General features: G+C 68.2%; 66 protein-coding genes and 1 pseudogene. 36 read left to right on the top strand and 31 right to left on the bottom strand.

From position 1 onward, the window contains the following. Positions 1–11: 11 nt before the first annotated feature. The 5 genes from ACFW0G_RS10345 (at position 12) to ACFW0G_RS10325 (ending at position 5,435) form a co-directional block, all read left to right on the top strand. Positions 12–263 (top strand): colicin E3/pyocin S6 family cytotoxin, encoded by a 252-nt coding sequence (locus tag ACFW0G_RS10345; protein WP_378324753.1) that lies wholly within the window; start codon positions 12–14, stop codon positions 261–263. Beyond that, a complete protein-coding gene (locus tag ACFW0G_RS10340) occupies positions 202–345 on the top strand; it encodes a colicin E3/pyocin S6 family cytotoxin (RefSeq protein ID WP_378324648.1) in 144 nt (47 codons plus the stop codon). Before ACFW0G_RS10345 ends, ACFW0G_RS10340 begins: the two co-directional genes overlap by 62 nt. A 334-nt stretch (positions 346–679) precedes the next feature. Beyond that, the gene (locus tag ACFW0G_RS10335) at positions 680–1,549 is read left to right on the top strand and encodes an IS5 family transposase (protein WP_378324646.1); all 870 of its coding nucleotides are present in this window, start codon (positions 680–682) and stop codon (positions 1,547–1,549) included. Positions 1,550–2,280: 731 nt separating this feature from the next. Continuing rightward, complete coding sequence (locus tag ACFW0G_RS10330) at positions 2,281–3,999, top strand: hypothetical protein (RefSeq protein ID WP_378324645.1); 1,719 nt, start codon at positions 2,281–2,283, stop codon at positions 3,997–3,999. Continuing rightward, positions 3,996–5,435 (top strand): PQQ-binding-like beta-propeller repeat protein, encoded by a 1,440-nt coding sequence (locus ACFW0G_RS10325; RefSeq protein ID WP_378324643.1) that lies wholly within the window; start codon positions 3,996–3,998, stop codon positions 5,433–5,435. Before ACFW0G_RS10330 ends, ACFW0G_RS10325 begins: the two co-directional genes overlap by 4 nt. A gap of 53 nt (positions 5,436–5,488) precedes the next feature. On the opposite strand, the gene ACFW0G_RS10320 is transcribed toward ACFW0G_RS10325, so the two are convergent. Together ACFW0G_RS10320 and ACFW0G_RS10315 are read right to left on the bottom strand one after the other, a co-directional pair. Continuing rightward, on the bottom strand, positions 5,489–6,127 hold the full coding sequence (locus tag ACFW0G_RS10320; RefSeq protein ID WP_378324642.1) for a hypothetical protein: 639 nt from the start codon (positions 6,125–6,127) through the stop codon (positions 5,489–5,491). Beyond that, a complete protein-coding gene (locus tag ACFW0G_RS10315; RefSeq protein ID WP_378324641.1) occupies positions 6,124–7,257 on the bottom strand; it encodes a type VII secretion protein EccE in 1,134 nt (377 codons plus the stop codon). The genes ACFW0G_RS10320 and ACFW0G_RS10315 overlap by 4 nt, the downstream gene beginning before the upstream one ends. A gap of 114 nt (positions 7,258–7,371) precedes the next feature. On the opposite strand from ACFW0G_RS10315, the gene eccB reads away from it, so the two are divergent. After that, entirely contained in the window at positions 7,372–8,754 is a 1,383-nt protein-coding gene (eccB, locus tag ACFW0G_RS10310) for a type VII secretion protein EccB (RefSeq protein ID WP_378324640.1), read from the top strand. A 4-nt stretch (positions 8,755–8,758) separates the two neighbouring features. On the opposite strand, the gene ACFW0G_RS10305 is transcribed toward eccB, so the two are convergent. Beyond that, a complete protein-coding gene (locus ACFW0G_RS10305) occupies positions 8,759–9,991 on the bottom strand; it encodes a S8 family serine peptidase (protein WP_378324639.1) in 1,233 nt (410 codons plus the stop codon). Then, entirely contained in the window at positions 9,988–11,385 is a 1,398-nt protein-coding gene (gene eccD, locus ACFW0G_RS10300; protein WP_378324637.1) for a type VII secretion integral membrane protein EccD, read from the bottom strand. Before eccD ends, ACFW0G_RS10305 begins: the two co-directional genes overlap by 4 nt. Positions 11,386–11,519: 134 nt before the next feature. Between eccD and eccCa the strand changes: the two genes are divergently transcribed. Then, positions 11,520–15,476: a type VII secretion protein EccCa gene (gene eccCa / locus ACFW0G_RS10295; protein WP_378324636.1), complete on the top strand. Its 3,957-nt coding sequence runs from the start codon at positions 11,520–11,522 to the stop codon at positions 15,474–15,476. 5 nt (positions 15,477–15,481) lie between these two features. On the opposite strand, the gene ACFW0G_RS10290 is transcribed toward eccCa, so the two are convergent. The 5 genes from ACFW0G_RS10290 to ACFW0G_RS10270 all read right to left on the bottom strand — a co-directional run bounded on the left by ACFW0G_RS10290 (position 15,482) and on the right by ACFW0G_RS10270 (position 25,876). Then, the gene (locus ACFW0G_RS10290) at positions 15,482–17,188 is read right to left on the bottom strand and encodes an alpha/beta hydrolase (protein WP_378324634.1); all 1,707 of its coding nucleotides are present in this window, start codon (positions 17,186–17,188) and stop codon (positions 15,482–15,484) included. A gap of 53 nt (positions 17,189–17,241) precedes the next feature. Continuing rightward, positions 17,242–19,089 (bottom strand): alpha/beta hydrolase, encoded by a 1,848-nt coding sequence (locus ACFW0G_RS10285; protein ID WP_378324632.1) that lies wholly within the window; start codon positions 19,087–19,089, stop codon positions 17,242–17,244. A 42-nt stretch (positions 19,090–19,131) separates the two neighbouring features. Further along, entirely contained in the window at positions 19,132–19,470 is a 339-nt protein-coding gene (locus tag ACFW0G_RS10280; protein ID WP_378324631.1) for a DUF2563 family protein, read from the bottom strand. Between the two features lie 228 nt (positions 19,471–19,698). Continuing rightward, positions 19,699–22,785, bottom strand: coding sequence for a BTAD domain-containing putative transcriptional regulator (locus tag ACFW0G_RS10275; protein ID WP_378324629.1), 3,087 nt, complete (start codon positions 22,783–22,785; stop codon positions 19,699–19,701). Beyond that, positions 22,775–25,876, bottom strand: coding sequence for a BTAD domain-containing putative transcriptional regulator (locus tag ACFW0G_RS10270; RefSeq protein ID WP_378324627.1), 3,102 nt, complete (start codon positions 25,874–25,876; stop codon positions 22,775–22,777). Before ACFW0G_RS10270 ends, ACFW0G_RS10275 begins: the two co-directional genes overlap by 11 nt. A gap of 311 nt (positions 25,877–26,187) precedes the next feature. Here ACFW0G_RS10270 and ACFW0G_RS10265 point away from each other — a divergent pair, with 311 nt between their 5' ends. Genes ACFW0G_RS10265 through ACFW0G_RS10250 form a run of 4 tightly spaced genes read left to right on the top strand, consistent with a single transcriptional unit; the run spans position 26,188 to position 28,485 of the window. Further along, entirely contained in the window at positions 26,188–26,523 is a 336-nt protein-coding gene (locus tag ACFW0G_RS10265; protein WP_378324626.1) for a hypothetical protein, read from the top strand. A gap of 30 nt (positions 26,524–26,553) precedes the next feature. Further along, positions 26,554–26,862 carry a hypothetical protein gene (locus tag ACFW0G_RS10260; protein WP_378324625.1) on the top strand — a complete coding sequence of 103 codons (309 nt, stop codon included), beginning with the start codon at positions 26,554–26,556 and terminating at the stop codon, positions 26,860–26,862. 2 nt (positions 26,863–26,864) lie between these two features. Continuing rightward, the gene (locus ACFW0G_RS10255) at positions 26,865–27,212 is read left to right on the top strand and encodes a hypothetical protein (RefSeq protein ID WP_378324624.1); all 348 of its coding nucleotides are present in this window, start codon (positions 26,865–26,867) and stop codon (positions 27,210–27,212) included. Positions 27,213–27,219: 7 nt separating this feature from the next. Then, positions 27,220–28,485, top strand: coding sequence for a hypothetical protein (locus ACFW0G_RS10250; protein ID WP_378324623.1), 1,266 nt, complete (start codon positions 27,220–27,222; stop codon positions 28,483–28,485). A 344-nt stretch (positions 28,486–28,829) separates the two neighbouring features. Here the strand turns inward: ACFW0G_RS10250 and ACFW0G_RS10245 are convergent, their stop codons facing one another. Both ACFW0G_RS10245 and ACFW0G_RS10240 read right to left on the bottom strand, forming a co-directional pair. Continuing rightward, the gene (locus ACFW0G_RS10245) at positions 28,830–30,062 is read right to left on the bottom strand and encodes a hypothetical protein (protein WP_378324622.1); all 1,233 of its coding nucleotides are present in this window, start codon (positions 30,060–30,062) and stop codon (positions 28,830–28,832) included. Between the two features lie 232 nt (positions 30,063–30,294). After that, the gene (locus tag ACFW0G_RS10240; protein ID WP_378324621.1) at positions 30,295–31,149 is read right to left on the bottom strand and encodes a PaaX family transcriptional regulator C-terminal domain-containing protein; all 855 of its coding nucleotides are present in this window, start codon (positions 31,147–31,149) and stop codon (positions 30,295–30,297) included. A gap of 102 nt (positions 31,150–31,251) precedes the next feature. Here ACFW0G_RS10240 and ACFW0G_RS10235 point away from each other — a divergent pair, with 102 nt between their 5' ends. The 7 genes from ACFW0G_RS10235 to ACFW0G_RS10205 are packed head-to-tail and all read left to right on the top strand — an operon-like array spanning position 31,252 to position 38,085. Further along, positions 31,252–32,163: an SDR family oxidoreductase gene (locus ACFW0G_RS10235; protein ID WP_378324620.1), complete on the top strand. Its 912-nt coding sequence runs from the start codon at positions 31,252–31,254 to the stop codon at positions 32,161–32,163. A gap of 1 nt (position 32,164) precedes the next feature. After that, positions 32,165–33,157 carry an amidohydrolase family protein gene (locus ACFW0G_RS10230; RefSeq protein ID WP_378324619.1) on the top strand — a complete coding sequence of 331 codons (993 nt, stop codon included), beginning with the start codon at positions 32,165–32,167 and terminating at the stop codon, positions 33,155–33,157. Beyond that, positions 33,154–33,612 (top strand): MaoC family dehydratase, encoded by a 459-nt coding sequence (locus ACFW0G_RS10225; protein WP_378324617.1) that lies wholly within the window; start codon positions 33,154–33,156, stop codon positions 33,610–33,612. The genes ACFW0G_RS10230 and ACFW0G_RS10225 overlap by 4 nt, the downstream gene beginning before the upstream one ends. A gap of 20 nt (positions 33,613–33,632) precedes the next feature. After that, positions 33,633–34,997, top strand: coding sequence for an alpha/beta hydrolase family protein (locus tag ACFW0G_RS10220; protein ID WP_378324615.1), 1,365 nt, complete (start codon positions 33,633–33,635; stop codon positions 34,995–34,997). Between the two features lie 39 nt (positions 34,998–35,036). Next, on the top strand, positions 35,037–36,329 hold the full coding sequence (locus tag ACFW0G_RS10215; protein WP_378324614.1) for an MFS transporter: 1,293 nt from the start codon (positions 35,037–35,039) through the stop codon (positions 36,327–36,329). After that, positions 36,329–37,864 (top strand): long-chain fatty acid--CoA ligase, encoded by a 1,536-nt coding sequence (locus tag ACFW0G_RS10210; protein WP_378324612.1) that lies wholly within the window; start codon positions 36,329–36,331, stop codon positions 37,862–37,864. Before ACFW0G_RS10215 ends, ACFW0G_RS10210 begins: the two co-directional genes overlap by 1 nt. Positions 37,865–37,911: 47 nt before the next feature. Beyond that, entirely contained in the window at positions 37,912–38,085 is a 174-nt protein-coding gene (locus tag ACFW0G_RS10205; protein WP_378324611.1) for a hypothetical protein, read from the top strand. 62 nt (positions 38,086–38,147) lie between these two features. Here the strand turns inward: ACFW0G_RS10205 and ACFW0G_RS10200 are convergent, their stop codons facing one another. The 8 genes from ACFW0G_RS10200 to ACFW0G_RS10165 all read right to left on the bottom strand — a co-directional run bounded on the left by ACFW0G_RS10200 (position 38,148) and on the right by ACFW0G_RS10165 (position 47,072). Continuing rightward, positions 38,148–38,294, bottom strand: coding sequence for a hypothetical protein (locus ACFW0G_RS10200; protein ID WP_378324610.1), 147 nt, complete (start codon positions 38,292–38,294; stop codon positions 38,148–38,150). Positions 38,295–38,373: 79 nt separating this feature from the next. After that, positions 38,374–38,982, bottom strand: coding sequence for a DUF6801 domain-containing protein (locus tag ACFW0G_RS10195; RefSeq protein ID WP_378324609.1), 609 nt, complete (start codon positions 38,980–38,982; stop codon positions 38,374–38,376). Positions 38,983–39,222: 240 nt separating this feature from the next. Further along, on the bottom strand, positions 39,223–40,365 hold the full coding sequence (locus tag ACFW0G_RS10190) for a serine hydrolase domain-containing protein (RefSeq protein WP_378324608.1): 1,143 nt from the start codon (positions 40,363–40,365) through the stop codon (positions 39,223–39,225). Positions 40,366–40,609: 244 nt separating this feature from the next. Then, positions 40,610–42,949, bottom strand: coding sequence for an ATP-binding protein (locus tag ACFW0G_RS10185; RefSeq protein ID WP_378324607.1), 2,340 nt, complete (start codon positions 42,947–42,949; stop codon positions 40,610–40,612). Positions 42,950–42,975: 26 nt separating this feature from the next. Then, on the bottom strand, positions 42,976–43,122 hold the full coding sequence (locus tag ACFW0G_RS10180) for a hypothetical protein (RefSeq protein ID WP_378324605.1): 147 nt from the start codon (positions 43,120–43,122) through the stop codon (positions 42,976–42,978). A 19-nt stretch (positions 43,123–43,141) separates the two neighbouring features. Continuing rightward, positions 43,142–43,528 carry a hypothetical protein gene (locus ACFW0G_RS10175; protein ID WP_378324604.1) on the bottom strand — a complete coding sequence of 129 codons (387 nt, stop codon included), beginning with the start codon at positions 43,526–43,528 and terminating at the stop codon, positions 43,142–43,144. Further along, on the bottom strand, positions 43,525–44,259 hold the full coding sequence (locus ACFW0G_RS10170; protein WP_378324603.1) for a hypothetical protein: 735 nt from the start codon (positions 44,257–44,259) through the stop codon (positions 43,525–43,527). The genes ACFW0G_RS10175 and ACFW0G_RS10170 overlap by 4 nt, the downstream gene beginning before the upstream one ends. A 95-nt stretch (positions 44,260–44,354) precedes the next feature. After that, positions 44,355–47,072, bottom strand: a complete 2,718-nt coding sequence (locus ACFW0G_RS10165; protein WP_378324601.1) for a GH92 family glycosyl hydrolase — start codon at positions 47,070–47,072, stop codon at positions 44,355–44,357. A 1,070-nt stretch (positions 47,073–48,142) separates the two neighbouring features. On the opposite strand from ACFW0G_RS10165, the gene ACFW0G_RS10160 reads away from it, so the two are divergent. Then, positions 48,143–48,454 carry a recombinase zinc beta ribbon domain-containing protein gene (locus ACFW0G_RS10160; RefSeq protein WP_378324600.1) on the top strand — a complete coding sequence of 104 codons (312 nt, stop codon included), beginning with the start codon at positions 48,143–48,145 and terminating at the stop codon, positions 48,452–48,454. Positions 48,455–49,801: 1,347 nt separating this feature from the next. Here the strand turns inward: ACFW0G_RS10160 and ACFW0G_RS10155 are convergent. The 4 genes from ACFW0G_RS10155 to ACFW0G_RS10140 form a co-directional block, all read right to left on the bottom strand. Beyond that, the gene (locus tag ACFW0G_RS10155) at positions 49,802–50,197 is read right to left on the bottom strand and encodes a hypothetical protein (RefSeq protein WP_378324599.1); all 396 of its coding nucleotides are present in this window, start codon (positions 50,195–50,197) and stop codon (positions 49,802–49,804) included. Further along, positions 50,197–51,033: a hypothetical protein gene (locus tag ACFW0G_RS10150; RefSeq protein ID WP_378324598.1), complete on the bottom strand. Its 837-nt coding sequence runs from the start codon at positions 51,031–51,033 to the stop codon at positions 50,197–50,199. The genes ACFW0G_RS10155 and ACFW0G_RS10150 overlap by 1 nt, the downstream gene beginning before the upstream one ends. An 8-nt stretch (positions 51,034–51,041) precedes the next feature. Next, positions 51,042–51,476, bottom strand: a complete 435-nt coding sequence (locus ACFW0G_RS10145; RefSeq protein WP_378324596.1) for a hypothetical protein — start codon at positions 51,474–51,476, stop codon at positions 51,042–51,044. A 301-nt stretch (positions 51,477–51,777) separates the two neighbouring features. Further along, positions 51,778–52,581, bottom strand: coding sequence for a MoxR family ATPase (locus ACFW0G_RS10140; protein WP_378324595.1), 804 nt, complete (start codon positions 52,579–52,581; stop codon positions 51,778–51,780). A gap of 1,711 nt (positions 52,582–54,292) precedes the next feature. On the opposite strand from ACFW0G_RS10140, the gene ACFW0G_RS10135 reads away from it, so the two are divergent. Then, positions 54,293–56,308, top strand: a complete 2,016-nt coding sequence (locus ACFW0G_RS10135) for a ThiF family adenylyltransferase (RefSeq protein ID WP_378324594.1) — start codon at positions 54,293–54,295, stop codon at positions 56,306–56,308. A 46-nt stretch (positions 56,309–56,354) separates the two neighbouring features. Here the strand turns inward: ACFW0G_RS10135 and ACFW0G_RS10130 are convergent, their stop codons facing one another. Further along, positions 56,355–58,469, bottom strand: a complete 2,115-nt coding sequence (locus ACFW0G_RS10130; RefSeq protein ID WP_378324593.1) for an ATP-binding protein — start codon at positions 58,467–58,469, stop codon at positions 56,355–56,357. A gap of 218 nt (positions 58,470–58,687) precedes the next feature. Here ACFW0G_RS10130 and ACFW0G_RS10125 point away from each other — a divergent pair, with 218 nt between their 5' ends. From ACFW0G_RS10125 to ACFW0G_RS10115, 3 genes are all read left to right on the top strand, one after another. Next, the gene (locus ACFW0G_RS10125; protein ID WP_378324592.1) at positions 58,688–59,806 is read left to right on the top strand and encodes an MrcB family domain-containing protein; all 1,119 of its coding nucleotides are present in this window, start codon (positions 58,688–58,690) and stop codon (positions 59,804–59,806) included. Between the two features lie 16 nt (positions 59,807–59,822). Beyond that, positions 59,823–60,191 (top strand): nucleotide pyrophosphohydrolase, encoded by a 369-nt coding sequence (locus ACFW0G_RS10120; RefSeq protein ID WP_378324591.1) that lies wholly within the window; start codon positions 59,823–59,825, stop codon positions 60,189–60,191. A gap of 106 nt (positions 60,192–60,297) precedes the next feature. Further along, entirely contained in the window at positions 60,298–61,203 is a 906-nt protein-coding gene (locus ACFW0G_RS10115) for a hypothetical protein (protein WP_378324589.1), read from the top strand. A gap of 98 nt (positions 61,204–61,301) precedes the next feature. Here the strand turns inward: ACFW0G_RS10115 and ACFW0G_RS10110 are convergent, their stop codons facing one another. The 7 genes from ACFW0G_RS10110 to ACFW0G_RS10080 all read right to left on the bottom strand — a co-directional run bounded on the left by ACFW0G_RS10110 (position 61,302) and on the right by ACFW0G_RS10080 (position 72,383). Next, entirely contained in the window at positions 61,302–62,357 is a 1,056-nt protein-coding gene (locus tag ACFW0G_RS10110) for a hypothetical protein (protein WP_378324588.1), read from the bottom strand. A gap of 190 nt (positions 62,358–62,547) precedes the next feature. Next, complete coding sequence (locus ACFW0G_RS10105; RefSeq protein WP_378324587.1) at positions 62,548–63,456, bottom strand: YDG/SRA domain-containing protein; 909 nt, start codon at positions 63,454–63,456, stop codon at positions 62,548–62,550. Between the two features lie 175 nt (positions 63,457–63,631). After that, on the bottom strand, positions 63,632–64,369 hold the full coding sequence (locus ACFW0G_RS10100; RefSeq protein ID WP_378324586.1) for a hypothetical protein: 738 nt from the start codon (positions 64,367–64,369) through the stop codon (positions 63,632–63,634). A 2-nt stretch (positions 64,370–64,371) separates the two neighbouring features. Then, on the bottom strand, positions 64,372–66,399 hold the full coding sequence (locus ACFW0G_RS10095; protein ID WP_378324585.1) for a hypothetical protein: 2,028 nt from the start codon (positions 66,397–66,399) through the stop codon (positions 64,372–64,374). Next, positions 66,399–67,304: a hypothetical protein gene (locus ACFW0G_RS10090; protein WP_378324584.1), complete on the bottom strand. Its 906-nt coding sequence runs from the start codon at positions 67,302–67,304 to the stop codon at positions 66,399–66,401. Before ACFW0G_RS10090 ends, ACFW0G_RS10095 begins: the two co-directional genes overlap by 1 nt. 67 nt (positions 67,305–67,371) lie before the next feature. Continuing rightward, positions 67,372–68,043: a Crp/Fnr family transcriptional regulator gene (locus ACFW0G_RS10085; RefSeq protein WP_378324583.1), complete on the bottom strand. Its 672-nt coding sequence runs from the start codon at positions 68,041–68,043 to the stop codon at positions 67,372–67,374. Between the two features lie 623 nt (positions 68,044–68,666). Next, on the bottom strand, positions 68,667–72,383 hold the full coding sequence (locus ACFW0G_RS10080; protein WP_378324582.1) for a DUF4020 domain-containing protein: 3,717 nt from the start codon (positions 72,381–72,383) through the stop codon (positions 68,667–68,669). A gap of 795 nt (positions 72,384–73,178) precedes the next feature. Between ACFW0G_RS10080 and ACFW0G_RS10075 the strand changes: the two genes are divergently transcribed. The 13 genes and pseudogenes from ACFW0G_RS10075 to ACFW0G_RS10015 all read left to right on the top strand — a co-directional run. After that, a complete protein-coding gene (locus tag ACFW0G_RS10075; protein WP_378324581.1) occupies positions 73,179–74,381 on the top strand; it encodes a helix-turn-helix domain-containing protein in 1,203 nt (400 codons plus the stop codon). Then, positions 74,378–75,286 (top strand): bifunctional diaminohydroxyphosphoribosylaminopyrimidine deaminase/5-amino-6-(5-phosphoribosylamino)uracil reductase RibD, encoded by a 909-nt coding sequence (ribD, locus tag ACFW0G_RS10070; RefSeq protein ID WP_378324580.1) that lies wholly within the window; start codon positions 74,378–74,380, stop codon positions 75,284–75,286. Before ACFW0G_RS10075 ends, ribD begins: the two co-directional genes overlap by 4 nt. Positions 75,287–75,908: 622 nt before the next feature. Beyond that, entirely contained in the window at positions 75,909–76,121 is a 213-nt protein-coding gene (locus ACFW0G_RS10065; protein ID WP_378324579.1) for a hypothetical protein, read from the top strand. A gap of 472 nt (positions 76,122–76,593) precedes the next feature. Further along, positions 76,594–77,298: a 7-cyano-7-deazaguanine synthase QueC gene (gene queC, locus ACFW0G_RS10060; protein ID WP_378324578.1), complete on the top strand. Its 705-nt coding sequence runs from the start codon at positions 76,594–76,596 to the stop codon at positions 77,296–77,298. Positions 77,299–77,509: 211 nt separating this feature from the next. Next, positions 77,510–78,289 (top strand): Retron-type reverse transcriptase, encoded by a 780-nt coding sequence (locus ACFW0G_RS10055; RefSeq protein ID WP_378324577.1) that lies wholly within the window; start codon positions 77,510–77,512, stop codon positions 78,287–78,289. A 3-nt stretch (positions 78,290–78,292) separates the two neighbouring features. Continuing rightward, positions 78,293–78,850: a formylglycine-generating enzyme family protein gene (locus tag ACFW0G_RS10050; protein ID WP_378324576.1), complete on the top strand. Its 558-nt coding sequence runs from the start codon at positions 78,293–78,295 to the stop codon at positions 78,848–78,850. Further along, positions 78,847–79,329, top strand: a complete 483-nt coding sequence (locus tag ACFW0G_RS10045; RefSeq protein ID WP_378324575.1) for a DUF6884 domain-containing protein — start codon at positions 78,847–78,849, stop codon at positions 79,327–79,329. The genes ACFW0G_RS10050 and ACFW0G_RS10045 overlap by 4 nt, the downstream gene beginning before the upstream one ends. A 122-nt stretch (positions 79,330–79,451) precedes the next feature. After that, positions 79,452–80,360 (top strand): glycosyltransferase family 2 protein, encoded by a 909-nt coding sequence (locus ACFW0G_RS10040; RefSeq protein ID WP_378324574.1) that lies wholly within the window; start codon positions 79,452–79,454, stop codon positions 80,358–80,360. Further along, positions 80,357–81,337, top strand: a complete 981-nt coding sequence (locus ACFW0G_RS10035) for a radical SAM protein (protein ID WP_378324573.1) — start codon at positions 80,357–80,359, stop codon at positions 81,335–81,337. The genes ACFW0G_RS10040 and ACFW0G_RS10035 overlap by 4 nt, the downstream gene beginning before the upstream one ends. 82 nt (positions 81,338–81,419) lie before the next feature. Beyond that, positions 81,420–82,169, top strand: coding sequence for a hypothetical protein (locus ACFW0G_RS10030; protein WP_378324572.1), 750 nt, complete (start codon positions 81,420–81,422; stop codon positions 82,167–82,169). A 130-nt stretch (positions 82,170–82,299) separates the two neighbouring features. Beyond that, on the top strand, positions 82,300–82,737 hold the full coding sequence (locus tag ACFW0G_RS10025) for a phosphoribosyltransferase (RefSeq protein WP_378324571.1): 438 nt from the start codon (positions 82,300–82,302) through the stop codon (positions 82,735–82,737). Further along, positions 82,730–83,845 (top strand): glycosyltransferase family 4 protein, encoded by a 1,116-nt coding sequence (locus tag ACFW0G_RS10020; RefSeq protein ID WP_378324570.1) that lies wholly within the window; start codon positions 82,730–82,732, stop codon positions 83,843–83,845. The genes ACFW0G_RS10025 and ACFW0G_RS10020 overlap by 8 nt, the downstream gene beginning before the upstream one ends. Next, a pseudogene (locus tag ACFW0G_RS10015) lies at positions 83,845–84,150 on the top strand (flap endonuclease); the annotation flags it as partial. The gene ACFW0G_RS10020 and the pseudogene ACFW0G_RS10015, both read left to right, overlap by 1 nt.

Here is an 84,150-nt window from a genome sequence, read left to right as displayed (position 1 = left end):
TGCCCGGGGGTGTGGGGGGGGGGGTGGGGGGGCCCGCCGGCTTCCGGCCCCGGTTCGCACCCCCGCCGGTGGGGGGGCCCCCCGCGCCGCCCCCCCCCCACGACAGGGGGGCGACGGGGGCGACGGCGGCAAAGCGGAAGACACCAGTTCAAGGAGGTGGCGGACTCCGCAAAAGGTGGAAAGATGACAAGGGAAACATCTATGAGTGGGACTATCGACACGGCGAGTGGGAGATGTACAACAAGCTACAACAAGCGTGGTAAGCATCAAGGCGTTCTTGATCCCAACACCGGACAGCCGATCCCAGGGAAAGGCCCCGACCCCACCCGGAGCGTCGAACCATGAGTGATCAAGCGGTCGGTTGGGAGATCGAGGCATACCGCGAGTCGGACGAGCTCTTGGAATGGTCCGTAAAACTTCCTCCGGGGGTCAGCCATCACACGGCGGAGCAGGTTCGTGCCGTTCTGGCCCACTTCGATGTGCCAGCAGAAACCGTTGGCCCGCTCGACGACGCCAGATTCACATACTTCGTTGGCGGTTTCGCCGACGCGCGTACTACGAAGCCAGCTCCAGGCCCGTCGAGCGGCGGGCAGTCACCACCATAGGAGCAGAGCGAGTGGTCTGGCCGGTTTGAGCATGACCGTCGCCCGCTCCTGAGCGTTTAGAGCGTGTCCTGTAAGTGATTGAGCTGGGTTTCTGGTTGTTGTGTGCGGTGGTTGGTCGTGGTGAGTTGACGGATCGGGCGTGGGCGGTGATCAAGCCGTTGCTGCCGCCGCAGCAGGGTGGCGGCAGGCGGTGGTGTGAGCATCGGCAGGTGATCAACGCGATCGTGTGGAAGCTGCGGACCGGCGCCCCGTGGCGTGATCTGCCTGAACGCCATGGGCCGCGGAAGACCGCGCATGAACGGCTGCGGTTGTGGACCAAGGACGGTACCTGGGGCAAGATCCTTGACCACGTCATCGTCAAAGACGACGCCGTCGGTGACGTCGAATGGGTCACGAGTATCGACTCCAGCGTGGTCCGGGCGCATCAGCATTCCGCCGGGGCCCGGAAAAGGGGATGCAGCAGCGACATCGAAGCCCTCGCCGTCGACGGGGAAGAACTCGGGCGGTCCCGTGGCGGACTGAGCACCAAGATCCACCTCGTGGTCGACGGGCGAGGGCTGCCGATGCGGTTTCTGCTCACTCCCGGGCAAGCCGGAGACAATCCGCTGCTGGTTCCGTTGCGGCCTGGCCGCGGTTGCGACGATGCCGGACCTGGTCAGAGGGCTGGGGAATCGTGCAGGCGATCCCGCGCCGCCGCAGGTAGGCCCGGTTGGCGCGAGAACTGCAGGCCTTGTCCGCCAGGACACGACCCGGACCCTGGCCAGTACCGTCTCGAACTGCGGCGAGTCACCACGTTGACCGGCGGTCACCAGCAACGACAATGGTTTCTGGCCTTGCTCGGTGGCCAGATGCAGCTTGGTCGTCCAGCCTCCCCACGACCGGCCCAGCACGGCTGGGACACGCTCAGGGACGCCGAATACTCGGAAACGGGGCGATCGTCGTGACCGCTTCCTTTCCGTGGCGGGCTCCCTTGGTGGGCCGGTCAGAATGGGAAGAGCCGATTCGGGTGCTGCTGGCCACGGCGGCCGACAACTATCTGGTGTCTCCTGGCGCAGCTCACCGGGAGTGAGACCGTGGTCGAGACCGCGTTGCTATGCGCCGTACCCGCCCCGGACATTCCCACGCGGGAGGCACGCCGCGCGAGTGCGCAGTGGTGGTCGGCAGTCACCGAACCATGGGGCGGACAGTAATCCCCGTGGGCGTTGGGCCCCGGCCGACGGCGCAAGCCATTGCTGCTGACGGAATGGAAATCCGCGGAACTTGCCTTCCCGGCTGGGGCACTGGCAGGGAATCGTGGTGTATGCGGGTAGCCCTGCGCTGATCACACCTGCGATGGCGGGCACATCTCACTTTTCATGGGCCAACGCGGCGAATGGACATGGGACTCGGCAACTCCGCGTTGTCTACAGCGACAACCAGCGTCCGGTCGAAGCCGGGGCGGCTCGCGCGGAGCTGGTCTACGAGGTTGTCCGAGTCCGAGGACCTGATCGAGCGGTCGCCGCAGCCCTGGTAAAGGGCCGGGACAGGAGAGCCTGGGCTGCGCGCAAGGTTTCTTCAAGGTTCCGCCGGAAGGTTCAGCGCGGGCGTCAGGCTTTCGTAAGGAGATGTCCGGAGCGCCCTCGAGGCTGTCGTCGTCCCAACGCGGACACGAATTCCCGGGTGGAGGGACAGGTTCATGACCGAGCATTGGCGCCGGTACGCCGGAAGCGTCGAGGCCGGGCGAATGGTGGTGGCCAGTGTGGCCGTGGTGGCGCTCGCGGTTCCGCAACGGTGGACGTGGCCGTCGATCACGGCGTTGGCGCTGGCCGGAGCCGGGATGCTGGCGATGGTGGTAGCGCTGCTGCGGCTTCTGCCGAACCGGGTGGCGAGTGTGGTCGCCGCCGTGGCGTGGGGGCTCGCCGCCGTCGCGCAGGGCATCGTCCTGTGGGTTCCGGACGAGGTCCGCGCGTCGGGCTCGCAGCTGGTGCAGGTGCGGTCGTTCGGCACCGGGCTGGCGTACGCGGGGTTCGGCGCGCTCGTGCTGGCGGCCGCACTGGTCGTGGCGTCGTCGCGCGCGCAAACGGGGCTGCGGGATACGGTCGTCGCGATGCTGGCGCTGGTGTCCCCGGCGCTGCTGCTCCCGCTCGGTGCGGTGCTCGCCGACGACGGGATCGGCTACCACATCGACAAGGCGGAAAGCACGGTCGCGAACGGTCCGCCACCACGGGCGAGCACCCCGGGTGCGGACGCGCCGCTGGGTGTGCTGAAGCCGTCCGCCGAGCTGTCGGTGCCCGTTACGTCCTCGGCCGTGTTGGTTCCCGGCACGGATCTGATGGTGCTGATCGGGCGTCCGGACCGCTATGACGCGGTGCTCGCCTACTCGACCGGGCCCGGTGGGACGGCGCAGCCGCGGTGGCGGTATTCGCTCGGGCAGGAGCAGTCCGGCGGGGCACGGGCCGTCGTCGACCGGGCGGCAGGGCGGGTGACCGTGGTCCTGCGGGACGCGGTCGTGGTACTGGACCTGGCCTCCGGGCGGGAACTGAACGTGGTTCCGATGCCACGGCAGGCGGAGAGCTGGTCCGTGGTGGGCCCGGGGCAGGCCCGTTCGGGATGGTCGCCGGCCTCGGACGTCGTTCTCCGCCAGGGCCCGGTGTTGTTGCTGGGCGCGCTGGGCGAGGAACGGGAACCGGAAGCGTACGTGACCGAATTCGACCCGGTCACAGCGACGTTCACCGAATTCGACCGCGGCCGGCGCGGGCCGTGTGCCTATCAGGCGATCGACGACGTCGTACTGGCGTCCGGGCCGACCGGCTGCGGTACGCCCCGGCTGACGGTCCGGACGGGCGGCGGGTGGCGGATGGTCGCTCTGCCCACCGCCCTCACCGAGCCGGTGCTCCTCGGCACCGCGAAGGGCGTCATCCTGCTGCGCGGTGCCGGTGAGCTGGTCGCGATCGACGCGAAAGGGCGCCAGGTGTGGCACCGGAGTGTCGGCGACGCCGCGGCTCGGGCCGTGCTCACCGTTCCGGAGCCGTTCGTAGTCGTCCAGCTGCCCGGCCGTGTCGTCGACATGATCCAGTTGCGCAACGGCGCGGTGAACCGTGAAGGGGCCGCCCTGCCCGGTGATCCCCTCGGCACGAAGGATTCCGGCCCGCTCGGCGAGCCGAACGGGCCAGTGGTCGACGGCGCGGTGTGGTACCGGATCGCCACCATCGGCGGGCCGCCGGAGAAACCGGACCGCAGAGTCGTCGCCGTCGATCTCCGCACGTTCACCGAGCGCCCGTTGGACGCGGGTGCCGCCTGCTGCGGCTGGGGGCCGGCCGGACCGTGGCTCGCCGTACTCGCCGCCGCCGACGGTCAGCTGGTCACGAAGGACGTCGCCGGCACGCACGTGCACCGCAAGGCGGACCAGCCATGAGCGCGCGGCACAGGGGAATCCTGCTCGCGGCCATCGTCGTGTCGATCGCCGTGGCGGCTGTGGTGCTGATCGTGGTCCGCTCGGGTGGCGGCCCCGCCCCGGCCACCGTTCCAGCAGCCGACGCGACCGTCGCGAGCACCTCGCCACCCGCGCAGCGGTCGCTCGCACTGGACGGCACCGTCGTGTGGCAGTCGGCCCCGCGGGCCGACCGTGGCGCACTTGGCACCGCGGGTGGTCTGCTCGTGGCGGACGAGCAAGGTGTCCGCATGCTCGACCCGGCCACCGGTGCCGAACGCTGGCACTACCGCCGCGGCGAGCCGCGTTCTCCGCAGCCGCCCGACGGTGGCGGTGCGCCCGGGGACGTGGACCTCGGCGTCGTGTCGGAGGGCGGCCGGACGGTGGCGGTCAACGTCGGTCCGCGGACCAACGTCAACGAGCCCGCCCGGCAGGGCGCCGCGACCTGGGTGTTCGACGCGGTGTCCGGGCGGCTGCTCGCAGACCTCCCCGGCAGATCGGCTTACGCGATCGTCGGCGACCTGGTGGTGACGGTGACACATCGGCCGGGCCGGATCACGGCGTTCAGCGTCACGGGTGAGTCTCGCTGGGAGCGTGCCTTCGACGGCTGCCAGGAGCAGGCCGTCCCGCGTGTGCTCGCCGGCCCGCGAGGGACGGTGCTGGTGGAGGAGAACTGCGTCGGCCCTGTCAACCACGACGAGATCGCCGGACGTTCGTGGCTGTGGGCTCTCGACCGGGGCACGGGAGCCACGAGGTGGCTCTGGCGGGCTCCGGTGTCCGGCCTGAGCCGGACGTGGCCGGTGGGCGACACACGTCCGGACCGGGTTCTCGTCGACGTGCGACCGCAGGGGGTGCTGGGTGCGGCGCACACGGTCGTGGCGATCGACCTCCAGACCGGAAGTCCACTGTGGACCCGGGAGAACCTCGTGCTCGACCCGGCACCGCCGGTCGCCGGTTCGCCGAACCGGCCGCGCTACCAGTGGGATGTCGGCTGGGCGCGGGGCACCCCGGTGCTCGTGGAGAACACCGACACGGCGCGTTTCCAGGACAAGGTGACGGTACTCGCCGGCCTGAACCCGGACACCGGTGCCACGTCCTGGACCCACGTCCAACGGGACACCTGGCGCGCGAACGCGGACGTCGTCGGCGGTGTCGTGCGGCCGGTGCTGCTCAGCCTGCGGGAAGGCCGTCTCGCGCTCGCCGCCGTGCGACTCGCCGCGGACCGGAGCGGGATCCCGCTCTACAGCCAGCTAGTGCTCGTGCCGGTCGAGGGCGACGGGCGGATCGCCCCGGTGCGGCCGGTGGTGCGCGCGGCGACCGGGCAATGGCTGACCACGCAGCTGGCCGCCACTCCCGCCGGGCTCGTCGTCACCGGTCGGCACGCTGCGACGCGGGAGCAGGTCGCCGTCACCCTCGCCTGAGGAGGTGACCCGCATGGCCGATCGGGCAGTGCGGCCGGGATTTCGGCGTCGGCTCAGCCGGAAAGGTGGTGCTCGGCGGGTGTGGTGGCGAGGCGCAGCAGGCGGGTCCCCTCCGGCGTACAGCGGGCGAGGTGGCCGGGCGGCAGCCGGTCGGCCACCTCGGCGCCGGGGAACCGGCCGAGCAGGCCCAGCGCCTTCCCGTGTCCCGGCGCCCCGACGAGGACGGCGGTGGCCGCGCTCCAGAACGGTGAACGGACCGGAATGCGGGCAACGTCGTGGAGCACGCACGTCCACGCGGCACCGGTGTAGGCGTCGGGGCTCTGGTCGGTTTCGGCCAGAAGTGCTTGCGGCGCCAGCGGAGTGGGCGGCACGGACGGCCACGGCTGCTGTCCGCCGACGATGCTCAGCCGTCCGGCCGAGCGCGCGAGCACCGGCTTCCAGCGAGCCGGGGCCGGTGTGCGGACCGAGACCGAACAGCCGGCGCCGAGCAGGCGAAAAGCCAGCACCCGCACCAGATCCGGTGCGTCGACAACGCCGATTATCGACGGCTGCGGGCCGGCACAGGTCAGTCTTTCCACGCTCCCACCGGGACCCTGGCCGAGGACGATCCCGGCCGGAGCCAGTGTGAGGGCGAGGTCGACACCGCCGGCACCGCGCCACAACGTTTCCCGCATCGACTCGGCTTCTCTCATCGGCTCACTCCCAACGCGTCGATGAGCTCACGCCGTCCACCACCGAGGGGGAGTGTCGCGCGGAGCCCGTCTGCCTGGTGGCCCGGCAAGGTCGTCACGAGACCGGTGGCGACCAGCGCGCCGCGTGCCGCGGCGGCGCGGCGGTGGTCGGCCGACACGACCCGGACGGCCGCGCGGGTGGTGGCCATCCGCCCGGACAGCTCCACGGCCACGGAGACCACCGACCGGTCGGCGGGAGTGGCCGCCGCCGCGGCGACAAGGCGCGCGAGGTCCGAAGTGGACCGCAGCTCGGCGAACAGCGAGCAGTGGGCGGCGTTCTCGGTGATCCAGGCGTGGTCCCTCGCGCTCCCACTGCGCCCCGAGTCGGCAAGCTGGGCGAGCACGGAGTACAGCGCGCGGGGCGCCAACATCGTGGCGTGGACACCGGTCCGGTCGAGATGCCGCCGCAGGCGTGCCGTCGCCGCCGCGACGGCCTTCCCCGCGCCGGACGCTCCGCCGCCGCGGGCGGTCACCGCGGCCGGTGCCCAGAGCGGCTCGTGCCGGACGGCGAGCAGCACCCGCCGTGCGAGCGGATCGTCCGGAGTGGACAGTCCGAGGTAGGAGCCTGCCGGCTCGAAGCGCTCGCCCGGGGACGGTGCGCGGAACTGCTCGACGATCAGTTGCACACCGCTGGGCTCGGCGGGATCGGCGGCGAGCTGCGCGGCGATGAGACCGAGATCGAGATGGATCGCGCCGCCGGTGTTGATTTCCAGTACCGCGCAGAATCCCTGACCGTCTTCGAGCAGGCCAACTGTCTGTCCACTGTGGATCTCAGCTTCCGCGATCCGCAGCTCCGGAAGTGAGTGGGAGAGCGCGACGAGGCCGGGGAGTCCGGAAGTGGACGAGCGAGTGGGCGCCGGGGGTGTTCGCCGGAGAACGTAGTCCGCGAGCGGTCTTCCCTGTAATCGCGTGAAGGCGGCGGCGATGACGAGAACGGCGATGAGGCCGAGAAGAACCGCGGCCGGATAAGCCTTGGCGAAGACCGACGCCGTGCTCGCCACGAGCAGGGCTGCTCCGGTTTCCAGGGCGATCACTTTTCCGCGGTGCAACCAGAGTGCGGGACGCGATCGGGTACGGAACGACGCTGTCATCGCGTATTCCTTTCAGTGCGGGAAAATATTCGGTTCGGCCGCCGATTTCGCTGATTCCCGGCGGGAAAAAGGTTAGGCTCGTCGGCATTCACCCCTTTCCGACGAAGGTGAGCGATGGCGAGCACCAAGGATCACGTCGAGGCCTACGCCTACGAGGGACGCAGGCAGGCGACGAGCCTGCTCACCGGAAGCGATCGCGCGGGCGCCGATCCTCGTCGCCGTCTCAACCGGACGACCGCGGGCAGCCTCGTGGTGGCCGTGCTCGCCGCCACCGGCTTCGGCGTGGCCGGATTGCTCGGCGCGGGCAGCGGCCCCGCCGTACCGGATTCCGGAGCCGTGCTGGTGAAAGGGGACGGTGGACGTTACGTCGCGGTCAACGGCGTGCTCCACCCCGCGCTCAACCTCACCTCGGCGCTGCTGGTCGGCGGCGGTCAGGTCACCGAGGTACGGCCGGACGCGCTCGGCAGCAGACCGCGCGGGCTGCCGGTCGGTATCCCGAACGCCCCGGATGCCTTGCCACAGCAGGGAAAGCTCAGTGCCGAGCCGTGGACGGCCTGCACCACTTCCTCGGCCGCGCCCGGCTCGCGTACCGATCTGGTGATCGGCCCCGCGCCCGCCGAGGGACGGCTTGGGCCGGACGACGCGCTCGTGGTGCGTCACCCGGACGGGAGACAGTGGCTGCTCATGCAGGGCCGCCGGTTCGCGCTCGACACGACCACCCAGGCCAGGCTGGGACTTCAGCTCGCGAGCCCGGTGTCGTTGCCGCCCGAGGTGCTCGCGACGGTGCCGGAGGGCCCGAGGATCGACATGCCGCAGGTGGCCGCCAAAGGCACGTCGCCGAGCAGGCCGATTCCCGGTGTCCCCGGCGTGGTCGGGGACCTCGTGCACAGCTCGTCCGCCGGGCTCGGTGACCAGTACTACGTCGTCGAACCGGACGGGCTGCGCGCCATCACGCCGTTCGTCTTCCTGCTGCTCGCGAGTTCCGGGGCGCGCTCGGTGGACGTCGGCCCGGCCGTTACCAGCGCGGCACCGGTGTCGAACGTCACGGCGCCCGGCGCTTCCGGCTGGCCCGAGCGAAAGCCGAAGCCGGTCGAGGTGACGCCCGGAAGACCGGTCTGCTTCAGCACGGGCCCGGGCGCCGCGCCGGGAAAGGCTCCGTGGCAGCTCGACGTTTCCGTCCCGGCCGCGGTCCCCGGCGTCGACGTCGCACCGGTCGCGGTGACCGGCGGAGACACACCGGGAGTTCTCCGCTCGGTCCGGATCCCGCCGGGCCGCGGGGCGCTGGTGAAGGCCGCGTCCAGTGCCGGGCAGGATGGCGCCTACACGCTGGTCACCGACGCCGGGCAACGGTACGCACTGCCCGGCGCGGACGCCGTCCACCGGCTCCGGTACGACCCGGCGGCGGTGAAGAACGTGCCCGCGCCGTTCGTGAACCTGCTGCCCTCCGGGCCGGTCCTCGACCCGGAAGCCGCGCAGCGGGAATTCCCCGGTTCCTGACATGTCACACCAGCTCGGTGTCCGGCGGCCCGGGGGTACCCCGCTCCTCGCGTGCGGTCCGGGGGAGCGGTCCGGCTGCCCAGCCGCGCTTCGCCGCGCGCCGGACGGCGAGGGCACCGATCGCGGCGAGCATCGCCAGCGAGGCCAGGATTCCGGACCACGCGAGGGCGATCCGCGTCGCGCGGCTGTCGTCCGTGCCCGCCGGCATCGGGGCCATCCTGACAAGCCCGCCGGGGCGGAGTGACGATGACGGGAGCGCCGCGTCCGGCACGGTCAGCGCGGCGTAGGGGTCGAGGACCCCGGCGCCGCTGCGCTCGTCGGGACGGCCGGACACCCGCACCGCCGCGGACTTCAGCCGGTCGATCACCTGCGGGGCGGGCAGCTCCGGGTACCGCTGGCGAATCAGCGCCGCGGCCCCGGTGACCAGCGGCGTCGCGAAGCTGGTGCCGGTGACGGCCAGATAACCGCCACCCGGTGCGGTGGTCGTCAGATTCTCGCCGGGCGCGGCGATCCCGACCCACGGCCCGGAGTTGGACTGCGCGAGCGGAAGACCTTGCGCGTTCACCGCCGCGACCGCCAGCACCCCGGGATAGGCCGCCGGATACCAGGTCTGGCCGGGCTGGCTCTGCGCCTCGTTGCCCGCGGCGGCGACCACCACGACGTCCCGCGCCTGTGCGTAGGCGATCGCGTCACGGACGGCCGGATCGTCGACGGCCAGCGCGAACGACAGGTTCAGCACCCGGACCCGGTGATCGGCCGCGTCACGGATCCCGGCGGCGAGCTGCCCGCGCGGCAGATTCTCGATCGGCGTGGCGAACCGCACCGGATAGATCGACGCGCCGGGCGCGATCCCCGCCACCCGCGGATCGTCACCGGGCCGAGCGGCGAGCAGCCCGGCCACCGCGGTGCCGTGGCCGGCGCAGTCGAGCGCACGACCCGGCCCCGGCGGGCCCTGATCGCCGATTTGCGTGCCCGGCGCGGGCACGGCGCCGCCGAGCTTCGGATGACTCCAGTCCACTCCGGAATCGACCACCCCGGCCAGCACCCCGGCACCGGTCGCGAGTTCGTGGGCACGGTCGAAGCCGAGCCGCGCGATCACCGGGTCCGGACCGGCCGCGGTGGGCAGCGGCTGGCCCCTCGGCGCGGGCGGACGGCACTCCCCGCCCTGCTGGGCCATCGCGGGAGAAACCGGTGTCAGTGCCAGCACCAGCGCGACGACACCGGCCCGCGTGATCATCCGATGTCCATGAGGGCCGCGTAGATGTCCCACACGGCGAGGACGAGCGGGACGACAGCGAGCAGCAGGACCGATTCGGCGATGTCGAGCCAGCGCGCACCCCGCGGGCCGGTCACGGACCGCCCCTGCACGATCGCGGCCAGCCCGACGAAGACCCCCAGTAGCACCACCGTCGGCAGCACGATGCCGAGCATCACGTCCTGATCGCCGGCGAACCGGGCGATCACTGCCGCGAGGAGCGCGACCAGCGCGGCGGCGGTCGCGGCCATCGATGCCAGCCGCTGCGCGCGCTCGGCGAACAGCCGCGCTCGCAACGCGACAAGCGCGAGCAGCACCCCGGCGAGCACCATCGGCCAGGTCCCGCCCAGCGCCAGCAGCACGATGCCCGCCGCGACCACCGCGTTGATCCCGGCGACGAGGCCGGTGAGCAGCCGGCGGGCCTGGTCGATCCGCCTGCTGGTCTCGTCCCAAGAGGACTGTCCGGTCACCTGCGCGACGTCCTGGGCGTTCCTGGGCAGGCTCGGCCGGGGGAGCCGTGCCAGCCGCAGCGCCAGCGTCGGCATCGCCGTGGTGAGGGCGAGCGCCAGGGGAGCCACGACCGCGGCGGCGCGTTCCGGCGTACCGCTGGCGGGCAGCGCGACGAGCGCACCGAGCAGTCCCGAAAGGCCGACGACGGCGAGCGCCGCGAACGTCCCGTCTCCGCCACCGACGACCACCGCACCCAGCGCCGCCACCACCAGGACGACGGCGCTCGCGAGCAGCACGTGCGCGCCCGTGTGCGAGGCGGTGAGCAGCACGCTGGAACCGGCGGCCCCCACCGGCGCGGCGAGCGCGGCGGTCACGGTCCCGGCGGCGAGGTCGCCCGCGGCCCGTGCCAGCGCGCCTCCGCCGAGGAGCAGCAGCGCGGCCAGCGTCACTCCGAGGAACCCGGCGGTCCTCCCACCGGTCGAGAGGAGCAGGGCCGCCGCTCCCAGCCCGGTGAGGACGCCGATGACCCCGCAGGCCACCCTGGCAGCGCGAGTGTCCCATGTGGACGTCACCGCTCCGGCGCCGATCACCTCGACGACGTCGTCATACAGCGGCGCGGCGCCTCGTTCGTCGGCTGGGCGCAGGAAGAGCAGTTCGCCTTCGCGGACACCGTTGGCGGCCAGCCCGCGCGCGGGGTCCAGCCGGGTTCCGTCACCGCGCGCCAGCACCCACCCGCCGTGTGCCGCGCCGCCGTCCGGCGGGCGGTCGGGCAGCACATGCTGGAGCAGCATCGGCAGCAGCTGTGCGAGCGGGACGGTGGCGGGCACGGAAATGTCGGCGCGGGTGGCCGGACCGGCCACCGTCAGCCGGCAGAAGCCGTCGCTCGTCCCGCCGGGCCGGACAGCGCCCTGCTGGCCGTGGGGCATCTTTCCCTTCCTCCCCGCATCTGGTAGACCAGGTCACACACAACGTTTTTCCCGGGCGCGGGTCGCCGCCGACCTTGACGGCGCGACCTTGAAGAAACCTTGAAGCCGACGGAACACCCTCCGCTGGAGCGCCCGTGACCACCGAAACCCTGTTCCATCGACCGCCGCGGCAGGCCGCGCCCGCCGTCCCGGACGGGGAACTCGCCCTGCAACCACCGCCGGAGCTGCCGAAGGCCGAGAGCGGCGGGATCTGGCTGACCGCGCTGCCCGCGTTGTCCGGGCTCGGTTCGGTGGCGTACCTGTTCGCGGGCCCGCCGAACCCTGTGACGTACGTGGCCGGTTCGCTGTTCCTGTTCTCCTCGCTCGCGGTCGTCGTGGGGTCCCTGCTGCGCAGCCGGACCACCCAGAAGGGCGACGCCGCGACGCGGCGCCGTGACTACCTCCGGTACCTGGCGACGATCAGGACGCAGGTGCGCAAGACGGCCGAGGCGCAGCGGGCGGGCATCGGCTGGGGCGCGCCCGATCCCACGGTGCTCTGGTCCCTTGTGGACAGTCCGCGGCTGTGGGAACGCCGCGCGGGCGACGCCGATTTCGGCGTTCTGCGGATCGGCCTCGGCCCCCGCTACCTGGCCACGCCCTTGGTACCCGCCGAGACCGGGCCGGTGGAGGAACTCGACCCCCTTGCCGCGCTGGCGCTGAAGCGGTTCGTCGCGACCCACACCGTGCTCCCCGATCTGCCGGTGCAGCTGTCGCTGCGGCGATTCGCCGGGATCGCGCTCACCGGCGACACCGCGGCCGCCCGTGCCACGGCCCGCGCGCTCGTGGCGCAGGTCGCCACCTTCCACGCCCCGACCGACCTGCGTGTGGTGATCTGCACCGACGATCCGGACGCGGGGCCGTGGAGCTGGGCGAAATGGCTGCCGCACGCGCGTCACCCCGAGTTGTCCGACCACGCCGGGCCGGCGCGCCAGATCCACCGGTCGCTCCGGGCGCTGGAGGACCTGCTGGGTGCCGACCTCGCGCGCCGCTCGCGGTTCAGCAGGCAGTCGGAGCCGGATCCCGACGTCGCCCACCTGCTGGTGATCCTGGACGGCGGTGTGGTCACCGGCGAGGAACTCGTGCTGGCGCCCGACGGTTTGCAGGCCGTGACCGTGCTCGACCTGACGGGTGCCGCGGAACGCCTGGTGCGGGCGAACGGTGTCGAGTTCTCGGTCGCCGCCGACGCCGCGCTCGCCGTGCGGTCCGGTGCCGGTGCCGAGTCGCTCGGGCGCGCCGACGCGCTCGCCGTCGAGGTCGCCGACGCGCTGGCCCGGCAGCTGGCGCCGTACCGGCTCGACGCGGCCGACGTGGCCGCCGACGACCTGGCCTCGGCGAGCCGGACCCTGCCCGAGCTGCTGGGCCTGCCCGACGCGGGCATGGTGGATCTGGACGCCTGCTGGCGGCCCAAAGCCCTGCGCGACCGGTTGCGCGTCCCGATCGGGATCTCCGCGGACGGCACCGTGCTGGACCTCGACATCAAGGAGTCCGCGCAGGACGGTACGGGCCCGCACGGGCTGCTGGTCGGGGCCACCGGCTCCGGCAAGTCCGAACTGCTGCGGACGCTGGTGCTCGCGATGGCCGCCACCCATCCGCCGGACCAGCTGAACCTGGTCCTCGTCGACTTCAAGGGCGGCGCGACCTTCGCGAGGCTGGGCCACCTGCCGCATGTCGCGGCCACCATCACCAACCTCGAGAACGATCTGTCCCTTGTGGACAGAATGCGGGAGGCGCTGTCCGGGGAGATGAACCGGCGGCAGGAGATCCTGCGCGATTCCGGGAACCTGGTGTCCATTCGGGACTACGAGCGGCTGCGTCTTCGCGGGACACCGTTGCCGTCGTTGCCGAGCCTGTTCATCGTGGTCGACGAGTTCTCCGAGCTGCTGAGCCAGAAACCGGACTTCGCCGAGCTGTTCGTCCAAATAGGACGGCTGGGACGATCGCTCGGGCTGCACCTGCTGCTGGCGTCGCAACGGCTCGACGAGGGCAGGTTACGTGGCCTGGAGGCGCATCTGTCCTATCGCATCGGCCTGCGGACCTTCTCCGCGCAGGAAAGCCGGACCGCGATCGGCGTCCCCGACGCCGTCGAGCTGCCGAGCGCGCCGGGCCACGGCTACCTGGCCACCGAGGCCAGCACGCTCACCCGGTTCCGTGCGAGCTACGTGTCCGGTGCCTACAACGGCGGCGCTGTCGCGGAAGGAACCGCGTTGCCCGGAGCCACCGAGGTGCGGCCGTTCCCGGCAGCGGAACTGCCGGTGCCGCCGCGGCTGGCGGCGGTGTTGCGGGACGCCGAACGGGACGCGGGCGCCGAGGACGAGGTCACGCAGGTCACCGTGCTGTCCGTTCTGGTCGACCAGATGGTCGGCAAAGGCGTTCCGGCACACCAGGTCTGGCTGCCCCCGCTCGGCACCTCGGACACCCTCGGCGAGCTGATGCCCGCGATGGATGTCCGGGCAGGGCGGGGGTTCGGGGCGTCGCCGGACAGCCCCGCGCTCGTCGTCCCCATCGGTGTCGTGGACCGGCCGTATCATCAGCGCCGCGATCCGTACACGCTCGATCTGTCCGGCGCGGGCGGGCACGTCGCCATCGTCGGCGGGCCGCAGTCCGGCAAGTCGACCATACTGCGCACACTGCTGGCCGGGCTCGCGTTGCGGCATACTCCCGCCGAGGTACAGCTCTACGCGCTCGACTTCTCCGGCACGCTGTTCGCCTTGTCCGGGCTGCCGCATGTCGGCGGGGTGGCCGGGCGTCAGGACGGCGAGATCGTGCACCGCATCGTCGCCGAGGTCGCCGCGGTCGTCGAAGAACGCGAAGCCCGGTTCCGTGAACTCGGCGTCGACGGGATGGCGAGCTACCGGCGGCTGCGCGCGTCCGGAGGAGCGCCGGACGACCGGTTCGGCGACGTGTTCCTCGTCGTCGACGGCTGGGCCGTGCTGCGCCAGGACTTCGAGGCCATGGAGGAGCAGATCCTCGGCCTGCTGGGGCAGGCGCTGACCTACGGCGTGCACCTGGTCGTCACCGGGAACCGCTGGCTCGACCTCCGGCTCGGGCTGCGGGACCTGATCGGTACCAAGGTCGAACTCAAGCTGGGCGACGCCTTGGATTCCGAAATGGACCGCAGGGTCCAGGAGACCGTGCCCAGGGACCGGCCGGGCCGCGGCGTCACCCGCGACCGGCTGCACTTCCTCGGCGCCGTTCCCCGTGTGGACGGCGTCCGCGGCGCCGACGACCTCGCGACCGGCGTCGCGGATCTCGTCGCGAAGGTGTCCGGACACTGGACCGGCGACCCCGCCCCTCCCGTGCGCTTGCTGCCACCGATGCTCGAGTACGTGTCACTGTCCCGTGTGGACGGACTGGCGATCGGGATCGAGGGACGCCGGCTCGAGCCCGTGATCCTGGATCGCCGGGCAGACCCTGGCCTGCTGCTGATCGGCGACTCCGAGTCGGGTAAGACATCCACCCTGCGCGCGATCGCCCGCCAGGTCATCGACCGCGCCGAACCCCGCCAGGACAAGGTGGTCCTGCTGGACTACCGGTTGACGCTGCTGGGCGAGTTCGAGGGCGAGACCGTCCTGGCGTATGCCGGCAACCACCAGCAGGCCACCGATGTCGTGGCTGGTCTCGTGGAAGGCTTCAAGAAACGCCTGCCAGGCCCGGAAGTGACGCCCGAGCAGCTCCGGGCGCGTACCTGGTGGACGGGCCCGGACGTGCACGTCGTCGTCGACGACTACGACCTCGTGGCCACCTCGGTGGGTAACCCGTTGCTGCCGCTCCTGGAGTTCCTGCCTCAGGCCCGCAGTGTCGGCCTGCACCTGTACGTCGCCCGCGCGGCCGGCGGCGCCGGCCGGGCCGTGCTCGACCCTCTGCTCGGCAGGTTGCGGGAACTCGGCTTCCCCACGATCCTGCTGAGCGCCCCGGCGGACGAAGGGATCCTGTTCGGTATCCGGCCCCGCCCGCAGCGCGCGGGCCGAGGCACCCTCGTCCACCGGCGCCTCGGCACCGTACCCGTCCAACTCGCCCGCCTGGACTCGGTCCACGATCAGCCCAAGGTCTGACGGCCTCACGAACTCGGTACGAACGTACCCGGATCCGTGGAAGGCGGGGTCTCGAACTCGTTCGGGTCGCGCTCCGGCACGGCTATTCCCTTACCGGTCGCGATGGAGCCGATGTTCTTGACGGACGCCGAATCGGGATCCCAGTAGGAACCGTGCGCGTCCTCGCCGTACTTGGCCGTGTTCGCCTCGAACACCTTCGCGCCGAAGGCATGGGTGGTCGGGTTGCCGCCGTGCGTCCCCACGCCCGCACCACCCAGGTACCGGACGCTGTCATCGGCCTCCGCACCCGCGTAGACGTGGCCGTGGAACTTCGGCGGGTAGTCGTTGACGGAGTTGATGCCCTTCCCGGCGCCGATGCTGCCGAGCAACACGATGTCGTCGGCCTGGAGGTTGTGGTCGTGAGCCGCGCGACTGACCACAACACTGCCGTAGCTGTGCCCGACCGCGGTGATGTGCGGCTGTTGCCCGGTGAGCGCCACATGCGTGGCCCGGAGGCCGGCTATGTCGTTGGCGAGGTTGGCCGCCCCCGTGCGGGCCTTGTCCTCGCTGTACAGGTCGTCGAGTCCGGTAGCGAGGTCGCGTTGTTTGTTCGGCGGGTCGTACCCGAACCAGGCGAGGGAAGCGGTCGGATGGTTCGGATCCGCGCTGTTCGCAGCGTCGTAGGTTTGACCAGCCTTCCAGGTCAGAGCACCGGCGGAGGCCGTGTCGGTGTCGATGCCCGGCACGGTGACGGCGATATTGCCCGCCTTGTCCACGTCGCCGATGGCGATGGCGTACTTGGCGTTGGACTTGCCGCCGTCGTGCGGGAAGGCATTGGGTTCGTAAGCGTACAACTGCACGGGCACCTTGCCGTGGTACCGGTCGGCCCCGGCTTGCAAGGCGGTCAGGATGTCCGCGGCGTTCTGCCGGGTCCGCGCGTCCGTGCTGTGCAGGTCCAGATTCAGTGCCACTCGGTTGGCCGCGTCCCGGTCAGCCGCCGGGACGCCGTTGAGGTTGCCGAGTTCCCGGTAGTTGTAGTTGATCGCGTACTGGCGTTGCTCCGGGGTCAGGCCCTTCCACCAAGCCGCCACCGTCTTGGGGTCACTGCCCTTGGGGGGCAGCGCCACCGGTGCCCTACCGCCCTCGTCCAGGCCGGCGGGCGCGACGAATCCCAGTTCGGACAACGCCTTGGTGTGGCCGGCGAGCAGGGTGTTGTAGCCCTGGAACACCTTGTCCACGGCTTGACCGCTCGCCTTGACCAGCGCGACGGCCTGGGCTTCCAGGCTCTTCGCGGCGGTGTCCGGGTCCGAGGTGCCGGGGTTCTTGTACGCGTTGGCCGCGATCGCGTCGATCTGCTGCTGGATCGGCCGGAGTTTGCCATCCAGGTCGCTGACAGTGGTCTTGGCGAAGTTCGTCGCGTTGGTGAGATCGTCGGCTATTCCGTCGAGCATGGTCGCGATCTTCGTCATCTTGGCCGCGCCCAGTTTCGCCTTCGTGTCGGCCACGTATCCGGCTTCGTCGTGCACGGGCGTACCGTCCACTTTGTAGCCACTGGCGGTGAGCCGGGATGCCTGACTGCTCAGTTCGCCTGCCAGCTTGGCGTCCCCGCCCGCCTTGGCGAAGTCGGCGGCGAGCGTGCTGATCTCGACGGGATTGCCGGCGGCGAGCTGGTCCCGCAGCTTCCACGGGTCCACGCCGGCTCGGGCCGCTAAGTCCTCATTGGACAGTGGCATGGTCGCCTCTCAAGGAGATTCGTCGTGTGCGCAGGGGGACACCTGCGGGTGCTTCATCGTCGGGGCACGGCGTCCCGGTGCGGGCCGGGCAGGCCGGGGGATTCCTGGGCGGGATCGTCGGCGTCCCGGCCGGTCCGGTCGTGGTAATGCGACGGCCGGCCGGGCGGACGCAACGTCTCGGGGTCCACGTTCCCGGTGTCCGTCGGAGGTCTGCCGGGAACCGGAGGATCGGGCAGGCTGTGCGGTGCCGACTGGACATCCTGATAATCGCCGGCCACGATCGCGGACACGTTGTACAAGGCCTCGCGGTTCTGATCCGTGAAGTAGTGACCGTGCGCGTCCCATGGCAGCGGTTCCGTCGTCTCCGCGCGGAATCGGTGTGCGCCGAATGACAAATCCGTCGGGTTCGCCCCGTGGGTATTGGCGCCGGTCGCCCGAAGCCCGCCGATCTGTGCGATCTTGTCGTGGGAGGCCGTACCCACGTATACGCGGTCCGGCGCGTCCGGGTGTATCTGCGCGGCGTTCGTTGTTCCCGCGCCGGCGCCGATGCTGCCGACCAGGACCACGTCGTCCTTCGCCGTGTAGGCGTGGTGATCCGAGCCCGCGTGTCCGACCACGGTGCTGCCGTAGCTGTGCCCGACCACGGTCAGGTGTGGTTGGTTGCCGCCTCGGATGGCTCGCAGCCCGGCGAGGTCGTTCGCCAGATAGCCGCCGCCTTCGGTCGCCGGTCCTTCACTGACCACCGTGGGGTCGGGTGCCGCCGGCGGGATGTCGTAGCCGAACCATGCCAGCACGGCGGCGGACTTGCCGGGTGTCGCGTTCCTGGCCTCGCGATAGATGTTTCCGGCGTTGGTGACTCCGCCGGGTTCGCCGTTGGTGCTCGGAAGGGTGGTGGCGTTGTTGCTGATCCCGGGAACGTACACGGACGTGTTCGCGGCGGTGTCCAGGTCGCCGACGGAGATGGCGATCCGGCCCTTGCCGCCGAACTTCGACGGTTCGTACAGGTACAGCTGCGTCACGACGGGCTGGCCGGTGACCGGATCCCGATGGCCCGCCCCCTCGCGCAAGGCCGCGACGACCGCCTGGGCGTTGCGCCGGACGTCGGGGTTGTCGCTGTGCTGGTCCACCGAGAGCGCGACCCGGTTGGCCTTGTCACGGTCGGTCGCGGGAACGCCGTTGAGATTACCGATCTCGCGGTAGTTGTAGCTGATCGCGTACTGCCGTTGTTCCGGGGTCAGGCCTTTCCACCACGCCGCGACCGTCTTCGGGTCGGCGCCCTTGGGAGGCAGTGTCACCGGTGCGCCGCTGCCCTCGTCGAGTCCGCCTGGTGCGACGAATCCCAGGGCGGACAACGCTTTGTTGTGCGCGGCGAGCTGTTTGTCATAGGCCTGGTGGACCTTGTCGATGGCCTGTCCGCTCGTTTTGACGAGCGCGACGGCCTGCGCCAGCAGCGCTTTCGCCTGCGCGTCGGGGTTTGTCGTCCCGGGGTTCTTGTACGCAGTCGACGCGACCGCATCGTATTGCTGCTGGATCTTCTGCAGATTACCTTCCAGCGTGGTGACATTCGCCTTCGCGTAGTTCGTCGCGCTGGTCAGGTCGTCGGCGATCCCGTCCAGCATCGTGGCGATCTTCGTCAGGTTGCCCGCGCCCAGTTTGGTCTTCGTGCTCGCGACGAACCCGGCCTCGTCATGCACCGGCGTACTGTCCACTTTGTACCCGGAGGCGGTGAGCCGGGAAGCCTGCTGACCGAGTTCACCAGCCAGCTTGGCATTACCGCCCGCCTTCGCGAAATGGGCGGCCAGGTTGGTGATCTCGATCGGATCGCCGACGGCGAGCTGGTCGCGCAGCTTCCACGGGTCGATGCCCGCGCGCGCGGCAAGGTCCTCATTGGACAACGGCATGCTGTATCTCCTCTGGTGCTCCGACGCCGGGAAGTGATCGGCTCACATGCCGTCGGTGACCTGGCGGACGGTCGACTCGTTGCTGACGCTGGTCGTGTCCGCGGTGAGCTGCTCGCCCTGCTGCGCGGTCGAGTGGGCGCGGGACGCGAGGTGCGTGCGGTCCTCGGCGGCGGTCCGCGCGCCGTGGACGCCGGACGTCTGGGCGTGGGTCAGCGCACCGGCGATCGACCCGGCCGAGCCGACGTCGCCGAAGATGCTCCCGGAGATCTGCCCGGAACTCAGGGTCCGCGCGACGCCGTCGGCGGCCTCGCTCGCCGCGGTGTTCTGCCTCCCGCCGGTGTGCAGCTCGTCGCTGTCGTACTGGAATCCGCCGTTGGCCATCGTGGTCTCCCTTCGCTCCCTGCCCCGAGTCGGGCTGTCGGCGGGTTCGACGCCGGGTAGCGGCTCGCCGGTTCGGCGCGAGTGCTTACGGAGGTCTTACCTGCCGGTGCCGGGGATGCGGGCAGGGGTCACCGCATCCGGGGCGGAGCCAGCCTGCGCGGGCGGACTGGGCGCGATCCTTGAAGAAATCTTGAACGCGCCGGGCAGCAGGCGGGCAGCCAGGCCGGCTCAGAGTTCGGCGAGGAACGCCGCTGCCCGCGTCAGCCCCGGCCGGTACCCGCACCGCTCACACTGGGCGGCGGACAGCTCGGCGAACCGGCGGGCCGAGCCGGCGTCACCCAGCGCCAGCCCCGCGACGGCCGCGGCCAGCAGCGCCCGTGCTTCGAACACACCCAGCCGGTGCGTCCTGGCCAGGGAAAGGGCCCGCTCGGCATCCGCTGTGTCGTGGGTGTGCTCGGCGTACCGGACCAGCGTCAGCACCCGGCTCCGGGGATCCCTGGCCGAGTCGGCCGCGTCGTGAGCCTGGCGGAACAGCGCGGCCGCCCGTGGGGCATCACCGTCGTGCGCGGCGACTACAGCCAGTGCGCTGTATGCCTCGGCTTCGACGTCGCGGAAGCTCAGCAGCTCCGCGAGGGCCCGTGCCTGTTCGGCGGCACGCGCGGCTTCGGGAAGACGTCCCGCGGCCAGCAGTGTGCTGGTCAGGTTGGCCAGGACGTTCGCCTTCAGCGACCGGTTTCCCAGTTCGATCGTCAGCCCGATGGCCTGCTCGTGGTGGCCGACGGCTTCTTCGACATCGCCGAGCTGGGTCAGCGCGCTGCCGATATCGGTCAGCGCGTTCGCCTCGCGGTACTTCGCCGGTTCGGTGCGGATCTGCCGGAGTTCGGCCCGCAGATGAGGAAGCGCGGCGTTGAGCAGGCCCTGCCGTTCGTAGAGCGCGCCGAGGTTTCCGTGCGCGTTGCCCTCGATCGCCGGTTCCCCGATGGACGCCGCCAGCTCGATCGCCTCGTGCAGCGCGGCGACGGCCTCATCGGCCCGGTTCACCTTGGGCAGGACCCAGCCGAGCTGGGTGAGGACCAGGGCCTTCGCGGCCGCCCATCCCGTCCGGTCGGCGTGTTCCGCGGCGCGGGTGAACGTCCGGACGGCCTCCTCGTCCCGCAGCCGGACCCGGTACAGATAGCCCTGGGAGATCAGTGCCGACGTCGCCGCGCGGTCGTCGCCGGCGGCGTCGGCGGTATGGAAGGCGTGCTCGGTCAACCGTTGCCATTCCGCGTCGTTCCGCCGTGTCTGCAGATAGCCGCGCAGAAGGTCGCACAGCAGCCAGGTCAGCTCGTCACGGCCGAGCTTCGGTGCGGCCTCGGCCAGCCCCAGCAGGGCGACGCGCTCGGTGTCCAGCCAGGCGATGGCGGCGGCGTCGTCGGCGAAGTCCAGCGGCGTCACTGCCGCGCGAGGCGGTGGCAACGGCAGGCGGGCGAGCACCGGCGCGCCGATCGTGACCGCCCGCGCGGTGGTGCGCAGGAAGAACTCGGCGACCCGGTCGGCAGCGGCGGCGCGCTCGTCGGCGGAATCCTCGGCCAGCGCGCGTTCCTGCCCGAACTGGCGCATCAGGTCGTGGAAGGTGACCCGGCCGTGCGCGCCCGGCTGGAGCATGTGGGCGCTCACCAGCCGGTCGAGCGGGCGGCGCGCGGCCGCCGAGGTGAGGCCCGCCGCGGCCGCCGCGATCTCCAGGGTGGCGTCCGGCCCCGGGTGCAGGGACAACAGCCGGAACAACCGGCGCTGCTCCGGGTCGAGGCGCTGGTAGGACAACTCGAACGCGCTCCGCACGGTGGCTTCGGCGTCTCCGGTTTCCAGCGCGGCCAACGGCGTCTCGGTACGGAGTTCGCCGACGAAGTCCCCGATGTCGCACGCGGGATCGTCCAAGAGGTTCGCCACCGCGATCCGCAGCGCGAGCGGGAGGCCACCGCAGAGCCGGACCAACTCGCCGGCCGCGGCGGAATCCGCGCTCCGGCCGGGGCCGATCCCGCGAGCGAGTACCGCGAGCGCTTCGTCACGCGGCAGGCTGTCCAGCCGCAGCCGTCGCGCACCCTCGTCGACGAGCAGCCCGGAAAGCCGGTCGCGGCTGGTGACGATCACCGCGCTTCCCGGCCGTCCCGGCAGCAGCGGGCGGACCTGCTCGGCGCTGCCCGCGTTGTCCAGCAGTACCAGCACACGCCGCTCGGCGAGCAGCGAGCGGTAGAGCGCCGCGGCGTCGTGCTCGTCGACCGGGATCTGCTCGGGTAGCACGCCCAGCGCCCGCAGGAACGCCCACAACACGTCGATCGACCGCAGCGGCGGGGTCTTCGCATACCCCCGCAGGTTGACATACAGCTGTCCGTCCGGGAACCGCGTGGCGACCCGGTGGCTCCACGTGAGCGCCAGCGCGGTCTTGCCGACCCCCGGCGTGCCGGTGACCAGGAGGATGCCGGGCGCCTGCTCCCCGGCGTCCGGGAGCAACGCGTCGAGCCGGGCCAGTTCCGGTGCCCGGCCGACGAACCCGGCGGGCGCCGCGGGAAGCTGCGCCGGTACCGGCATGGTCGGTCGTGGCGCCGCGGTCGGTTCCAGCGCCTTCCGGTACGCCTCCAGCAGCGCGGGCCCGGGCCCGGTGCCGAGTTCGTCGGCGAGCCGGCGCACGACGGCCTGGTAGCACTCGGCCGCTTCGGTGCTCTGGCCGGTTTCGGTGAGCGCCAGCACGAGTTGCGCGGTCAGTGCCTCGGCGAGCGGGTATGCCGGGATCAGCGGGCGGAGCCGCGCGATGACCTCCTCCGCGCCGTCCTCGGCCCGCCGCAGCGTCGCCCATTCGGTGAGCAGGCTGAGCCGCTGGCGACGCAGATGGTTCCGCGTCCGCTCGACCCAGTCCCCGGCGAGACCGTCGAGTGGCTCGCCCCGCCACAGATCGAGTGCCTGCCGCAGGGCCTCGGTTCGGCGCGGCGCGGGCAGTCGCTCCGCCTTGCCGAGCAGCGCGGCCGCCCGCCGGACGTCGACCTCGGCCTCCCCGAGGTCGATCTGGTAGCCGCCCGCGTGCCGCCGGATCTTGACACCGCTGCGCTGCAGTGCCTTCCGCAGCCGTGCCAGGTAGCTGTACAGGGTGTTGCGAGCCTCGTCGGGTGGCATGTCACCCCAGACGCGGTCGATGAGTGTGCTCGCGGAGATCTGCGGCTCGGCCGAGATGAGCAGGACCGCGAGCACACAACGCTGTTTCGCCGGGCCGAGGTCGAGCTGGACCTCACCGACCTTGGCCGTCACCGGGCCGAGCAGGCGGAATTCGACGTCAGTGGGCAAGGATCCGGCCACCCTCGCGCGCCAGTTCGGTCCGCAGTGCCGGGGCGGGGGAGCGGGCCATCACGTAACCGGTTTCCCGGAGCAACTGTTCGGCCTTGCCGAAGCACTGGTCCGCCGCAGGGACATCACCCGCGGTGATGGCCGCGCCGGTCATGGCGAGCAGCGTGCGCGCCTCCAGGCCGCGGAATCCGTTGGCGCGGTTGATTTTGAGCGCCTGGGCGAGATCGTCCGCTTCGCGGGTGTGCTCGGCGAGGCGGGTCGCGGCTTCGGCGAGCGTGCGGGGATCGCCCGCGGTGCGCCCGGCCGCCACGGCGCGGGCGTGCAGCCTCGCGGCCCGGTCCCGCTGTCCCGCCCATCCGGCGATCGTCGCGAGGACGCTCGTCGCCGCCGCGATCATGCGGTGGGTCTTGGTTTCGACGGCGATCGCGAGCGCCCGTCCGGCCTCTTCGGTGGCGTCCGCGGCACGCCCGGCCGCGAGGTGGGCCGACGCCAGGTTGATCCGGCAACCCGCCTCGTGCACGGGATTCCCGATCCGGCGAGCGAGGGCGAGGCCGTGCGACGCGTGTTCGACGGCCTTGTCCGCGTGGCCGAGTTCGAGGACCACCAGCGCGAGCGTGGTGAGCACCTGGGACTCCTGGAATGCGTCGCCGAGCTCGCGGCACAACGCGAGACAAGGGGTGAGATGGCGTTCGGCGTCGCCCAGCGCGCCGAGCTCCCGGCAGACGTCACCGAGCTGGTTGCGCGCCTCGCATTCGATGGCGGCGTCGTGGGACCGCCGCGCGAGCTTTACCGCGTGCTCGAGGCAGTCGACGCTGTCCTGGGGCTGACGGAGCTTGTGATACACGGCGCCGAGCTGGACCAGGATCGCGGCCTCGGCGATCGGCCACGTGGCCTGTTTCGCGGCCGTCAGCGCGTTGGTCAGGCTGAGCAGGGCCTCGGGAGTGTTGCCGCCGACGCGCAGCAGTGCTCCCTGCGACAGGTACGCGACCGCCTGCGCCCGATGGCCCCCGTGCCGCCGCGCGGCGGACACCCCGGCCCGGGTGACCGTCCGCCATGCCAGGTAGTGGGCTCGGCGATGGAGAAAGCCGCGTAGCAGGTCGGACAGTAGCCACGTCGTGGCGGGTCGCCCTTCCCAGTCGGCGGTCTCGGCGAAGGCCACGAGCGTGACGAGTTCGGTGTCCAGCCAGCGTTCCGCGTCCGCGGGGCCGGTGAACGTCCGGGGCGCCGGTCCGGCCGGCAGCGGGAGCCGCGGCGAGACGGGCGCGGCGAGCCGTACGGCGGCGTCGGCGGTCCGGACGTAGTGATCGGCGAGGCGGGCCGCCGCCATCCTTCTGTCTACATAGGACTCCTCGGCGCGGAGGCACTCCTCGGCGTAATACCGGAGCAGGTCGTGGAAGGCGTACCGTGTCGCCGTGCGCTGCTCGACGAGGCTCGCGGACGCGAGCGCGCGCATCGCGCGTTTCGCCTCGCCGGGGGAGAGATCCGCGAGCGCGCAGGCCGCCTCCACGGTGAAGTCCGGACCGGGATGCAGGCCCAGCAAGCGGAAAACCCGCTTCGCCGCCGGGGGAAGACGTCGGTAGGAGGAGGCGAACGTGGCCCGGATCGTGGTGTCCGGATCCTCGCGTTCCAGTACCGCCAACGGATTTCCCGCCCGCAGCTCCTCCGCGTACGGTGTGAGCCCGAGGCCGGGATGCTCCAGCAGATGCGCCGCGACGATCCGGAGTGCCAGCGGGAAGTTGCCGCATCGCTTGGCGAGCGTCGCCGCGGCGGCGGGCTCGGCTGCGACCCTGGCGTCGCCGAGCACGCGGGCGAGCAGGGCGACCGCGTCGTCATCGGTCAGCGGTCCCACGACGATTCGGTGCGCGCCGATCTCGGCGACGAGATCGCCGAGCCGATGGCGGCTGGTGACCACCGCGAGATTGCCGGGGCCACTGGGCAGCAGGGAGCGCAGCTGGTCGGTGTCGGCGGCGTTGTCGAGCACGACGAGCGTCCTGCGGGTGGCGAGCAACGAACGGTAGAGCGCGGACGCGCTGTCCTCGTCCAGCGGGACGTCGTCCGGGACGACGCCGAGCGCGTGCAGGAACGTGGTCAGCACGGTGATCGCCGGCAGCGGCTCGCCGTACGCGTGGCCGCGGAGATTCACGTACAGCTGCCCGTCCGGGAACCGCGCGGCGATCCGGTGTGCCCATGCCACGGCGAGCGCCGTCTTTCCCGCCCCGCCGGTGCCTGACAGCAACAGTGCGGTCCCTCCTTCTTCGGCGAGCGCGTCGAGACGGGCGAACTCGGCGTCCCGTCCGGCGAAGCCGCTCGGCGCGGCGGGCAATGGGGAGGGCGACGGCGGCTTCTTGGTCCGGGCGACGGGCGACGGCCGCTCCGCGCCGCGCAGCAGCTCACGATGGACCGCGCTCAGCGGGGCACCCGGCGAGACGTCCAGCTCTGCGCGGAGCCGGAGGCGTTTGGCCTCGAAGTACTCGAGTGCCTCCGCGGTCCGGCCCTCGGCGTGCAGTGCTCGCATGAGCAGGGCGATCAGGGACTCCGCGTGCGGGTAGTCCTCGAGTGCGGCGCCGAGCCGGTCGACGACCACACCGGAGCGGCCGAGGCCGAGGTTCGCGGACGCCCAGTCGCCCAGCACCGCGACATGGCGGCTGTGCAGCTCGGCGCGGACCGACTCGGCCCAGTCTCCCGGCAGGCCGTGCAACGGCTCACCGCGCCATTCTGCGACGGCGGTCTCCAGTTCTCGCGCGGCCTCAGGCGGTGGAAGATCCCGTGCGCGGCCGACGGCCGCCGCAAACCGATGCAGGTCCACACGATCGGGTGGAACGTGCAGAGTGTAGCCGCAGCGCGTCCTGCTCAGCTCGACCGCGCAGTCCCGCAGGAGCCCGCGGAGCCGGGTGACATAGCTGTACAGCGCGTTCCGCACTTCGCCGGGCGGATCGGTGCCCCAGACCCGCCCGACCAGCACATCGGTCGCCACCTCCCGGCCCGCTCGCATCAGCAGCACGGCCAGCACACAGCGTTGCTTCGCCGGCCCGAGATCGAGCCGCACATCACCGTCGCGTAGTTCGACGGGCCCCAACAACCGGAAATCCACGGTTTCCTCCCCCGACCCCTCGGCCCCCATGCCGTGTCCAGAACGCTGGTTAGGCCATTCAGCTTCCATCATGCGCCCGGCAGGCTCAAGGTTCCTTCAAGGTTCCCGACAAGTCGAACACCGCACCCTCGGCACATCGACGGCGGAAGCCTGCCCACGCCGAGTGTGGGTGAACGTTCCCGGCGTTCCGTCGGGTCCGGACCGCCGGTAAGCGCTCCGTAAGGAGTTGCGCAGAACCGCCCGGAACGGACCGGCGTCGAACCTCTCGACCGCCCCGGAGCGGGGCGGCGAACCGGAAGGGAGAACCGACCATGACCGGTCCCATGATCGATATGGCCCAGGTGCAGGCGGCCGAGCGCGTGGTCGCCGACGCGGTGAGCCAGATGGAGGGCGTGACCAAGAGGATCCTCGCGCAGGCGGGCCTCAGCGAAGCCGCGATGAAGGCGCCCGCCGGCCAGATCACCTCGACCACGTTCCACGACCTCGGCGGCGGCGGGCGGGCGCTGGCCGAAACGCTCAACCAGTTGCACGTCGACCTCGGCAAGCTGCGCCAGGTGGCCGCTCGCGGTTCGGACGACGCCTCGGCCGCCGCGTCGCAGGGCACCGTCGGCGGCACCGGTTCGGACGTCGCCGCGGGCATGGCCTGACCACCACATCTTCAGCGAAAGGGAACTGACATGACCGACCACGGCAGCAGGATCGAGTTCCGCGTCGAGGACATCCACCAGATCGCCACCAGTACCCGGGCACACCAGGCCGAGTGGGACAACATCTGGAACACCGTCAAGACCCGCCTCTCCGGCGTGGTCTCCCAGGCGCTCGACGCGGCGACCGGCTCGTCGCTCGAGGAACGCAGCGCCGAGTACCACCGCAAGACCCAGGTCTACAACCAGCAGTTGCAGGCCCAGCAGCACGCTGTCGGCCGCGTCGGGGACATCGCCGAGGAGACCAATGTCAGCATGCAGAACACGATCCGTAAGCACTAGCCATGGCTGCCGACGACGTCGTCCTCGACCCGGCGGACTGGGACTCCTACGCCGGTCGGCTGCGCGCGAACAACAACGCCGCGCAACTGGTCGAGCAACTGCAGGCCGCGCTCGTCCCGGAATCGGTGTTCGGCACTGTCGCCGGGGGCGCCGCGGCAGCCGCACGGCTGCGGGGCGCGATCGCCGAAACCGTGCGTGAGCTCCAGGCGATCGGGGTGAACATCGAGGAACTGGCCAGCAACGCCATCGCCGCAGGGAAGATCGCCCAGCGCGGCGCGTTGTCCACCGAACAGCAGGCGCGTGCCGCGAAGGCGCACCGGCTGGACGTGGAGAGCGGACCGGGGAGGTAGAAAAGCTATGTCTGGCAACGACTTCGACGCGCTATACGCCCAGATCACCAGCGCGGCGCCGGGGGAGCTGATGGCGGCGGCCGCGGCGTGGCGCGGGTTCGCCGTGGCCTGCCACGCCCAGGCCGCCAAGGCGGGCCACACCGCGAGCGAGATCGGCCGGACCCCGACAGCGCCGTACCAGGCCGCGGTCGACCGGCTCACCCCGATCGGCCGCCGGGTCGACGCCCTCGCCGCCCGCGCGCAGAGCGTGTCGTCCCAGCTGGCCGCCGCGGGGGAGGTCGGCGCGCAGGCACTGATGGAAGCGCAGGTGCAGAAGGCCAAGGTCGACGCTGCGCGGACCGCGCAGGCGAACGCGTCACGGGAGGCGGGCGGAGGCGACACCGGGGTACACCCGAACGGCGCCGCCGGACTGGGAACCAACGCCCCGCTGCGGGCACAGGCCATGGCCGAGCAGGAAGGAGCCGCGGCACTGCAGATCCAGGTGGACCGCGTCGCCAAGGCCTACAACGCGTTCCAACCGGCGACGACGCCTGCTCCGGACACCGGGGGCGGAGGAGATGCGGGCGGAGCCACCGACGGCGGAGGAGCGGGCGGCGGTTCCTCCCGAACCAGCACGTCGACGTCCGCCTCCGCACCTCCGCCGGCATCGCCCCCGGCACACGGCTCGCCGCCGGGGGACTTCGACGGCTGGGTCCGGGATCCGCGCACCGGCTACTTGATCGACCCGGTGAGCGGCCAGGAGTACAGCCCCCAGGACGCCCGCTATGTCGACCCGGTGACCGGTAAGCCGTTCGGGGACGTCGACCGGTACGCCTCCCGGCTGGAAGGACTCTCCGGCGGGGCACCGCTCACGGGCGGAGTTCCGTTGGCGGGCGGGGCCTCCCGGGCGCCACTGTTCGGTGGCGGCGTCCCGCCGAGCCTCGACCCGGCGAACCCCGCCGCGGCACAGCTGCAGCAGGCCGCGGCGCAGGCCATGGCCGCCAAGGCCGCCGCGGCTCGGGGTTTCGCGGCCGCGATGGGAGGCCAGCAGCAACACCCGCCTTTCGTCCCGCACGGTGGCGGGGCCGCGCGCGGCGCCCGGCGCGCGCCGCGAAGCGGCACGCCGGCGAAGGAACCACGGTCCGTGTGGGGCGGTCATCCGGTCGCGAACCGCCGTGCGGACAAGGAGAAAAGGGGCGACCCCGACGACGAGCGTCATCGGGCCGGTGCCGACGACGACGTCTGGGCCGACAACACCCGGCTCCCGACCGGCCTGCTCGACAACGAGCGATAACCGCAGTCCACAAAGGATATATTCGCGCCACGCCGCTCCGTGAATGCCATATTAGGCCTCTCCATTCTGCAGTTGTTGGCCAGGTGAGATCGACTGGGCCGGTGGTGGTCGTGGTGTAGCGGTATTGCCGAGCGGGCATCGGCTGGGCCGGAAACGCGGTGGAGCCCCCGGATGTTGATCAATCCGTGGCTCAAGAAGCGTCCAAGGGCTCCGCTTTCACTGTCACGCGCGACATTGACCCATCGTCGCGGCCTTGCCCGCCATGATCGGGGGAACACCTTAACCGCCGCCCCGGACGTCGCAGAGCTCCGCCACGACACCGGCCCGGTTACCCGGGTGGGGCGTCAGGGCAGGGTCGCGGTGTCCACCGCCTGGATCTGGCGGGACCCGAAGTCGGTGACCAGGAGGGTGCTCCCGTCCGGGCTGAGGGCGAACTCGCGGGGGAACGCGCCGGTGGGGACGCGCCCGAGGGCGGGTTTGCCGCCGAGCGCGGCGCGGGTGTCCACGACGGTCAGCCCGGTGCTCGCGCCGGGCGCGGCGAAGCGGTTGGAGTCGGCGGTGACGATCCGGCCGCCGTCCCGGGCGAAGGCGAGCCCAACCGGGGCGGTGCCGACCTGGACCGAGGTCAGCAGCGCCTGGCCGGGGGCGGTGACCAGCGCCGCGGCGTCGAAGGCGAGCAGGGCGTTGCTCTGCCGCGCGGTGACCCACACCGTCTTCCCGTCGGGCGCGGCGGCGACACGCACCGGGTTGCAGCCCGCGGGCACGTTCCGCAGCACGGAATTGCCGGGATTCGTTTCCAGGGTGGCGAGATCGAGCACGCTGAGCTGTCCCTGCCCGCCGTCGGGCGCGACCTGGCTGGTCGCGTACAGCCGACGCCCGTCGGAGGAAAGCGCGGTGCCGACCACGGCCTTGCCCAGTGCGACCGCGCCGACGACCGCGCCGGGGCCGAACCCGGTGTCGAGCGCCTTGCGCAGATCGAAGACCTCGATGGCGCCTCGACCGCCGGTTTGGGTGTTCCCGTACTCCTGGCTGACGAAGGCGTACCGGTCGTCGGGGGAGACGGTCACCTCGATCGCGCTGGTCCCGGCCGTGCCGGTGAGCGTGCCCAGCGCCGCGTCCGGCTGACCGGCCGCGGCCTTGGCCGCGTCCAGCACGATCGCGCCGCTGCCCGTGGCGACGAGCAGGGTGCGGCCGTCGTGCGTCAGCGTGAGCCCGGTGGCGCCTTCCTTGCCGAGACCGGCGGACGGGAGTGGGGTCGTCCGCGTCAGCCGGGGCGGGAAGGCGCCCGTGTCGAGCACGCCGAGCTGGGTGCCGAGGGCGACGAACGCCGTGTGGCCGGACGGCGCGTAGGCCAGCCCGAACGGGTTGGCGGGGACGGTCAGGCTCGCCGCGCGGACGCCGTCGAGCGTTCGCTGCGGTGGTGCGGTGGTCTGGCACCCCGGCGCGGTCGCGGAAATTCCCGTGACCGCGGTGGTCGTGCTGCCGGACGCGGCGGCGCATCCGCCGGTCAGCGTGGCCGCCGCGACGATCGCCGCGGCCCCGAAAGACCACAGCCGACGATGATTAATGCCGTTCACGGGAATTCTCCGATCACACGTTTCGATGCGGGGTGAAAGCCGCGGATGCGGCGCCGAGATTACCGGATCCGGCGGGAAACGTGCTGGAAAAAGGGCGTAATGGGAAATCGTCCGCGTTATTCGGCTTTTGTGCGGTTCGGTTTCGCCGTCGAGGTGTGGTGAATTAGGCAGGCGTCTAGGTAGTTCTACCGATGCTCGTGAACGTTCCGCCCGGTTCTGGCGTCGGGAACGCTTACGAGTCCTTGGCCTCGGGCGCGGTGATGACGTCGAGGACTTCGTCCGCGATGCGGGCCGCGCTCGCGCGGTAGCGTTCGTTCAGCCGGTGGAAGAGCCGTTCGGCGCGGATGGCGGGCCAGTCGGCGGCCAGGTGTTCCGCGGGCAGGTGCGGGTCCTGGCGCACCAGGTCGAGCCAGCCGGTGTGCAGGAGCAGTTGCCGCGCCAGGTCGTCGGTGGCCGAGGGGAACGGCCGCCGGATGTCCCATTGGTCCAGGAATGCACGGTAGCGCGCGGCGATGGCTTCGGTGTCGAACGCCTTCGCGACCAGTTCGGCGGACTCGGTCGGCTTGGCGTGCTGGGCGGTGAACACGGTGACGTTGCCCGCGAGTCCGAGGTCGTCGACGATCGCGGCGACGTCCTTGATCCCCGGCGCGATCCACAATCCGTTCTGCAGCATGCCGAAGCCGGCCCAGAGCAGCTGGGAACGCAGATCGTGCCGCTCGTTTCGCCGGGTGTCGGGCAGCGAGAAGCCGACCAGGGTCCAGTTGCCGTCCCAGTGCCGGTTGACCGCGCCGGTGTCGTGGATCCGCCGTTCCCCGTCGAGGAGCACTTCGGTGGCGCGGGCGGTCAGCCCGAAGTAGGCACGACGGCCTTCGCGGTGCCGGGTCAGCAGTCCGCGGGTGGTCATCCGGGTGAGTGTCGAGCGGACGGCGTCTTCGGACACGCCGACGCGGCCGAGCACATCGATGACGCTGCCGGAGTAGACGGCCGTGCCCCGCCCGAGCACGTAGAGCCCGAGGAAGTTGAGCATCACGGACTGGGGGCGGGCCAGGTGGCCCGGTGTGGAGTCGTCGACGTGGCTGGCTGTCACGGCCTCAGCCTAATCGGCCATCGAACGTTGGGCATCATCTTGACGGCCGTCACTATTTCGCCCTACTTTGAGCTGGCGAGGCAAGCGGAGAAAGGACATCGCATGGATCTGGCGGGGAAAGTCGCCATCGTCACCGGCGCGGGCCGTGGGCTCGGCCGGGCCTACGCCGAGGCACTCGCGGCCGCGGGTGCGGCCGTGGTGGTCAACGACGTGGACGCCGACGCGGCCGGGCGGGTGGCCGACGCGATCACCGCCGCCGGTGGTGAGGCGGTGCCGGTGGCCGCGCCGGTCGGCCGCGCCGAGGTCGCCGATCGGCTGGTGTCGGCCGCGGTCGAGCGGTTCGGGCGGCTCGACGTGCTGGTGACCAACGCGGGCATCCTGCGGGACAGGGTGCTGTGGAAGATGAGCGACGAGGAGTTCGACGCCGTCGTCGACGTCCACCTGCGCGGCACGTTCACCTGCGCCCGCGCGGCCGCGGTGCGCATGCGCGAACAGGGCACGGGCGGCCGCCTGATCCTGATCTCCTCACCCGCCGGACAGCGCGGGAACTTCGGCCAGACCAACTACGCCGCCGCGAAGGCGGGGATCGTGGCGATGGCCCGCACCTGGGCGCTGGAACTGGCCAAGGCCGGGATCGCGGTGAACGCCGTCGTGCCGGTGGCCGCCACCGAGATGACCAAGACCATCCCCGCGTTCGCGCCGGTCATCGCCGATTCCGAGCGGACGGGGCAGCCCTTCCCGGACTGGCTGCGCAAGGGCGAAGGCCTGGGCACGGTCGAGGACGTCGCGTCCTTGATCGTCTTCCTCGCCTCGGATGCGTCCGCCGGGGTGACCGGGCAGGCCATCGGGATCGGCGGGGACAAACTGGCGTTGTGGGCGCATCCCCAGGAGAAGGCCACGGCCTACGCCGACGGTGGCTGGAGCGCGGACGCGATCGCCGAGTCCTGGCAGACCGGGGTCGGCGCCGAGCCGGAAACCTACGGCATCCCGGCGCCTACGGCGGCGGGGGCCTGAGATGACGATCGACGTCGGGGACCTGGTCGCGATCGACGTGCACACCCACGCCGAGATCTCCGAGGACGGCCACGGATCGCTGAGCCCCGAGCTGATCGAGGCGTCGGCGAAGTACTTTACTAATCCGGCCAAAAGTAGGCCGACCCCCACGCAGCACGTAACCGTTGCTACGAAGTCATTCGGCCGTGACTGTGGTCGGATTAGTAATGATCGGCACAGCAGGGCAGGGGAGCACCGGCAGCCGACGATCCCGGAAATGGCCGCCTACTACCGCGAACGCCGGATGGCCGCCGTCGTGTTCACTGTGGACGCCGAACACGCCACCGGACATCCGCGCATCGCCAACGAGGAGGTCGCGCGCAGCTGTGCCGAACACCCCGACGTACTCATCCCGTTCGCCAGCGTCGATCCGTGGAAGGGCAAGGCCGGTGCGCGCGAAGCACGTCGGCTGGTGACCGAACACGGTGTGCGCGGCTTCAAGTTCCACCCGAGCATCCAGGGATTCGCGCCCAACGACCCGGTGGCCTATCCGCTGTACGAGGTGATCGAGGAGCTGGGTGTTCCCGCGCTGTTCCACAGTGGACAGACCGGGATCGGCGCCGGGGTACCGGGTGGCGGCGGGATCCGGCTGAAGTACTCGAATCCGATGCTCGTCGACGACGTCGCCGTCGACTTCCCCGAACTGCGGATCATCCTGGCGCACCCGTCCTTCCCCTGGCAGGACGAGGCATTGGCGGTCGCCACCCACAAGCCGTACGTCCACATCGACCTGTCCGGATGGTCGCCGAAGTACTTCCCGCCGCAGCTGGTGCGTTACGCCAATTCGCTGCTACAGGACAAGGTGCTGTTCGGTTCGGACTATCCGGTGCTCACTCCGGACCGGTGGCTCGCAGACTTCGCCGAACTGGACATCAAGCCCGAAGTCCGTCCCAAGATCCTCAAGACGAACGCGGCCCGGCTTCTCGGCCTGACGAAAGAGGGAGAACGCCCATGACCATCACCGTCCAAGGCATCGAGGAACTTTCCGCACTTCCCGGGCGCGATCTCGGGCACACGGACTGGATGGCGATCACCCAGGACCGTGTCGACACCTTCGCCGACGCCACCGACGACCACCAGTGGATCCACGTCGATCCCGTGCGGGCCAAGGCCGGGCCGTTCGGCGGCACCATTGCGCACGGGTACCTGACCCTGTCGCTGCTGATCCCGCTGTTCGGCGAACTGCTCGACATCGCCGGTGTGCGCATGAGCGTCAACTACGGCCTGGAGAAGGTGCGGTTCCCGAACCCGGTGCGCGTCGGCGACAAGATCCGGCTGGCGGGCAAGGTCGCCTCGGTCGAGCCGGTCCCCGGTGACGGCGTGCAGATGTCGCTCGACTTCACCGTCGAGATCGACGGCGCCGCGAAACCCGCCTGTGTCGCCCGCGCGGTCTACCGCCACTACGCCTGAACCGGACGAGGAGAACGCAGATGACTTCCCGTATCCTCCTCACCTGCGCCGCGGCGGCGACGCTCGTGCTGTCCGCCGCCGCACCGGCGACGGCCGCGGATCACGGCCACTATGAGGGAAAGCTCGCCGACGGCGCGGCCTGGATGATGGACGTGCCGCGGAACTGGAACGGCACCGTGCTGCTCTACAGCCACGGCTACCGCCCGGCGGGGGCGCCCAACGTCGCCGAGGACGCCCCGAGCACCGCGGTCGCCGGCGTGGCGCTCGAACAGGGTTACGCGCTCATCGGCTCGTCCTACGCGAGCACCGGATGGGCCGTCGAACAGGCCGTGCCCGACCAGCTGTCCACTTTGGACGTGTTCACCGCGCGCTTCGGTGCGGCCCGGCGGACGATCGCCTGGGGCACATCCTACGGCGGCCTGGTCACCACGGCCATCGCCGAACGTCATCCGGAGCGGATCGACGGTTCGCTCGCGATGTGCGGGCTGGTGCACGGCGGCGTCGCCAACTGGAACAGCACCCTCGACGCCGCGTACGCGGTGAAAACCCTGCTGGCGCCTGACACTTCGGTGCCGTTGACCGGACTCGGCGACCAGGCGACCGCCACCAAGGCCGCCGCCACGATGACCGGTGTGGTGAACACCGCCCAGAACACCTCGCAGGGCAGGGCACGGCTCGCGCTGGCCGCCGCGCTGCACAACATCCCCGGCTACAACGACCCCGGCCAGCCCCGGCCTGCCGAGCACGACTGGCCTGCGCAGCAACAAAACCAATACCAAGCTTTCACCCGGTTCTTCACGGCGGCGATGAACTGGCGCCAGGAGGCCGAAACCCGGGCCGGGGGAAACATGTCCTGGAACACCGGCGTCGACTACAGCCGGATGCTGTCCCGTTCGCCCTACTCGACCGAGGTCGAGGCCCTCTACAAGGCTGCGGGTCTTTCGCTGCGCGGCGATCTCGACACACTGGCGAACAGCCCGCGGATCAGCGCCGACCCACACGCTGTCGCCTATATGAAGCGCAACGTGGCCTTCACCGGAAAGCTGGTCAAGCCGCAGCTGGACATCCACACCACCGGTGACGGCCTGGTGCCGGTGCAGGCGGAGAGTGCCTACCACGACGCCGTCGCCGAGGCTGGGTCGTCCCGGCTGCTGCGTCAGTCCTATGTGGACCGCGCGGGGCACTGCACGTTCACCGCCGGGGAGCAGCTGGCCGCGCTGCACACGGTGGAGGACCGGGTCGGTACCGGAAAATGGGGTGACACCGGTCCCGCCGCGATGAATGCCAGGGCCACGGCGGCTCAGCCCGGCGCCGCACACGCCTACGTCCGCTACCGGCCCGCTCCCTACCCGCGTCCCTTCGACCTCGCCAATGCCCAGCGTTAGTCCACTTTGGTCCCACCCGCGACGAAGAGGGTTCCGGCCATGTCCGATCGCAGATCCACGCAACTTCGCCGCGCTGTCGCGTCGAGCTTCCTCGGCAGCGTGATCGAGTACTACGATTTCCTGCTCTACGCAACGGCTTCCGCCCTGGTGTTCGGCAAGGTCTTCTTCACCGGCCTCGACTCGTGGGTGGCGACCATCGCCAGCCTCGGAACGTTCACCACCGGTTACCTGGCCCGGCCGCTCGGCGGCCTGATCTTCGGGCACTTCGGTGACCGGGTGGGGCGTAAGCGCATGCTGGTGCTGACGATGGTGCTGATGGGGGCTGCCAGTTTCCTGATCGGGCTGCTGCCGACGTACCGGCAGGTCGGCGCGTGGGCACCGGTCGGTCTGGTGCTGCTCCGGGTGCTGCAGGGGGTGGCCGTCGGCGGCGAGTGGGGCGGCGCCGTGCTGATGTCCGCGGAGCACGCCACCTCCCGGCGGGGCCTGTGGGCCGGCTTCACCAACGCCGGCGCGCCCTGCGGCATGCTGCTGTCCACGGCGGCGCTGACCGGAACCGCCGCCGCGGTCGGCGAGTCGGCCTTCCTTGCCTGGGGCTGGCGCGTTCCGTTCCTGCTCAGCATCGCACTGCTGGTCACCGGACTGTTCGTCCGGCTGAAGGTCGAGGAACCTCCGGTGTTCCGGGCGGCGAAACACGACCTGCGCGGCCCACCCCTGCTCGAGGTGCTGCGCAGACATCCGCGTCCGCTCCTGCTCGGCATCGGCACCGGGCTCGCGGCCTTCGTCGCCCAGGCCACGCTGACCACCTACGTGCTCGCCTACGGCGTTCAGGTCGGCTTCACCCGGCAGACCGTGCTCAACAGCATCACGATCTCCTCGGCGTTCGCCGTCGTCGGCATCATCGCGTGGTCGGCGCTGTCCGACCGGATCGGCAGACGGCCGGTCGTGCTGGCCGGGGCGTGCGCGATGGCGGTCTTCAGTTTCGTGCTGTTCCCGTTGGTGGACAGCGGTAGCAGCGCGTTGCTCGTCCTCGCGCTGGTGCTCGGGCAGGGCGTGGTGCACCCGATGATGTTCGGCCCGCTGGCCGCCCTGTACACCGAGCTGTTCAGCACCCGGTCCCGGTACACCGGCGTCTCGCTCGGCTATCAGCTCGCCAGCCTCGGCGGGGGACTGGCGCCGCTGTTGTTCGCGCAGCTACGGAACACCGGCGCGATATCCGCCACGATCACCGCGTTCTGCGTCCTGGCCGCGGGGTGCGTGCTGTCGTTGCGGGAAACCAGCCGTCAGGATCTGAGTGCCGTGGAAACCACGCCGGAGAAAGAGGGAACGCACTGATGCGCAACGAAGGCCTGGGCGGCTGGCCCGTCCGGCGGGCACTCATGACCCCCGGCCGCACCGCGTTCGTGTTCGGCGGCGGCGCGTTCACCTACGCGGAGTTCGCCGGCCGCACCGCCCGGCTCGCCTCCCGGTTGCGGGCGGCAGGTGTCGAGCCGGGGACCAGGGTCGCGTATCTGGGCCCGAACCACCTCGCGCTCGTCGAGACGATGTTCGCCACCCACCGGCTCGGCGGCGTCTTCGTCCCGCTGAACTTCCGGCTCACCGCGCCGGAAATCGCCTACCAGCTCGACGACTCCGGTCCGGCCGTGCTGGTCTACGGGCCGGAATGTGCTGCCACGGTGCGAGGAATCGACGAGCACCCGGCCCAGGTCGTCGCGCTCGCCGGACCCGCAGTCGGCGAGGCCGAGTACGAATCCTGGCTCGCGGGCGGCGAGGACACCCCGATCGACGTGCCCGTGCGGCTCGACGACGTCGCGCTCATCCTCTACACCTCGGGCACCACCGGGCGGCCGAAAGGCGCCCTGCTGACGCACGGGAACATCGTCTGGAACACCTGCAACGTGCTCGTCGGCGTCGACCTGACCGCCGACGACCGCGCCCTGATCAGCGCGCCGCTGTTCCACGTCGCCGCGCTGAACCAGACGCTGCTCCCGACGTTCATCAAGGGCGGCTGTTCGGTGATCGCGCCGGGATGGGACGTCGACACGTGCTACGACCTGATCGAGAAGCACCGCGTCACCTGGATGTTCGGGGTCACGACCATGTTCGCCGACCTTGCCGGATCACCGCGGTGGCCCGGCACCGACCTGTCCTCGGTACGCATGGTGATGTCCGGCGGTGCCGCGGTTCCCGAGGCGCTCATCCGCACCTACCAGGAACGCGGGCTGGTGTTCTGCCAGGGCTACGGGATGACCGAGACCGCGCCCGGCGCGACTTTCCTGGAAGCGGCCGAAAGCCTCCGGAAGACGGGTTCCGCCGGTGTCCCGGCGTTTTTCACCAGCGTGCGCGTCGTGCGTCCAGACCTCACCGACGTCGCGCCCGGCGAACCGGGCGAGGTTCTCGTCCGCGGCCCGAACGTCAGCCCCGGCTACTGGCGGAACCCGGAAGCCACGGCCGCGTCTCGCACCGACGACGAGTGGTTCCGCTCCGGCGACATGGGCGTGATCGACGACGAAGGCCACCTCTACGTCGTCGACCGGGTCAAGGACATGTTCATCTCCGGTGGCGAGAACGTCTACCCCGCCGAGGTCGAGAACGCGATCTTCGAGCACCCCGCGGTCGCCGAGGTGGCCGTGGTCGGTGTCCCCGACGAGAAATGGGGCGAGGCTGGCAAGGCGTACGTGGTGTGCCGGCCGGGCACCCGGCTGACCCGGGACGAACTCCGCGAGTTCCTGCGTTCCCGGCTGGCCAAGTACAAGATCCCGGTACATCTGGAAGTCCGCGACGCCCTGCCGCGGACCGGTTCGGGCAAGGTCCGGAAGGACCGGCTGCGGGCGACCACACAACGGTCGAACTCGTCGCCGCACGGGTGATCCCGCGGCTAGGGCGTGTCTGACAAACATCCCGGTTGACTATTGGGATGCTGCTGGTCGTGTCGCGGTTTCAGTGGCTCTCAGATGATCAGTGGGCCTTGATCGAGGACCTGCTGCCGGGGTTCCGTCCCGTCGGACGCCTCTCCGTCCAACGCCCCGTGATTCCGCGTACCGGGATCGCCGGTGTGCCGCAAACCCGGTCGGCGACATCCGGCGTTTGACCGGCCCGGCGCCGCACTGTCCATTGAGGACATGGCCGGGGTGTTCGGCCGCTGTGGCCGGGTCACCTCGCGAACAGGGTGCGGACGAAGGTGGTGGTGTCCGGCAGCGCGGCGACCGGTGTGCCGCCGTGGTCGGCCGGGTAGGTCCGGTAGGTGCCGGGCTGCCCGTTGGCGGCCACCAGTACGGCCCGCCGGAAGGATCTGGTCATCGCTTTCCTTTTCACGTCCGCGACGCTCCGGATGCGGTGGGGCGCGGGGAGCACCCCACCGCGCCGGAACACCGGTCGCTCAGCCGACCTGGGTGGTGCCGAGCAGGGTGTCCTGGTCCGGCGGGTCGAGCTGGAGGTTGACGTCGAACTCGGCCAGCGACGGATCCTGCACGTCGGTCTTGATGTGGGTGCCGGCCTTCGGGTCCACGGTGGTCTTCGCCTCACCCGTGGGGGTTTCCTGCGGAATGGTGAACTTCACGGTGCCGTCCGCCTTGAAAGTGAGCGGACCCTGCGCCGGCACCGGAGTTTCCGGGATCGGTACCTCGACGCTGAGCGGGACGGTCTGGCCGCCGTTCGCGGTCAGCGTCACCGAGGACGTGATGGTGCCGGACAGTTTCGTGGCACCGATCAGCCGCAGGCCGTCACCCGCCGAGGCACCGGCGTCCACGTCCAGGCTGAACGGCACGTCGACCGTGTCGCCGGGCTGGACACTCGCGGGGATGTCCGCGTGCACGACGGTCTTCACCGACTGCGTGCCGATGATCGGGAACTCGCCGGTGAACGTCAGTTCCTTGTCCGCGGCGCTCGCCGTACCGGCGCCGAGCAGCCCCACGGTGACCGCCGTGACGGTGGCGAGGACGCCCGCTCTGGCCGCGGGACGCTTGGCGGCTTTCAACATGGATGACATTTCCGGACCTTTCTTCGGTGCGGGGAAGGAAAGAGAAACGTGGGCTGCAATCCGGGTTTCCGGTTGCCCGCCGAGGGGGACGTTAATGTGTAGACGATTCGAGGACAAGTGCCGTGAATCAATGTCCACAGGACAGGAAAACAAACCATAACCCGCATACGAATTGCCGAAGCGAAACTGTATCGCGGGTGATCGCCCACGCACTGAAACAACGTTCCGGACGACGGAACGAGCACGACATCACGGCCGGACCAGTGCCTCGGTGACGATCCTGGCGGTTTTCGCCGGGGTGGGGAAGGCGGCGGTCAGGTTGGCGGGGCCGAGGCGGACGACGACGGTGTCCGAGCCGGGGTCGATCTGGAGGATCTGGCCGCCGAGGCCGAGTGCCCAGTACATGTCCTGCGGGGCCGACGGGACGAGTTGGGTACGTGGGGCTTTCGTGCTCTCGTCGCGAGTCATGGGTTTCTGCACGGTGGCGACGGGGCCGAGCCGGTTGAGCCACCAGAGGTATCCGTAGGCGGCGCTGATGTCCTGCGAGGGCTTTCCGGTGGCGTCGGCGACCCACTGCGCGGGCACGGGCTGGGTGTCGTTCCACTGTCCCTTGCGCAGGAAGAGATAGCCGAAGCGGGCCATGTCCTGGCAGGTCGACTGCAGGCCCATGAACGTATTGGTGTTGCCCGCCTGGTCCTGGGTCATGTTCGAGTGCCTCATGCCCAGCGGGTCGAGGAGTTTCTTCCTGGCGTAGTCGACGGGCTTGTCGCCGGTGGCGGTGTGGAGCACGGCGTCGAGTGTCTGGATGGCGGTGTTGTTGTAGGCCCAGAACTGGCCGGGCGGGACGTCCTGGCGCTGGGAGACGGCGAACGCGGTCCGGTCCCGCGCGGCGAAGACCTTGACGGCGTCGTCGGCGAAGCTGCTCCAGTGCCGTCCGGAGTCGTTGCTCAGCAGGTCCTTGACCGTGACGTCGGCGGACGGGGTGCCCGCCCAGGAGGGAATGTAGCGCGACGCCTTGTCCTCGACGGCGAGCCTGTGTTCGGCCTGCGCGATGCCGACCAGCGTGCTCGACACCGACTTGGTCGCCGACCAGACCTCCTGCGCGGACTCGGGACCGGTGCCGTTCCAGTACCAGTCGGCGACCAGCCGCCCGTGCCGGACGACCGCGAGGCAGTTCGTCTTGTCCGCCTTCAGTTCCTCGGCGATCCGCGTCAGTTTGACCGGGTCGAATCCGGCCGCGGCCGGATCGCCGCGTTCCCATTCCGCGCCCGGATACGGGTTGCCGCCCACCTGACCGGCGACAGCCGGGCCGTTCGGCGCGACGGCCGCGCCGACGGTCATCACCGCGGCGGCCACGGCGGAAACAACCCTGCGGCGAGCAAAAGAAGGCATTGCCGTCCCTCCCACTCGGAAAACCCTGGACGCGGAAGAAAGCGTGGAGGGGCGGGGAAGCCGTGTCAACACTGCCCAGGCCGATATCCCCCATCCCCGGAATCATTTGTCATCTTTGTGAGCGCCGGGCCGTGCGGATTTCGAAGACAAGCGAGAGCGGTGAACATCCCGAACGATGCGACAAGGGCGTCCCTCGGCTTCGGGGGCGGTGTGATCCGATGGCCTGACAGCATCGAGTGGTCGCTCACCGGCGCGTCCTGTCGACCGCGCCGCCTCCCACCCGAGATCCGGCTTGACGACGCGGTGGAGGACGCTCGACGACCCAGGCGGCGATCTGGGTGCGGTTGGTGAAGCCGAGTTTGGTCATGATGTGGGCGACGTGGGTTTCCGCGGTGCGCAGGGAAATGACGAGGTGCTCGGCGATCTGGCGGTTGGTCAGGCCTCGCCGGACGAGTTCGGCGATCTCGCGTTGCCGCCCGGTGAGCGGGTCGGTGCCGGCCCGCGGGGAGGGGGTGTCGCCGGCGTAGCGCAGCGCGTCGCGTTCGGACATCGCCGCGCCATTCGTGAAGTGTTTCTCGAATTCGCGGTCGCCGAGGGCTTCCCGGCTGCTCTGGACGTGCCGGGCGTTCGGGATCTCGAACGCCGCCAATGTGTGCATGGCGATGCCCTGGGTACGGCAGGCGGTTTCGGTGATCCCGTACAGCGTGGCGGCGCGGGCGTGGTCGCCCAGGCGCCCGGCCACCCAGCCCGCGCTGGCGAGCCATTCGACGTCCCACCGATCCAGTCCGGTTTCCTCGATGGCCGCCTTCAGCGCCCGGAGGTCGCGCGCGGCGGTGGTCGCGGCACCGAACTCGGCTTCGAGCATGACCAGCGAGGCCAGTGCGTAGACGCGGGCGTACCGGTCGCCGTACTCGGTACCGCGTACCAGGCCCTCCCGCACCAGGGCCCTGCCACGGTCCGGGTCGCCGGAGAAACCGGTGCTCCAGCCCTGGTGGTTGAGCGCGATGAGCTCGCCCCGCCGGTTGCCCGCCGCGCGGAATCCGGCCACCGCGGCCGAGAAGATCCCGGCGGCGTGGCCGGGATCGCCCTGGCACTCGGCGAGAAACCCGGCGGTGAACCGGGCTCGCGCGACCAGTGCCTCGTCGCCCGTACGGGCCGCGAGGTCGGTCGCTTCGGCCACCAGTTCGGCGCACCGTTCCAAGGCGCCTTCGTGCAGGCGATAGTCGGCGCTGTACAGCAGGGCCAGGCATTTCCGCGGACCGTCGGGCGAGGCGTTCGGCAGCAGCCGGTCCAGCCAGGTCCGGGCCTCGGCGTTCAGGCGCCCCATCTGCCAGTACAGGTGCAGGTCGGTCGTCATCGCGACACCGGCGTCGGCCTCGCCAGGGGTACGGAGGCAGAACTCGAGGGCGACCCGCAGGTTCGGATGGTCCGGCCGCAGCCGGTGGCACAGCGGCAGCGTGTCCGGCGATCCCTCCGCCTCACGCACCCGGCGTGCCCGGGCGGCGTAGCAGTCCCGATGCCGGCGGCCCACCCGCCGCAGCTCCTCGGCGGGCAGCTGCTCCCGGCCGTACTCCCGCAGCGTCTCCAGCATGCGATACCGGTTTTCCCCGGCGTGCTCCCGCACTGCCAGCACCGACTTGCCGACCAGGCCGTCGATCAGGTCCACCACGGCGTCCGGCTCGACCCCGGCACCACCGCACACCCGCTCGGCCGCGTCCAGGTCGAACGATCCGGCGAACACCGAGGCCCGCGCCCACACCAGCCGCTCTTGCGGTGTGCACAGCCGATAGCTCCAGTCGACGGTGCCACGCAACGTGCGCTGCCGTTGCGGCGCCGCACGCGTGACGCCGGTCAGCAGCGACAACCGGGTGCCCAGCCGGTCGGACAGCTGCCGCACCGACAGCGACCGGACACGGACCGCGGCCAGCTCGATCGCCAGCGGCAACCCCTCCAAACCGCGGCACAGCCGGGCGACATCCGGATAGTTGTCCTCGGTGATCTCGAAGGACGGCAGGACCGCCCGGACCCGGTCGGCGAACAACGACACCGCGCTGTAACGCGTGAGCTCGGCGGCCGACCCGACCTCGTCCGGATCCGGAACCGCCAGCGGTGACAACACGAACAGCCGCTCACCGGCCACACCGAGGGGCTGCCTGCTGGTCGCCAGCACGACCAGCCTCGGGCAGGCCCGCAGCATCGCCGCGACCAGCTCGGCACAGGCGTCGATCAGATGCTCGCAGTTGTCCAGCACCAGTAGCGTCCGCCGCTCCCGCGACGCGGCCACCAGCGCCGGCGTCCCGGCACCAGGCAACCCGAGCGCCACCGCGACCGTGTTCGCCACCAGCCCGGCGTCGGCGAGTTCGGCCAGCTCGACGAACGCCACCCCGTCCGGGAATCCTCCCGCCGCCGGGGAGGTCACCTGCGCGGCCAGGCGGGTCTTGCCCACGCCGGGCGGGCCCACCACGGTCACCAACCGCTCGCCGCGCAGCAGATTCCGCAGCTCGGCGACCTCCTGACGCCGTCCCACCCAGCTGGTCAAGCGCACCGGCAGACCACGCGCCCCAGATTCGGCAGCCGTCGCCATACGCCGCTCCACGTCGCTCACACATCTTACTTCTCGTCCCCGCGTTCAGCCGCCGACAACGGACTGACGTCCTCTTGGGACACGCTGGCCTTGTCCACCGCAGCCGCCGCGGTACTGGCGGCCTCGAAGGCGTCACACCCGACGACGACCACCATCACGACGGCTGCGATCACAGACCTCACCGGACTGGCCTCAGCCCGTCCGATCGTGACGACGTCGAGGTTCGCGTCGTTCGGCATCGTGATCGTGGCGAGGTGTTCGCCCCGCGGGTGCCTCGCACGGTGTGCTCGCGTAGACCGATGTCCCGGTGCCTCGTGGGTTGCGGTGGTCGGTGCGCGCGAGGCGGGTGTTTTCGAACACACGGGTCGTGGCGCCACCGGGGAACACCCGGTCGCCGAAGGACAGGTCGGCCTGCCCGACGGTGCCGTCGGTGAAGGTGACCGTGGCCGTGACGCGGTGATCACCGTTGGCCGCCGCGCCGGCGAGCAGCCGCGTCGCGGCGCTGCCACGCAGGTCGAGCACCTGCCCGGCGGGCACGACGTTATCCGGCTGCGCGGCCGGCGCGGCGGGCCAGATCATTCCGAGCAGCTTTCCCAGTTCGCCGGGTTCGCCGACGTCTTGACGTTGCGGAACTGGTAGCGGGGACTGGTGTCCTCGAACTTCCACTTGTTCCCGGTCATGGTCGTCCACTTGCCGTCGGTGCCCTTGACCGACTGCTTGACCATCTTGGTCGGCTTGTCGCACGGGATCTTCGGCTCGACGCGGTTGCCGTCGGCGAAGGTCTCGATGTCGTGGGCGTACATCTCGACGGTGCTGCGCTTGTCCGAGGCCAGGAACCGGCGGCCCTTGCCGTCCTGGAGATCGACGTAGAGGCAGATCTGACTGTCGGACTTGCAGTACTCGTAGGTGAACGTCAGCTGTTTGCCGACCGCCAGGTGCGAGAGGCCCCGGCAGATGCTGCCGGTCGACCAGGTCGGTGTGCAGTCGGGGTTGTTCTCCAAGCCGTTGTCATCGCCGAAGAAGTACACGGCCCAGCCGACGTCGTTGTTGTAGTAGATCCCGGATTCGAGGTTGTAGTACCACTCGCCGACCGCGCCCCAGGCGTCCTTGCCGTTGCTGACCGCGGGCACCTTCCAGGTGACCTGCCAGCCTCGGGTGGCGCCGATGTCACCGTTGTACCTGCTGTTGAGCAGATACAGGCCTTCGACGCCATAGGGTTTGGCGGGATTCGGGGACGGGGCCGCCGTCGCGGGCACCGCCACCGCGAGCAGCGTCGCGGCGACGAGGGCGAACAGCAGACGGATACGCACTCCCGAGACATGACCGGACAGGCTCACAGTCCACTCCGGACTGCGGCGAGTAACGCCGGGTGAGGCCCCGCGCCTCCGTTCCTGGCACACCACCATCAGCCGTGGACCTCGAATTCGTAGATCCGCGCGGCGTCGTTGCCGTTGTTCGCCGGGGTGCTGACGTTGAGCTTCACGTACCGCGCCGATCTGGCGGTGATCGGGTGGTAGGTGCGACTGGCTCGTGACCCGCTGACGTTCACCACGGTCGTCCAGTTCGTTCCATCGGCCGAGGTCTGGATGGTGAACGCGCCGGTGTTCCAGCCGGTGGTCTCGCCGCCGAGCCCGGCGTGTTCGAGCACGAACGACGAGACGGTCCGCGCGGCTCCGAGGTCGACCTGGAGGAATTTCGTCCCCGATGCGTTCGAGCACCATTTGCTGTTGTTCGCCAGGCTGCCGTCGAACGCCTTGGCCGCGGCTTCGGCCGAGGTGCACGGCGCCGACCCGGTGGCGGGCTTGCCCTGGGCGAGGTTCGTGCCCAGGTTCGGCGCCGCCGCCGGGGGTGTGAACCCGTCGTTGTAGGACGGCGGGACGTCCGCGGCGCCGGTTCCCCACGCGCTGGGCGAGGAACCCATCGTGTAGTTCAGCGTCGCGGTGCCCGCGATGTCGCCGTAGCGGATCCACGACTTCGTCGTCGCGGTGCCGTTGACGCTCAGGTTCTGCACGTACTGGGTCCCTTGCCCGGCACCGGTTCCGGTGATCTTGACCGTCCCGTTCGGACGGTTGATGGTCACCGAGGAGAACAGGGGGCCGTGCAGCGCCAACACGTCCGTGCCCGGCGTTGCCGGGTACATGCCCAGCGCGGACCAGACGTACCACGCCGAGGTGGCGCCGAGGTCGTCGTTGCCGGGCAGGCCACCCGGGCCGGTGGTGAACGACTCGTTCATCACGCGCCGCACCGCCGCGCTGGTGCCCTGCGGGTAGGCGGCGTAGTTGTACGCCCACGGCACACCGTGCTCGGGCTCGTTGCCGATGTAGAAGTACGGCTGTGTCAGGCCCCCGTTGAGCTTGGTGAAGTGGTGGTCGAGCCGCTGGATCGCGGTCTTGGGCCCGCCCATCAGGTTGATCAGGCCCTGGTAGTTGTAGGGCACCATCCACGTGTACTGCGCCGGGTTTCCCTCGGTGTAGCCCGCGTCGCTCGACGGCGTGACCGGCCACGCCCAGGTGCCGTCGCTGCCACGCGGCTGGATGTAGCCGGAGTCGCGCCCGAACACGTTGATCCACCACTGCGCCCGCTGCATGTAGGTGTCGTACTTCGTGGTGTCGCCGAGTGCGCGGGCGAACTGCGCGATGGCGAAGTCCGAAGCGGAGTACTCCAGCGAGTCCGACGGGTCCTCGTAGATGTAGTGGCGGTCGAGGTAGCCGCTTTCGCGCCCCCGGATGGCCCGGCCCTGCATGGTGCCGCCGCGGGAACTCTTGTCCATCAGCGCCAGCGCCGCGGTGGTGTCGAAGTCTCGCACCCCGAAGGCGTACATGCTGGACACGATGATCGGGCCGGGGTCGCCGGTCATCACGAAGTGCTCGTTGCTGTTGTGGGACCACTTCGGCAGCAGCCCGCCCTGCTGGCCGTCCAGCACCATCGACTTCGCGATGTCACTGGCCTCGTTCGGCGCCAGCAGACCGATCAACGCCGACCACGAGCGGTAGATGTCCCAGCCGGAGTAGTTCTGGTAGACGGTGTGGTTCGCGGTGTGCACCTTCTGGTCGAACCCGAAGTACTCGCCGTTGACGTCGCTGGCGATGTTCGGATTCTGGAACACGTGGTACAGGGCCGTGTAGAACTTCTGCAGATCCGAACCGGCGCCGCTGCCGACCTGCACGCGGTTGAGGACGGTGTTCCAGCTCTTGTCCGCGGCGGCGCGCACGGCCGCGAAGTCGAATCCGGAGTTCTCCGCGTCGAGGTTCGCCCGCGCGTTGGCCACGCTGACGAAAGAGATACCGACCTTCGCCTGCACCGTCGTGTTGCCGGACGTGTCGAAAGTGAGATAGCCGCCCGAGTTCGTGCCGCCTGCGCTCGACGACCCGTCGGTGACCTTGTCGCCGAGCCAGGTGCCGAACCCGCTGGGCGCGCGGTCGAACTGGATCACGTAGAAGATCCGGTAGGTCCTCGACGAGCCGCAGAACCCGCCGCCGGTGACCGAACCGGTCAGCTGGCGGCCGCTGATGCTGATCGAGCCGTCGCGGCTGCCGGTGGCGCTGCGGCCGGTGTTGACCAGCAGCCGGGCGCTGGTCGTGTTCGGGTAGGTCAGCTTCAGCATGCCGGTGCGCTGGGTGGCGCTGAGCTCGGCGGTGGTGTTGTAGGTGTCGAGCTTGTTCTTGTAGTAGCCGGGCGCGGCCGACTCGTTGGCCTTGGTGTAGCTGCTCGCGTAGCTCGTCCAATTGGTGCCGGGGGACTTCCCGAGCGCGCCGGTGACCGGCAGCAGGCCGAGGTCTTCGTTGTTGGGACAACCGGCGCCGTTGAAGTGGGTGAGGCTGAACTCCTCGATCTTGGTGTCGCCGTAGCGATAGCCCGAGGGGGACGCGGTGGGCGTGTCCGGGCTGAACTGCGCCATGCCGAACGGCACCACCGCGCCGGGATAGGTGCTGCCGCCCGCCCCGCCCGGCACCGGGTTGGGCGCGTTGCTGTCGTCGGTGCCGATGAACGGGTTCACGTACTGGGTGAGAGCGAGCGTCGCGGCACTCGCCGGGGTGACCGCGGTCGCGCTCGCCGCGAGCGTCAGGAGGACGAGCATCGCCGCGGGGACGCGTCTGACGCGCCGTGACCATGTACTCGACATGGATTCTTCCCTCTCCGCCGCGCGCCACCGCGCGAACCGTCGATGACAACGTTGTCAGACAACCGGAAAATGCCTCCCGCGCGCCGAAGCGGATTCTGCTCCTGGCCAGGAACCGGGGTCTGATGCTGAGAGACCATGCCACGGCCGGCCGCCGTGTGCAATCGACCTTCGTCGAATGCATGCCAATCTGTCCTGTCTCGTTATCGTTGTCATGACTGGCGGACGAACGGTCCCGTACGGTCGCGGCGGGCGGCGCGAGTACAGGCCGGCCAGTGCAGAGTCCAAAGTGGATGGTGGAAACCCGGTCACCGGCCCGGCCGGCCGGTTCTTGGGTAAGGCCTTGACCCGGCGAGCGGGCGGGATCGCTGCCAGTCGGGCCCTCGGCAACGGAGCGCGGAAAGGGCGAAGGGCAACACGTCGCGAGAACCGAAATTTCGGTAACACTGAATTCTTTTCGCATTTCGGTGGTGTTCTGACTAACGGCGAGCGGCCCGGGTCGATGCTCACGGTCCACTCTGGACTTCGGCGACCACGCCGGGTGAAGTCCTGCGCCCGCGTTCCTGACAGCACGTGATCGTTCTCGGTCGCCGGCCAGTGCAACCCCGGGAAGTGCCGATGCCCTTTGTGTCAATGGAACTTTCGCCACGGCAGTGCGGACCCGGTCATCGCGACGTCCATACCAAGCCAGCTGTAGACGCGCTCTACGCCTGCAGGTGAAGGGCGCGTACGTGCACGAAGACCTCGTCGGCGTCCACCGTGACCATCGCGACCTTCCCACCTGTCTGCGGCCGGAGAAGTGCTGGCAACTGGACGAATACACCCACTCGCCGAGTGGGCGGAGGAACTTCGACGGCGCGTCGGGCGACGGCAACCGAACGTCGCAGTGATACCGGGCGCCTGCAACGAATCTCATGCTGGATGGAACAAGTGCTATCCAGGTGCCAAGATCACTGAGAAAATGCCAAGATCATTGAGACTCTACATCGGTCGCTTACGCGGTGATGCGGCCTCCTCCGGCGATGTCGTCTCCGGGGTAGTGGATCTTGCGGGTGCCGATGGGGGTGCCTCGGGTGGGGGCGTCGATCATCGTGTACCTGCTGCGTGGCCTGCTGCATGGTGGGTTGTGCGGGCGGCGGATGCAGGGACAACAAAGCAAGGAGACCTTGTATTACCGCTGCCGGTTCCCGACCGAGTACGGGTTGGCGAACAAGGTGCGGCACCCGCGCAATGTGTACCTGGCCGAGCGGGAACTGATCGAGCCGCTGGATCAGTGGCTCACTACAGCCTTCGCGTCGCACCGGTTGACGGACACGATCGAGGCTCTCTGTCACGCTCAGCCTGACGGCGATCACGACCCGGGGCCTCGGCTGCTTCTCGGCTGATCGAGGAGTGCGACCAGAAACTCGCACGGCATCGCGCCGCTCTCGAAGCTGGCGCCGATCCGCGGATGGTGGCCCAGTGGATGGCCGAAGTACAAGCGCGCCGTGCGGAGGCGACAGCGCGGTTGCCGTCGGGCGGTGGCCGCAGGCGGATGTCGAAGGACGGGATCGAAACCATCGTGCGGACACTCGGTGATTTACGGCAGGTGATCGCTGATGCCGATCCCGCGGACAAGGCGGAGGTCTACCGCCAGCTAGGGTTTGCGGCTGGTCTACCAACCCGGCAAACGAACAGTGCGAGCCGAGACGGCTCTCGACCCGCACAGTTGGGGGTATGGTCTGTGTCCGAGGGGCGAGCTGAACCAGATCCCCAACCTCGTCCAGGCCACTGACCTGCAACTTCCTTGAGTGTGCGTTCGTATCCCCGGGGCGGTTCGTACAGCATCCACACGAAACCATCCCCGGCGTGAGCTGCGGATTCTCGTGACCGGCAGGTTTGCTCGGCGCCGCCGCAGTTAGCTGTCGCAGATGGCTAGGTTTATGTGGGCCTGCGTCGCTGGGCGTTCGAAACGGCCTTTAGCCTGCGAATATGTCGCTGCAAGTAGGCCGCGTCGAGAAGCCGATCTGTCTTCGCTGGTGCCGAAGCTGCACATCCTGTCCGGAATCCGCGCGCGTCGACTGGGGAAGCGTTCGGCAGTGCGGTGGTCGGCTTGCCGACCGACGGCGCGGCGCTTGCCGCCACCCTGGGCCACGAGTTCCAGCACTTCGTGCTCGAGGTGTGCTGCGCCAGTCCGACCCAGGAGAGCGGATCTACGTGCCATGGCGGGACGATCCGCGACCGCTGAGCGGTGCCTTGCAAGGTTTCGCGCCTTCTTCTGCGTTACCGCCTTCTGGCGGGCACTCACCGACGCAGAGCAGACGCCTGGCGTGCGGCCACCGGATTCGTCTACTGGCGCCAGCACGGCTGGCGCGCGTTGCGCCTCGATACAACCTTGACCGCCACCCAGGAGCACCTCGCTTGCTGGCGAGCCCGGCACCTGCGCCTGGACCCGTCTGTGGTCCTGCCGCGCGCGCATGAACCACCTCGAATTCCTCGGGGACAGCGGACCGGCAACCGGTGTACTACGACCGGCCTCCGACCGTGGAGCAGAGCGCCGACTGGGGCGTCCAGCTCATCGCAGAGCGCCCACCTGCTCCTATCTTGGTGCCCAGGGGAGCCGCTATGTCAGCATGAGGCGATGTCGCATTGGGCTCGGGGTTTCCGGCTCGCGGCCTGGGATCCAGGGTTTGCCTCACTGTGGTTCCGGCGGTACTGGTCCAGAAACGGTCGCGAAGGTCCAGATTGCAGCGCTATTTTGAATCGTGGCGCTTCCGCTTCCAGATCTTCCGTGTTGTCCAGGTGAGTAAGCCGGCCCCGCCGGTTGTCGCAAGTACGATGCCGCCACTGATGGTAATTCCGATTCCAGCGTAGTGAGATACCGCTGTTACAGCAGTCATGCAGGCCACAATGATTAGTCCGATGCTCAGGACAACGCGGCTGATTGCGGCGGCGCTGGTATTAAGGAGCTTCTGCGCGTTGGTGGTCTTGTTGGCGTCGGCAACGAGGCTGCCAAGGAACTCAAACAAGTTTTTTGTAGAGGATGCCTTTGTTGGTGGTGTGTGGCGAGCCGCGCACGGGGTCTGCCTGTCGTCTGGTGGTGTGCTGGCGGTCGGTGAGGTCTCGGTGTTTTCCGGGTCGGCGGTCATTACGGCCGCTCCTGGGCCAGGCGGTGCAGCTGAAATGTGCTGTTGCTGTGGTCGATCTTTGTGAGGCCGTACCGGTTGATGTCTCGGATCGCGCGGGGCAGATTGATCGGATCGCGTAGCGTGGGGTCCAGTTCCGGGGAGATCGAGACCCGGCTGATCTGGTGGGCTGCCGGATCGTAGGTTTTCAGTTCTTCGAACAAGACGTTCCAGGCGGCGACGGATAATTCGTAGTCTGGGGTCGAAGCGGTGTCGAGGATTTCTTCCACCGTCTCGTCGAATAGGCGAAGGTATTCGTGTGCAGGCATGCCGGTTACCGCACGCAAGGCGGCCGCTTGCTCGACGGGAGGGGGCAAATCACTGCGTTTCTCGGTGATTTCGTCGGCGCCGTCGAGGTTGATCTCGGTACCTTGGCGATCGGTCTGCGGCGTTTCGAGGACGGCGGGGACCGCGATGTTGGCCTCGGTCGCGCCCTGCACGCCCAGGACACGGGCCAGTTCGGTGAGACCGGCGCGGATCTGGGTGGTGTGCGCGGCGTCGATCCACCAGACGAGGTCGTAGTCCTGGAGATGGCGGTAGATGTACTCGGTGGCCATCTGGGTCTTGCCGATACCACCGAGTCCGTGCACGGCCGACGGGAGGACGGCCGTGGTGCCACTGGTGAGACGTTTGGCCAGCTGGTCGAGAAGTTCACCGCGTCCGGTGAAGTTCGGGTTGCGGGGCGGGACGTTGCCCCAGACCGGTGGCGGGTCCTCGGGCTGGCGGCTGGGGAAGCTCCGGGTGCCCGTCGCCGCGGGATGCGGCATCGGCCTGGTCACGCTCTCGACCGTCTCGGGCATCTTGGGACTCACAGTCTTGATTGATTCAGGAAAGAGTTAGCGCAGGTGCGAGCTGATTCGTTTCGCAGCTGCTCCGCACGGGACAGGTACGGGCCAGAGAGCGCGCGCATCACGGCGTTCTCCAGTTCGACGTCGGCCGACGACTCGGAGGTGAGCACCGGGTCCGGCGTGTTGTGCGGGTCGGCAATCGCGTCTCGCAGAGCCGAGAGTGCCGGAATTCTGCCACCGAAGTGGGCTGCCGCCACCTGCACGACGCCCGCCGTTTCCGACCGCCGCGCGCCGCTGAGCAGCAATTCCCGAACTGCTTCGGGAAAGGCGAGGGATCCACCTGTGTCCCAAGTGGACTCCCCCTCCTTGGGTCCGGGAGCGTACAGGATCCCCGAAACCAGTAGTTCGACGAGGTGCTGAATACCCGCTTCTGGCAGGAAATGCTGTGCTACCACCCGGGCGACGCCAAGGTGGACGGGTACCGTGGTGAGTAGTAGTCGGACAGCCGCACCGCCTAGCGCACCTGCCGTATCGGGATCGCGCAGCTGCCGAACATCGGCTCCGCCTCTTCCACCTGCGCGGGCCCGGGTGCGCCTCCCAGGGGAGCGATGGCGACGGTCAGCCACACGATGTCTGCGACTTTGCTCCAGCTCAGGTTGTCGAGGCCGAGCCTCGCGTCCGGTCCAGGGGGCGTATAACTGTGGTTCTGCCGGTGCGGCGGAACGCGGGTCGGGGGTGCCGGCTGAGCTGCCCACGTCACCGCGCCGTCAATCGTTGCCAGAGCGCGTCCGTCCGCCACGACCATGCTTCGTGGTCCAGTCGGTAGGAGCCTGAGGCGGCCAGGTACACCGCGTTGAGCAGCCGGTCGGTCGGCAGACCGCCTTCGGTCTTGCGCCGCTCGGCGAGCTCGCGGACGAGGTGCTCGCTTTGCCCGTCGATCAGATGACTGGCGACGATCGCGACGAGCTGCTCGAGAGCAGGATCCTCGATCCGCGACAGCAGGTAGCGGCGCAGGAACGCGGGCGAGGACTCCCGCTCGCTGTCACTGGTCATCACAACGATCAGGAAAGCGCGGCAGGCGATCAGACCGTCCCGGACCACGACAGCGCGGTGCGGATCGGCGGTGTGCACGATGACCTTGGCGCGTCGGTTGCGCACCCGGGGCAGCTCTTCGATGGCGAGTTCACCGACCTCGAAAACTGACAGCAAATCGTTGGGTGGATCCGCTTCCGACTTGTCCAGTTCTCCGATCAGCACACCCGGGACAGCCGTGCCGGCAGGACGCGGTGCCCAGCGGGCCGAGCCAGACGAAGCCGCCGGTCGGCGGCTTCTCGGTTTTACTGCAGCGCTGCACCTTGCTGGTTGCGGCAGCTTGTGCGCGGCCGATCGCGTCGTAGTCGTACAGGCCCGACCCAGCGTCGTGTAGCTGGTGATCGCCCAGCACAGCACTTGGCCGAGACCGAGTTCGCGGGAGACCCGGTAGGCGAGACTGGATTTTCCGGTTCCTGGGTTACCGGTCGCCAAAAGGGGGGACGGCAGATAGAGCGCGGCGTTGACCATGTTCATCTCGTTGGGGTCGATCTCCTATGCTCGGACACGGTGAACGCGTGCCGAGCTGTCGTTCCGCCTAGCTGTCGTCCGGCGGCGGCATGTGGTGCTCGGGCAACGGGCCGCCGCGAGAGGTGCGCCATGGCGATGGTGCGGTCAGGAGCTGGGTGAGGTCGAGGTCGTGGAGCGGCCTGCGGTGCCGCGATAAAACCGCCAATCAGGCGCTGCGTCCTGGTTGTTCACGCTCCTCTGCAGTATCCCCTTACTGTCGAGTCGGGATCAACGGTTGGTCGAGAACGATTACCATTTTCGGATCGTCCAGCGTTACCACCAAATCATCGGCCAGAGAATTCTTGACGGCACCGTCGCCCGCGAGTTCGCCAATTTGCGACGATCCGGAAGCTCGATAAATCCACGCTCCGTGGCCAGTACCCAGTCGAGCAACTCGCGCAAGTCCTCCGGACCGGCGTCCGGATGCCACAGGACCACCGGCAGCCCGCCACGGAGACCGCTCGTGAACTCGTCTGATGGAGTGCCCGGTTCCCGGTGATTTCGCCATCACCAGCCCGATCCAACGGTCGTCGCTCAGTACTGCTTCGATGGGTACTCCTCGAACTTCGCGCGACCGGAATAGTGCAACCGGTCGGCTGACGGGTCTGCCAGCATAGAGTCCCGCCGGGCATATCACGTACAGTGACAATGCAGTGACCGGATCCCTTCCATCGAACGGATCCCGAGCCGGTACCCGTACCGCAGCAGTTGCGGCTGGTCGGTTGCATGCTTCTTGGCTCATCGTTGTGCGCGAAGATTGATCAATGTTCGCGGGAGCAAGGATTCGATACTCTGACCCGACCAGACGCCCTCGGCCTCGAATATCACGTCGTCGACCCGGGAACTCGACTTCGTCCATCTCGATCTCGCGGACGCCCCGAGCGCGGGCGGCCAGACCGCCGGATCGTCCTGACGCCAGAAAGCGAGAGCGCGCCGGCCCGGATCGGGGGAAACCGGCTCGAGCACGATCGTCAGGAGCAGATGTGTGCCTCCGGCAGCGCGGTGGTCGGCCTATCCAACGACGGCATGATGCTCTCACCACCCTGATCCACGAGTTCCAGCACATCGTGCTCAGGGACTGGTGCACCTGGTCACGCTGGACGAACCCGACCCGAGAGTGCGGTTCTGGTGCCGTGACGAGATGGCCCGCCACGGCTGAGCGATGCGCTGCAAGAGATGTACGCCTTAGTTGCCTGTCGGGCGTCGCCGGCTACGCTCGGTAGGCGGATTGATCAGATCCTGGCCCAGATGAGGTCGGCCGTTGCCAGGCAGCTGGTGGAGCTGGTGTGCATGATCATTACCGGCCGAGCAGTAATCTCGTAGTAAATGCAGCTGTCAACGAAGAACGGGTGCGTCTAACCACCAAAGTGCCCGTGCTCCCTTCATACTCTTAAACATCGCGCGAACCGACGATTCTGTATCAGTACTGCGCCCAGTAGGAGAGCCTCGAAGCCTCCAACGACCTGAGCATCGATCCGACATAGATCAACAGGTTCTCGTCGACGCCGACCGCGGCCACCCGTCTCCGATCCAGGTTCAACGCTGGGTAGTCCTCTCCGGGCTAGCGAGTTTGTCGTCGCTGCGTTCGGCTGATAGGACGTCGAGTTGAGCCAACAGGGTGAACCCTCGTGGGGTGCGCGCATCTGGTTCTCGACGACGGCACACTGCTGTGATGGCTGATGGGGCGGACGCGCGGAACGAGATCAGCGGCAGAGCGGATGGTCAGGTCGTCCAGGCGGCTTCGATCCAGCAGATCGTCTTTCGTGGTGGGCCACAGGGGGAACCCGCACCGGTGCCGCGGCAGTTACCGCCCGCAGTCCGGAATTTCGTAGGTCGAGACAAGCAAGTATCCGGACTCGATGAGCTTTTGACTGTCTCGCCTAGCGAGGGCAGTGATGCGGTAGTGATCGCGGTCGTGAGCGGTCCAGACGGAGCGGGCAAGACTGCGCTGGCGGTGTGGTGGGCTCACCGGGTCCAGAATCGGTTCTCGGACGGGACGTTATTTGCCAACTTGCGTGGACATGGCCCCAGTGAGCCATTGGACCCTGGGACAGCGCTCAATGGCTTCCTGCACGCCCTGGGGGTCTCCGATGATCGTTTGCCAACAGATCTTGAGGCGCGGACCGGATTGTATCGGTCGCTGCTGGCTGGCCGGCGCATGCTGATCGTGCTGGACAACGCGTCGACCGCGAGTCAGGTTCGACCGCTACTGCCGAGCACGCCGGGGTGTTTAGTGTTAGTGACCAGTCGCTCGGGTCTAGCTGAGTTAATCATCGGCGAGGCCGCGAACCCGATCTCACTTGACCCGCTCTCTGCAACCGAGGCAGAGGACCTGGTTCGGGGGATCATCGGGAACGAACGGGTACAGGCTGAGCCCAAGGCCGTCCTGAACCTTATCCAAGTGTGCTCGCGGTTGCCCTTGGCGCTGCGCGTCGCAGCGTCTCGAATCGCCGGAAACGTCGGCGTGGCTGAAGTCGCGGAGGAAGTCGCTCGCGACCAAGAACCTCCGAAAACGGCGATTCGCCCGCTGATCGAGAGGGCCGCTAACAGCTCAGCGCCTCCCTCTGAACCTAGGGCGGTGTTTCCGTGGCGCCCGCGGATCAAGCCCGAACATCGTCCCTATCGCGTCGCCGAGGAGATAGTACGGATCGGCGGGAATATCTTCGGGATCGCGTCTGATATCCGTGATCCGGACGGTGCTGTCTGGGCGTTACTGGAACTACTCGACGGCTCTTTCACAGTAGACCAAATAGCGGCCGCGATAGCTCGTCGATTCGCATCCTGGGACGAGAACGAGGTCCGAGCCGACATCCAGCAGCTTGTCAATCACGGATATGTCGAAGATGCCGATGATCCCCACCCTCACGGCCTCACCCAACGCGAACGCGAGCGATACAGCCGTAGTCGCGCGTTATTCAGATGGATGGATAGGACCACGCGTTTGTCCACTTGGGATGCTCAGTTACGCCTGCGGCAAGCTCGCGTCCTCATTGTCGGTATGGGAGGCGTCGGCAGCACTGCTGCTCTCACGCTCGCTTCCTCCGGAATCGGTCATCTGCACTGTATCGACGCCGACACGGTCGAAATGTCCAACCTTAACCGGCAGATCCTCTACACGGAGAACGATCTTGGTCGTCCCAAAGTCACGGTCGCACTCGAACGGCTACGCCAGCACAACAGTGACATCATCATCACGGGTGATACCACCCCGGTTGATAGCCCAGACACACTACGGGCGATGCGTGCAGGATTCGATGTGCTGCTGCTCAGCGCCGATCAGCCAGCTGATATCCGCACCTGGGCGAACCAAGGCTGCCACATGACCAGCACTGCCTGGGCTTACGGCGCCTACCACGGCCCCCAAGTCACCCTCGGACTTTTCCGCCCGAACGCGGGCCCCTGCTACGACTGCTTACGTGTTGCGCACAGCGAGAATGAGACTCAACGACACGAACCATCCTGGGGCCTAGCCGATCACAGTGCCAGGCCCCACCCAGCTAACGCGGTATCAGCCGGCCTGACCGGCAACCTCGTTGCACATTCCGTGATGAGCCTTATCACCGGCACGCCAGCGTTACCCACAAACTGCATATACGGATACAATCTCGTCACGCTGAACCACAGCTTCGCCATCAAGCTGGAAATCCCCCACCCTGACTGCCCAACCTGCGGGGGACTGTCTCATTAACGGTCTTCCGACATGGCCAACTCCGCACGCTCCTTAAAGCATGGGGTTAGCCCCCGGCGGCGATGATCTTCTGTTGGGCACGGTCCGCGTCCTTGGTGCGGTGTTGCGACTGAAACAGCTCGAGGGCTTGTTGCCATGCCTCGCACGCCGCCGTCGTGTCCCGAGCCGCGAACGCATCCCCGAGGAAGTCGAGCGTGGTGGCTTCGGATGCGGCGTCGCCGAGTTCTCGGTAGAGGGACAGGGACTGGTGGTAGATGTTGATCGCGTGGTCGGTGTCGCCGGCCTGGTGGGCGATGTAGCCGAGGCTGAGTAGTGCGGTGGCTTCGCCGCTGGCGTCGTGCCGGTTCCGGCATTGTTCGAGGGCTTGGGTGCAATGCTGGCGTGCGTGGTCGAGGTCGCCGAGTTTGGCGGTGTACCAGCCGATCTCATTGAGGGCATGCGCGCCGCTGACCGATGAACCCAACTGCTCGTAGAGATGGAAGGCGCGTTCGGCGTGCTCCAGCGCCTGTCCGTATTCGCCGCGTTGTTCCCAGGCCACGGCCAGCGCGCGGTGGAGGTGGGCCTCGCCGAGGTGATCGCCGTGCTCGTGGGCCCAGGAGATACCGCTCCGCAGATGGCGGAGTGCGTCATCATGCTGGCCAAGCAGTGCGGCGGCGCGGCCGCTATGGCGGTAGGCGCGGGTGCGGAGACGAACATCGGGCAGGTGCTGGGACGCGGTCAGCCCTGCTTCCCAGGCTGCTTGGTTGTCGTGGAGGTGTCCTTGGCGGAGTTGGAGGGTGGTCAGGGCCCAGGCGAGTTGCCATACCGCCGAGTACCAGTCGTTCTTCGCCGCCAGCTGCAGGGTGGCCATCAGGTTGACGCGCTCGGTGGTGAGCCAGGCCCAGGCGTCGTCACGGTCGACGAAGGGGCGAGGCCGGCAGCCGGGGACGAGTTCGTCGAGCTCGATGGGGACGTGGCTGGGCGCGATGCACAGGTCGGCGGCGTGCGCGGTGTGGCAGGCGAAGGTTACCAGGCGGTGCAGGCCCCGGGCAGTGTTGTCGGGGTCGGCGTGGCGGGCGGCGTAGAGCCGGACCAGGTCGTGCATCTGGTAACGCTCGGGCGCATGCTGCTGGAGGAGTGACACGCGTTCGAGCGACCGCAGAATCGTTCGCACCTGGCGTTCCCGCTTACCGGCGAGATTGGCGGCGGCGAGCACGCTGATATCGGGGCCGGGCGCCGCGCCGAGCAGGGTGAACACGGTGGCCTGGTCGGCGGTGAGGGCGCGGTAGGACCAGGACAGCACCGTTTCCAGGCTGGTGGTCGGGGTTCCGTCATCGAGTGCCTGCAGACGGGTGGCCGTGTCGCGCAGTTCCGCGGCCAGATCTGCTAGCGGAACATGCGGGTCGAGGATCGCGCGGCCGGCGACGATGCTCAGCGCCAGCGGCAGCCCGGCGCAGCTGCGCACCAACTCGGCCACCGCGCCAGGTTCTGCTGCCAGCCGAGCGACGTCGAGCCGGCGGGCGAGCAGTGCGTGGGACTGCTGCTCGTCGAGTGCCTCGACGGTGACCGGGAGCGCGCTGTGCTGGCTGATCAGGCCGGCCATACGGTCCCTGCTGGTCACCAGCACCGTGCACCGGGAACCTCCCGGGAGCAGGGGAGCGATGTGGTCGCTGTCGCGGGCGTTGTCGAGCACGATGAGCATCTGCCGGGTGGCGACCAGGCTGCGGTAGAGCCCGACCTGCGCCGACCGCTCCGCGGGGATGTTGTCCGGGCTGACACCGAGAGCGTCGAGGAAACCGCGGACCGCTTCGTGCGCGGGCATGGGGTCGTCGCTGGGATCGAAGCCGCGCAGGTCGACAAACAGCTGCCCGTCCGGGAAACGCTCCGCGTTCTGATCAGCCCAGTGCAGCGCCAACCAGGTCTTCCCGATCCCGCCGGCACCGGCCAGCGCCGAAATCACCACCGTAGACCCCCGGCCCAGCTTGTCCTCCAGCGCCGAGGTCAGCTGAGCCAGTTCCGCTTCGCGCCCGGTGAACAGCGGAGATGCTGCCGGCAGTTGCCGTGGCACTGTCGACGGGCGACCGGGGTGTTCGAGGATGACCGTGCCGATATCTCTCGCTTGGACGGCGTTGCCGGCCACCTCACCGCTAATCAGGTTCTGCCCCTCTGAGGTCCCCACCATGACGGTCAGTGTGCCCGATCGCGTCCCGCGGTCCTCCGCCGCTCGTCAGACCACAGCGGGAAGGGCCGCAACGACAGGGGGACAGGTGGGCATCGTGACCGGGTCGTGGTCGTGCGGAGGGCGGGGCGGCCAGATGGTGTCGGCCGTGCAGCAGCGGACGCAGTGGTCATCCAGATGTCCCACCGGGACATCTGGATGAGCTCGGAGGCTGTTCGATCATGTCGGTGTCCCACGGTACGGTGCAGGGCAACTTTGGGGAGGATGTTGTGGATCTCGGGACGTTGATCACGCAGGTTGCGAAGAACTATGACCGCAACGCCAGCATGGACAGTGCAGCGCAGGTGCTGCTGCGCTCGGCCGGCACCGCGTTGGCGTCGCTGGCGCGTGGCTACACGATTGTGGGCCGGGGCGGTATGGGCCAGGGCGCCTACGTTCCGTGGATCGCGGTGTTCGACCCGGACGAAACCGAGACCGCAACTCGTGGTCTGTATGTGGTGTACCTGTTCGCCGCGGACATGTCGACGGTGTCGCTGAGCCTCAACCAGGGCGTCACCGACGCACGAAAGCAGTGGGGGAGTAAGGCACGTGGCCGGCTCGCGGACCAGTCCGCCGCGATTCGTGAGCGTCTCGAGCGCTCGTTGGTCACGGGGCTGGCGGAGACGATCGATCTCCGCAACACTAGCCCGCTGCCGGGCGATTACGAGGCCGGCAACATCGTGGCCCGCACTTACAAGATCGCCAGTATGCCTTCCGAGCAGGAGTTGCGAGCCGATTTGCAGCGGTTCATCCGGCTCTATCAGGTCGCGATCGAGGTGCGGGACGGTCTTGCGGTGAGCAACCCCGCGGTGATCGTTTCACCGGGTCCGCAGCCGCCGCCGGAGTCGCAGGCGGAGTTCAAACCCAAAAACAGCGACGACTACGTCCAGACCATCACCGGGCGGACCATCCGCAAGTCACGCAAACATGAAACCTTGGTCAAAGACTATGGCGAGCACCTGATCGCGACCGGTTTCGACGCCAATACCCGGGTGCATCCCCGCGATCTCGTGGCGACCCGCGGCGACGACGAATGGCTGATCGAAGCCAAGATCGTGCGGAAAGGCAACGGCGTCAACGCCGTGCGTGAGGCTATCGGTCAGTTGCTGATGTATCGCAAGTTCGTGTGCCCGAACCCCGATGGTGTGCGCATGCTCGCGTTGTTCAACGAGCCGGTCGGTGAGGCGTGCGTCGAGCTGCTGGAGGAACTGCAGATCGCTAGCGTGTGGCAGAACGACGATCACTGGACCGGCTCGCCGACAGCGCACGCGGCCGGTCTCGCACCTACCGGCGCCGCATAGCGAGGGAGTCACCCCTGTGGACTTGCAGGACCTGCGAACCGCCCTTGCCGAGTTTGTGGACCAACGGGAGTGGCGCCAGTTCCACACACCGAAGAACCTAGCGATGGCGCTCGCGGGTGAAGCCGGCGAACTCGTCACGCTTTTCCAGTGGCTCACGCCTGAGGAAGCTGAGGCCATCATGGAGGATCCGCAGATCGCGACGCAGGTCCGTCACGAGATCGACGATGTGCTGTCCTACCTCATCCGCCTCGCCGACGTCCTCGACATCGACCTCGCAGCGGCGCTGCAGGACAAGATCCGTCTCAACGAACAACACTACCCCGTGCACCTCGCCCGAGGCACCGCCGACAAATACGACCGTTTGCCGGTGGATGGTGACTGCTGACGGTGATCGAGGTTGTATTGTGCTCTGTCACCCAGGTTGGAGGTCTGTCGTGAGCCGACCGGATCGAACGGACAGGGCTGTTTCGTCGAAGACAGGCGGAGAGGGCATGCACCGAGACGCCCTCGGAGCAGTCCTGGCGGAGCTCGCTGCGGTCACCGAGGAGGTCCTCGCGCAGTCCGATGCTGTTGATGCGCGGATGAAAGAGCTGTATGACGCCCATGAGGCTCAGCTTGAGCAACGCATTGCCGATGGTGTGTCCCCGGCCCAGCCGGATCCGCGGTACGCGCTCGAAGGCCTGCGCGTCACTCTGGCCACGCGCGCTGCTCGGGAGCACCGCGATGCGGCGCGGGAGTTCGCTGCCTGGTGGGCTGATGTGGCGACGCTCGCCGTTGTTGCCGCGGTGCGTGGCCAGCCGGTGTCTCCTACTCGCGTGGTAGCGGCTGACCCGACCCGCTGGATGGCTGACGAAGATCTGCACGAGCTCCCCGGCATTCCCGAAAGCAGTCGTGTGCTGGCTCGGCTGGGAGCGATGATGGCGGCTACGCCGCTGGAACGTGGACAGGTCGACCATGAGATGGCCGTGGAGGTCGCGGACCACGCTGCTCGCGCCGGCCTACGCGTCAGCTACACCGATGACGGGCAAGTCGTGGTGAAGGAAGCCGGAGGACCGGAAGCGCGTCGATGTCGGCTGTGGGGCGGCTTATGGACCGAGGCGCGCGTGCCGGAACTGCCAGCCCCGGACGAACTTGCCGATCTGCTGACCGGCCACGGAACACCGGAATCCAGCACTGCCGCCGCGGTTGAGGCAGCCCGCGCGGTCGACGAGGCGGTGATCGCACTGCTGCGGGCGCGTGCACTGGACAACGGCGACCCCGACGACGAGTCCATCTCCGCCGAAGACATCGAGTCCCTCTGGGACCACGCCGACCAGCTCACCACCCTGCTCAGTCACTACGCGCGCACTCTCACCAACACGCTGCCCGTTATGCGGACTGGCGACGAGCCGCGATAGAGAGCGGGGGAAATAGACGTCTTCGGAATTGCAGGCGAATTGATCTTGTTGTAGCTCTGGCTCAGGTTGAACAGGAGCGCAGGACTGTGCGTTAGTGCTCACTGGGCAGATGCAGAGTGCTTGTTCGCCAGTTCTCTAGCCTTGATGAGGCGTTGGGCGAGCTTCGGCTGCATCGCCCCAGGTCCGCGACGTTCAGGTGGGCACGCTGCCTCCCAGCGTTCGAGTACGGCTACTTCTTCTCGGTACTCTTTGCGCTTGCGATGCAGGATAGCGGCGCGCCACGTGTACGCGGGTGCCGGTTCGCGGCCGCTGATCTTGGCTGCCCTCTCGGCGACGACGATCAAGGCATAGACGAGGGGTAGGGCTTTGCTGGCCGCGGGCTCGCCTGCTTTAGCGAGTTCCTCCACGTAGCGAAGCCAGTCCCACATCGGTTTGCCCAGAAAGTTGCCGGGCTGGTCTCCGAAGTCTTTGCCGTTCTCAAGGTCGCGGATTGCTTGGTCCAGGTCGACTCCATCGGCGACGGATCGGACCGATGACAGTTGCTCCGCTCTGGCATTGGTGTCACGGATCCGATACCAGGTGCGGGCGATGTCTTTGAAGCGCTCGCTCTCTGCTGCTGGGCGCTGGAGTTCCTCGGACTTTTTGTACGCGTGCCACCAACTGCTCCCGTGTTGATGCGCGCTGCCTGGGTCGTAGGCCTCACGAGGTAGCTGAGGTTTGTCGAACCCGGTGGGCAGCGGGTTTGTCGGTGCGTTGGTATCGATTCCGGCGACCCAGCGGCAGTGCGCGAGCCAGGTGGCCTCGGCTGCGCGTTCATCGGCGAGCTTCTGTGCCACCAAGGCTCGCGCTCTTTCGACGTCTGCGAACGGGACGAGACGAGTGATAGAGGCCAGCGAACCTGCACCAACCTTCGTCACGTAGGAGTTCACGCCGATGGCGCCCACGATGATGGTTGATGAGCCGTCATGGCGGTCCACGATGGCCCACTGCCCGACAGCAGGAGGCACCGGGAGCGCCCAACGGTAGGCATACGCGTGTTCGGGGTTGAAGTTCCTCAGCGGTTCTGGATCGGTCAGCTCCCGGAACGCGCATAAGACTACGGTGTCCGGCTGTTGACGTCTCGATTGGTGCGACTTCCGCGAGAAGATACCCACTGCTGAAGTGTGTCAGACACTGGTGCCGATATGTCAATCCCCACGCTCGCCACCCTGGCAGTCAACTTCGTGGCGCAACGGAACACCCGAGTGAGCCTGGCCGTGCGGTGGAAGAAGAGCGACGTGGACTTCTGACGTTGGCGCGACGCGCTGGTCTACCGTCGTCTGTAGGCGCTACGCCCTGGCTCTTCTACGGCCATCCTGCAGTGACCTCGGCATGGTGCTCAACGAGTACCTCTAGATCGGGCAGCAGAGTGTCGTCGATGGCGAGCTGCTGGCCGGCCAGGCGGGCGTAGTCGGGGAACCTCATCAGGTCTGGGTGAACGAGAACGGTTCGTTCGCGCGGGTCGATGGTCATCTGGGCGGTGTCGAACAGGCCGTGGATGTCGGCCCGCAGCAGCAGTCCCTCGGTAGGGATGTGGCGTTTGTACTTGGAGAAGGCGCGCAGGTGAGCTGCCTGCAGTGCCGCTGCGGGACCTTCGCCAGTCACCGCACAGACGAGCCCGTACCGGTTAATGAGATCTTGTCGAAACGCTGGCTGCCCGGTGCGAACCTCGACCAGCGCTGTCCGTGTGCCGGCCTTGCGTGTGGTGCCGCGCCGTTTCGCTTTTGCTGTGGCAGCTTTTCGGCCAGCGTGTGTTACGGGAGCGGCGGCCTGCACCAGGTGGAAGCGCCAGATGCGGAAGCCATCTCCGTTTGTCGCTGGCCACATGTCGACGATGTTGAACAGCCCGTCGTATCGGTAGCCGGTCTTCGGGGAGTACGTCGGGTCTCCGGACGCTCCGCGGATGACACGGACCGGGTGCTTGTCCCGGTAGGCCACGGCGAGACCGGCGTTTCCCAAGGTCAACTCTTGGTCGGCGACCTGCCGACGCGTGGTCTCGTCACGGCCACCCTGTCCGGTGTAGATGATCTGGTCGCCGAGATCCAGGTCATCGGGGTAGCCGCCGTTGACGACGATGGAGTCCGACCCCTCCTTGCCTCCGGCGATGCCCGCCTGCAGCGTCCGATGCAGACCGACGGCATGCATGTCTCGGTACCTGGCGAACTGGTCCCCCACGCTGACGCCGGCCACGGCGCCGTACTGCACATTGCTCACAGCTAAGGAGGATAGTCGTCCGCCTCGACAGCTCGACGTCTGCAAGCGCAGATGCGATCTGGGGTATCAGCTGCTGAGCTTCGTCAAGGGGTGACGGTTCGCGGAACGGGGACCTCTCGGCCAACGACGCTCGACACAGAGGAGCCGTTCGCCGGACAGACCCAGGCTATCTCTCTCATTCGTCTACCGGGTGCTTCCTGGATTGGGAGCGCAAGGCGTCCGCGGCCTTGTTCCTTCCCAAGGTAGCGAGAATATGCGCCAATTGCTCGTGGACTTCGTACCGGGCGCTTGGAGCGAGATCCGGGACCAGCGCGTCGAAAGCGGCGATGAGTGCATCCACAGGAGGCGGGATGTCATTGCCGGTCACGACCTTTACCGCATAATTTAGGTCTTTGACGACCGAGCTCAACTTGGTGACGTCGTAGTCGTTGTGTCGCAACCACCAGAGCGCTGCCCACGCCGTGTTCTCGAAGACGGCGTCTTTCAGGTAAGTGAGTTCGGCGCGTTCGACCTCGTGCCCGGCGGCGGCCACTTCTCGCTGACGGAGGTGTTGCGCGTGTTGCTGAGCAAGTTCGAGTTGGTCCGGATTGACGGTGACGACGACATCTTCTGCCCACGCATGAACCGGGGGATCGTCGGACAGTACTCTACCTGCTGCCAGGTCCGCTGCTAGTCGGGCTCCGGCGAGGTCTGCGTGGATAGGCGAGTAGCTGCTCAGCAGTTCAGCGGCATGGGCTGCGACTGTGGCACAAGCCTTTGCTTGCCAGGCAGGTGACGCGTTCCAGACCACCGTGCAACACACCTCGAAGTCGAAGTCGGGCACCTTACTGGGAACCGGGCCCGCGAACGGTGCGCGCCGGTCGGGCTCATCCTGTGTGAGCCCGACCGGTGTCGTGCGGCGACGCCATCGCATGCTCAGGAGTCCTCGTTCCGGAGGGGCTGTGCGGTGAGCGGATGCCTGGACTGCAGTTGCTTCGCCAGTGCCTGGTGCACGGCAAGACGTGGATCGGTGCGGTCATGGTCTTCCCAGTAGAGGGGGAAGACTCCGAGCCAGCGGTCGGCGGCCATGCGCACCTCCCCGATCCGCTCGACCGGGGCGTCGAATTCGGCTGCGGCTTCGCCGAGCACGCCCAGCAGAAAAGCCTGCTGGGCCGAGCCAGTCGCCAGGTCCAGCCAGGATTCGATCGCCTCGTGGACGAGCGCGTGGTCTTTCACAGCCAGCAGGACCCGCCAGATCCGGACCAGCGCCTGCCGGTGGACCCCGATGAACTCGCCGGCGTCGGCGGCGAGCAGTTCGCGCAGGATCCGCACCGCGACGGCCCGCTGTCGTTCCTTGCCGCTGCGCAGCCACTCGTCGAGTTTCGCCAATACCTGCGGGAACGCGCCGTTGTCGCGAACGAGGGCCAGCACGGCCGCCACGACCTTGTCGTTGACCTGCCGGTCGTTGTGCAGGGCGAGGTTGCCCAGCCGGGTGAGCGCCTTGTCCGTGTGCTTGCCGCCAAAGTCGGACTGGCACACCGCCAGCACGAGATTGACGAGTTCGGGGGTGAGGTCGGATTTTCGGGCCCACTCGTTGAGCTGACGGTGCACCACCGGAGCGCTGCGATCGTCGAGCGCCCCGGCGGTGACCAGGTCGGTGGCCATGCGGGCGGGTACCGTCTTGCCGGAGCTCGCCCACTTGTCAGCTACCTTTGTGATGCACTTGGCGGCGTCCTGGGACGCGCAGAGGTCGAAGAAACGGCTCACCATGCCGGTCCTGGCTTCGTCGTCCAGCCGGGGTTGCTGCCCAAGCCCGAGGTTGGTCACCCACTTCACCAGCCTGTCGCGGAGTTCGTGATATCCGCGCCAGACGTGCCGCAGGACCGCACGGTCGTAGTCGAGGCGGTCGAACCGCGCCCGGTCATCGGCGAGGCGGACGCCTTTGAGCTCGGTCAGCCGACCGGCAAAGCCACGGCCCTCCAGCAGCTTCCCGGTAGGGGGCGTGTAGCCGGCGGTGGTGAGCAGCGCGCGTTCCGCCCAGTACTGGGTTTCGGTCGAGCAGCCGCCGAGCAGGGCGACGGTGAGCATCAGGCTGCGTCGGTTCCAGTCCTCTTCCTTGTCGAAGACGGTGATCAGCTCGGTCGTCCAGTTACCGTAGGCGAGAACCGCGTTCTCGACCACTGTGCCGATGGCGGCACCCTCGCCCGCGAGGTGGTGTTCTCGCACGATGAGGTCGGCTAGCCAGGCCGCGTCGGCGGGATGGGCCGACGCGAGCGCGTCGGTGATCTTGGGGTTGGACGCGATCTCCGCGGGGATCGTGGTCTTCTGGAGGTGGGCGAGCAGTACGTCCTCGGCAGGCGGTTCGATGAGCTGCTTGGTCCGGCCCTGGTAGAGCGACTGCAGTCCGGGCGGTGGTGGGTCTGGCAGGAGTACGACGAGATGGGCTTTCGCGGCCGTGACGGTACCTAGGAAGCTCTTGAGTTGGCTTTCGGCGTTGTCGAGGACGTCGTTGTCGGTCTTGGTCAGGTCGAGCAGGATGTGGGCGTTCTGTGCGACGCGGCGCAAGTCGAGTTGGGTGTCTTCATCGAACTCGATGACGTTGATCGTCGGTGTTTCGGCGTTAGATACGGCTTTGAGCGCCAAGACGCCGGCCGTCCATCGTCCGCTGTGCGGGCGGCCGTAGAGGAAGACGACTTTGTTGTCACACAACGAGTTCACGATTCCGGTGAAGTCGTGCGGTTCGGCGAAGCGGTCGTTGAGCCAGCGGAGGTGGCCAGGGTCGATCTCGTCCCGGACGATCAGGTCCCGGAACCCGCTGCCGGTGCCGTAGACCTGGATCATGTCTCCCGACTTCTGCACGTCGACGGAAACATCGCCGGTGACGTCGCCACGCACGGTCACGTTGCCGTCGCCGGTGACCGAGGTGCTGTCGGTGGGGGCGGGGAAGCTGTCCGTGGTGGTCATCAGTCCTTCTTCCCGTTCTTGCGGACGTTCTGTCGGATACCGCCGTTCACGCTGCCGCCGGTGACGATGTTCCCGTCGCCGACGGTGTGTTGATGTGAGTGCCGGGATTTGTCGGTCCATCGGTATTGGTCCCGCATTTGGATCGCGTTCCCGTGCACGGTGCCGTTGATCGTGTTGGTTACCGCGCTGTCGGCCTCGGGAGCTTCGTCTTGCGAGATCCGATCGTGGGGAACCACCTCGTCCGGCGTGCCGATGCCCCGGGACAGCAGGTCGCCCGACGGTTTCGGCACGTGCAGGTAGGCGTCGCCCATGTAGCTCTTCACCGACACCGGGACACGGACGAACTCACCCGGGGCCTTCGCCGCGTACCCGGAGAGCACAACGTCCTCGTAAACGCGCGCTGAGAGCACCGCGGCGACGAACGTGACCTCGGGATCGGAGCTGGCGAGCAGTTGGCGGACCGGCTCGCAGTCCAGGAGCCGATGTGTCTCGATCATGGCCGCACCTGAGCCGTCCCCGAGCCGGGCATTCCCGGAGTCAGTCAGGGGGCCGACCGCGACGCTTACCCGCAGGCGGGTTGGTTCGCCGGTCCGGCCCAGGCGCATGCGGTGGTGGTAAGCTAGTTCGTCCTGCAGAGCGTCGAGGAACGGCCCGACGAGGATCGGCAGGCTCTCCGGACGGAAGCCGACCACGAACCCGTCGCCACGACCGGCCGGGAACCGACGATCCGCCCAGACCGCGGCGTGGTCCGCGCGCTCGAATGCGCGTTCAAGGATGGTCGGGATCAGCTCGGTAAGCGCGTAATGGTCGGCGGGGGTGACCCCGCTGAAGTTCTTGACGTCCACCGACAGCACCGCGTGATACGGCGGCAGCTCGCCGGTGGGGGAGTGCTTGTCCTCAGTCATGGGAAGCACTGTGGCCTGCTGGCCCGCGAGGTGATGTCCACCAGAAGACGAACGGAAGTGACCTGCGTCACTTATGAGTGGGGTATGCGTGGTGGCGGAGCTTGTCGAACCGTTCGATGGTCAGGTTGCGTTCAGCGCTCAGGACGCCCTCCTGGCGCAGTTGGGCGACCAGGCCAGCCACGAGGCTGCGGGACAGTCCCAGCACGTGCCCGAGCCGGGTCTGCGACAGCGGGATCAGGCGCGGGTCGTGTCCTGGCTCGGACAAGTCGGCCAGCTGCACCATTAGCCGCGCGATCCGCCGCAACGGGGGCAGGCTCAGCATGTCCACCGAGTCCTGGCCAGCCCGTTGCAGCTTGGCCGCCACATACCGACCAACTTCCCGGTGGACCCCGTCACCGACCAGGACCCGCTCGAAAGTGCCTGAAGGCACCGCGAAAGCCGAGCAGGGTTCCAATGCGAAGACGTCCGCCGTGCGCACGCCGCCCACCTCGAAGGCCACCTCGCCGATCACATCACCGGCGCCGCGTAGGGCGATGAGGCGGTAGTCGCCGTCCTCGGTGTGGCACCCCACTTCGACCCGCCCGGACGTCAGCAGCAGAACCGAGGTCGCCGGGGCACCGCGTACGAAGATGGGCTCGCCCTTGCTGAACGTGCGGCGGAAGCCGAGCTTGCACAACGTCGACCAGGTGCGTTCAGGGACGAGCGCGCGAAACCCCCGGTGTGCGTGATCATGTGGCACGACCAATCACGATAACCGGTCGAAGGCTGGGCGTCAGGCGAATCACCCGTTCAGCCGGATCCGCTGTCCTACGCGGATTCGCCTAGTAGGGGTACTGACTGTCCTCAGTGGACGAATAACGCGAGTTGTGCTCGATGGTGGGGTGGGTGCGCATTACCGCCGACGACGGTTACGGAGCGAAACGTTCGCACACTGCTTGGGTTGGTGCCCCGGAGCGATTCCGGCGGCTACCGCACCTGTTGTTGTGCCTGGTGGGCTGCTGATTCGGACTGGGGTGCCGCTGGTGATGGAACGGCGGGTGAAGCGGGGCGGCCGGCTACGGGGGACCGGGCATCGCTTGCTACTGAGCGGGCGGGCCGAGGTGGGGCTTGCGCTTCTGCGGGCGTTGGCTGTCGCCGCGGTGTACGCGCCGACGCCCGGGGCGGCCCGCCGTGAACTCGACGACGGTGCGAACACCTGGCAAGGGGAGCACGGATCTGACTCGAGCCGTCGTCGTGGAATTCGATGGGAGCGATGCCGCGTTCGCTGCACTGTCGCCTTGGCAGCACGGATTTTGCCCACACCGTGAACCTTCAGTGCGAGCACGGCGACTGTGGAGGGAGGCCGGTACTCGGGCTTGAGTGTCACCAATCTGCCGCTGTAGTGCATCCGAGGCCCAGGGCTGCGTCGATGATCGCGTTGATGTCTTGGGCTTTCGCTCTGCCCCGCAGGTGCTTCACGATCCGTTTGAGCTGTTCGCAATCCCAGAAGGGCTGCTTGGTGTGCCGCGTCAGGTGGGCAACGAAGGCGCCAAATTCCTCAGGTGCTGAATCGAGAAGCTCATCGTCGAGCTTGCGAAGGATACGCGAGTGCTCCTGCAGGCCTGCTGGGGACGAGATCGCAAGCGCGATCCCTTCGGAGACGAATTCGCGGAGGTACACCACCCACGCGGCCAGGGCGGACGCCTCTTGAGGGGTTAGTGGCCGCGGGACGCTGGAGAGGCGTCCGCGCCAGTAGTCTTTCATCCAGCGTCGCCATTGGTTCTCGACGGCCTCGGCCGGAAGCTCGTCGAGCAGCCAGGTGATCTGGTCCATCCATTCGCTGCGGAGTGCGACGTCGACGCCGGCGTCTGCGGTGAACTTTCGCGAGAATTCGAGTGCGTCTGATTCGCTGAGCAGTGAGATCGCCGCGACGTGGGCGCAAAACTGGCGGCGGAGCTCGTCGCGGAAGCCGGAGGCGTGCTGCGCCGTGCCGAGGTATTTCTGACGGAGACCGACGTCGAGGAGTTGGTCGTTCCAGCGGCCCCAGACGAGGAACCCGTCCCAGGCGCGCTGCGCTTGTGCCGGCGTGGACCAATCGAAGAGTTGCAGCAGGTGCCGCTCGCACCATGGCCGGTCTGCGTTGAAGAAGAAGAACAGCTGACTGGCCAATACTGTCTCGGCCATGGCCGAGCGAGCATCATCGCCGGATAGCATCAGTTCCAACTGGCGGCGCGTGTCGTCTTGCAGACCCGACCAGTTGTCGCCTGCGTCTCGCCACTCGGTGGAGATCGCCTTGACCCAGAAGAGGCCGAGGCGTCCTGCGGCGGTGTTGATCGCCCGGCTCAACCAGTCGGTGACCTCATCGTCAGCTGGGCGTGTATCGATGGCGGACCACAGCTTCTCAGCGAGAACCTTCGCAGTTGGGTATCGGTGCCATTCGGTTGGACTCGTTTCGGTCTGGCCGCTGTCGGAAAGCATGCGCGCGACGCTATCGGCGACGCTTGCCAGATCGAGGTTTGCTAGCAGTTGCAGGATGTTTTCCGCTTCTTCGCCGGCAACGGAAGCTGCCGACCAGCCTGTGATGACTGCGTCGATGATCGCGGTGTCCGGGTGGACGATTTCGTGCAAGATCGTGAAGCCGTCTTGTGGATGATCGCGAACGGTCTCCCTGAGCACCGCCAGCGCCCCCTCCCAGGTCGGGTCGTCGAAACGGATACGGCCGTCGTCGAGTCGACGCAATTCGTCGAGGGTGCCAGCAGCGTCTTTGGTGATCTTCGCGTGGAGCTCCTCCACCGTCATCGGCGGCACTGGGCGGACGAAGCCGAACGTCATGCTTGAAATCAAGTCGGGGTGCTCGCGCTCGCCGAAATCCGGATTCTGCTCACGGATTGCGTCCAAGGCTTCTGTGGCTGATCTCAGGTCAGGGGCGTGCCGGGCGATCCAGGTCAGTATGTTGAACCGGGCGTACGCACGGTTGCGGCGGCCATCCTCGCTGTCGTCGTTCTCCTCAGGGGCGGCCAAGATGTCACTGACGAGGCCATCAGCCTGCGACTGATCAGCATGCGGCAGGGCGAGCGCGATGAGGCGAAACACTTCGTGCCGGAGCTGATGGGCATACACCCAGTTCTTCTCGCGGAGCCATCCGATCTTCGCGGTATCGTCGATGTCGTTTCTCTGGATGTACCCGTGCAGGGCCAGTCGGTTGAGCACCGGGGCATCGGCCTCTGCCCACTCGACCAGGGTCGCGGCGCCGAGCGGGTGACCGGTTCGGAGCACCGACTCGAGGCTGTCGCGTGCTGCGTCGATCAAGCTGTCGATGGGGTCTCGATGTGCGTCCTGGGTGTGGGGTTCGATGGCTGACCGGCCGAAGGAGACAGGGTCGAAGACGTCGCTGGCTGACTTGGTCGCGGCCAGCAACTGCCATGCGCGGCGAAGATGTCGACCGGCGATCGCCACAATCGACGCGGAGAGGTGGGGTAAGTTGGGCTGGAACAGCTGCTTCCACGCTGTGTCCAGCCAGTGGGCCGAGCCGTGCAGCTGAATCGTGAAGCGCGTTTCTCCGGGTAGCCCGAGCAACGCTCGAGGTAGGGCGTGAGGTTCGGTCAGGTGATCGAAGAGCAGCAACATCACGGTCTCGTCCTGGGGCCACTGCGACTTCGTCAGTGCGTATTCGAGCCATTCTGAGCAGTCGGCCGGGGAGTCCTCGATCAGCTGCACGACCCACGGCGTGAGCCATGCGGGCCGCGGCCCCGAGGCCATGTGTAGGGCATGTCCGATGGCTTGGCACAGAGTTGGCCCGAGTGGTCCGCGCGCCTTGCGCAGCACGCCGAATGCCGCGGACGTGAGGCTCTCCTCGGTGACGAAGTTCTGGGCGAACCAATAGGCCAGCGAGATGGTGACGCTGGTCGGCTGGGCTGCGTGGTCGAAGAGCTTCTTAAAGTCTGGTTGGCGAGCTGTCCATTCCAGCCAGGCTTGGCCTCGTGCGAGTTCGGTGAAGAGGGCAACCCGATCGGCGTCGGCTACGACGGACTCGAGGTAGGACTCTTCCTCAGGGATCTGCAAAGGCGCCGTTGAGACCAGTTTCGAGATTCGCCGCCGGTGATCCAGCAGCCCCATCGACGCTTGCCTCGCCCACCCGTCGATTGCCTCCGCCAACGCCGCACGGGAGCCGTCGGCTACGCGGTAACCGACTGGGTGGAGTCCTAGCAAGCGCCAGTCCGTCGCGTCCGGGGCGTCGGTGAGAATGTAACGCCCGGCGCCGGGCCCTAATGCTCGCGCCAGGTATCGCATGACGACGTCACCATGGCTGTAGCCGACGAACAGCACCGTGTACCGAGCGAACATCCGCTCCAAAAATCGTGCTGCCCAGGCGTCCCGAAGGTACGCCCTCCCGAAGTCACCGTCTGTGACGACGAGTCGTCGCGGCTCCTGCTTCAGGTTTCCGTGAAGGTAGACGAGGCCAGTAAAATCATTTCCAACGGGTAGGGCTGGCCCGGAGAACTGTTCGAAAGAAGCCTTTCCATCGAGGAGCGTCGAGGAAATATGCAGGTCGTAGTTGGTGGTCACCACGCGAATCTGCCGAGACGCGATCGCTAGAGCAGCGAGTGCCGCGTGCAGGCGGTTCGGTGACGATCCCGGCTTGTTGATGTGCGTGAAAACCCGCTGATGGACATCGATCTGCTGGTCCGATAGGCGTCCCAGGAAAACGTCCAGCTGGCGACGGTCATCCTTGTCCGGCATCGCCGCTCCCGCTTCGACGGCGATATCGTTCGTCAGCGTCAGGAAATCTGGGAGGCTCGAAGGCGCGTCGCGTGACGCACCGGCACCGACGAAAATCACCAACTCGCCTGACCGATGCGCGCTGATGAGTTCACTTGGGAAGTCGACGTCGCGGATCCACACCGGAGTATTATCACCCTCCGGTTCGTTATCCCATGCGATCTCGGGGTTAGAGGTCGCGGGGTGCAGCTGCGGCGGCGCGCCGGACTCATAGACGGCGCCCGGGCCGTGCACCGCGAGCAGCGTCTCCATGAACTCGCCTTTGCGCAGGGTGAACCGTTCCTGTGCGGCGGGGTGACTCACGCCCAGCGTGGTGCCCACCTTCTTCAGGCTGGGTTGCCTGCCTCGCGTGCACCGGCGGCCTGCGCATGCCGAGTCCGCACGGCGGATCCTGTCCGTGGCCCGCCCCGCCAGCCTCTCCGCCGCGCCGGCCGCGGATCTGTCGGCGTGCAGCTCTCGCTTGCCGAGTGGCAGCAGCTCCTGGGCGAATCGGCCTGTTTGGCCAGCAGTGCTGCCAGCGCGGCAGGGCCCACTGTGACCCTGCGTCGAACGCGTGTTCTATCTTGCTCTTGGGGGGTGTTGAGCGTGGTGGGTGGCAAGTGGAGGTGGCTGTGGGTTGGTTGCTCCGGGAGCGGGCTTCTGGACGGGAGTGGCGTTTCGAGGACAGCGACCTTGTTTGGGACGCGGGCGGCTTCGACATATCGCGTTTTGAGCTGCATGTGCTCGATGAGCAGGTAGTCGGTGCACCAGATGGTCGTCCGGGTCGGCCAGGTGGCTGAGCCTTGACATCACGATGACCGGCGATTCGCTCTTTGGTGCCCACGCCTTTACAAGGGATGCCTCGGCGCAAACCGAGGGCTCTGTGGCAATCAACCCGGCCTCGGATACGTCGGCCTCGACTGGCGACACAGTTCGCCTCCGCCACGCTGCGCAGCCAGTCGACCGCGATGTCCGCAACGCTGTCACCCATTTGCTCCGAGGTCGGAACGGCGTATACGCAGCGTGTGAACCGTCCGGCTGGGGCAGCGCGGTGCGGGCCAAGAGTAGTACGTCGTGGCGCTGACCTGCTTTAACGATGGCGCGGTATGGTGAACTGGTCCACGATCGGGGGTGACTATGGCGACACGACGAGATGCCCTTGCAGCACGCCGGGAGGCATTGGGATACACCCAGGAGGGGCTCGCTCAAGAACTGGGTGTCGAACTGTCGACCATCGGTCGATGGGAACGCGGAACGCTGACACCGCAACCGTGGCGTCGTACCGTGCTGGCGCGAGTCCTCGGCGTTTCGCTTCAGGAGCTCAACGAGCTGCTGACCCCGGCGAGTGAACAGCCAGCTCTGGCCACCGAAGTGGACCGCGAATTCGTCTCCCCACGCTGTCCGCCGGCAAGCACCGCAGCTGCGCTGCCCGTAGGATCGCTGGACCACCTCGACGAACTGCTTGTTCACCTCCGCGAGCAGTGGCACACGCTTGTCCGAGCGGACAATCTGTTGGGGCCCCGCTTCGCGTTGGCGGGTGTCCTGGATCAGATCTCGATCATCGAGGAGCTACTTCCGCGGTGTACCGGTTCGCCTCGCGTCGAACTTGTCAAGTTGGCCGCGACGTATGCGGAGTCGGCGGCTTGGCTCCATGAAGACGCGGCGCAGATGCCAGCCGCGGCGTTCTGGGTTGGTCGTGCGATGGAATGGGCGCACGAGGCTGGGGACGAGTTGATGCTGGCGTGGACGTTGTTCCGGCGAAGCCAGCAGGCGGCAGCTGCCCGTGATCCTCAGAGGACGATCAGCTTGGCGCAGGCCGCCGGTCGACGGGAAGACCTCTTGCCCAACCCGATGCGTGCCGCGATTGCCCAGCAGGAGGCGCACGGCTACGCCTTGGCTGGTGAGGAGACCCTCAGCCATCGCACGCTGGACGCGGCCCATCGGTGGGCGGCTCTGGATAGTGCCGGAGATGCTCGTGCCGGTCATGGCTCGTTCTGTACCGAGACGTATTTGGAGTTGCAACGCGCCCACTGCTGGGCTGCGCTGGGGAAGCCCGACCGTGCGGTGAAGCTGTACGAGGCAGTGTTGCCGGCCTTGCCCCCGGTGTATCGGCGAGACCGTGGCACGGCGGGCAGCCGGTTCGCTCAGGCGCAGGTGAGCGCCGGGCAGTTCGAGGCCGCAGCCAGCACCGCCAGGGAAGCCTTGACGATCGCACGCAGCGCGGGGTCCGTACGGACGGAGCACGAGGTCGTGTTCGTCGGTCAACGGCTTCAGAAGCATCGCGCGCTCGAGCCTGTCCGGGAGCTCCTGCGCGAGATATCGAACAGTCCGGCGGCATGAGCGCGAGTGACCTCGAGCTCGGCGCCATGCGGCGAGCGATCGCACTGTCTGCCTTGGGGTTGAGCAGCAGTAGCCCCAACCCGCCTGTCGGCTGCGTCGTCCTCGACGCCGATGGCCGACCCGTCGGCGAGGGCTACCACCAGCGCAAGGGTGAGCCGCACGCGGAGGTACGTGCGCTGGCGGCCGCGGAAGGACAGACCGTTGGGGGCACGGCCCTGGTCACGTTGGAACCGTGTAACCATCACGGCCGCACCCCGCCGTGTCACCAGGCGCTGCTGGACGCTGGCATCGGCCGGGTGCTGATCGCGATCATCGACCCGACGTCGCGCGGGGTTGGCGGTGCTGCTCGACTCCGCGATGCCGGGGTTGATGTCGAGATCGGCATACTGGCCGACGAAGCGCGTGTCGTTCTGGGGCCGTGGCTGGCCACACTAGACTCTGGGCGTCCCAAGGTCACCTGGGCTTTCGACGCCACGGGCTCTTCGCCGTCGATGACGCCTGAGGAACTGCTTACGCAAGCGGGTCTGTGCTACCAATTCGATGCCGTTGTTCACCCGGACGGTCACGTCGACGAAGGCCTTGCCGGAGCACACGGCCCGACTGCGTTCGAGCTGCCACCCAAGGTTCCGGTCGACGACCCGGTGCTCGCTTTGTCTTTGTTACAGCAAGGTGGCGCACGGACGGTGCTGTTGAACGGCGGCCGTGGCTTGGTCAGCATGTTCGTCGAGCGTCACCTCGTCGACGAGATGGCGATGTTTTTGACCACTCAGACAACGTCGCTCGCGCTGCTGGCCACCGAGCATTTCGCGACCAGCTGGACCGGGTGCACGATCCGATCGGTCCGGAGACTGCACTCGGGCGTGCTCGTGACCGCGACACGGGATCTCGTTGCAGGAACGCGATAACTTCGCCCTACCAGGGTTTCTGCTGAGCTCGTTGAAGGCAGTCTTAACCAATCCTCACCCGATCGGTTAACGCGTTCCCGGGGAGCGTTTTGGCAGTTCAGTGTGGGTGACGCCCTATTTGCGCCACATCGGCGTTCTACGACCGCTCTGGTCCGCTGCCCGCGTCGATCGTTTAGTGGTTCCGGCGTTCGCAGCCGCAATGACTGGATGCTCGCGGGAGCATCGCGGGTCGTGCGGATGTGCCGCATCAAAAGTGAAATAGGGACTCGCTGAATATTGGAGTAAATGATGCTCTCCCAGCGATTCGTGATGCCTTGCGCGTCGCGATGCCCACAGGCTCAGCTCGCTGTGTCGCGTTCGTCCGTGCAGCCGGTGTGTCGACGGGAATGGAACAGGAACACCGCTCGGGGCGGTGTTGCACGATGAACAGCGGACCGTGGTCGGTCATGTGCCGTGATGTCGCCGGCCGCGCATCGGTAACCGGCACCGCGAGCACGGCAGAGCAGCACTCCGACGGCATACCCCCAGCCGCGGGACGTCCTGCTCTGCCGTTATGTCGCGGCGGGACCACGACCCCGATACCTGGCCCCGCCGCGATCCCCGCCGCTGGGGGTGGGCGCGGATGAGCCCCTTGATCATCACGATGATCGCCTCGCTGGCGTTCGCCTGCTGTCTGCTGCGCTGGGCAATCCGACGTCGGCGACTACAGGAGTCGGCCTACGCCGGTTCCCATCGTCGCGCACCGAGCCAGCCGCCGAGTTCGACCCTGCGGTACGCGATCGCCACCGCCGGAACCCACGGGTTGGGCATGCGCAGGGGAGGCTCCGGCAAATGAGGCAGCCTGTTTGCTCCATACCCGCGGCGACGCTGCTTCGGCGACTGGGATGGCATCATCTGACCATCGCCTGCCGCGATCACGACGGCCACCGGTCAGCGCTGCACCTGCGGCGCCGTACGAACGAGAGCGTCGTCCTCGAGTTGCCTGGTGGACATCTCGCCCAGTTGACCAATCGCGAAGCTGGCCGTCTCCGGGCAGCATTGCGCGACGTGCTGGTCGACGAGCGTCAGCCTCACCGTGCGGGCGCTGCGTAGTTCACGACGCCGCTTGCCAGCTTCTCCAGAACATCGACTGCGAGAAAGGCCGACTTATGAGTGCCCGTAGTGAACATCGGCTCACCACGGTCGTCCACCGGGCCAGAGGCCTGCGGCGATCAGAACGGTCACGACGCCTCGCCGGGATTCTACTGTGGACTGTGGCCGTGACTACGGTTCGACCGAGGTCTTCGTCGTGCGGGTCGTGGTAGCCCATGCTGATTGAGCCGTCGCCTCATCGACATCCACGCCATGCGGTCGTTATCGCTTCCGGCGGTCTGGATTCCACGGTGCTGGCTTTTTGGCTGGCTGCACGGGGCGCCGAGCTGACACTGCTGTCCTTCGACTACGGCCAGCGGCACCGTATCGAGCTGGAATACGCGGCAGACATCGCTCAGCTGCTCGTATGTACACATGAGACAGTAGACCTTGCCGCGCTCGGCGGCCTGCTCACTGGCTCGGCACTGACCGACATCGCGGTGGTCGTGCCTGATGGGATCTACACCGACGAGTCGATGCGTACCACAGTCGTCCCGAACCGGAACGCGATCATGCTCGACGTCGCCGTCGCGGTCGCCATAGCTCGCAAGGCCGACGCGGTGGCATTCGGTGCACACGCTGGCGATCGCGCCATCTACCCGGACTGTCGACCGGAGTTCGTGGAACGGTTTACACGCTCGGTTTGTATTGCGAACGAAGGTTTTCTGGTCGACGGGTTTGAGATCCTCGCGCCGTTCCTGAACCAGACCAAGGCCGACATCGTCCGGTTCGGTGCAGCACTGGGTGTCCCCTTCGCGCGAACGTGGTCGTGCTACCGCGGCGAAGCTGTGCACTGCGGAATGTGCGCAACCTGCATCGAACGAAAAGAAGCGTTCGAGCAGAACGACATCTCGGACCCCACCTGCTACCGCAGCGCGTAAGGACGTGGTCATGATGGAAGACCAGGAAACGGTTCCGGTTGGCGGGCCTGGGCGGGGCCGTCGTTCTTCTTGCCGCGGTTCGCGCGTGTCGGGATGCGAACCGGTACAGCGCGGCGAGAGGATCGTTCCTGCCGCCCAAGCACCCAAGACAGTAGCTGAACGGGCCGGGGGAGCGCTACAACCCGAGGCCAGGCCCCAGTCACACTCGCTGATGCCGTTGCTGTCCGAGGCGCATTTGCGTCGCGCGCTGCGGCAGTGCGGTCGACGAGCGTCCGCCCCAGGTGTCGACGGGATGACGTGGGGCCAGCTTCGTTGTGAGGCGAACACCTTGTTACCGCAACTGGCCTTCGAGCTTGCCGAGGGAACATGGCAGCCGGGGCCGGTACGCGAGGTGGAGATGCGGACCTACGTCGGCAAAAGGATCCACACCTTCATCCCGCCAGCGCTGGATCGTCTCGTGCACCGCGCGCTGCGCAATGCGATCGAGCCGGTGCTCGAGAAGCACGTCTTCCGCGACTGGGTGTCGGGCTTTCGTCCGCAACGCAACCGCGTCACGTCACTTCGCCAGGCTGCGGCGTACGAGCAGGCAGGGTCGCGGTGGGCAGCAGACCTCGACGTTGCGTTGGTATCCGAGGGGACGACCGTCGAGGAAGTCATCGACTGGCACGCCGAACACATCCACGACGGTACGTTCCTTGCACGGCTGCGCACTGCCCTGGCCGCGATGCCGAGCCCGCTCGCGCCGGGATCGGGACTGTCTCCGATGCTGATCAACCTCCGGCTGTCTCAAGTAGACACTCTGGTAGCCGGGCTTCGAATCGTGCGGTTCGCCGACAACTACGTCGCGTTTGCGCGAACTCGCGATGAGGCCCAAGAAGCGTTCTACGCCATCAGCGACGCGTTGCTGCTTCTTCGACTGCAGGCAAACGAGAGCAAAAGCCGTATCCGCGAAGCCGTCAACGTCGAAGACCTGTTCCTGATCGGCGGTTGAGGTATGGAACTGGAGTGGGTTGAGATTGCAGGCGGAGTTTGTCAGTTCGGTGACGACGAGCGGCCGGTCAGGGCCGGGACGTTGTACTGGACGCGCACTCTGATCGCTTACGGGCACCTGCCCGACGTGCAAGCAGGTCTCGGACCGCGGTTTCCGGTCACTGAGATCAGCCAGGCCGAAGCGGTCGAGATCGCCGGCCGTCTTGGCGGACGATTGCCGAGGTCGTCCGAGTGGGAGTGGATGGCCGCCGGAGCGCAGCGGCGACGCTGCCCGTGGGGAGACGCCTCTTGGCAACCGGCCTTGGCGAATTTGCGTGACTCGGGACATGGCACGGTCACCCCGGTCGACGCTCATCCTGGCGGGGCCACACCGGAGGGCTTGCTCGATGTCGCCGGCAACGTGTGGGAATGGACCGCCAGCGAGGCGATGGGCGACGGGTTCGTCATCCGCGGCGGTTCGTACGCCGCACCGCCGCTGTACGCCCAGTGCACCTTCATCAACGCGGCTCCTGCCGAACTGCGCTCGCGTGGCATCGGCTTCCGGGTGGTGCGGGAACCGTGACCAGCTCGCCGTGCTCCTTGCCGCTCGCTCCTGACCAGGGCTTGATCATTCTCAACTGCTCACGGTCGAAGCTCGACACGACGGCGCCGATTCCGGCGCTGGATCTGTACCAGGGAGCTTGCGTCCCGCAGTGCCGCGAGCACTTCGCGGCAGTTCCAACTCGCCGAGCCCGCATCCGCATCCTGTCGGCCGCGCACGGCCTGTTACGACCCGATGAGCAGATCAGCACGTACGATCGCCGACTCACGACCAGAACCGATGCCCTGCGGTTGCATGAGCGGACCGTCGCCGAGCAGCTGGACACCGAACTCGCGAACACTCCCGCACTTCAGCACCTGCTGATCATCGTGGAGCCGCTTTACCTGCTTGCTTTGCAGAGCATGTTCGACCACCTCAACCGGCTCCACATCGCGATCGTTCCGGACCCACGAGCGTGGCGGGACGGGCGAGCGCACCTTCGCCGCTGGGGGTGGGCGTGACCCCATTACTCGAGGAACTAATGCTCCGAAACAACCTCCACACCAGCAGCACCCGTAGCTGGGAAGCCTTATCCGGGGTCGGCTGGCACGCCCCCACCCCGTCCGAACTTCGACTGGCCGGCGTGCGCACCGTCTCGGTGGTCATCCCGGCCCACAATGTCGGCTACTGCCTGCAAGCCGTGCTCGACGCGTTGGAAGGCCAGCACCACAGGTACTGGTTCGAGGTCATCGTCGTAGACGACGGCAGCACCGACGACACGCTCGCCGTCGCCAGCCGCCATCCGATCGTCACCACGGTCGTTCGGATTCCACAACGGATGGGCGGGGCCACCGCGCGCAACCTGGGCACCGGGATCGCCCGCGGACGAACCGTGCTGTACCTCGACGCCGACATGGTCCTGCCCCCGCACGTACTGACCGACATCGCTGCCCGCGCGACCGATACCACCGTGCTCGTCGGCTTCCGCCACAACCTCACGTACGAGATTCACCAAGGCGGCCATGGTGTCCTGGCTCAGCACCCGAACCTCGGTGCGGACCATCGGGTCGTGTGGTGCCCACCGGCTGGCCGCCCACTGCTCTACACCGGCGTCACGCTGAACGAGCAGCTCGACGGCCGACCGTTGGATCACACGCACGATCTCGTCGACCTTGGCTACGGTCGACGCTACGTCGACTGGGACCTGCCGCGGATGGTGGTCACAGCGCTGGTCGCCGTCCCGCGCGAGGCCGTGCTGGCCGTCGGCGGTTTCGATCCGGAGTTCGGGCGGATCGGCTGGGGCATGGAGGACACATACCTCGGTGCTTGTCTGATCGCGGCCGGGCTGCTGGTGATACCGCTCCGTCAAGCTGTCGGGTTCCACCTCGACCCACCCAACGCAGCCGAGCAATGGCGACGCAAACTCGCCTCCTGGCCGGACACCCTCGCCCGCTACTGGGACCTGGTGCGGCGGCCCGCCCCGCGCGGGCGCGCCCAGAAGTTCACCACCGCCACGGTCGACCTGCTGCGCTCCTGCGAGGTATTGCGATGACATCAGCTGCACAAGCCACACCCGCTGCTCCCACGAGGACGGTCGTCGCGCACGCACGCGGCAATGGCGCCGTCATTTACGACCCGCTGAGCGGGCAGACCTACCGTGCCGATACCCGCCTCGCTGTGGGTCGGTTTCGGTTGGGAGACGCCGAGATCGCATCCCGGCCGGAGATCCATCCCGCGGCGATGCAGATGAATGCACCGATCAGCGTGTGCTGGTCCCCGCTTGTGCGCTGCAATCTCGTGTGTCCTCACTGCCTGGACGACAAATCCGTACCTGAACTCCAGCGGGCCGAACGACACCGCGTCGCGCACCTGCTCGCCAACTCCAAGGTGCTGGGCGTGGACATCTCCGGTGGTGAGCCACTCTTGCTGCGCGAGTTACCGGAACTGATCGACATCCTCACCGCGGGCGGCTGCGCGGTGAGCGTCACCACCAACGGAACTCACCTTGCTCGCCGAGCCGAAGCTCTTGCTGGGCGAGCGGACGCTGTGCGCGTCAGCCTGGATGGCGCCAACGCCCGAGGCCACGACCGGTGGAGAGGAGATGGCAGCTTCGATCGGGCCGTGGCCGGAATCCGTGCCGCAGTCGCCTACGGCATCCCGACCCAGATCCAAACTGTGCTGCTGCGCTCCACCGCGCGACGAAGCGCCCAGCCGATGGTCGAGCTCGCCGAGGCACTCGGGGTTCGCGGAGTGACCTTCCTACAGATGCTGCCCATCGGGGAAGGTGCCACCCTCGCCGAAGAGGAGCAGTTGACCGACGAGGAAGCGCATGACGTCGTCGGAGAGCTCAGCGTCCGCGCCGACGTGGCGGTCCGACTACGCACCCGGCGGTCGGCCGGGGGCTTCACCGTCATCCGCGCGGACGGCCAAGTCTGGCGCAACCAATCCGACGCAACTGCGATCGCCACGTTGCACCCGCTGCTGTCGGTCAGCGACCTGACGCTGACCGGACAGGACGGATCGGCGTGATCTCCCTATACAACGCGGATCCTCAACCAGCTTTCGCAACAGCTGAGTATTCCTTGCCTGACAATCAGAATCCGGAGGTCACATGCCAGAGCAACGTAAGCCCCGTACGTTCAACGCTGAGCCGCCCGGCGACGTACACGCCGTCTTCGACGGAGACGGACGGCGTGTAGAGCGACGCGGCAGCGGATGGTGGTATGTCGCGACGTCATCCGGTGAGCGCCGGCCGGAGCCAATCAACGGCGAAGGCTGGCGCTGGGAACCAAGCGCGATCGCTTTTCCTCTGACAGAAGTCCTACCGACCCCAACTCTGCGGGAGAACTCGGTCGCAGAGGCGGCCGCCGCGGACGCTGCGGATCGGGCGTACAACAAGATGTTCGTCCGGTACGGCACGTTCGTCTTCGCTCCGTCCGCAGTGGTCTTGTCAGTCACCGCCTGGATTTTTGTCTGCGCGGCATTGGCTATTGGGGAGCTGTCGACCTGGGTTGCCTGGGCGGGCGCGCTCGCCCTCGCGCCGATGGTGGCGATGATGTTCGTCAGCGCTGCCTCGATTGCGCGTGCTGGGAAGAGTGCACGATCGAGCGTCGAGCCGAGCTTCGCTGAGTTGAGCACGGGCACCGAGTGGCTGTGGCGACTGCTCAGCCTTCCCGTTGTGCCGCTGGCGGCTTACCACCTGGTTCACGACGGCTGGCCGACGGTAGCCGCGTATGCCGTCGGAGTTGTCGGGTGGCTGGGAACCGATCTCTCGACCGTGCTCAGCCTCCCTGGCCGCCGGGTGCTCCACCGTCTTCTCGATATGAAGCAGCCGCTGCCGAGGAACAACTCAGGCATCTGAAAGGAACGTCTTGCGGGAATCTCGCGAGTTTCAACGTCGCCGCCTCTGGCGCGTAACCACAGATCTCCTGGCATCGGCTACCACTCTGCTGAGCGATGCTGTCGTTCGCGATTGCGGGGTAGTCGACTACGTGATCGGTATCGCGAATGGCGGTACGGCACCAGCCCGTGAGATCGCCGCGGTGTTGGGGCTGGAGGCTTACTTGGTTCTTGCCAAGCACAACCTCAGCTCCGACGCGTACCAGCAAGCGACCGGTGTGGTCCACCTCGAGCTGGGCTCGCTCGTCCGTGAACTCAATGGCGGACACCTCGAAGGGCACGTCCTCCTCGTCGACGACATCTGCGGTTCAGGGGCGACCCTGCGTTGCATGCGTCGTGGGCTTGCCGAGTTGCTCGCCTCGAACGCTCGAGTGCACACCGCGACCCTGTGTCTGAACACCGGAGCAGCCACCAAGCCGGACTACTCGGTCTGGACGGTATCAGATTGGGTCGTTTTCCCTTGGGAGTCAACCACTTCCGGCACCGCCGAATCGTTGCCGATTCCCAGCGAGGTGACCTACCATGCCTGAATCCGCGCCCTTGACCGTCGCGTTCGTCCTGGCCTCCTACACCGACCACGCGCCCGCCGGCATGGAACGTGCCACCGCGGCGCTCGCCCGCGGGCTGCGTCGGCTCGGCCATCGTGCGCTCATCCTGAGCGTCGCGTCACGAAGGTACTGGCCGGACGACGAGGTGAAGCTGATCTTTCCGCGCGTCGATTTTCCTTGTCCTGACGACGAACTTCGTCGGGCGATGCTCGCGCAACGCGGCGACCTTGTTCGCAACTTGAACGAGGTGTTCGATGAATACAGCGTCGATGTCGCGGTCTACGTCGACGCGCTCTGGGGACTCGGGCGAGTCGCACCCACTGGGCGAGCTCGTACCGTCCTGGCCGTGCACGTCGTCGGGCGTGACGACGACCTCCACGCTGCTCTCGAACGTGCCGACGTCGTCCTCGCGCCGTCGGCCAGTGTGCTCGGCCAGGCGGCTGGCCGCGGTTACGACACTCGAGCCTGGCAGATCGTGCCCAACGCGCTGTTGCACGAGCATGCGCCGCCGTCGGACACGCGTCGCGAAGCGCTGCGACGACGCGGTCCCATTCGCGTGCTCGCACGGCTTGGGCCGGAAAAGAACGTAAGAGCGCTATTGGCTGCAGGTCGACTCGTGAGGCGGCCGATCCAGGCGATCGCACCTGCGGCAAGCTTCGAAGTCGCAGTAGGGGCGCAGGCCGCTGAAATGGACCGCTGCCGCTACTCTGCCGCCCACCTGCACCTTGGCACGATTCACGGCAGCGGGCTGGCGTGGGGCGCGGTGCAGCCGTGGCTCGCTGGGGCAGGCGTAGTGATCGTGCCTTCCGTGCGGGAGACGTTCGGGTTGGTCGCGCTGGAGGCGATGAGCGTCGGCACGCCAGTCGTGGCCTTCGATGTGGACAACCTCCCGGCTCTCATCGGGACAGACAGGGGAGCTGGCGGCGTGATCGTCCCCCGATCGGGTGGTGAGTACGGGCTCTGGCGCGCCGCCGAGGAACTACTCGACGATCCGGTACGCTACGGCGAACTATCCAGGGCTGCGTACTACCGCTCGCGGGACTATCTGCCCACCACAGTCGCCGAGACATTCGTAAAGGCGGTGCGGTGATGCCTGCTGGTGTCCCTTTGCTCCTGGTTGACGGTCATAACCTGCTCTGGCGCGCGGCGTTCGGGTTCCCCGCCGCGATCCGGTCTCGAGACAAGAGCCGCGATCTCACCGCCGAGTTCGGGTTCTTCGCCTTGCTGCGCGTCGCGATCCGCGAAGAGATGCCTACGCCGCCGGAGGTACTCGTCGTGGTGGTCGGGGGGCACCGCGCCGGGGGACGCCGCGGGGGGGTCGGCGGGAAAAAAGGCAACCGCGGCGGCGGCGGAGCCGCACACAAACCCCGACCCCCGCTTACCCCCCAGAAGCAC

The organism is Amycolatopsis sp. NPDC058986 (assembly GCF_042741125.1).
In the GTDB taxonomy this organism is placed as follows: Bacteria; Actinomycetota; Actinomycetes; order Mycobacteriales; family Pseudonocardiaceae; genus Amycolatopsis.
This window is presented reverse-complemented; position numbering and strand designations above follow the sequence as displayed.

Excerpts from the sequence above, each read along its gene's own strand:
- eccB (WP_378324640.1), top strand. The coding sequence starts at position 7,372 with ATGGCGAGCACCAAGGATCACGTCGAGGCCTACGCCTACGAGGGACGC.
- ACFW0G_RS10290 (WP_378324634.1), bottom strand. The coding sequence starts at position 17,188 with ATGCCACTGTCCAATGAGGACTTAGCGGCCCGAGCCGGCGTGGACCCG.
- ACFW0G_RS10020 (WP_378324570.1), top strand. The coding sequence starts at position 82,730 with ATGCCTGAATCCGCGCCCTTGACCGTCGCGTTCGTCCTGGCCTCCTAC.
- ACFW0G_RS10130 (WP_378324593.1), bottom strand. The coding sequence starts at position 58,469 with ATGGTGGGGACCTCAGAGGGGCAGAACCTGATTAGCGGTGAGGTGGCC.
- ACFW0G_RS10325 (WP_378324643.1), top strand. The coding sequence starts at position 3,996 with ATGAGCGCGCGGCACAGGGGAATCCTGCTCGCGGCCATCGTCGTGTCG.
- ACFW0G_RS10200 (WP_378324610.1), bottom strand. The coding sequence starts at position 38,294 with ATGACCAGATCCTTCCGGCGGGCCGTACTGGTGGCCGCCAACGGGCAG.
- ACFW0G_RS10135 (WP_378324594.1), top strand. The coding sequence starts at position 54,293 with ATGGCTGATGGGGCGGACGCGCGGAACGAGATCAGCGGCAGAGCGGAT.
- ACFW0G_RS10140 (WP_378324595.1), bottom strand. The coding sequence starts at position 52,581 with ATGGTCAACGCCGCGCTCTATCTGCCGTCCCCCCTTTTGGCGACCGGT.
- ACFW0G_RS10095 (WP_378324585.1), bottom strand. The coding sequence starts at position 66,399 with ATGACCACCACGGACAGCTTCCCCGCCCCCACCGACAGCACCTCGGTC.
- ACFW0G_RS10225 (WP_378324617.1), top strand. The coding sequence starts at position 33,154 with ATGACCATCACCGTCCAAGGCATCGAGGAACTTTCCGCACTTCCCGGG.
- ACFW0G_RS10320 (WP_378324642.1), bottom strand. The coding sequence starts at position 6,127 with ATGAGAGAAGCCGAGTCGATGCGGGAAACGTTGTGGCGCGGTGCCGGC.
- ACFW0G_RS10185 (WP_378324607.1), bottom strand. The coding sequence starts at position 42,949 with ATGGCGACGGCTGCCGAATCTGGGGCGCGTGGTCTGCCGGTGCGCTTG.
- ACFW0G_RS10150 (WP_378324598.1), bottom strand. The coding sequence starts at position 51,033 with ATGCCCGAGACGGTCGAGAGCGTGACCAGGCCGATGCCGCATCCCGCG.
- ACFW0G_RS10065 (WP_378324579.1), top strand. The coding sequence starts at position 75,909 with ATGAGCCCCTTGATCATCACGATGATCGCCTCGCTGGCGTTCGCCTGC.
- ribD (WP_378324580.1), top strand. The coding sequence starts at position 74,378 with ATGAGCGCGAGTGACCTCGAGCTCGGCGCCATGCGGCGAGCGATCGCA.
- ACFW0G_RS10205 (WP_378324611.1), top strand. The coding sequence starts at position 37,912 with ATGCTGCTGGTCGTGTCGCGGTTTCAGTGGCTCTCAGATGATCAGTGG.
- queC (WP_378324578.1), top strand. The coding sequence starts at position 76,594 with ATGCTGATTGAGCCGTCGCCTCATCGACATCCACGCCATGCGGTCGTT.
- ACFW0G_RS10055 (WP_378324577.1), top strand. The coding sequence starts at position 77,510 with ATGCCGTTGCTGTCCGAGGCGCATTTGCGTCGCGCGCTGCGGCAGTGC.
- ACFW0G_RS10280 (WP_378324631.1), bottom strand. The coding sequence starts at position 19,470 with ATGGCCAACGGCGGATTCCAGTACGACAGCGACGAGCTGCACACCGGC.
- ACFW0G_RS10215 (WP_378324614.1), top strand. The coding sequence starts at position 35,037 with ATGTCCGATCGCAGATCCACGCAACTTCGCCGCGCTGTCGCGTCGAGC.
- ACFW0G_RS10220 (WP_378324615.1), top strand. The coding sequence starts at position 33,633 with ATGACTTCCCGTATCCTCCTCACCTGCGCCGCGGCGGCGACGCTCGTG.
- ACFW0G_RS10250 (WP_378324623.1), top strand. The coding sequence starts at position 27,220 with ATGTCTGGCAACGACTTCGACGCGCTATACGCCCAGATCACCAGCGCG.
- ACFW0G_RS10050 (WP_378324576.1), top strand. The coding sequence starts at position 78,293 with ATGGAACTGGAGTGGGTTGAGATTGCAGGCGGAGTTTGTCAGTTCGGT.
- ACFW0G_RS10235 (WP_378324620.1), top strand. The coding sequence starts at position 31,252 with ATGGATCTGGCGGGGAAAGTCGCCATCGTCACCGGCGCGGGCCGTGGG.
- ACFW0G_RS10315 (WP_378324641.1), bottom strand. The coding sequence starts at position 7,257 with ATGACAGCGTCGTTCCGTACCCGATCGCGTCCCGCACTCTGGTTGCAC.
- ACFW0G_RS10115 (WP_378324589.1), top strand. The coding sequence starts at position 60,298 with ATGCACCGAGACGCCCTCGGAGCAGTCCTGGCGGAGCTCGCTGCGGTC.
- ACFW0G_RS10285 (WP_378324632.1), bottom strand. The coding sequence starts at position 19,089 with ATGCCGTTGTCCAATGAGGACCTTGCCGCGCGCGCGGGCATCGACCCG.
- ACFW0G_RS10305 (WP_378324639.1), bottom strand. The coding sequence starts at position 9,991 with ATGATCACGCGGGCCGGTGTCGTCGCGCTGGTGCTGGCACTGACACCG.
- ACFW0G_RS10090 (WP_378324584.1), bottom strand. The coding sequence starts at position 67,304 with ATGACTGAGGACAAGCACTCCCCCACCGGCGAGCTGCCGCCGTATCAC.
- ACFW0G_RS10265 (WP_378324626.1), top strand. The coding sequence starts at position 26,188 with ATGACCGGTCCCATGATCGATATGGCCCAGGTGCAGGCGGCCGAGCGC.
- ACFW0G_RS10100 (WP_378324586.1), bottom strand. The coding sequence starts at position 64,369 with ATGCGATGGCGTCGCCGCACGACACCGGTCGGGCTCACACAGGATGAG.
- ACFW0G_RS10230 (WP_378324619.1), top strand. The coding sequence starts at position 32,165 with ATGACGATCGACGTCGGGGACCTGGTCGCGATCGACGTGCACACCCAC.
- ACFW0G_RS10030 (WP_378324572.1), top strand. The coding sequence starts at position 81,420 with ATGCCAGAGCAACGTAAGCCCCGTACGTTCAACGCTGAGCCGCCCGGC.
- ACFW0G_RS10260 (WP_378324625.1), top strand. The coding sequence starts at position 26,554 with ATGACCGACCACGGCAGCAGGATCGAGTTCCGCGTCGAGGACATCCAC.
- ACFW0G_RS10075 (WP_378324581.1), top strand. The coding sequence starts at position 73,179 with ATGGCGACACGACGAGATGCCCTTGCAGCACGCCGGGAGGCATTGGGA.
- eccD (WP_378324637.1), bottom strand. The coding sequence starts at position 11,385 with ATGCCCCACGGCCAGCAGGGCGCTGTCCGGCCCGGCGGGACGAGCGAC.
- ACFW0G_RS10210 (WP_378324612.1), top strand. The coding sequence starts at position 36,329 with ATGCGCAACGAAGGCCTGGGCGGCTGGCCCGTCCGGCGGGCACTCATG.
- ACFW0G_RS10155 (WP_378324599.1), bottom strand. The coding sequence starts at position 50,197 with ATGACCGCCGACCCGGAAAACACCGAGACCTCACCGACCGCCAGCACA.
- ACFW0G_RS10175 (WP_378324604.1), bottom strand. The coding sequence starts at position 43,528 with ATGATCTGGCCCGCCGCGCCGGCCGCGCAGCCGGATAACGTCGTGCCC.
- ACFW0G_RS10340 (WP_378324648.1), top strand. The coding sequence starts at position 202 with ATGAGTGGGACTATCGACACGGCGAGTGGGAGATGTACAACAAGCTAC.
- ACFW0G_RS10165 (WP_378324601.1), bottom strand. The coding sequence starts at position 47,072 with ATGTCGAGTACATGGTCACGGCGCGTCAGACGCGTCCCCGCGGCGATG.
- ACFW0G_RS10255 (WP_378324624.1), top strand. The coding sequence starts at position 26,865 with ATGGCTGCCGACGACGTCGTCCTCGACCCGGCGGACTGGGACTCCTAC.
- ACFW0G_RS10125 (WP_378324592.1), top strand. The coding sequence starts at position 58,688 with ATGTCGGTGTCCCACGGTACGGTGCAGGGCAACTTTGGGGAGGATGTT.
- ACFW0G_RS10035 (WP_378324573.1), top strand. The coding sequence starts at position 80,357 with ATGACATCAGCTGCACAAGCCACACCCGCTGCTCCCACGAGGACGGTC.
- ACFW0G_RS10190 (WP_378324608.1), bottom strand. The coding sequence starts at position 40,365 with ATGCCTTCTTTTGCTCGCCGCAGGGTTGTTTCCGCCGTGGCCGCCGCG.
- ACFW0G_RS10330 (WP_378324645.1), top strand. The coding sequence starts at position 2,281 with ATGACCGAGCATTGGCGCCGGTACGCCGGAAGCGTCGAGGCCGGGCGA.
- ACFW0G_RS10195 (WP_378324609.1), bottom strand. The coding sequence starts at position 38,982 with ATGTCATCCATGTTGAAAGCCGCCAAGCGTCCCGCGGCCAGAGCGGGC.